110 protein-coding genes, 1 tRNA gene, 1 other RNA gene and 1 riboswitch (2 of these 113 cut by a window edge) are annotated in these 115,343 nt (G+C 50.8%); of the genes, 58 read left to right on the forward strand and 54 right to left on the reverse strand.

Annotation, left to right across the window (positions count from 1 at the left end; all coding sequences use genetic code 11):
- The 3 genes from parC to OH663_RS02350 form a co-directional block, all read right to left on the reverse strand.
- A protein-coding gene (gene parC / locus OH663_RS02340; protein ID WP_048220542.1) for a DNA topoisomerase IV subunit A crosses the window boundary here: on the reverse strand, positions 1-1,883 show its 5' portion. Its footprint begins 376 nt before the window's first position; only the first 1,883 of its 2,259 coding nucleotides appear in the window; its start codon is at positions 1,881-1,883; its stop codon lies off the left edge, out of view.
- Positions 1,884-2,038: 155 nt separating this feature from the next.
- The gene (locus OH663_RS02345) at positions 2,039-3,646 is read right to left on the reverse strand and encodes an ABC transporter substrate-binding protein (protein ID WP_200010006.1); all 1,608 of its coding nucleotides are present in this window, start codon (positions 3,644-3,646) and stop codon (positions 2,039-2,041) included.
- A 115-nt stretch (positions 3,647-3,761) separates the two neighbouring features.
- Positions 3,762-4,154, reverse strand: coding sequence for a YgiW/YdeI family stress tolerance OB fold protein (locus tag OH663_RS02350; protein ID WP_045447592.1), 393 nt, complete (start codon positions 4,152-4,154; stop codon positions 3,762-3,764).
- A gap of 151 nt (positions 4,155-4,305) precedes the next feature.
- Between OH663_RS02350 and qseB the strand changes: the two genes are divergently transcribed.
- The 4 genes from qseB to OH663_RS02370 all read left to right on the forward strand — a co-directional run bounded on the left by qseB (position 4,306) and on the right by OH663_RS02370 (position 7,462).
- The gene (gene qseB, locus OH663_RS02355; protein ID WP_045447595.1) at positions 4,306-4,965 is read left to right on the forward strand and encodes a quorum sensing response regulator transcription factor QseB; all 660 of its coding nucleotides are present in this window, start codon (positions 4,306-4,308) and stop codon (positions 4,963-4,965) included.
- The gene (qseC, locus tag OH663_RS02360) at positions 4,962-6,311 is read left to right on the forward strand and encodes a quorum sensing histidine kinase QseC (protein ID WP_200010007.1); all 1,350 of its coding nucleotides are present in this window, start codon (positions 4,962-4,964) and stop codon (positions 6,309-6,311) included. The genes qseB and qseC overlap by 4 nt, the downstream gene beginning before the upstream one ends.
- A gap of 109 nt (positions 6,312-6,420) precedes the next feature.
- Positions 6,421-7,002, forward strand: a complete 582-nt coding sequence (locus OH663_RS02365; protein ID WP_045447601.1) for an NAD(P)H-dependent oxidoreductase — start codon at positions 6,421-6,423, stop codon at positions 7,000-7,002.
- A gap of 145 nt (positions 7,003-7,147) precedes the next feature.
- On the forward strand, positions 7,148-7,462 hold the full coding sequence (locus tag OH663_RS02370) for a putative quinol monooxygenase (protein WP_048220539.1): 315 nt from the start codon (positions 7,148-7,150) through the stop codon (positions 7,460-7,462).
- Between the two features lie 104 nt (positions 7,463-7,566).
- Here OH663_RS02370 and parE read toward each other — a convergent pair whose 3' ends face one another.
- Genes parE through nudF form a run of 5 tightly spaced genes read right to left on the reverse strand, consistent with a single transcriptional unit; the run spans position 7,567 to position 11,972 of the window.
- Positions 7,567-9,459 (reverse strand): DNA topoisomerase IV subunit B, encoded by a 1,893-nt coding sequence (gene parE / locus OH663_RS02375; RefSeq protein ID WP_045447608.1) that lies wholly within the window; start codon positions 9,457-9,459, stop codon positions 7,567-7,569.
- A 28-nt stretch (positions 9,460-9,487) separates the two neighbouring features.
- Positions 9,488-10,069, reverse strand: coding sequence for an esterase YqiA (gene yqiA, locus OH663_RS02380; RefSeq protein WP_045447611.1), 582 nt, complete (start codon positions 10,067-10,069; stop codon positions 9,488-9,490).
- Positions 10,069-10,896: a 3',5'-cyclic-AMP phosphodiesterase gene (gene cpdA, locus OH663_RS02385; protein ID WP_045447614.1), complete on the reverse strand. Its 828-nt coding sequence runs from the start codon at positions 10,894-10,896 to the stop codon at positions 10,069-10,071. The genes yqiA and cpdA overlap by 1 nt, the downstream gene beginning before the upstream one ends.
- 24 nt (positions 10,897-10,920) lie before the next feature.
- Complete coding sequence (locus OH663_RS02390) at positions 10,921-11,343, reverse strand: DUF1249 family protein (RefSeq protein WP_005123087.1); 423 nt, start codon at positions 11,341-11,343, stop codon at positions 10,921-10,923.
- Positions 11,340-11,972, reverse strand: coding sequence for an ADP-ribose diphosphatase (gene nudF / locus OH663_RS02395; protein WP_045447621.1), 633 nt, complete (start codon positions 11,970-11,972; stop codon positions 11,340-11,342). The genes OH663_RS02390 and nudF overlap by 4 nt, the downstream gene beginning before the upstream one ends.
- Positions 11,973-12,177: 205 nt before the next feature.
- Here nudF and tolC point away from each other — a divergent pair, with 205 nt between their 5' ends.
- From tolC to OH663_RS02410, 3 genes are all read left to right on the forward strand, one after another.
- The gene (tolC, locus tag OH663_RS02400) at positions 12,178-13,662 is read left to right on the forward strand and encodes an outer membrane channel protein TolC (RefSeq protein ID WP_045447624.1); all 1,485 of its coding nucleotides are present in this window, start codon (positions 12,178-12,180) and stop codon (positions 13,660-13,662) included.
- 148 nt (positions 13,663-13,810) lie between these two features.
- Entirely contained in the window at positions 13,811-14,488 is a 678-nt protein-coding gene (locus OH663_RS02405) for a DUF1190 family protein (protein ID WP_045447627.1), read from the forward strand.
- Between the two features lie 5 nt (positions 14,489-14,493).
- Entirely contained in the window at positions 14,494-15,654 is a 1,161-nt protein-coding gene (locus OH663_RS02410) for a glutathionylspermidine synthase family protein (protein ID WP_200010008.1), read from the forward strand.
- Positions 15,655-15,717: 63 nt separating this feature from the next.
- Here OH663_RS02410 and ygiD read toward each other — a convergent pair whose 3' ends face one another.
- A complete protein-coding gene (gene ygiD, locus OH663_RS02415; RefSeq protein WP_045447633.1) occupies positions 15,718-16,506 on the reverse strand; it encodes a 4,5-DOPA-extradiol-dioxygenase in 789 nt (262 codons plus the stop codon).
- A 146-nt stretch (positions 16,507-16,652) separates the two neighbouring features.
- Here ygiD and zupT point away from each other — a divergent pair, with 146 nt between their 5' ends.
- On the forward strand, positions 16,653-17,426 hold the full coding sequence (gene zupT, locus OH663_RS02420; protein WP_200010009.1) for a zinc transporter ZupT: 774 nt from the start codon (positions 16,653-16,655) through the stop codon (positions 17,424-17,426).
- 56 nt (positions 17,427-17,482) lie between these two features.
- Here zupT and OH663_RS02425 read toward each other — a convergent pair whose 3' ends face one another.
- Entirely contained in the window at positions 17,483-17,659 is a 177-nt protein-coding gene (locus OH663_RS02425) for a hypothetical protein (protein ID WP_071829036.1), read from the reverse strand.
- A 392-nt stretch (positions 17,660-18,051) separates the two neighbouring features.
- On the opposite strand from OH663_RS02425, the gene OH663_RS02430 reads away from it, so the two are divergent.
- The 3 genes from OH663_RS02430 to dsbI are packed head-to-tail and all read left to right on the forward strand — an operon-like array spanning position 18,052 to position 21,232.
- On the forward strand, positions 18,052-19,848 hold the full coding sequence (locus OH663_RS02430; protein WP_200010010.1) for an aryl-sulfate sulfotransferase: 1,797 nt from the start codon (positions 18,052-18,054) through the stop codon (positions 19,846-19,848).
- A gap of 23 nt (positions 19,849-19,871) precedes the next feature.
- Positions 19,872-20,540: a thiol:disulfide interchange protein DsbA/DsbL gene (locus OH663_RS02435; protein ID WP_200010011.1), complete on the forward strand. Its 669-nt coding sequence runs from the start codon at positions 19,872-19,874 to the stop codon at positions 20,538-20,540.
- A gap of 14 nt (positions 20,541-20,554) precedes the next feature.
- The gene (dsbI, locus tag OH663_RS02440) at positions 20,555-21,232 is read left to right on the forward strand and encodes a protein-disulfide oxidoreductase DsbI (protein WP_200010012.1); all 678 of its coding nucleotides are present in this window, start codon (positions 20,555-20,557) and stop codon (positions 21,230-21,232) included.
- 83 nt (positions 21,233-21,315) lie between these two features.
- On the opposite strand, the gene ribB is transcribed toward dsbI, so the two are convergent.
- Positions 21,316-21,969, reverse strand: coding sequence for a 3,4-dihydroxy-2-butanone-4-phosphate synthase (gene ribB, locus OH663_RS02445; RefSeq protein WP_003828424.1), 654 nt, complete (start codon positions 21,967-21,969; stop codon positions 21,316-21,318).
- A 106-nt stretch (positions 21,970-22,075) separates the two neighbouring features.
- Positions 22,076-22,225: riboswitch (FMN riboswitch) on the reverse strand.
- Positions 22,226-22,357: 132 nt separating this feature from the next.
- Here ribB and ubiK point away from each other — a divergent pair.
- Positions 22,358-22,654, forward strand: a complete 297-nt coding sequence (gene ubiK, locus OH663_RS02450) for a ubiquinone biosynthesis accessory factor UbiK (RefSeq protein WP_045447655.1) — start codon at positions 22,358-22,360, stop codon at positions 22,652-22,654.
- A 33-nt stretch (positions 22,655-22,687) separates the two neighbouring features.
- Here ubiK and glgS read toward each other — a convergent pair whose 3' ends face one another.
- From glgS to OH663_RS02470, 4 genes are all read right to left on the reverse strand, one after another.
- Entirely contained in the window at positions 22,688-22,894 is a 207-nt protein-coding gene (glgS, locus tag OH663_RS02455) for a cell surface composition regulator GlgS (protein WP_136345237.1), read from the reverse strand.
- 532 nt (positions 22,895-23,426) lie between these two features.
- Positions 23,427-24,860: a bifunctional D-glycero-beta-D-manno-heptose-7-phosphate kinase/D-glycero-beta-D-manno-heptose 1-phosphate adenylyltransferase HldE gene (hldE, locus tag OH663_RS02460; protein ID WP_045447661.1), complete on the reverse strand. Its 1,434-nt coding sequence runs from the start codon at positions 24,858-24,860 to the stop codon at positions 23,427-23,429.
- 59 nt (positions 24,861-24,919) lie between these two features.
- Positions 24,920-27,760: a bifunctional [glutamate--ammonia ligase]-adenylyl-L-tyrosine phosphorylase/[glutamate--ammonia-ligase] adenylyltransferase gene (gene glnE, locus OH663_RS02465; RefSeq protein WP_200010013.1), complete on the reverse strand. Its 2,841-nt coding sequence runs from the start codon at positions 27,758-27,760 to the stop codon at positions 24,920-24,922.
- Between the two features lie 126 nt (positions 27,761-27,886).
- On the reverse strand, positions 27,887-29,188 hold the full coding sequence (locus tag OH663_RS02470; RefSeq protein WP_263525680.1) for a CYTH domain-containing protein: 1,302 nt from the start codon (positions 29,186-29,188) through the stop codon (positions 27,887-27,889).
- Positions 29,189-29,429: 241 nt separating this feature from the next.
- On the opposite strand from OH663_RS02470, the gene OH663_RS02475 reads away from it, so the two are divergent.
- A complete protein-coding gene (locus OH663_RS02475; protein ID WP_045447669.1) occupies positions 29,430-30,050 on the forward strand; it encodes a TIGR04211 family SH3 domain-containing protein in 621 nt (206 codons plus the stop codon).
- A gap of 62 nt (positions 30,051-30,112) precedes the next feature.
- Positions 30,113-31,348, forward strand: coding sequence for a multifunctional CCA addition/repair protein (locus OH663_RS02480; RefSeq protein WP_045447671.1), 1,236 nt, complete (start codon positions 30,113-30,115; stop codon positions 31,346-31,348).
- 83 nt (positions 31,349-31,431) lie between these two features.
- Here the strand turns inward: OH663_RS02480 and bacA are convergent, their stop codons facing one another.
- Both bacA and folB read right to left on the reverse strand, forming a co-directional pair.
- Positions 31,432-32,250, reverse strand: a complete 819-nt coding sequence (gene bacA / locus OH663_RS02485; RefSeq protein WP_045447674.1) for an undecaprenyl-diphosphate phosphatase — start codon at positions 32,248-32,250, stop codon at positions 31,432-31,434.
- An 89-nt stretch (positions 32,251-32,339) separates the two neighbouring features.
- The gene (gene folB, locus OH663_RS02490; protein ID WP_045447677.1) at positions 32,340-32,708 is read right to left on the reverse strand and encodes a bifunctional dihydroneopterin aldolase/7,8-dihydroneopterin epimerase; all 369 of its coding nucleotides are present in this window, start codon (positions 32,706-32,708) and stop codon (positions 32,340-32,342) included.
- 106 nt (positions 32,709-32,814) lie between these two features.
- Between folB and plsY the strand changes: the two genes are divergently transcribed.
- Positions 32,815-33,432, forward strand: coding sequence for a glycerol-3-phosphate 1-O-acyltransferase PlsY (gene plsY, locus OH663_RS02495; RefSeq protein WP_045449781.1), 618 nt, complete (start codon positions 32,815-32,817; stop codon positions 33,430-33,432).
- A 38-nt stretch (positions 33,433-33,470) separates the two neighbouring features.
- On the opposite strand, the gene ttdR is transcribed toward plsY, so the two are convergent.
- Complete coding sequence (gene ttdR / locus OH663_RS02500; RefSeq protein WP_200010017.1) at positions 33,471-34,403, reverse strand: L-tartrate utilization transcriptional activator TtdR; 933 nt, start codon at positions 34,401-34,403, stop codon at positions 33,471-33,473.
- A 211-nt stretch (positions 34,404-34,614) separates the two neighbouring features.
- On the opposite strand from ttdR, the gene ttdA reads away from it, so the two are divergent.
- From ttdA to ureG, 10 genes are all read left to right on the forward strand, one after another.
- Positions 34,615-35,526, forward strand: coding sequence for a L(+)-tartrate dehydratase subunit alpha (ttdA, locus tag OH663_RS02505; protein WP_370637214.1), 912 nt, complete (start codon positions 34,615-34,617; stop codon positions 35,524-35,526).
- On the forward strand, positions 35,523-36,128 hold the full coding sequence (ttdB, locus tag OH663_RS02510; protein WP_045447683.1) for a L(+)-tartrate dehydratase subunit beta: 606 nt from the start codon (positions 35,523-35,525) through the stop codon (positions 36,126-36,128). The genes ttdA and ttdB overlap by 4 nt, the downstream gene beginning before the upstream one ends.
- Before the next feature lie 49 nt (positions 36,129-36,177).
- Positions 36,178-37,641: an anion permease gene (locus tag OH663_RS02515; RefSeq protein ID WP_200010019.1), complete on the forward strand. Its 1,464-nt coding sequence runs from the start codon at positions 36,178-36,180 to the stop codon at positions 37,639-37,641.
- Positions 37,642-37,724: 83 nt separating this feature from the next.
- Positions 37,725-38,588 (forward strand): urease accessory protein UreD, encoded by an 864-nt coding sequence (locus OH663_RS02520; protein ID WP_223307014.1) that lies wholly within the window; start codon positions 37,725-37,727, stop codon positions 38,586-38,588.
- Positions 38,589-38,598: 10 nt separating this feature from the next.
- Positions 38,599-38,901 carry an urease subunit gamma gene (locus tag OH663_RS02525; RefSeq protein WP_045447688.1) on the forward strand — a complete coding sequence of 101 codons (303 nt, stop codon included), beginning with the start codon at positions 38,599-38,601 and terminating at the stop codon, positions 38,899-38,901.
- A gap of 9 nt (positions 38,902-38,910) precedes the next feature.
- A complete protein-coding gene (locus tag OH663_RS02530; protein WP_200010024.1) occupies positions 38,911-39,231 on the forward strand; it encodes an urease subunit beta in 321 nt (106 codons plus the stop codon).
- Positions 39,224-40,927, forward strand: coding sequence for an urease subunit alpha (ureC, locus tag OH663_RS02535; protein ID WP_200010025.1), 1,704 nt, complete (start codon positions 39,224-39,226; stop codon positions 40,925-40,927). The genes OH663_RS02530 and ureC overlap by 8 nt, the downstream gene beginning before the upstream one ends.
- A gap of 9 nt (positions 40,928-40,936) precedes the next feature.
- The gene (ureE, locus tag OH663_RS02540; protein WP_200010027.1) at positions 40,937-41,395 is read left to right on the forward strand and encodes an urease accessory protein UreE; all 459 of its coding nucleotides are present in this window, start codon (positions 40,937-40,939) and stop codon (positions 41,393-41,395) included.
- Entirely contained in the window at positions 41,395-42,066 is a 672-nt protein-coding gene (locus tag OH663_RS02545; protein WP_045447711.1) for an urease accessory protein UreF, read from the forward strand. Before ureE ends, OH663_RS02545 begins: the two co-directional genes overlap by 1 nt.
- A 9-nt stretch (positions 42,067-42,075) precedes the next feature.
- On the forward strand, positions 42,076-42,693 hold the full coding sequence (gene ureG / locus OH663_RS02550; protein WP_045447714.1) for an urease accessory protein UreG: 618 nt from the start codon (positions 42,076-42,078) through the stop codon (positions 42,691-42,693).
- Between the two features lie 79 nt (positions 42,694-42,772).
- Here the strand turns inward: ureG and tsaD are convergent, their stop codons facing one another.
- Positions 42,773-43,786, reverse strand: a complete 1,014-nt coding sequence (gene tsaD, locus OH663_RS02555; protein ID WP_045447717.1) for a tRNA (adenosine(37)-N6)-threonylcarbamoyltransferase complex transferase subunit TsaD — start codon at positions 43,784-43,786, stop codon at positions 42,773-42,775.
- 236 nt (positions 43,787-44,022) lie between these two features.
- Between tsaD and rpsU the strand changes: the two genes are divergently transcribed.
- From rpsU to rpoD, 3 genes are all read left to right on the forward strand, one after another.
- Positions 44,023-44,238 (forward strand): 30S ribosomal protein S21, encoded by a 216-nt coding sequence (rpsU, locus tag OH663_RS02560; protein WP_001144069.1) that lies wholly within the window; start codon positions 44,023-44,025, stop codon positions 44,236-44,238.
- Between the two features lie 113 nt (positions 44,239-44,351).
- Positions 44,352-46,097 (forward strand): DNA primase, encoded by a 1,746-nt coding sequence (gene dnaG / locus OH663_RS02565; protein ID WP_045447725.1) that lies wholly within the window; start codon positions 44,352-44,354, stop codon positions 46,095-46,097.
- 272 nt (positions 46,098-46,369) lie between these two features.
- Positions 46,370-48,214 carry an RNA polymerase sigma factor RpoD gene (gene rpoD, locus OH663_RS02570; RefSeq protein ID WP_045447727.1) on the forward strand — a complete coding sequence of 615 codons (1,845 nt, stop codon included), beginning with the start codon at positions 46,370-46,372 and terminating at the stop codon, positions 48,212-48,214.
- 45 nt (positions 48,215-48,259) lie between these two features.
- On the opposite strand, the gene mug is transcribed toward rpoD, so the two are convergent.
- The gene (gene mug, locus OH663_RS02575) at positions 48,260-48,766 is read right to left on the reverse strand and encodes a G/U mismatch-specific DNA glycosylase (RefSeq protein WP_045447729.1); all 507 of its coding nucleotides are present in this window, start codon (positions 48,764-48,766) and stop codon (positions 48,260-48,262) included.
- Between the two features lie 124 nt (positions 48,767-48,890).
- On the opposite strand from mug, the gene OH663_RS02580 reads away from it, so the two are divergent.
- Positions 48,891-48,966 (forward strand) — tRNA-Ile (locus tag OH663_RS02580).
- Between the two features lie 270 nt (positions 48,967-49,236).
- Here OH663_RS02580 and OH663_RS02585 read toward each other — a convergent pair.
- The 5 genes from OH663_RS02585 to OH663_RS02605 all read right to left on the reverse strand — a co-directional run bounded on the left by OH663_RS02585 (position 49,237) and on the right by OH663_RS02605 (position 54,191).
- On the reverse strand, positions 49,237-49,536 hold the full coding sequence (locus OH663_RS02585) for a DUF1889 family protein (RefSeq protein ID WP_045449790.1): 300 nt from the start codon (positions 49,534-49,536) through the stop codon (positions 49,237-49,239).
- A 140-nt stretch (positions 49,537-49,676) separates the two neighbouring features.
- Positions 49,677-51,485, reverse strand: a complete 1,809-nt coding sequence (locus OH663_RS02590) for a diol dehydratase reactivase subunit alpha (protein WP_048220524.1) — start codon at positions 51,483-51,485, stop codon at positions 49,677-49,679.
- Positions 51,486-51,495: 10 nt separating this feature from the next.
- Positions 51,496-51,924 (reverse strand): glycerol dehydratase small subunit DhaB3, encoded by a 429-nt coding sequence (locus OH663_RS02595; RefSeq protein WP_200010029.1) that lies wholly within the window; start codon positions 51,922-51,924, stop codon positions 51,496-51,498.
- Positions 51,925-51,926: 2 nt separating this feature from the next.
- The gene (locus tag OH663_RS02600) at positions 51,927-52,511 is read right to left on the reverse strand and encodes a propanediol/glycerol family dehydratase medium subunit (RefSeq protein WP_048220523.1); all 585 of its coding nucleotides are present in this window, start codon (positions 52,509-52,511) and stop codon (positions 51,927-51,929) included.
- A 12-nt stretch (positions 52,512-52,523) separates the two neighbouring features.
- The gene (locus OH663_RS02605) at positions 52,524-54,191 is read right to left on the reverse strand and encodes a propanediol/glycerol family dehydratase large subunit (protein WP_048220522.1); all 1,668 of its coding nucleotides are present in this window, start codon (positions 54,189-54,191) and stop codon (positions 52,524-52,526) included.
- 392 nt (positions 54,192-54,583) lie between these two features.
- Between OH663_RS02605 and OH663_RS02610 the strand changes: the two genes are divergently transcribed.
- Genes OH663_RS02610 through OH663_RS02625 form a run of 4 tightly spaced genes read left to right on the forward strand, consistent with a single transcriptional unit; the run spans position 54,584 to position 57,102 of the window.
- Positions 54,584-55,012, forward strand: coding sequence for a GlcG/HbpS family heme-binding protein (locus OH663_RS02610; RefSeq protein ID WP_200010031.1), 429 nt, complete (start codon positions 54,584-54,586; stop codon positions 55,010-55,012).
- Positions 55,013-55,034: 22 nt separating this feature from the next.
- A complete protein-coding gene (gene dhaT, locus OH663_RS02615; protein ID WP_048220520.1) occupies positions 55,035-56,198 on the forward strand; it encodes a 1,3-propanediol dehydrogenase in 1,164 nt (387 codons plus the stop codon).
- 19 nt (positions 56,199-56,217) lie between these two features.
- On the forward strand, positions 56,218-56,571 hold the full coding sequence (locus OH663_RS02620) for a glycerol dehydratase reactivase beta/small subunit family protein (RefSeq protein ID WP_200010033.1): 354 nt from the start codon (positions 56,218-56,220) through the stop codon (positions 56,569-56,571).
- On the forward strand, positions 56,572-57,102 hold the full coding sequence (locus OH663_RS02625) for a cob(I)yrinic acid a,c-diamide adenosyltransferase (protein WP_045447812.1): 531 nt from the start codon (positions 56,572-56,574) through the stop codon (positions 57,100-57,102).
- On the opposite strand, the gene dhaR is transcribed toward OH663_RS02625, so the two are convergent.
- The 3 genes from dhaR to OH663_RS02640 form a co-directional block, all read right to left on the reverse strand.
- Complete coding sequence (gene dhaR / locus OH663_RS02630) at positions 57,080-59,005, reverse strand: dihydroxyacetone kinase operon transcriptional regulator DhaR (RefSeq protein ID WP_045449791.1); 1,926 nt, start codon at positions 59,003-59,005, stop codon at positions 57,080-57,082. The genes OH663_RS02625 and dhaR overlap by 23 nt on opposite strands.
- A gap of 92 nt (positions 59,006-59,097) precedes the next feature.
- Positions 59,098-60,195 (reverse strand): glycerol dehydrogenase, encoded by a 1,098-nt coding sequence (locus OH663_RS02635; RefSeq protein WP_045447815.1) that lies wholly within the window; start codon positions 60,193-60,195, stop codon positions 59,098-59,100.
- 50 nt (positions 60,196-60,245) lie between these two features.
- Positions 60,246-60,479, reverse strand: coding sequence for a hypothetical protein (locus tag OH663_RS02640; RefSeq protein ID WP_045449793.1), 234 nt, complete (start codon positions 60,477-60,479; stop codon positions 60,246-60,248).
- A gap of 277 nt (positions 60,480-60,756) precedes the next feature.
- On the opposite strand from OH663_RS02640, the gene OH663_RS02645 reads away from it, so the two are divergent.
- Complete coding sequence (locus tag OH663_RS02645; RefSeq protein ID WP_263525681.1) at positions 60,757-62,415, forward strand: glycerone kinase; 1,659 nt, start codon at positions 60,757-60,759, stop codon at positions 62,413-62,415.
- 201 nt (positions 62,416-62,616) lie between these two features.
- Here OH663_RS02645 and cfa read toward each other — a convergent pair whose 3' ends face one another.
- Positions 62,617-63,771 carry a cyclopropane fatty acyl phospholipid synthase gene (cfa, locus tag OH663_RS02650; protein WP_045447821.1) on the reverse strand — a complete coding sequence of 385 codons (1,155 nt, stop codon included), beginning with the start codon at positions 63,769-63,771 and terminating at the stop codon, positions 62,617-62,619.
- A gap of 67 nt (positions 63,772-63,838) precedes the next feature.
- On the opposite strand from cfa, the gene OH663_RS02655 reads away from it, so the two are divergent.
- Positions 63,839-64,687: a helix-turn-helix domain-containing protein gene (locus OH663_RS02655; protein ID WP_045447824.1), complete on the forward strand. Its 849-nt coding sequence runs from the start codon at positions 63,839-63,841 to the stop codon at positions 64,685-64,687.
- On the opposite strand, the gene OH663_RS02660 is transcribed toward OH663_RS02655, so the two are convergent.
- Positions 64,681-65,466 carry a siderophore-interacting protein gene (locus OH663_RS02660; RefSeq protein WP_200010035.1) on the reverse strand — a complete coding sequence of 262 codons (786 nt, stop codon included), beginning with the start codon at positions 65,464-65,466 and terminating at the stop codon, positions 64,681-64,683. The genes OH663_RS02655 and OH663_RS02660 overlap by 7 nt on opposite strands.
- Positions 65,467-65,703: 237 nt before the next feature.
- Between OH663_RS02660 and OH663_RS02665 the strand changes: the two genes are divergently transcribed.
- The gene (locus tag OH663_RS02665; RefSeq protein WP_167493935.1) at positions 65,704-66,384 is read left to right on the forward strand and encodes a PadR family transcriptional regulator; all 681 of its coding nucleotides are present in this window, start codon (positions 65,704-65,706) and stop codon (positions 66,382-66,384) included.
- A 50-nt stretch (positions 66,385-66,434) separates the two neighbouring features.
- Here the strand turns inward: OH663_RS02665 and OH663_RS02670 are convergent, their stop codons facing one another.
- Positions 66,435-67,955 carry a methyl-accepting chemotaxis protein gene (locus tag OH663_RS02670; RefSeq protein WP_200010037.1) on the reverse strand — a complete coding sequence of 507 codons (1,521 nt, stop codon included), beginning with the start codon at positions 67,953-67,955 and terminating at the stop codon, positions 66,435-66,437.
- A gap of 430 nt (positions 67,956-68,385) precedes the next feature.
- On the opposite strand from OH663_RS02670, the gene ygjG reads away from it, so the two are divergent.
- Together ygjG and OH663_RS02680 are read left to right on the forward strand one after the other, a co-directional pair.
- The gene (ygjG, locus tag OH663_RS02675; RefSeq protein ID WP_167493934.1) at positions 68,386-69,765 is read left to right on the forward strand and encodes a putrescine aminotransferase; all 1,380 of its coding nucleotides are present in this window, start codon (positions 68,386-68,388) and stop codon (positions 69,763-69,765) included.
- A gap of 225 nt (positions 69,766-69,990) precedes the next feature.
- Positions 69,991-72,009 (forward strand): oxidoreductase, encoded by a 2,019-nt coding sequence (locus tag OH663_RS02680; protein WP_048220515.1) that lies wholly within the window; start codon positions 69,991-69,993, stop codon positions 72,007-72,009.
- Between the two features lie 49 nt (positions 72,010-72,058).
- On the opposite strand, the gene rlmG is transcribed toward OH663_RS02680, so the two are convergent.
- Positions 72,059-73,195 carry a 23S rRNA (guanine(1835)-N(2))-methyltransferase RlmG gene (gene rlmG, locus OH663_RS02685; RefSeq protein ID WP_045447841.1) on the reverse strand — a complete coding sequence of 379 codons (1,137 nt, stop codon included), beginning with the start codon at positions 73,193-73,195 and terminating at the stop codon, positions 72,059-72,061.
- Positions 73,196-73,277: 82 nt separating this feature from the next.
- On the opposite strand from rlmG, the gene OH663_RS02690 reads away from it, so the two are divergent.
- The 4 genes from OH663_RS02690 to sstT all read left to right on the forward strand — a co-directional run bounded on the left by OH663_RS02690 (position 73,278) and on the right by sstT (position 77,576).
- A complete protein-coding gene (locus OH663_RS02690; RefSeq protein ID WP_045447843.1) occupies positions 73,278-73,778 on the forward strand; it encodes a M48 metallopeptidase family protein in 501 nt (166 codons plus the stop codon).
- Positions 73,779-73,850: 72 nt separating this feature from the next.
- Entirely contained in the window at positions 73,851-74,849 is a 999-nt protein-coding gene (locus tag OH663_RS02695) for a Gfo/Idh/MocA family protein (RefSeq protein WP_200010039.1), read from the forward strand.
- 270 nt (positions 74,850-75,119) lie between these two features.
- Positions 75,120-76,088, forward strand: coding sequence for a TerC family protein (locus tag OH663_RS02700; protein ID WP_045447852.1), 969 nt, complete (start codon positions 75,120-75,122; stop codon positions 76,086-76,088).
- A gap of 243 nt (positions 76,089-76,331) precedes the next feature.
- Positions 76,332-77,576, forward strand: coding sequence for a serine/threonine transporter SstT (sstT, locus tag OH663_RS02705; RefSeq protein WP_200010041.1), 1,245 nt, complete (start codon positions 76,332-76,334; stop codon positions 77,574-77,576).
- Positions 77,577-77,592: 16 nt separating this feature from the next.
- On the opposite strand, the gene OH663_RS02710 is transcribed toward sstT, so the two are convergent.
- From OH663_RS02710 to uxaC, 3 genes are all read right to left on the reverse strand, one after another.
- Positions 77,593-78,147 (reverse strand): YgjV family protein, encoded by a 555-nt coding sequence (locus OH663_RS02710; RefSeq protein ID WP_048220511.1) that lies wholly within the window; start codon positions 78,145-78,147, stop codon positions 77,593-77,595.
- Positions 78,148-78,353: 206 nt separating this feature from the next.
- The gene (locus OH663_RS02715; protein ID WP_200010043.1) at positions 78,354-79,841 is read right to left on the reverse strand and encodes a UxaA family hydrolase; all 1,488 of its coding nucleotides are present in this window, start codon (positions 79,839-79,841) and stop codon (positions 78,354-78,356) included.
- A gap of 14 nt (positions 79,842-79,855) precedes the next feature.
- Complete coding sequence (gene uxaC, locus OH663_RS02720) at positions 79,856-81,268, reverse strand: glucuronate isomerase (protein ID WP_048220509.1); 1,413 nt, start codon at positions 81,266-81,268, stop codon at positions 79,856-79,858.
- A 473-nt stretch (positions 81,269-81,741) separates the two neighbouring features.
- Here uxaC and OH663_RS02725 point away from each other — a divergent pair, with 473 nt between their 5' ends.
- The 11 genes from OH663_RS02725 to OH663_RS02775 all read left to right on the forward strand — a co-directional run bounded on the left by OH663_RS02725 (position 81,742) and on the right by OH663_RS02775 (position 89,172).
- Positions 81,742-83,043: an MFS transporter gene (locus OH663_RS02725; protein WP_045449797.1), complete on the forward strand. Its 1,302-nt coding sequence runs from the start codon at positions 81,742-81,744 to the stop codon at positions 83,041-83,043.
- Positions 83,044-83,177: 134 nt separating this feature from the next.
- Positions 83,178-83,954: a transcriptional regulator ExuR gene (gene exuR / locus OH663_RS02730; RefSeq protein ID WP_045447868.1), complete on the forward strand. Its 777-nt coding sequence runs from the start codon at positions 83,178-83,180 to the stop codon at positions 83,952-83,954.
- Between the two features lie 350 nt (positions 83,955-84,304).
- A complete protein-coding gene (gene yqjA / locus OH663_RS02735) occupies positions 84,305-84,967 on the forward strand; it encodes a DedA family general envelope maintenance protein YqjA (RefSeq protein WP_045447871.1) in 663 nt (220 codons plus the stop codon).
- 3 nt (positions 84,968-84,970) lie between these two features.
- Positions 84,971-85,354 (forward strand): EnvZ/OmpR regulon moderator MzrA, encoded by a 384-nt coding sequence (mzrA, locus tag OH663_RS02740; RefSeq protein WP_045447874.1) that lies wholly within the window; start codon positions 84,971-84,973, stop codon positions 85,352-85,354.
- A gap of 147 nt (positions 85,355-85,501) precedes the next feature.
- Positions 85,502-85,870, forward strand: a complete 369-nt coding sequence (locus tag OH663_RS02745) for a DUF1090 domain-containing protein (protein WP_045447878.1) — start codon at positions 85,502-85,504, stop codon at positions 85,868-85,870.
- A gap of 33 nt (positions 85,871-85,903) precedes the next feature.
- Positions 85,904-86,209, forward strand: coding sequence for an ElaB/YgaM/YqjD family protein (locus OH663_RS02750; protein ID WP_045447881.1), 306 nt, complete (start codon positions 85,904-85,906; stop codon positions 86,207-86,209).
- A gap of 2 nt (positions 86,210-86,211) precedes the next feature.
- The gene (locus OH663_RS02755) at positions 86,212-86,607 is read left to right on the forward strand and encodes a phage holin family protein (RefSeq protein WP_045447884.1); all 396 of its coding nucleotides are present in this window, start codon (positions 86,212-86,214) and stop codon (positions 86,605-86,607) included.
- On the forward strand, positions 86,607-86,906 hold the full coding sequence (locus OH663_RS02760; RefSeq protein WP_045447887.1) for a YqjK-like family protein: 300 nt from the start codon (positions 86,607-86,609) through the stop codon (positions 86,904-86,906). Before OH663_RS02755 ends, OH663_RS02760 begins: the two co-directional genes overlap by 1 nt.
- Before the next feature lie 216 nt (positions 86,907-87,122).
- On the forward strand, positions 87,123-87,515 hold the full coding sequence (locus OH663_RS02765) for a DoxX family protein (RefSeq protein WP_045447890.1): 393 nt from the start codon (positions 87,123-87,125) through the stop codon (positions 87,513-87,515).
- Positions 87,516-87,693: 178 nt separating this feature from the next.
- Positions 87,694-88,680: a glutathionyl-hydroquinone reductase YqjG gene (gene yqjG, locus OH663_RS02770; RefSeq protein WP_045447893.1), complete on the forward strand. Its 987-nt coding sequence runs from the start codon at positions 87,694-87,696 to the stop codon at positions 88,678-88,680.
- A 126-nt stretch (positions 88,681-88,806) separates the two neighbouring features.
- Complete coding sequence (locus OH663_RS02775) at positions 88,807-89,172, forward strand: DUF805 domain-containing protein (RefSeq protein WP_045449799.1); 366 nt, start codon at positions 88,807-88,809, stop codon at positions 89,170-89,172.
- 83 nt (positions 89,173-89,255) lie between these two features.
- Here the strand turns inward: OH663_RS02775 and yhaJ are convergent, their stop codons facing one another.
- Complete coding sequence (gene yhaJ / locus OH663_RS02780) at positions 89,256-90,152, reverse strand: DNA-binding transcriptional regulator YhaJ (protein WP_045447896.1); 897 nt, start codon at positions 90,150-90,152, stop codon at positions 89,256-89,258.
- A gap of 104 nt (positions 90,153-90,256) precedes the next feature.
- Between yhaJ and OH663_RS02785 the strand changes: the two genes are divergently transcribed.
- Positions 90,257-90,958, forward strand: coding sequence for a pirin family protein (locus tag OH663_RS02785; protein ID WP_045447899.1), 702 nt, complete (start codon positions 90,257-90,259; stop codon positions 90,956-90,958).
- Positions 90,959-90,983: 25 nt separating this feature from the next.
- Complete coding sequence (locus OH663_RS02790) at positions 90,984-91,133, forward strand: hypothetical protein (RefSeq protein WP_136345234.1); 150 nt, start codon at positions 90,984-90,986, stop codon at positions 91,131-91,133.
- Between the two features lie 69 nt (positions 91,134-91,202).
- Here OH663_RS02790 and OH663_RS02795 read toward each other — a convergent pair whose 3' ends face one another.
- From OH663_RS02795 to OH663_RS02845, 11 genes are all read right to left on the reverse strand, one after another.
- Positions 91,203-92,513, reverse strand: a complete 1,311-nt coding sequence (locus OH663_RS02795; RefSeq protein WP_263525682.1) for an L-cysteine desulfidase family protein — start codon at positions 92,511-92,513, stop codon at positions 91,203-91,205.
- A 24-nt stretch (positions 92,514-92,537) separates the two neighbouring features.
- Positions 92,538-93,869, reverse strand: coding sequence for an SLC5/6 family protein (locus OH663_RS02800; RefSeq protein ID WP_048220504.1), 1,332 nt, complete (start codon positions 93,867-93,869; stop codon positions 92,538-92,540).
- Between the two features lie 382 nt (positions 93,870-94,251).
- The gene (tdcG, locus tag OH663_RS02805; RefSeq protein ID WP_048220503.1) at positions 94,252-95,616 is read right to left on the reverse strand and encodes an L-serine ammonia-lyase; all 1,365 of its coding nucleotides are present in this window, start codon (positions 95,614-95,616) and stop codon (positions 94,252-94,254) included.
- Positions 95,617-95,707: 91 nt separating this feature from the next.
- Complete coding sequence (locus tag OH663_RS02810) at positions 95,708-96,103, reverse strand: enamine/imine deaminase (protein WP_045447911.1); 396 nt, start codon at positions 96,101-96,103, stop codon at positions 95,708-95,710.
- Between the two features lie 13 nt (positions 96,104-96,116).
- Positions 96,117-98,411 carry a formate C-acetyltransferase gene (gene pflB, locus OH663_RS02815; RefSeq protein WP_048220502.1) on the reverse strand — a complete coding sequence of 765 codons (2,295 nt, stop codon included), beginning with the start codon at positions 98,409-98,411 and terminating at the stop codon, positions 96,117-96,119.
- A 28-nt stretch (positions 98,412-98,439) separates the two neighbouring features.
- A complete protein-coding gene (tdcD, locus tag OH663_RS02820; RefSeq protein WP_045447917.1) occupies positions 98,440-99,648 on the reverse strand; it encodes a propionate kinase in 1,209 nt (402 codons plus the stop codon).
- A gap of 31 nt (positions 99,649-99,679) precedes the next feature.
- A complete protein-coding gene (tdcC, locus tag OH663_RS02825) occupies positions 99,680-101,011 on the reverse strand; it encodes a threonine/serine transporter TdcC (RefSeq protein ID WP_045447919.1) in 1,332 nt (443 codons plus the stop codon).
- 21 nt (positions 101,012-101,032) lie between these two features.
- Positions 101,033-102,022, reverse strand: a complete 990-nt coding sequence (tdcB, locus tag OH663_RS02830) for a bifunctional threonine ammonia-lyase/L-serine ammonia-lyase TdcB (RefSeq protein ID WP_045447921.1) — start codon at positions 102,020-102,022, stop codon at positions 101,033-101,035.
- A 97-nt stretch (positions 102,023-102,119) separates the two neighbouring features.
- The gene (tdcA, locus tag OH663_RS02835; protein ID WP_045447923.1) at positions 102,120-103,058 is read right to left on the reverse strand and encodes a transcriptional regulator TdcA; all 939 of its coding nucleotides are present in this window, start codon (positions 103,056-103,058) and stop codon (positions 102,120-102,122) included.
- Positions 103,059-103,972: 914 nt separating this feature from the next.
- Positions 103,973-104,668: a hypothetical protein gene (locus OH663_RS02840; protein ID WP_200010047.1), complete on the reverse strand. Its 696-nt coding sequence runs from the start codon at positions 104,666-104,668 to the stop codon at positions 103,973-103,975.
- A 77-nt stretch (positions 104,669-104,745) separates the two neighbouring features.
- Positions 104,746-104,955 (reverse strand): hypothetical protein, encoded by a 210-nt coding sequence (locus tag OH663_RS02845; RefSeq protein WP_233633501.1) that lies wholly within the window; start codon positions 104,953-104,955, stop codon positions 104,746-104,748.
- A 154-nt stretch (positions 104,956-105,109) separates the two neighbouring features.
- Between OH663_RS02845 and OH663_RS02850 the strand changes: the two genes are divergently transcribed.
- From OH663_RS02850 to OH663_RS02860, 3 genes are all read left to right on the forward strand, one after another.
- On the forward strand, positions 105,110-105,700 hold the full coding sequence (locus tag OH663_RS02850; protein WP_200010049.1) for a hypothetical protein: 591 nt from the start codon (positions 105,110-105,112) through the stop codon (positions 105,698-105,700).
- A gap of 387 nt (positions 105,701-106,087) precedes the next feature.
- Complete coding sequence (locus OH663_RS02855; protein ID WP_200010051.1) at positions 106,088-107,839, forward strand: hypothetical protein; 1,752 nt, start codon at positions 106,088-106,090, stop codon at positions 107,837-107,839.
- A gap of 244 nt (positions 107,840-108,083) precedes the next feature.
- Positions 108,084-108,662: a recombinase family protein gene (locus tag OH663_RS02860; protein WP_053263615.1), complete on the forward strand. Its 579-nt coding sequence runs from the start codon at positions 108,084-108,086 to the stop codon at positions 108,660-108,662.
- Between the two features lie 306 nt (positions 108,663-108,968).
- Here the strand turns inward: OH663_RS02860 and OH663_RS02865 are convergent, their stop codons facing one another.
- The 7 genes from OH663_RS02865 to garP form a co-directional block, all read right to left on the reverse strand.
- Entirely contained in the window at positions 108,969-109,667 is a 699-nt protein-coding gene (locus OH663_RS02865; protein WP_200010110.1) for a YagK/YfjJ domain-containing protein, read from the reverse strand.
- Between the two features lie 464 nt (positions 109,668-110,131).
- Positions 110,132-111,526 (reverse strand): tyrosine-type recombinase/integrase, encoded by a 1,395-nt coding sequence (locus OH663_RS02870; protein WP_233592723.1) that lies wholly within the window; start codon positions 111,524-111,526, stop codon positions 110,132-110,134.
- Between the two features lie 289 nt (positions 111,527-111,815).
- Positions 111,816-112,192, reverse strand: an RNA gene (gene rnpB, locus OH663_RS02875) — RNase P RNA component class A.
- A gap of 32 nt (positions 112,193-112,224) precedes the next feature.
- Positions 112,225-113,370, reverse strand: a complete 1,146-nt coding sequence (gene garK / locus OH663_RS02880) for a glycerate 2-kinase (protein ID WP_045447926.1) — start codon at positions 113,368-113,370, stop codon at positions 112,225-112,227.
- Positions 113,371-113,435: 65 nt separating this feature from the next.
- Positions 113,436-114,326, reverse strand: a complete 891-nt coding sequence (gene garR, locus OH663_RS02885; RefSeq protein ID WP_045447929.1) for a 2-hydroxy-3-oxopropionate reductase — start codon at positions 114,324-114,326, stop codon at positions 113,436-113,438.
- 30 nt (positions 114,327-114,356) lie between these two features.
- Positions 114,357-115,127, reverse strand: coding sequence for a 2-dehydro-3-deoxyglucarate aldolase (gene garL, locus OH663_RS02890; RefSeq protein ID WP_200010053.1), 771 nt, complete (start codon positions 115,125-115,127; stop codon positions 114,357-114,359).
- Positions 115,128-115,142: 15 nt separating this feature from the next.
- Positions 115,143-115,343, reverse strand: the 3' end of a protein-coding gene (garP, locus tag OH663_RS02895; protein ID WP_045447935.1) for a galactarate/glucarate/glycerate transporter GarP. Its footprint extends 1,134 nt past the window's final position; only the last 201 of its 1,335 coding nucleotides appear in the window; the start codon falls outside the window, past its right edge; the stop codon is at positions 115,143-115,145.

Below are 115,343 nucleotides of genomic sequence, written 5' to 3' on the forward strand. Positions count from 1 at the left end.
GCATTCTCCGGTAACGTAATCAACGCTTTACCCGCACGGTTACGCGCTACCAGGTCATTGAAAGTACAGACGAAGCCGTAGCCAGCATCTGACGCCATTAATAGTTTCTGGTCATCGCCTTCCATCAGCATGTGCTCAACCGTCGCACCTGGCGGCAGCGTGAGTTTACCGGTCAGCGGTTCACCCTGACCACGTGCTGACGGCAGAGTAATCGGATCGATAGCATAGCTTCGCCCGGTCGAGTCAACAAAGACCACCGGTTGGTTGCTCTTACCTTTCACCGCAGCTTTATAGCTGTCACCCGCTTTATAGCTTAATCCCGGCGCATCGATATCGTGCCCTTTCGCGCTACGTACCCAGCCACTCTGAGACAACACAATGGTGACCGGCTCAGACGGCAGCATGTCATGCTCGCTCATTGCTTTGGCTTCTTCGCGCTCCTTCAGAGGGGAACGGCGATCGTCACCATAAGCGTCTGAATCCGCCTGCAACTCTTTCTTCAGCAGGTTACTCATTTTGCGTTCGGAGGCCAGAATGCCCTGCAGCTGATCGCGCTCTTTAGCCAGTTCATCCTGCTCGCCACGGATTTTCATCTCTTCGAGTTTGGCAAGATGGCGCAATTTCAGCTCAAGGATGGCTTCAGCCTGCGTTTCGGAAATACCAAACCGCGACATCAGCTCGGGTTTGGGTTCATCTTCATGACGAATAATTTCAATCACTTCGTCAATGTTGAGGAACGCCACCAGCAAACCTTCGAGGATATGCAGGCGCTTGAGTACTTTTTCCAGACGATAGTTCAGACGACGACGCACCGTGTCGCGACGGAACGCCAGCCACTCGGTCAGGATCTCCAGCAGGTTTTTCACCGCCGGGCGACCGTCGAGACCTATCATGTTCAGGTTGATACGGTAGCTTTTTTCCAGATCGGTGGTAGCAAACAGGTGGTTCATCACCTGCTCCATGTCCACGCGGTTAGAGCGCGGCACAATCACCAGACGGGTCGGATTTTCGTGATCCGATTCATCGCGCAGATCGTCCACCATCGGTAACTTTTTATTGCGCATCTGGGCAGCGATCTGTTCCAGCACTTTCGCCCCGGAAACCTGGTGCGGTAGCGCAGAGATCACCACCGCGCCGTCTTCTTTCGTCCATACCGCACGCATACGTACAGAGCCGCGCCCGTTTTCATAAATCTTACGAATTTCTGCGCGAGGAGTGATGATTTCCGCTTCGGTCGGATAATCCGGTCCCTGTACGATATCCAGCAGTTGATCCAGCGTTGTTTTCGGCTGCTCAATCAGCGTAATCGCCGCTTTCGCCACTTCGCGCAGGTTATGCGGAGGAATGTCCGTAGCCATCCCGACGGCAATCCCGGTGGTGCCGTTAAGCAGAATATTCGGCAAGCGCGCAGGCAGCATCTTCGGCTCCTGCATGGTGCCGTCAAAGTTAGGCACCCAGTCCGACGTCCCCTGACCAAGCTCACCCAGCAGGATTTCCGCGTATTTGGACAGTCGGGATTCGGTATAACGCATCGCCGCGAAGGATTTCGGATCGTCCGGCGCCCCCCAGTTCCCTTGCCCGTCAACCAGCGGATAACGGTAAGAAAACGGTTGTGCCATCAGTACCATGGCTTCATAGCAGGCACTGTCACCATGTGGATGGTATTTACCCAGCACGTCACCGACGGTACGCGCGGATTTTTTAAATTTGGCGCTGGCATTCAGCCCCAGTTCGGACATCGCGTAAACGATGCGACGCTGAACGGGTTTCAAACCATCGCCAATAAACGGTAACGCCCTGTCCATGATGACGTACATGGAATAGTTCAGATAGGCGTTTTCCGTGAATTCATGCAGCGCAAGGCGCTCTGCCATATCGCTCATTAATCGTGGTTCCTCAACTGTAAGCCCGAACAATACCCAGTATCTGTCAGGCAATATTGCCGCAGATACTACCCTATCTGGCGTGTTGAGTCACAAAGTTCAGTGGTTTTACCGCCGAAGATAGCGACGGCAATCGTCTCCTTAGTACTTCGCTCTTAATGCGCCCGGATAAAGAGCTCTTTGCTATACACATAGTCTTGGGGATTATGCACAGGAAACCCTCCCACATAGGGTTTAAGTAATTTGATCAACGGCTGATAATAGATAGGGATGATGGGGGCTTGCTGGTTAATAATACCTTCCGCTTGCGCATACAGCTGGTTTCGCTGTGCAGCATCGGGCGTACGAGCCGCCTGCGCCAACAACGCGTCATAGCGCGCATCGCGCCACTGACCGACATTTTCTGCATTGCCTGACTGCAACGTATTCAGGAACGTTGACGCTTCATTATACGTCGCGTCCCACGACTGGCGAGACAACATGAAGTCCCCCTCGCGACGTGCATCCAGATATGTTTTCCACTCCATGGTGCGCAACGTAACATCAGCCCCGAGCCATTTTTTCCACTCTGAGGACAAGGCAATGGCCGTTTTCTCATGCAGGTCGTACTTATTGTAAAACAGCTCAAACGTTAACGGATGCTGCTCGTCAAATCCGGCTTGTTTCAATAACGCTTTCGCTTCGGCAACCCGCTCATTCCACGGTGCCTGAAGATCGGTCAGCACAGGCGGCGTGAAACCGGTAACCTGCGGCGGTGTTAGCGTCGTTGCAGGTGTACGCAATCCAAGGACTTTCTCAGCAATAAGCTGTCGATTGGCCGTTAAGTACAGTGCCCGACGCACCCGGACATCGTTGAACGGCGCTTTGCGGATGTTGAAGTTGTAATACTCGCTGTTCAGGCGAGGGATCACCCGTAGCTCGCCCGGCAGATTCTTTTTTATCGCCGGAATTTGCTGAGTCGGAACCCAGGTGAGATCAACATCGCCGGCACGATAGCGATTGTACCCCGTCACGGCGTTATCTAACGACAGATAGTCGACCTGCTGTAAAACAGTATGTTGTGCATCACGGTAACGAGGATTTTTACGCACAACGATCTTCTCGTTCACCACCCATTTATCCAGCACAAATGCACCATTGGAAACCAGATGTTCAGGCTTACTCCACGCATCACCATATTGCACAATGGTGTGCTGCGGGACGGGAAATAACGTGGGCCACGCCAGCATGGTAGTGAACCACGGTACAGCCTGTTCGAGAGAGACTTCAAGGGTAACATCGTCCACAGCCTTCACCCCCAACGAACTAACGGGGGATTTACCGTCAACAATCGCCTGCGCATTTTTAATATGCGCCGCCGCCAGATATCCGGCAAACGGGCTGAGGGTATGCGGGTCAACCGCTCGCTGCCATCCCGCCACGAAATCCTGTGCAGTCAGCGCCACACCATCTGACCATTGCAGCCCTTTACGCAGGTGAAAAATATAGCGTTTACCGCCATCCAGAACGTCCCAGCGCTGAGCCTGAGCAGGCTGCACTTTCCCTTCACCATCCATCCAGACCAGCCCTTCAAAGAGATCGAGTACAATTTGCGCGGCGGTATTTTCTTCCACTTTTTGCGGATCCAGGGTGCCCGGATCGCTGTGGTTGTTGTAACGAAAAATTTGTTGTGGGGCGAGAGGTGTTCCGTCTGGGATCGTTGCGGCAAAAAGCGAGGGACTGCACATCAGGCTGACCAGCCATAATAATGGATGCGTTTTCATGATTTCTCTGTCGATAAAAATGATACCGCTACTTTACATGTTGTGGCCCTCTACAGGCTGATTTGTATCACATTTAGGACAAAGAAAAGGGCCGCGAATGCGGCCCTGATGCTGATTACTTGGCGACTTTAGTAATCTGTTTCACATCGATTTCGACGGAGTTCCAGTCTTTATCAACTTCCCCCTGGATTTCCACAACATCCTGCGGTGTTACGGTTACGCCATTCCAGCGTTTATGGTCAATATCTACATTCACCGTACCGGTGGCGTCTTTAAACAGGTACAAATCGTCGGAAATACGCTCGACGATATTACCGCGCAGGGTTACCCAGGTATCATCACGCAGGGATTTGGCACTTTCTACCGTCGTGCTGCTGCCGTTCGGACCAACGAACCCACCGCTTTGGCTTTGCGTCGCGGTCGGGCCAGAGAAGCCGCCCTGCTGCGCTGCCAAAACAGGTGCGGAACACAATGCCATCACGGCAACCATTGCAGCTAATTTTTTCATGTTCATGTCTCCCTTTCATGTTGTTTCACGACTATTTAATAAGTTAATCCTTAACAACTTCTTAAGCCAAAAAAAGATTCTTTTTTGCTGTACAGCATCCGCTGCCACAAGGTTTACTGACAGGCAACAGAGTTATCGCAGGGAAGAACATATGCGTATTTTACTGATAGAAGATGACACGTTGATTGGCGATGGTCTTAAGACAGGTCTGAGTAAAATGGGTTTCAGTATCGACTGGTTTACTGAAGGTCGTCAGGGTAAAGAAGCGCTCTACAGCGCCCCTTATGATGCTGTGATCCTCGATCTGACGCTACCGGGTATAGACGGGCGCGATATCCTGCGTGAATGGCGCGCAAAAGGGAAACAGGAGCCGGTACTTATTTTGACGGCCCGCGATGCGCTGGCAGAACGCGTCGAAGGCTTACGCCTGGGCGCGGATGATTATCTGTGCAAACCCTTTGCGCTAATCGAAGTTGCTGCCCGTCTGGAAGCTCTGGTGCGTCGCGCCAGCGGCCAGGCCAGTAGCGAACTGAGTCACGGACAGGTAACGCTTAATCCCGGCGCACTGACCGTCACGCTGACGGGGGAGCCGTTGTCGCTAAAACCAAAAGAGTTCGCGTTGCTGGAACTGCTCATGCGCAACAAAGGTCGGGTACTGCCGCGCAAACTTATTGAAGAGAAACTGTACAACTGGGACGAAAACGTCTCCAGTAATGCGGTTGAAGTACACGTCCATCATTTACGCCGTAAACTCGGCAGCGATTTTATCCGAACGGTGCATGGCATTGGCTACACCCTGGGTGACGCATGAAACTCACACAACGTCTCAGTCTGCGCGTCAGGCTCACACTTATTTTCCTTATCCTGGCCTCGATAACCTGGGCAATCTCCAGCTTTGTCGCCTGGAAACAGACAACGGATAACGTAGACGAACTGTTTGATACACAGCTGATGCTGTTCGCCAAACGGCTAAGTACGCTGGATATCAGCGACGTCACCGCCTCGCGTGATATGGCCCGCACGCCGAAGAAGCTGAAGCACGGTCATATTGATGACGACGCGTTGGCGTTTGCTATCTACTCCACCGACGGAAAAATGGTGCTGCACGATGGCGACAATGGCCAGGATATTCCCTACAGCTACCGCCGGGAAGGGTTTAGTGATGGCCAGCTCAATGGGGACAACGACCGATGGCGCTTTCTGTGGCTGAACTCTACGGATGGTAAATATCGCATCGTGGTCGGTCAGGAGTGGGAATACCGGGAGGATATGGCACTGGCGATTGTTACCGCACAATTAACCCCGTGGCTTATTGCGCTCCCGCTGATGTTGCTTATTCTGGTGGTCATGCTCAGCCGTGAACTCAGGCCGTTAAAAAAACTGGCGCAGGCCCTGCGCTGGCGTTCCCCTGAATCGCAAGAACCGCTCGATCCTAAAGGCGTGCCAAGCGAAGTGCGACCACTGGTCGAGTCCCTCAACCAGCTATTTACCCGCACACACTCTATGATGGTCCGCGAACGGCGTTTCACCTCCGACGCAGCCCATGAGCTACGCAGCCCATTAACCGCGTTGAAGGTGCAAACTGAAGTGGTGCAACTGTCAGATGATGACCCGCAAACGCGAGAAAAAGCGCTCCTGCAGCTTCACGCAGGCATTGAGCGCGCCACGCGTCTGGTTGATCAGCTGCTGACGCTTTCACGACTCGACTCCCTCGACAATCTGCAGGATGTAGCAGACATCCCACTGGAGGAGTTGTTGCAGTCCGCCGTTATGGACATTTACCACCCGGCTCAGCTGGCTCATATCGACGTGCGTTTGCAGATTAACGCACACAACGTTAAGCGTACCGGTCAGCCACTCTTACTCAGCCTGATGGTACGCAATCTGCTGGATAATGCGATTCGTTATAGTCCCCAGGGTAGCATTGTGGAAGTGACGCTCAATGCCCGATTTTTTAGCGTCAAAGATAACGGTCCAGGCGTGGCAGCGGAAGTCCTGACGCACATTGGTGAGCGTTTCTATCGCCCGCCAGGACAAAGCGTTACTGGTAGCGGTCTGGGTCTGTCGATCGTCCGTCGTATTGCGACTTTACACGGGATGTCAGCCTCGTTTGGCAACGCTCCGGAAGGCGGGTTTGAAGCAAAAATCAGCTGGTAGCAACAATATTATTGCTAATAATGCAAAAGACTTTGCACATTTTGCTAATTTCACCGCGCCGCTGGTGGAGGTAAAATCGCCTTCAAACGTATATTCTTGAGGACGAAAAATGAGCAACATTCTGATTATCAACGGTGCGAAAAAATTCGGCCATTCCAATGGTCAACTGAATGACACCCTGACCGAGGTCGCGGACGGCATCCTGCGCGACCTCGGGCATGATGTTAAAGTTGTACGCGCTGACAGCGATTATGACGTACAAACAGAAGTGCAGAACTTCGTCTGGGCAGATGCGGTTATCTGGCAAATGCCGGGCTGGTGGATGGGTGCTCCATGGACGGTGAAAAAATACATCGATGATGTTTTCACTGCAGGACACGGTACGCTGTATGCAAGCGATGGTCGCACACGTTCAGATGCTTCTAAAAAGTACGGTTCTGGTGGATTGATTCAGGGAAAAAAATACATGCTGTCCCTGACCTGGAACGCGCCAATGGAAGCTTTCACTGAAAAAGACCAGTTCTTCCATGGCGTTGGCGTTGATGGCGTGTATTTGCCGTTCCATAAAGCAAACCAGTTCCTGGGAATGGAATCGCTGCCGACGTTTATCACCAATGATGTGATTAAAATGCCGGATGTCCCGCGTTATATCGCAGAATATCGCAAGCATCTGACCGAGATTTTTGGTTAACTAGTTATTCAAAATTAGACCCAAATAATTCGAGTTGCAGCAAGGCGGTAAACGAGCGAGTCCCGATAAGCTTACTCAAGTATGTGATTTGGACGAGTAAACGCAGCTACAGCCTGAAGAATGCCGGTTATAGAAGGAGTTAACCATGCTTACAGTCATTGCAGAAATCCGCACACGTCCAGGTCAACATCACCGTCAGGCGGTACTGGACCAGTTTGCCAAAATCGTTCCGACCGTACTGAAGGAAGAGGGTTGCCACGGCTATGCACCGATGGTGGATCATGCCGCAGGTGTGAGTTTTCAGACTATGGCACCTGATTCCATCGTGATGATTGAACAGTGGGAAAGCATCGCGCATCTTGAAGCACATTTGCAAACCCCACATATGAAAGCCTACAGCGAAGCCGTAAAAGGCGATGTGCTGGACATGAATATTCGTATTCTGGAATCTGGTATTTAATTTTTCGTCATGGCCGCAAGGCCGGATGAGCACAGCGCCATCAGGCATTAGCATATTGCCGGATGGCGGCTTAAACCGCCTAATCCGGCCTACACAATGCCGCTCTACCCTTCGAGATCCGCCAGGTCGCCTTTTTCCTGCAACCAGTTGCGGCGGTCTTCAGAACGCTTCTTAGCCAGCAACATATCCATCATCGCGTTAGTACGCTGATCGTCTTCGTCATCAATGATAAGTTGCACCAGGCGACGGGTGTTCGGATCAAGCGTAGTTTCACGAAGCTGCATCGGGTTCATTTCACCCAGACCTTTAAAGCGCTGAACGTTCGGCTTGCCTTTCTTACGCTTCAACTGCTCCAGTACGCCTGCTTTCTCTTCTTCCGTCAGAGCGTAATAGACCTCTTTACCGAGATCGATACGGTATAACGGTGGCAACGCCACATAGACGTGTCCATGTTTGACCAGCGTGCGGAAATGCTTCACAAACAACGCGCAAAGTAGCGTCGCAATGTGCAGGCCATCGGAGTCCGCATCCGCCAGAATACAGATCTTGCCGTAGCGCAGCTGGCTCAGATCGTCGCTGTCCGGATCGATACCGATCGCCACCGAAATGTCATGTACTTCCTGGGATGCCAGCACTTCATCAGAAGAGACTTCCCAGGTGTTGAGGATCTTACCTTTCAGCGGCATGATCGCCTGGTATTCACGATCGCGCGCCTGCTTGGCCGATCCGCCTGCCGAGTCCCCTTCCACCAGAAACAGCTCTGTACGATTAAGATCCTGCGCGGTGCAGTCCGCCAGCTTACCCGGCAACGCCGGACCGCTGGTGAGCTTTTTACGCACCACTTTTTTCGCTGCGCGCAGGCGACGCTGGGCGCTGGAAATGGCCATTTCGGCCAGGAGTTCTGCTGACTGCACGTTCTGATTCAGCCACAGGCTGAAGGCATCTTTCACCACGCCAGAGACAAATGCCGCGCACTGACGCGAAGAAAGGCGTTCTTTAGTTTGGCCGGCGAACTGCGGGTCCTGCATTTTTACCGACAGCACGTAAGCACAACGGTCCCAGATATCTTCCGCCGACAGTTTCACGCCGCGCGGCAAAATATTGCGGTATTCACAGAATTCACGCATTGCATCCAGTAACCCCTGACGCAGGCCATTGACGTGCGTACCACCCTGCATGGTAGGGATCAGGTTGACGTAGCTTTCAGTCAGCAGCTCACCGCCTTCCGGTAGCCAGAGCAGCGCCCAGTCAACGGTCTCTGTTTCACCGCTAAAATTACCGATAAACGGTTTTTCTGGCAGCGTTGGTAAACCATTAACGGCTTCGCACAGGTAATCATTCAGACCGTCCTGGTAACACCAGCGCTGCTCGCTGTTGTTGACCTCATCCTTAAACGTGATTTCAACGCCAGGGCACAGAACCGCTTTAGCTTTCAGCACATGCGTTAAGCGAGAAACAGAAAAACGAGGGCTGTCAAAGAAGCTTTCATCCGGCCAAAAGTGCACGCTGGTACCGGTATTGCGTTTACCGCAGGTACCGACCACCTGTAAATCCTGTACTTTGTCGCCGTTTTCAAACGCGATGTTGTAGACCTGCCCATCGCGGCGCACATTCACTTCCACACGCTTTGAAAGCGCGTTGACTACGGAAATACCGACCCCATGCAAACCGCCGGAAAACTGGTAGTTCTTATTGGAGAACTTACCGCCCGCATGCAGGCGGCACAGGATCAGTTCGACCGCCGGAACGCCTTCTTCAGGGTGAATATCCACCGGCATGCCGCGTCCGTCATCAATGACTTCCAGTGATTGATCGGCATGTAAAATCACGTCCACGCGTTTTGCGTGGCCCGCCAGTGCTTCATCCACACTGTTATCAATAACTTCCTGCCCAAGATGGTTAGGACGGGTCGTATCGGTGTACATCCCTGGGCGACGGCGTACCGGCTCAAGCCCAGTGAGTACCTCAATGGCATCAGCGTTATAAGTTTGCGTCATGGTTTAAATTAGCAATTCGAATTGATCGTCAGAAACTGTGCAGTCCAAGGAAATCGACAATCTGGTTGAAATAATCTTCGAAGCCCGTGAATGCGTGATTCCCGCCCTCAATAACTGTCTGACGGCAGGAGGCGTAATACGCCACCGCCTGGCGGTAGTCCAACACTTCATCGCCCGTTTGTTGTAGCAACCAGAGCAAATCCGGCGCTTCCAGCGGGTCAATCTGCATGACTTTAAGATCGTAAATATGGCGAGACTCTAGCACATATTGCTGCCCGGTGTAGGGGTTCTCGTTTTGGCCGAGGTAGTCAACCAGCAGTTCATAAGGCCGCACAGCGGGGTTCACCACCACTGCAGGCAGCATAAAACATTGCGACAGCCAGGTGGCGTAATAGCCCCCCAAAGAAGAACCGACAATCCCCAGCGACTCTCCGCCATGCTCAAGGATAATAGATTCCAGCATTTCTGCCGCCTGGGCAGGATACGGCGGCAGTTGCGGTACGATCATCTCAACGTGCGGATGATGCTCCGCCAGCCAGCTTTTCAGCAGGCATGCTTTCGCAGAGCGAGGCGAGCTATTAAATCCGTGTAGATAGAGGAGCGTAGACATCAATAACCTTCTGAAGCTGTATCAGGGTGGAACCGATTACCCTGCAGACGACAGACCTGGGTTTGCAGTGTACCGTCAGCAAAAAGTTCCAGCGTACGCCAGCCTGGGCTTATCGTATCTAACGTGAAATTGGAACAATGAGGCTTAAACTGCACGCAGGTCGACGGCGTAGCCAGCAGGCGGCGTCCGTTCCAGTCAAGGTCCAGTTCCTGATGAATATGCCCACAGAGCAGGTACTTTGCGCGCGGATAGTTCACCAGCACGTTGTCCAGTTCGGCAGCGTTACGCAGGCTGTGCTGATCGAGCCAACTGCATCCCGCAGGAAGTGGATGATGATGTAAAAGCAGCAAGGTATTACGCTCAGGCACATCAGCGAGTTTGCGCTCCAGCCATTCGAGCTGAAATTCGCTTAACTCACCATGTGGGACGCCGAAAACCTGGCTATCCAGCAACAAAATTTGCCACTGTTCGCCAATGAAGACGCGCTTGGCAGGGGAAATTCCTGCCTCCTGAAGGGCGCTGTACATTGCCGGCTGAAAATCATGATTGCCTGGCAACCAAACGCAGGGCGCACGAAAACTTGCGATGCCCTCAGCAAAGTGCTGATAAGCCGCAGCGGATTGATCCTGCGCCAAATCTCCAGTCGCCACGATCAGATCGTATTCAGGCGACTCAGCATGTATTGCATCCAGTACGGACTGATAGCTATCCCAGGTATTCACACCCAGCAGCGTTTCATGCTTTTCGGCAAACAGGTGAGTATCTGTAATTTGTAAGATCCTGACTCTGGCCTCACCAGCCAAAGGAAGGGTTAACAGGCTTTCCAAATGGTGTCCTTAGGTTTCACGACGCTAATAAACCGGAATCGCCATCGCTCCATGTGCTAAACAGTACCGTAACCAGTCGGCCAGAAACTGATTAATTTGATGCTTTTCGTCGCGTTGATGCAACTTTTTATTTGGATAATCATACCGCGCTTTGAAGCGAAAGATCTGCTGGCTTGAACACACTTCAGCCACCCTCGCATCATGATACAGGCGTACGGTCAGCGATGGCAGGCTCCAGTAAGTAACGGCTGGCGCCGTCTGTTCGATCGCAACAAGCGTAGTGTATCGGGTCGATTCAACAATCGTTAACCGATATTGTGCGTTTGCCACCTGATAGCTCACTGTTTCGCCGGCTGCGTCATTGCGCGGCAACAGGCGGCGCAATTGCGAAAAGTTGGTCTCGCACAGACGCATCATTTCAGGGAAGTCAGGTGTGTAACGCTTCATTTTTTCCACTCAGTTTTTAACTCTTGATAGTGCAGCTGTAACCATTGCAAAGCGATGACAGAGGCCGCGTTGTCGATTATCCCCTCTTCTACCCACTGGTAAGCCTGTTCCCGGCTAACCACATGAACACGAATATCTTCGTTTTCATCCGCCAGACCGTGGATCCCGCTTGCGGTCGTGGCGTCCACTTCACCTACCAAAATAGACAGGCGCTCACTGGTGCCACCAGGGCTTGCCAGATAGCTCAGAACGGGCTTCGTCCGCTTCACATCCAGTCCAGCTTCTTCCATTGCTTCACGGCGGGCAACATCCTCAACGGTCTCACCTTCTTCGATCATCCCGGCCACCATTTCCAGTAGCCACGGGCTTTCGCTGGTGTCATATGCCGCGATACGAATCTGCTCAACCAGTACAACTTCGTCCCGCTTAGGGTCAAAGGGTAGCAAGACTGCCGCATGTCCGCGCTCAAAAATTTCGCGCTTTACCTCTTCACTCATTCCGCCGTTAAACAGTCGATGGCGGAACCGATAAAGATCCAGTGAAAAAAAACCGCGGTATAGCGTTTCTCGTGCAATAATTTCTACATCATTTTTAGTGAAAGTCATTGGCAAGTTGTCTGGTTTACGCATCGTGCTGTCCTGATACCAATAGTGATTAAAATGTGAATTTCAAGGTCGTTTGACTGCTGTTTGAGCGCCCTTGTGTTAAATTGATGCAAATTAACGCCGTATGGCACGTAACGCCAACTTTTTGAAGTGGCGGATTCTGCTAGAATCAGCAATTATTTTTACAATTTGATCAGCGCTAAATACTGCTTCACAACAAGGAATGCAAATGAAGAAATTGCTCCCCATCCTTATCGGCCTGAGCCTGTCGGGGTTCAGTGCTTTGAGCCAGGCAGAAAACCTGATGCAGGTTTATCAGCAAGCACGCCTGAGCAACCCGGAATTACGTAAATCCGCCGCCGATCGCGATGCTGCATTCGAAAAAATTAACGAAGCGCGTAGTCCTTTACTGCCGCAACTGGGTTTAGGTGCCGATTACACCTACAGCAATGGCTACCGTGACGCAAACGGCGTTAACTCCAACGCCACCAGCGCGTCGTTGCAGTTGACTCAGTCTCTTTTCGATATGTCGAAATGGCGCGCCCTGACGCTGCAAGAAAAATCAGCAGGCATCCAGGACGTAACTTATCAGACCGATCAGCAAACGCTGATCCTGAACACTGCCACAGCCTATTTTAACGTATTGAACGCAATCGACGTGCTTTCTTACACCCAGGCACAGAAAGATGCCGTCTACCGTCAGTTAGATCAGACCACTCAGCGTTTTAATGTTGGTCTGGTCGCCATCACTGATGTGCAGAACGCCCGTTCACAATACGATACCGTACTGGCAAATGAAGTTACCGCACGTAACAATCTGGATAACGCGGTAGAACAACTGCGCCAGGTAACCGGTAACTACTATCCGGAACTGGCTTCGCTGAACGTTGATGGCTTTAAAACCAACAAACCGCAGGCGGTTAATGCCCTGCTGAAAGAAGCGGAAAACCGCAACCTGACCTTATTGCAGGCGCGTTTAAGCCAGGACCTGGCACGTGAACAAATTCGTCTTGCGCAGGACGGTCATTTACCGACCCTGGATTTAACCGCCTCTACCGGTGTTTCCGACACCTCTTACAGCGGTTCTAAAACCCGTGGTGCTACTGGTTCCCAGTACGACGATAGCAATATGGGCCAGAACAAAATCGGTCTGAGCTTCTCACTGCCGCTGTACCAGGGCGGGATGGTTAACTCTCAGGTGAAACAAGCGCAGTACAACTTTGTTGGCGCGAGTGAGCAGTTGGAGAGCGCACACCGTAGCGTGGTGCAGACCGTCCGTTCATCCTTCAACAACATCAATGCTTCTATCAGTAGCATTAATGCGTACAAACAAGCGGTTGTCTCTGCGCAAAGCTCTTTAGATGCGATGGAAGCAGGCTATTCCGTGGGTACACGTACTATCGTGGATGTGTTGGACGCAACCACCACGCTGTACAACGCTAAGCAACAGTTAGCTAATGCGCGTTATACCTATCTGATCAACCAGTTAAACATCAAGTCTGCGCTCGGTACGTTAAACGAGCAGGATCTGGTAGCGTTGAACAATACGTTGGGCAAACCGATTTCTACCGCGCCCGAAGCGGTTGCACCGGAAAACTCACAGCAAGACGCAGCTGCTGATGGCTATACCGCGAATAACGCGGCGCCAGCGGCCCAGCCGACTGCAGCACGTACAACCAGCAGCAGTAACGGCAACAACCCGTTCCGTAACTGATGCTGATGACGGGGCTTCGGCCCCGTCTGAACGTAAGGCAACGTAAAGATCCGCCCCTTCTTCCGCATTCTCGCCTCTTCCCGCTTCAATTTCGACCAGTCATCCACTATTCTGAGCAGTATTTACTACTGGGTCCTGGAAGACATAAATGAAACGGACAAAATCTATACATCACGCGTCATTCCGCAAAAGCTGGAGCGCACGCCATTTAACTCCTGTCGCTCTGGCAGTGACCGCTGTCTTTATGCTGGCGGGTTGTGAGAAGAGTGACGAAACAGTTTCGCTTTATCAAAACGCAGATGACTGCTCTGCAGCGAATCCGGGTAAAAGCGCCGAATGTACTACCGCATTCAACAACGCGCTGAAAGAAGCAGAACGTACCGCGCCTAAATACGCCACTCGCGAAGACTGTATCGCTGAATTTGGCGAAGGCCAGTGCCAGCAAGCACCTGCACAGGCAGGTATGGCACCGACCGGTGAAGGCCAGGCTCAGGCGCAGAACCAAAGCAGTGGCAGCTTCTGGATGCCGCTGATGGCGGGTTATATGATGGGTCGTATGATGGGCGGCGGAATGGGCGCTCAGCAGCCTCTCTTCAGCTCGAAAAACCCAGCCAGCCCGGCATACGGCAAATATACGGATGCAGGTGGTAAGAACTACGGCGCTGCACAGCCAGGCCGCACGATGACCGTACCGAAAACGGCAATGGCGCCAAAACCGGCAACCACATCAACCGTAACTCGCGGTGGTTTTGGTGAGTCTGTGGCAAAACAGAGCACCATGCAGCGTAGCGCAAGCGGTACCACCACACGTTCAATGGGCGGCTAATCTACATGGAAAGAATCAGTATTGTCGAGCGCCCGGACTGGCGCGATAAGGCCACCGAATACGGTTTCAACTTCCACACCATGTACGGCGAGCCATACTGGTGTGAAGACGCCTACTACAAGCTCACGCTTGCTCAGGTTGAAAAGCTGGAAGATGTCACTGCTGAGCTGCACCAAATGTGTCTCAAAGTCGTTGAAAGAGTCATCGCCAGCGATGAACTGATGACGAAGTTTCGCATTCCCAAGCATGTCTGGGGCTTTGTCCGCCAGTCCTGGCAGACCCAGCAACCATCGCTCTATTCGCGCCTTGATCTGGCGTGGGATGGCACTGGTGAACCCAAGCTGCTGGAAAACAACGCTGATACGCCAACGTCTCTGTACGAAGCCGCATTTTTCCAGTGGATCTGGCTGGAAGACCAGCTTAATGCAGGGAACCTGCCGGAAGGTAGCGATCAGTTCAACAGCCTGCAGGAAAAGCTGATTGAGCGCTTTACCGAGTTGCGCGAACAGTATGGTTTTCAGTTGCTGCACCTGACCTGCTGTCGCGATACCGTCGAAGATCGCGGGACTATTCAGTATCTGCAGGATTGCGCGGCCGAGGCGGAAATCGCGACCGAATTCCTCTATGTCGAAGATATTGGCCTTGGCGAAAAAGGTCAGTTCACAGACTTAGAGGATCAGGTTATTGCCAACCTGTTTAAGCTCTATCCGTGGGAGTTTATGCTGCGCGAGATGTTCTCCACCAAGCTGGAAGACGCCGGTGTTCGCTGGCTGGAACCGGCCTGGAAAAGCATTATCTCTAATAAAGCGCTATTGCCTCTGCTGTGGGAAATGTTCCCCAACCATCCGAACCTGTTGCCTGCGTATTTCGCCGAAGACGACTATCCGCAGATGGAAAAATTCGTCGTGAAGCCGATCTTCTCCCGTGAAGGCGCCAACGTATCCATCATTGAGAACGGTAAAACGATCGAAGCGGTAGAAGGTCCGTACGGTGAAGAAGGAATGATCGTACAACAGTTCCATCAGCTACCGAAGTTTGGCGACAGCTACATGTTGATCGGCAGTTGGCTGATTAACGATCAACCTGCCGGGATCGGCATTCGCGAAGACCGGGCATTGATCACTCAGGATCTCTCTCGCTTCTATCCGCATATCTTTGTCGAGTAATGTGCGTGTGCCGGGTGGCGATTTCGCCTGACCCGGCCTTCACTCAATTACTGCGGGTAAAAATCAGCCTACCTGCACCGACAGCATACTCAGGCTACCCATCTCAATACCGTCCACCGGGATCGTGACAGGTTCTTTGGCATCCCATGCACCTAAAACGTACAGCAGCGGCAGATAGTGATCCGGCGTCGGGTTCGACAGCGAACCGCCTTCATGGTCGAGATAGTTGATCAGTGGATGCTGCTCAACAGGTCCCTGCCAGGTCAGGTTTGCCTTCACATAATCATTAAATGAGGTCGCCCATGGGTATGGCGTATTCTCGCCGTGCCAACGTGCTGTCCGCAGGTTATGCACCACGTTACCGCTGGCAATCAGCATGATGCCCTCATCACGCAGCGCCGCCAGTTTGCGTCCTGTTTCAAAATGCCAGGCAGCAGGCTTAGTGCTGTCGATGCTTAGCTGTACCATCGGAATATCTGCATTCGGGTACATCTTGATCAACACACCCCATGAGCCGTGGTCGAAACCCCAGGCTTCTTTGTCTAACGTAACCGGTACGGGTGAAAGCAAATCCACCAGATGTTGCGCCAGTTCGGGTGAACCGGGAGCCGGATAATGGGTGTCATACAATGCCTGTGGAAACCCACCAAAATCGTGAATCGTTTTTGGTGCTTCCATGGCGGTCACGCCAGTCCCACGAGTGAACCAGTGCGCCGATACCACAACGATGGCTTTTGGACGCGGCAACGTTTCCCCCAGTTGCTGCCAGGCACGGGTATAAACGTTATCTTCCAGAACATTCATCGGGCTGCCATGACCCAAAAACAATGCTGGCATACGAGTTGAAGACATGATGATATCCTTACTGAGGGAGTCATTTTGATATCACCACAATACGCTTTTTCGGTTGATGAAGAACTCAGATAACCATGATGGAGATCATCAGTTATTTTGACGATCTGGCCGGATAGCAGATTGATAAGGAGTTGGATTTGTCGATGTCAGTACCTTTACTTCTGACTTTGCTGGCGGGGGCTGCCACCTTTATTGGCGCGTTTCTTGGCGTTCTGGGACAAAAACCCTCTAATCGCATCCTCGCCTTTTCTCTGGGTTTTGCCGCAGGTATTATGCTGCTTATCTCCCTGATGGAAATGCTGCCCGCCGCGCTGGCCGCTGAAGGGATGTCGCCAGTACTCGGCTACGGGATGTTTATTGTTGGTTTGCTGGGCTATTTTGGTCTGGATCGCCTTCTGCCACACGCACATCCTCAGGATCTGGTGCAAAAAACAAAACTGCCTTTACCCAGCTCCATAAAACGTACCGCAATTTTATTAACTCTTGGCATTAGTCTGCACAACTTCCCGGAAGGGATTGCTACTTTTGTTACCGCCAGTAGCAATCTCGAACTGGGTTTTGGCATCGCCCTGGCTGTTGCATTACATAATATTCCTGAAGGTCTAGCCGTTGCCGGACCAGTCTATGCCGCAACCGGCTCCAAACGCACAGCGATATTCTGGGCAGGGATCTCAGGTATGGCGGAAATACTGGGTGGGGTACTGGCGTGGTTAATTCTGGGTAGTCTGATTTCACCGGTTGTGATGGCAGCAATTATGGCCGCTGTAGCCGGTATTATGGTCGCGTTATCAGTAGATGAATTGATGCCGCTGGCTAAAGAAATCGACCCCAATAATAATCCGAGCTATGGCGTGCTCTGTGGAATGTCAGTAATGGGGCTGAGCCTGGTGATCCTGCAATCAATGGGCATCGGGTAATACAGATGGCGGATGTTACGCTGTAGTTCAGCCATCCGCCTCAACTACAGCAGAAATTATTCCTGATCCCTGACCGTGCTGCCATCTTCGCCCGTGCGACGAAAGAGCTTGTTACGTGCCTCCAGTAATGCATCTCTGTCTTGTCGAAACGCTTTGCAATAACGCTTCATATGACAATAATAACCAACAGCAACGAGTGCAATTAATACAATCCAATACCAGGCAATAAACATTCTTTTACCCTTAAAATTTAACATCATTAAACATTTAACGTTAAAATTTCACATAACCTTATTTTGACCTACCCCTATAGTGGCATAATGTAGAAACAAATATATGATTTCGATCATATAAACCAGTAGACAAAGTCAATCACAGAACATGTATTAAAAAGAAAACAATGTCGAAACGATCACACTCCATAATAATATTTATTGTTCTGAAAATATCACTCACTTACTATCAAAAGTATTAAAGACACCGAATATTGATAATTTATATATTTCAAAAAACAAATAAATTATAAAACTATGCTCTCCCCTATATTTTAATCAAGTCATACATCACTACAAACATAATATATTCATCGTCATTATATTTACAGGTAATATAAGGAGATATATCCATGTTTAAGCAATACCGTAAAAAGCTACTGGTCGGTACTATTGCCCTGGCATGCGGATTAACCGCAGCAAATTCTTTTGCTGCAGGTTTTAAACCGGCACAACCAGCAGGAAATCTGGGCGCGGTAATTGTTGACCCTTATGGAAATGCACCGCTGACCGCATTGGTTGAATTAGACAGCCATGTCATTTCAGATGTCAAAGTAACCGTACACGGTAAAGGTGAAAAAGGAGTTCCCATTACCTATAACGTAGGCAAAGAATCGTTAATCACTTATGATGGCGTACCTATTTTTGGCCTTTATCAAAAGTTCGCCAATAATGTTACCGTTGAATATAAAGAAAATGGTAAACCGATGAAAGATGATTATGTAGTGCAAACTTCTGCCATCGTTAATCATTATATGGATAACCGTTCTATATCCGATCTGCAACAAACCAAGGTTATTAAAGTCGCACCAGGTTTTGAAGATCGCCTTTATCTTGTAAATACCCACACCTTTACTTCCCAGGGATCAGATATTCACTGGCATGGCGAAAAAGATAAAAATGCCGGCATTCTTGATGCAGGACCTGCCGGAGGCGCACTTCCCTTCGACATCGCTCCGTTTACCTTCGTCGTTGACACAGAAGGTGAGTACCGCTGGTGGTTGGATCAAGAGACGTTCTATGACGGGCATGATGTTAATATCAATAAACGTGGTTACCTGATGGGGATTCGTGAAACGCCTCGCGGAACGTTCACAGCTGTACAGGGGCAACACTGGTACGAATTCGATATGATGGGGCAGATTCTGGAAGATCATAAACTGCCACGCGGCTTCCTTGACGCTACGCATGAGTCTATCGAAACGGTTAAGGGCACGGTATTACTGCGCGTAGGAAAACGCAATTACCGTAAAGAAGATGGAGTACATGTACATACCATCCGTGACCAAATCCTCGAAGTCGACAGATCCGGCCGCGTTGTTGACGTATGGGACCTGACAAAAATTCTCGACCCGCTACGCGATGCGTTACTGGGAGCACTGGACGCAGGTGCGGTATGCGTGAATGTCGACCTCGCTCATGCCGGTCAACAAGCAAAACTGGAGCCAGATACCCCTTACGGCGATGCTCTGGGTGTGGGGGCTGGCCGTAACTGGGCGCACGTCAACTCTATCGCCTACGACGCCAAGGATGACTCGATTATTCTTTCCTCTCGCCACCAGGGCGTCGTCAAAATTGGTCGTGATAAGCAGGTTAAGTGGATCCTCGCACCATCTAAAGGCTGGAATACAAAGCTGGCGAGCAAGCTGTTAAAACCGGTAGATGCGAAAGGTAATGCACTGAAGTGTGACGAAAATGGCAAGTGCGAAAACACCGATTTCGATTTTACCTATACCCAACATACCGCCTGGCTATCCAGTAAAGGAACATTAACCATCTTTGATAATGGTGATGGCCGAGGGCTTGAGCAACCAGCATTACCAACCATGAAGTACTCCCGTTTCGTCGAATATAAAATTGACGAGAAAAAAGGAACCGTCCAACAAATCTGGGAATACGGTAAAGAGCGTGGTTATGATTTCTATAGTCCCATAACTTCCGTTATCGAATATCAAAAAGACCGTGACACAATGTTTGGATTCGGCGGTTCTATTAATTTATTTGATGTTGGCAAACCGACAATCGGCAAGATCAATGAAATTGACTACAAAACAAAAGAAGTCAAAGTTGAAATTGATGTCCTTTCAGATAAACCCAACCAGACCCACTACCGGGCATTACCGATTCGTCCACAACACATATTTAAATAAAATCGTTGTATTAAGGATAAACTATGTCAGCTAAATGGATTACTTCATTATTTAAAAGCATGGTGTTAACTGCAGCGCTTGTCGCGCCTTTTACGGCATCCGCTTTTACCGAAGGCACCGATTATATGGTTCTGGAAAAACCTATTCCTAATGCCGATAAAACATTAATCAAAGTATTTAGTTACGCCTGTCCGTTCTGCTACAAATACGATAAAGCCGTCACCGGCCCTGTATCAGATAAGGTTGCAGATCTCGTCACCTTTACGCCGTTCCATCTGGAAACTAAAGGTGAATATGGCAAACAAGCCAGCGAAGTGTTTGCCGTGATGATATCCAAAGATAAAGCAGCAGGTATTTCATTATTTGATGCGAAGTCACAGTTCAAAAAAGCGAAATTTGCTTACTACGCAGCTTATCATGACAAAAAAGAACGCTGGTCAGATGGCAAAGATCCAGCATCATTCATCAAAACAGGTCTGGATGCTGCAGGTATGAGCCAGGCAGACTTTGAAAGCACCTTAAAAGAACCTGCCGTTCAGGAAACACTAGAGAAATGGAAAGCGGCCTATGATGTTGCCAAAATTCAGGGCGTTCCGGCTTACGTCGTCAATGGTAAATACCTGATCTACACCAAGAGCATCAAATCCATTGATTCTATGGCTGAACTTGTCAGGGAACTGGCAGCGAAATAAACAGGGATAAGGCTATGGCTTTCATAAAGGGATTGTGGCGGAATTTACGTACTACGCCGGTTGATACTCTGGTGAGATGGCAGGAACACCGCTTTCTGTGGTTGTTTATGGCACTCGCAATGGGTGGGTTAATTATACTGGCGCACTCTTTCTTCCAGATCTATCTCTACATGGCACCCTGCGAGCAGTGTGTTTACATTCGCTTTGCCATGTTCGTGATGGTTTTTGGTGGGTTGATTGCGGCAGTAAACCCGAGAAATATCATTCTGAAGCTCATTGGCTGTATCGCGGCGTTTTACGGCAGCATCATGGGTGTTAAGTTCTCGATCAAGCTTAATAGCATTCATCATGCAGTACATAACCCAGACCCGGATTCACTGTTTGGTGTGCAGGGATGTTCCACCGATCCGACATTCCCTTTCAATTTGCCACTGGCAAACTGGGCACCAGAATGGTTTAAACCCACTGGAGATTGCGGGTATGACGCGCCTGTCGTTCCTGATGGCGTAACGCTTAGTAGCACACAGCAATGGTTTATCGATCTCTACCAGCAATCCGAAGGCTGGTATTTGATCCCGCCATGGCAATTTATGAATATGGCGCAATCCTGTTTGCTGGCCTTTGGTTTATGTTTAGCGTTTTTACTGGTGATGAGTTGTGCGTGGATACTCAAGCTGATCAGCGCAAAATAGCCTGGCCGCAGTAACAAAAAACCGAAGTCAGAAAACTGACTTCGGTTTTTTTATGCATCGCCACGACAGGCATGGCCAAAAACTCAGCTGGCTTTACGCTCGTGCGCCTGACGGTAAGCCACTAAATCTTCGATAGTGACAACTGCCATATTGTGCTTGCCTGCAAATTCGATGCACTCTGGCGCACGCGCCATGGTGCCATCATCATTGGTCAATTCACACAACACACCAGCCGGTTTAAAACCTGCCAGCGTCATCAGATCAATGGTGGCTTCAGTATGACCACCACGCGTTAACACACCGCCTGCCTGAGCGCGCAGCGGGAAAACGTGTCCCGGACGGTTCAGATCAGAAGGTTTCGCACCATCCTTAATCGCAGCGCGAACCGTGGTGACACGGTCAGCAGCGGAAACACCGGTAGTTACGCCTTCTGCAGCTTCGATAGTCACAGTAAAACCAGTACCGTAAGCACTGGTGTTATTTTCCACCATCATAGGCAGATCGAGCTGTTTACGGCGGTCTTCAGTGATGCACAGGCAGACAATACCACTGCCGTGACGGATGGTCAGCGCCATCTGTTCAACGGTCATGGTTTCTGCCGGGAAAATCATATCGCCTTCGTTTTCACGGTCTTCATCGTCAAGCACCATTACACCGCGTCCTTCACGCAGCGCAGACAGCGCATGTTCAACACGTTCGAAAGGCGTACCAAAAGAGGAAAGTAGCGTCTGATTCATGGTAAAAAAACCTCACTAAAATTATGGTTACCAGAATCAGGGCAGTCTTAGGAGTACCGTTTAAGCGGCAAAAAAATAACGTGAGCGGGTCCATGCCCGGCTGGATCGTTACTCTCTCCCATCCGGACTCTAACCGTCGGCCCCGGAATTACACCGGATCTGCTGACCTTTGAGTTTGCACTCAAAGCGCTCGCGGGCTTTCAACATCAGTTGATTTACCGCCGGTGGGGAATTTCGCCCCGCCCTGAGAATAAGCGGGTTAACTATAACGCTATTGATTACTGTCATCAACGCCTTTACTCGACTTAGCTTCACACAATTCTGGTTTATGCCTGTGCCATATCGCACTACAATAGGCAGCAACACGTACCAGTTCAGGGAAACCACCATGATTGACCCGAAAAAAATTGAGCAGATTGCTCGTCAGGTTCACGAGTCGATGCCGAAAGGGATCCGCGAGTTTGGGGAAGACGTCGAGAAGAAAATCCGCCAAACACTGCAGTCACAGCTGACGCGTCTGGATCTGGTTAGCCGCGAAGAATTTGACGTACAAACCCAGGTTTTACTGCGCACCCGTGAAAAGCTGGCGCTGCTTGAGCAACGTCTTACTGAGCTGGAAGCACGTGAAAAACCGGCCGAAGTTAAGCCTGCTCCGGCGATCCCGCCAGTCGATCCACAAGAGTAAAAATGGCAACGGGCCGCAAGGCCCGTTGATCTGTTAGTGTTCCAGCTCTAATTTCTTCGCCTCTCTGGCCTGCTGGCAATAAAGTGCGTAGCGTTTGCAAAACCAGCTGCGATGTTCCTCATCCATGTTTCCAGTCACTGCCTGGATATCAACAGCGTGGCCCTCAGCCTGCATCCTGGCAAAACTCCGGGCCAGGAAATCAAAATTGTTCAGTGAATACATATTGCTGTTCATGAGCATACCCTCCAGTTATTGAATATCTGTTAAGGCTATATGCTTTTTCTGATCTCAGTATTTACCTATATGCGAAGCTGTTCTGTGCATTAAGTGCGCACATTAAAGGCCTTGCTTCACACTTTTCTACAAAATCTGTGAGGGGATAATCGTTGAACCAATGAAGTCCAACGACGGTATTAAGATCACGAACAGTTCTCCAGGAAAATCTCTGTTTTGCGTAACCGATCCAGCAATAGAAAAGTGAGACGAGGAAGCCCTTGCGCCGCATAGACGCACACCAACAATCGCCTTGTCAGCAAGGGGCTGCAACGAGAAAGCCCCTCTCGAAGAAGGGGCTTTAATAGGGAAAGGGTTATGATGAAACGAGTCATCATACTGGGTGCTGTTACTGATAAGTTTCCAGGCTCATTAACAGTCAATCAGAGGGGGAAAAATCCCCTCTCACCCTTATTCCTGCACTCTAGGTTGAAAAAACAGCAGCGTCAACAGGAGGAAGCGCACCGCAACGAAAAGTTCGGTGCATTTCCGGCATTCATCACTTATCGCTGTCTTTCTGGATCTTTTTGATAATATTTGTTGTTGAGCAACCGTCTTCGAAGTTCAGCACCAGAACTTCACCACCGTTAGCCCACACCTCTTCACTGCCCGCAATCTCGTCTGGCTTATAATCACCGCCTTTCACCAGCAGATCCGGCAGAATGCCAGCAATCAGGCGTTGCGGAGTATCTTCTTCAAAAGAGACCACCCAGTCGACGGATTCCAGCGCACCCAGCACGATCATTCGCTGTTCGAGCGGGTTGACCGGACGGGTTTCGCCTTTCAGACGTTTGGTGGAAGCATCGCTGTTCACCGCAACGATCAGACGATCGCCAAGCTTACGCGCATTCGCCAGATAAGAGACATGGCCTGCGTGCAGGATGTCAAACACACCGTTGGTCATCACCACTTTCTCACCACGCTTACGGGCGCTGGCTACGGCTTGTTTCAATTCTGTTTCACTCATCACGCCAAAACCGGTCTCCGCCCGACCACGCACGGCGTTTTCCAGCTCAATCGGTGAAACGGTTGATGTCCCAAGCTTACCAACGACAACACCCGCTGCGGCATTAGCAAAATAGCATGCTTCCTCCAGCGTGTTACCTGCTGCAAGCGTTGCCGCCAGCACGCCGATAACCGTATCCCCCGCACCGGTAACGTCATACACTTCCTGTGCCTGGGTTGGCATATGCAGCGGTGCTTTACCCGGCTGCAACAAGGTCATGCCCTGCTCAGAGCGCGTTATCAGCAGTGCGGAAAGGTCGAAATCAGCAATCACCTTCATACCACGTTCAACGAGGTCGTCTTCGCTTTTGCACTTACCGGCAACAGCTTCAAACTCAGACAGGTTCGGCGTCAGCAGAGTCGCACCACGATAGCGCTCAAAATCAGTGCCTTTCGGATCAATAAGCACCGGAACGCCAGCATTACGCGCCAGTGCAATCATCTGCTGTACGCTAGCCAGAGCGCCTTTGGCGTAATCAGAAAGTACCAGAGCACCAATTGAACCCAGAGCCTGGTTAATACGTTCATGCAGCGGCTGCGGATCCACACCTTCAAAGCCTTCCTCAAAGTCCAGGCGAATCAGCTGTTGGTTGCGGGAAAGTACGCGTAGTTTAGTGATTGTCGGATGCGTCGGCACGGAAACAAAGTCACATTTCACGTTCACATCAGCCAGCGTTTTACTCAGCGCACGAGCCGCATCATCAATACCGGTCAGCCCAACCAGACGAGAATTCGCTCCCAGAGAGGCAATGTTCATCGCCACGTTTGCCGCACCGCCTGGACGTTCTTCAATGGTATCCACTTTGACCACCGGCACCGGCGCTTCTGGCGAAATACGGCTGGTAGGCCCGTACCAGTAGCGATCCAGCATCACATCACCGACAACCATGACTCCTGCACGTTCAAACTCTGGCAGCGTTACTTTCATTCCTGTCTCCTGAGAGATTCTCTGAGGGTCTTAAAATTTGCGCGCGATAATAGCACACTTCACTCAGCAACCAGCCACTTCTGCCAGCTACTCCGCACCAGTGAGCGCTCTGCACTAAAGCACTCCGGCGCGACATGTCCCGGAAGCTCCTGCAGAGCAAGGTGGTGAAGCTCATCACGCAACGTCGTGTAGGCGCGGGTAAGCGCCAGTGCTTCCTGCTCATCCATAATGTCGTTCTGCGCCAGTAATTCCAGAATGCGCACATTATCCGACCAGCGCGTCAACTTCGGTTTTTCATGGGCATAGCGCAACACCAGATATTGCGTAATAAACTCAATATCGGTGATCCCACCTTCATCGGCTTTGATATCAAAACGATCGCGATGTTTATTGCCCAAATGTGCACGCATTTTCTCACGCATTTCGCGCACGTCAGTCTGTAAAGTTTTCCCGTCGCGAGCGAGTGTCATGATATCGCGGCGCACCGCGTCAAACTGAGAGGTCAATTGCGGGTCGCCATAAACCACACGAGCGCGTACCAGTGCCTGATGCTCCCACGTCCAGGCTTCGTTGCGCTGATAATCGGCGAAGGCTTCGGTGGATGTTACCAGCATTCCTGCAGCACCGGATGGGCGCAGCCGAGCATCCACTTCATACAAAATGCCGGAAGAAGTACGGGTGCTGAAAAGATGCATAATGCGCTGCGACAAACGCAGATAAAACTGCCGACCGTCAATCTCACGTTCACCGTCAGTCATCACATCCATCGGGCAATCATGCAGGAAGATCAAATCCAGATCGGAGCTGTAACCCAGCTCCCAGCCACCCAGCTTGCCATAACCGACAACGGCAAAACCACGACCATCGCGATCGCCAAGATGGGTTGGTTGCCCATAACGGGCGACCATTTGCATCCAGGCCTGCTGCACCACGGCATCAATAATGGCTTCCGCCAGCCAGGTCAGATGGTCACTCACTTTCATCACCGGTAGCGTACCAGCGATATCAGCCGCTGCGATACGCAGCAGTTGCGTTTGCTTAAACTGACGCAGCGCTTCCAGTTGCTGTTCTTCATCATCTTCCGGCACACGCAGTAAATACTGGCGTAACTCGTCACGATAAGCGTCGGTTGCGGTTGGTTGGTACAAGGTATTAGGGTCAAGCAGCTCGTCAAGCAGCAACGGATACCGCGCCAGCTGGCTGGCCACCATCGGCGAGGCGGCACATAACGAAATCAAATGCTTCAGCGCGCCAGGGAATTCACTCAGCAGCTCCAGATAGGTGGTGCGGGTGACAATGCCCACCAGTAGCGGGGTAATACGCGACAACGGTACGGAAGCATCATCGCGGGAACAGACATCGCTCAGCAGGTGCGGCATCAAATGATCCAACACCTGTCGCCCCCGTGGGCCAATCGTACGTTTATCCAGCTCTTTGCGAAAATCCGCAATAAGAGCCAGCACGCGGCGACGATCGTCATCCGCCAGATGCGTCAGCACTGGTGTGGTGTCATCTTCCTGCAACGCGTCCTGCCAAAGTTCACGCCACTGTTCCGACAGCGACTCTTCCTGTGTATCAGTTTCATCATCGCCAATTAATTCGTTAAATACCCGACGCACGTTGCCCATATGTATTGCCAACGTATCGGTTAACTGCTGCCAGTCATCCGCCCCCATACCCCATGCCAGGCGGGCCCTATTTAGCTCATCACCCGGCAGCGTCTGGGTCTGTTCGTCATTGATGCTCTGCAGCAGATTTTCCAGACGACGTAAAAAGAGATAGGCGGTTCGCAGGTGTTCCGCATCATTATCAGACAGCAGATGCAGTGCATTGATCGCACTAAGCGTAGGGAGTAACGAGCGGGATTGCAGCGAGGGTTCGCGCCCGCCGCGAATGAGCTGGAATACCTGAACGATAAATTCGATTTCACGAATGCCGCCCGCCCCCAGCTTTATGTTGTCCTTCAGGCCGCGCCGGCGGACTTCACGGGCAATCATCCCTTTCATGTTACGCAGAGATTGAATCACGCTGAAATCGATGTAGCGACGGAAAACAAAAGGCCGCAGCATAGCGCGAAGCTCGCTGACGTAGGTGCCGTCAGCATCCCCCATAATACGCGCTTTAACCATCGCGTAACGTTCCCAGTCACGCCCCTGCTCCTGGTAGTAATCTTCCAACGCAGAGAAACTCAGTACCAGCGGACCACTGTCGCCAAACGGACGTAAACGCATGTCCACCCGATAGACAAAACCATCCATCGTTGGCTGATCCAACACTTTGATGAGGCGCTGTCCCATGCGGGTGAAAAACTGCGCGTTATCCAGTTCACGCCGCCCGCCCTGCGTAGATCCATGTTCCGGCCAGGCAAAAATCAGGTCGATATCAGAGGAAAAATTCAGCTCGCCCCCGCCCAGTTTCCCCATGCCTAAAATCAGCAGCGGTTGCGCAACGCCGTCCGAATTACAGGGTGTTCCCCATTCTCGACAGCAGGCGTCATACAGCCAGTCACGCGCTGCGATAATCAACGTCTCCGCCAGATGACTTAACTGTTGCAAAATACTCTCTTCAGCCACCAGCGACAGCGTCTGTGCCCAGGCAATACGCACCATGATGCGACGACGGAACAGTCGAAGCTCGCGCATTAACGCCGTTTCATCGTGTACGTCTGACAGCGCGCGCTGTAACCAGGCGGCATAGTGCTGCCATTCATCAGCCTGGACTGGCGCGCTTTCCAGCTCCTTTAGCCACTCAGGATGAGCAATAATGCTATCGCGGACAAAATCGCTGAATGTAAGTACTGACTTCGCCTGAATACTCAGCGATGCCTCAGGAAGTGCTGTTGGCAGACGCTCAACAACGGTCGGCCAGTACTGCTGTAATGGTGAAGAGAGCTGCTTCATTTAAGGCTTATCCTTTCAATGATGCCGGATGGCTATGTTTCGCCTTATCCGGACTACATGATACATGCACCTATCGCGTAGGCCGAATAAGTAGAGCGCCATCAGGCATCCCTGCTTCGGCTCTGATTAACGTTTTCCGCTATGCAGCCAGAACGGTTCCTGAGAGATCGCTTCATTGCGGAAGTGTTCAATTTCAATATGTTGACGGGTTTTGATGGCATGAAGTAAACCCTGCCAGTTGGCAATCCATTCCGACGCGACATGTTCGTCGTAGTATCCCGCCAGCATCAGAACGCTATCAATGTTGCGGCTCAGACGCGGGATCTGATCGGTATATTGATCGCCCAACGGCTGACCAAAAACAGTTTTCAATTCAGCCGCATGACGTGAAAGATGGGTATCGGAAAAACGCTTGAAGGAATCGGCAATTTTGCCCTGCGCCTTAGCATCCAGAAACGGTTGCCACGCTTTGGTCACTAACCATTCGGTAAGCGCCAGTTTTGCCATCGCCGTTTGCGTACTATACACCGCTGAAACAGCAGAAACTTCCGAGGCAATGGTCGCTTCCGACTGGGTCAGTAAATCACGTAAGTGAGCGCTCGCTTTACGCGGAACATTACCGCCAAACAGCATCAGGATGTGACGAACCAACCCCATAGCCGCCAGCACCTCGGCTTTCGCCCCTTTGATACCGCGAACCCACAACTCTTCATGGTACTGCCATTGTGACAGCGCCAGCTCCAGCGCAACTTCCAACCCTTGTTCAATGCTCGCCTTCGCAGGCACTTTCAGAATGCTCGTGGGTTTGAGTTCGCGTGGCGCATTTCCCTGAGCCAAATGATAACCGCGTGCCGCCTTACTCAGGCTGCCCTGGCGTAAACCCGTTTGCGAAACCAGTTGGTTCGCCAGCTTCAGCACTGCACGGGTATCGCCGCTTAAGAGCTCAAGTTCCAGCTCACAGATAGGCTCAGCGAACTCTCCCGCCTTCACGTCCCCAAGGTCAAGGGCGATTTCAATCTGGCTACCGTCAACATCAAGGCGCCATTTCTCACGGTAAAAATCGGTGCTAAACATCGGTTGTACCTGGGAAGCGAGATCGGCTGGCAGCTCGCCATTGGGCCAGATTTCCACAGGAAACTGTGCGAGATCCAGCACTGGTTCACTCAGCGCAATGTTATATTCCGGTCGCTGATGCAGGCCGCCCGTCACTCTTCCGGCAATTTTCATGGTCATTTCATAACAACCATTCTCACCGCGAATACGCAGCCCCATATCGTGAGCACGCAGCCACGCATCCGGCGTTTCGTAATAAATATTCAGTAACTGGCTGGGCGCATGGTGCTCTCCCCCCAGCGTATTCAGATGTTCACGTAGCGCATCTACGGCATGACTATTGACGATAAACTTTAATTCGATTTCCTGGGCCATGATCTTGTACTTATGGGTTATGTCACAGTTGAGAAGACAGACTGCGAACTAAGTGCTTTCTTAATTGTCAGTAGATAGTATTTTGCGCCAAATTGCCATGCAACGGACAATTTGACGGGCGTAAAAGTTTCGAGTGGTGGCAAAAAGGACACAGATGATTCCGATTGATGTCTAATGCTTTGCGTAGAGACACTGTTGCCACTACTATCGTTCCACTTTCTATGACAACAACGACAGCCTGATGCCAAAATTACGCCTGATTGGATTAACTTTACTCGCACTTAGCGCCACTGCCGTCTCCCATGCCGAAGAAAAGCGCTATGTTTCTGACGAACTGAACACCTGGGTCCGCAGTGGTCCAGGAGATAACTATCGCCTCGTGGGTACGGTTAACGCCGGCGAGGAAGTTACGCTATTACAGACCGACGCCAGCACCAACTACGCGCAGGTCAAAGACAGTACCGGGCGTACCGCCTGGATCCCACTGAAAGAGCTGAACAGTACGCCAAGCCTGCGCACCCGCGTCCCGGACTTAGAAAATCAGGTTAAAGTTCTGACCGATAAGCTCACTAATATCGATACCACCTGGAATCAGCGCACCGCCGATATGCAGCAAAAAGTGGCGCAAAGCGACAGCGTGATCGATGGATTGAAAGCAGAAAACCAGAAGCTGAAGAACGAGCTTATTGTGGCACAAAAGAAAGTCAGCGCAGCCAACCTTCAGCTTGATGACAAGCAGCGTACCATCATCATGCAGTGGTTTATGTATGGCGGCGGCGTGCTAGGACTCGGTCTGCTGCTCGGTCTGGTGCTGCCACATATGATCCCAACACGTAAACGCAAAGATCGCTGGATGAACTGAATCGCCTTCTCTGCCACACTGACATATTATTAAGGGATTAACTTTTTCAAAAGGAAAGTGGCGTGAAGATTTATCTGGTCGGTGGTGCTGTTCGGGATGCGTTATTAGGGCTACCGATTAAAGATAAAGACTGGGTTGTTGTCGGTACCACGCCACAAGAGATGCTTGACGCAGGCTACCAGCAGGTAGGCCGCGATTTTCCTGTTTTTCTCCATCCGAAAACTCGTGAAGAGTATGCGCTGGCGCGTACCGAAAGAAAATCAGGCTCAGGCTATACCGGGTTTACCTGTTATGCCGCTTCAGACGTGACGCTGGAAGCTGATCTCCAACGACGAGACCTGACGATAAACGCCCTGGCTCGCGACGATGACGGGGAAATTATCGACCCGTATAACGGACGTAGCGATCTCGAAAACCGCCTGTTGCGCCATGTTTCTCCAGCCTTTAGCGAAGATCCGCTGCGTGTGCTGCGTGTGGCGCGCTTTGCTGCCCGCTATGCACATCTTAGTTTTCGTATCGCCGACGAAACGATGGCGCTGATGCGGGAGATGACCCACGCAGGGGAACTGGAGCACCTTACGCCAGAGCGTGTGTGGAAAGAAACTGAGAGTGCCTTAACCACCCGCAATCCGCAGGTCTTTTTCCAGGTGCTTCGCGATTGCGGTGCCTTACGCGTACTGTTTCCTGAAATAGACGCTCTGTTTGGCGTACCGGCACCGGCAAAATGGCATCCAGAAATCGACACCGGAATACACACCCTAATGACACTGTCGATGGCCGCCATGCTGAGCCAGGAAGTTGACGTGCGTTTCGCCACACTTTGTCATGATCTTGGTAAATCACTCACACCGCCCTCACTCTGGCCTCGCCATCACGGCCATGGCCCGGCAGGTGTTAAGCTGGTAGAGCAATTGTGCCAGCGTTTGCGCGTACCAAATGACATTCGTGATTTAGCCAAACTGGTGGCCGAGTTTCACGATCTCATTCATACCTTCCCGATACTGCAGCCGAAAACCATCGTTAAGCTATTCGATTCCATCGATGCCTGGCGTAAACCACATCGTGTGGAACAAATCGCTCTGACCAGTGAGGCCGATGTGCGTGGTCGAACCGGTTTCGAAGCGGTAGATTACCCGCAAGGCCGCTGGCTGCGCGAAGCCTGGCTGACAGCGCAGGCAGTTCCTACAAAAGATGTCGTCGAAGCAGGATTTAAAGGACCGGCAATTCGCGAGGAGTTGACCCGACGTCGCATTGCCGCAGTAGCGGCCTGGAAAGAGCAACGTTGCCCGAAAACGTAATAACTGACGCAGCGTTCAGCGCTTACCCAGCAGGCGTGGCCGGATAAGACGAGTAAGCGTCACCATCCGGCACCATGGCAAACTCAGAAGAACACAACGTAAACAGCGGCAGCCACAATAAAGCGGTAAATCGCAAACGGAATGAACGAAATACGTTTAATCAATTGCAGGAAGGTTTTGATCGCCACCAGCGCCACGACAAAAGCCGTCACGAAGCCCACAGCAAACATAGGAATATCAGCTGTCGTCAGGAACGACCAGCTTTTGTAGAGATCCAGCGCCGTTGCGCCCATCATCATCGGTACTGCCAGCAGGAACGAAAATTCAGATGCGGCATAACGACTCACCCCCATCAGCATCCCACCAGAGATGGTCGCACCAGAACGCGAAAAGCCAGGCCACAGAGCCAGACACTGGAAACAACCGATCATAAATGCCTGACGATAAGTCATATCATCCAACCCCGGTGCTCGCGGTTCCTTGGGTTTCAGGCATTCTGCAGCAATCAACAACAAACCGCCGACCACCAGTGCGTACATAACGTTAATTGGGTTAAACAGCGACTTAATCATGTCGTGGAACACTAATCCCAACACGACTGCCGGAATCATCCCCAGCAAAATATGTCCCAACGTCAGACGTCCTTTGCCAGTGCCTTCATGCGGGGTTTTGCCGAAATGGATGCCAATCAGGCCAAACAAACGCCGCCAGAACATCACCACAACTGCCAGAATAGATCCCAGTTGGATCACCACCTCAAATGTTTTTGCGGTATCACCTTCAAACCCCAGCAGATGGCCAACAATAATCATATGGCCTGTACTGGAGACAGGTAAAAACTCCGTCAGCCCCTCAACCACACCCAAAATGGCCGCCACCAGCAGCGAGTGCATATCGCTCATCAATAAACCCCTAAATAAAAAAAACGGACAATAAAAAAAGAGCCTGCTTTAAGACCCTTTTATACACGTTTGGTTTATATATTATTAAGTTAATTATTTTCTTTCAGAGTATTGCCACGCTCAATGATCACCCCAACGTTTGCCGCGCGTGCCACCGCCCCAGGTTTACTGAGTTTGATACGCACCCATGGAGAATTAAAACGACTCAATAGCAACTCCGCCACTTCTTCTGCCACACGTTCGACCAGCGCAAATCGCCCGCCTTCCACGTGGCTGACAACGGTTTGAGCTATATCAGCATAGCTTAGACAATCAGCAACATCGTCGCTTTTGGCCGATTTGCGGTTATCCCACGCCATTTCGATATCGAACACCAGTTTTTGTTCGATGGTTTGTTCCCAGTCGTAAACACCGATAGTGGTGATTACCGAAAGTTGCTCTATAAATACAATATCCATCACGACCTGCCTGCTTTTTGGCTAACCCGGATACCACTTCCGGCGAAATATGCGTATTATCCACAGAAGTAGCGTTTTACACGACATTTTCAAAACGGAACAGCTTATGAGTGCAATCGCGCCTGGAATGATCATCTTCGCGTACCTCTGCGGCTCAATTTCCAGTGCCATTCTGGTCTGCCGCCTCGCGGGTTTACCCGACCCACGCGACAGCGGCTCCGGTAACCCCGGCGCAACAAACGTGTTGCGTATAGGTGGCAAGGGAGCAGCCGTAGCCGTGCTGATTTTCGACGTCCTGAAGGGTATGTTACCCGTGTGGGGCGCATATGCGCTAGGCGTCAGTCCCTTCTGGTTGGGATTGATCGCTATCGCCGCCTGTCTGGGCCACATTTGGCCGGTATTCTTTGGCTTTAAAGGCGGTAAAGGCGTAGCCACTGCGTTTGGTGCGATAGCGCCAATAGGCTGGGACCTTACTGGCGTAATGGCGGGAACGTGGCTGCTAACCGTATTATTGAGCGGCTATTCTTCGTTAGGGGCTATCGTCAGCGCCCTGATTGCCCCGTTTTATGTCTGGTGGTTCAAACCCCAGTTCACTTTCCCGGTCTCTATGTTGTCGTGCTTAATTCTGCTGCGCCATCATGACAATATCCAACGTCTGTGGCGTCGTCAGGAACCGAAAATCTGGACCAAGTTGAAGAAAAAACGCGAAAAAGATCCCGAGTAATTGCTGCCGGATGGCGAGGCTAGCGCGTCTTATCCGGCCTAAGGAACCTGATATCCTTCACCAGGTTTACCCAATCGGTGCTGACACCATGTCGCCAGAAACTCCACACACACTCTTAGCTTGGTGCTACGGTATAACGGCTCCCGATATACCGCCCAAATATTGGCGCTTTGCGCATAATCCGGTAGCACACGTACCAGCTCGCCGCTTTTCAGGAATGGCAGAACATCCCACTCGGAGCGCAACATAATTCCCTTTCCTTGCAGCGCCCACTGCAACACAATCTCGCCGCTGTTAGAAGACAGATGCCCTGCGACCTTAACCGATTTTTTCTCCTGCCCATTATTAAGTTCCCATATCCCATGCGTCATATCGCGTTCTTTCGTCACCAGGCAATCATGGTGGCTTAATTCCTGTAGCGTCATCGGCTGACCGTATTTATGTAAATACATCGGTGCTGCACACAATATTCTTTTATTTTTCGTTAACAAATGCGCAATATAATAGTCTGGGATTTCATCATTAATACGAATATCCAGATCGATATTATCCTGAGCTAAATCAATTTGCCGATCGTAAAGCTCAAAATGTACCTGTAATTCGGGATAACTGTGCATTAATTCGGTAATAGCCGGGGCGATATAACTACGCCCAAACCCAAAACTACAGCCGATACGGATCATCCCTTCCGGGCGTGTTTTGATTCGTGTGACGTCATCCACCAGGTGCTGATAACGGGCGAGGATCTCCAGCGCATGTTCATAACATCGCTGCCCACTTTCCGTTAGTGTCACACCCCGAGCAGAGCGGCTCAGCAGTGTAGTCCCCAACGTTTGCTCAAGGATCTGAATGCGTTTCGTCACAAACGCAGGTGTTTGCCCCAGCGTCGCGGCGGCAGCGCTAAAGCTTCCAGTATGAACAATGTCCACCAGTACCTGCAGGTCTTTGGCTAAGGGATAAGTGTTCAGCATGTTCTGAATATCCGTGGATAGTGTTAGTCGCAGTGTAATTCCCCGCAACAAATTAAACCCTGCCCTTGCGCAATTTTCAGCGCCTTATTTTGACATCATTCACGAACTGTTAATTAGATATTCACAGCAGCAAAAAATATAAAACCACATTTTTAGTGGTAGTTTGTGGCGGAGAATTTATTTCCAGATAAATAAAAGAACTGGAGTTGACATGATGAGCAATCAAAATAACCAAAATGCGATAAAGACGTTGACTAACATTGTCGCTGATTTTACCGCCATGATTTCTACCCGGATGCCCGATGACGTTGTGGATAAATTAAAACAGCTACGGGAAGGCGAAACCTCGCCCATGGGCAAAATTATCTATCACACCATGTTCGATAACATGCAAAAAGCTATCGACCTGAATCGCCCGGCGTGTCAGGACACCGGTGAGATCATGTTCTTTGTGAAGGTCGGTTCACGTTTTCCTCTCCTGGGTGAACTGCAAAGCATTCTTAAGCAGGCCGTTGAAGATGCCACGGTAAAAGCACCGCTGCGCCATAACGCAGTAGAGATTTTTGACGAAGTAAATACCGGGAAAAATACCGGTACCGGCGTGCCGTGGGTGACCTGGGACATCATCCCTGACGGTGATGATGCTGAAATCGAAGTCTATATGGCAGGTGGAGGCTGTACGTTACCAGGACGTTCCAAAGTGTTAATGCCCTCCGAAGGTTATGAAGGCGTGGTGAAATTTGTCTTCGAAAACATTTCAACACTGGCGGTAAACGCCTGCCCGCCAGTGCTGGTAGGCGTTGGTATCGCCACTTCCGTGGAAACCGCTGCCGTGCTCTCACGTAAGGCCGTTCTGCGTCCTATTGGAACACGCCACCCAAATCCAAAAGCCGCTGAGCTGGAACTGCGTCTGGAAGAGGGACTTAACCGTCTGGGGATTGGTCCACAGGGGCTAACCGGCAATAGTTCCGTCATGGGTGTACATATTGAATCCGCTGCACGTCATCCATCGACGATTGGTGTCGCCGTTTCTACCGGCTGCTGGGCGCATCGTCGCGGCACGCTGCTGGTTCATGCCGATCTCTCCTTCGAAAATCTGTCTCACACCCGGAGCGCGTTATGAAAAAGATCCTGACAACCCCGATCAAAGCCGAAGACCTGGAAGATATTCGCGTTGGCGATGTGATTTACCTTACCGGTACGCTGGTCACCTGCCGTGACGTATGTCATCGCCGCCTGATCGAGCTTAAACGTCCTATTCCTTTCGACCTCAACGGTAAAGCGATCTTCCACGCCGGGCCTATCGTGCGTAAGAACGGGGAAAAATGGGAGATGGTCTCCGTCGGTCCAACCACCAGCATGCGTATGGAGGCCTTTGAGAAAGAGTTCATTGAGCAAACAGGCGTGAAACTGGTCGTCGGTAAAGGTGGCATGGGGCCGTTGACTGAAGAAGGATGTAAGCAGTTTAAAGCGCTGCATGTGATCTTCCCCGCAGGGTGTGCGGTAGTTGCCGCAACGCAGGTTGAAGAGATCGAAGAAGTGCACTGGACAGAGCTTGGGATGCCGGAATCGCTATGGGTTTGTCGGGTAAAAGAGTTCGGTCCGCTGATTGTCTCCATCGATACCCACGGTAACAACCTGATCGCTGAAAACAAAAAGCTGTTCGCTGAACGTCGCGACCCTATCGTGGACGAGATCTGCGAGCACGTGCACTACATCAAATAACCCTCCCGGAGAGGCGTGATGCCTCTCCTCTTTTCGCAGGGATACAACAATGGCACCTTTAGCTGGTTGGTGGCGATACCTGGCTCCGCTGGTGGTCATCGCCATTATTGCTGTTCTGCCCGTTCCCACTGGTCTTGAGAGTCATACCTGGCTCTATTTTGCCGTCTTTACCGGTGTGATTGTGGGACTCATTCTGGAACCTGTACCAGGCGCTGTGGTGGCAATGATCGGGATCTCGATCATCGCTGTACTTTCGCCATGGCTGTTATTTAGCCCTGAACAACTTGCCCAGGACAGTTTTAAATTTACCGCCAAATCATTGTCGTGGGCAGTTTCTGGTTTTTCAAACTCGGTTATCTGGCTGATTTTCGCAGCATTTATGTTCGGTACCGGTTATGAGAAAACCGGTCTGGGTCGGCGTATTGCGCTATGGCTGGTGAAAAGGATGGGACACCGTACACTGTTTCTCGGCTATGCGGTGATGTTTTCTGAGCTGATCCTCGCCCCCGTCACCCCTTCCAACTCTGCGCGTGGTGCAGGAATTATCTATCCGATTATTCGTAACCTGCCGCCGCTGTATAATTCACAGCCGAATGATTCCAGTTCTCGCTCTATTGGCTCCTATATTATGTGGATGGGAATCGTCGCTGACTGCGTCACCAGCGCCATTTTCTTAACGGCAATGGCGCCAAACCTGCTGCTGATTGGCCTGATGAAAGGCGCTTCTCATACCGCACTAAGCTGGGGCGACTGGTTCTTAGGTATGCTGCCGCTGAGCATTTTACTGGTGTTGTTAGTGCCATGGCTGGCGTATGTGCTGTACCCACCGGTGCTAAAATCAGGCAATCAGGTTCCTCTCTGGGCAGAGTCGGAACTTAACGCGATGGGCCCCCTCTGCTCGCGAGAAAAGAAAATGCTGGTACTGATGGTCGGGGCACTGTTGCTGTGGATCTTTGGCGGCGATTATATCGATGCCGCAATGGTCGGTTACAGCGTCGTCGCACTGATGCTGGTGCTACGTATCATATCCTGGGATGACATTGTCAGTAATAAAGCAGCATGGAACGTCTTTTTCTGGCTGGCCTCACTGATTACCCTGGCGACCGGGCTAAATAACACCGGCTTTATTACCTGGTTTGGTAAATTACTGGCGAACGGACTAAGCGGTTACTCGCCCATCATGGTAATGGTGGCACTGATCGTGGTGTTTTACCTGCTGCGCTACTTCTTTGCCAGTGCCACAGCTTATACTTCCGCACTGGCTCCAATGATGATTGCTGCCGCACTGGCAATGCCGGCAATCCCGCTGCCGGTATTCTGCCTGATGGTAGGGGCTGCAATTGGTCTGGGCAGTATTCTTACCCCATACGCAACAGGTCCAAGCCCGATCTATTACGGCAGCGGCTATTTACCAACGGTTGATTACTGGCGGCTGGGCGCAATTTTCGGCCTGATCTTCCTGGTGCTGTTGGTGATAACCGGTCTGATCTGGATGCCTCTCGTTTTGCTGTAAACCTCGTTGGGGCGACATGATGCCGCCCCTTTTTTCCATAAGCTTCTTGTATGACCGTTTACCTGTGCGCTGAGGCATACTTTTTGGTATGCACACATCCTCACGTTGATAAGGGAAACGCTCTGGACACCGCGGCGCACGAGACACTCACACGGGGCTGGCAGGCTGAACTGGACCTGCGGTTCACCCGTTCCGCGCACAAAACAGTGCTCGCTTCAGCTCGCCATGTTGGTCCACTAACGGTACAACGCCCGTTCTACCCGGAAGAAGACGTGTGCCACCTCTATTTACTTCATCCGCCCGGCGGGATTGTCGGAGGCGATGAGTTACATATCTCCGTCGCTCTGGATAACAAAAGCCACGCGTTAATCACCATGCCCGGTGCAGGGAAGTTTTATCGCAGTTCAGGTCCACTGGCAGTACTGCGCCAGGATTTTACACTCGCTCCGCAAAGCACGCTGGAATGGCTCCCGCAGGATACGATCCTCTTTCCCGGCGCACACGCGAACCTTCAGTCCGCGTTTCATCTTGCCAGTAACAGCCGTCTGCTGGCCTGGGATCTCTACTGTCTGGGGCGACCGGTGATGCAGGAAGCCTTCAACCACGGCTCGCTACACAGCCGTCTGGAGGTGTGGCGAGAGGGTTTGCCGTTGCTGATAGAACGGCTACATATTCAAAACGGTGAACTGAATGCCCTTGCCTGTCAGCCCTGGGTTGGCACGCTGCTGTGCTATCCGGCCACAGAAAACATGTTGGATGGCATTCGCGAACGGCTTGCGCCTCTCGGCGATTATACCGGGGCAACGGTGGTCGACTCATTGTTGACGGTACGCGTTCTCGCCAATGACAACCTGGTCGTTCAGCGCGTAATGCGCAACCTCTGGCAGTTTCTGCGCCCGCTGCTGACTCAAAAACCCCCTGTACTACCCCGAATCTGGCAAACATAAGAGAACCACTATGGAACTGACTCCCAGAGAAAAAGACAAGTTGTTGCTCTTTACTGCTGCGCTGGTGGCCGAGCGCCGCCTGGCCCGCGGACTGAAGCTCAATTACCCGGAATCGGTAGCGTTGATTAGCGCCTTCATCATGGAAGGTGCGCGTGACGGCAAAACCGTTGCATCACTGATGGAAGACGGTCGCCACGTTCTGACCCGCGATCAGGTGATGGAGGGGGTGCCGGAAATGATCCCGGACATTCAGGTTGAAGCCACCTTCCCGGACGGTTCGAAGCTGGTCACCGTTCACAACCCGATCATATAAGGAGCGGTCATGATCCCTGGTGAATATAAAGTTCTGGCGGGAAATATCGCCATCAACGCAGGAAGAGAAACCTGCACGCTCGTGGTGGAGAACCATGGCGATCGCCCCGTTCAGGTCGGATCGCATTATCACTTTTATGAGGTCAATCCGGCGCTGCGTTTTGATCGTCCAAAAGCATTAGGTTTTCGTCTGAATATTCCTGCAGGTACAGCAGTACGTTTCGAGCCTGGTCAAAAGCGGGAAGTCGAACTGGTTCGCGTGGCGGGTGCACAGCGGATCTTTGGTTTTCGCGGCGACGTGATGGGCGCGCTGGAGGCAGGCAATGAGTGATCTATCCCGGCAGGCCTACGCCGACATGTTTGGCCCCACCACTGGTGACAAAGTCCGTCTGGCAGATACCGAACTGTGGATCGAAGTAGAAAACGATCTCACCACTTACGGTGAGGAGGTCAAATTCGGCGGTGGAAAGGTGATCCGCGATGGTATGGGCCAGGGGCAAATGAACGCTCAGGCGTGCGTGGACCTGGTGATCACTAACGCGTTGATCATCGATCACTGGGGGATCGTCAAAGCAGATATCGGCATAAAAGAGGGCAGGATCGTCGCTATAGGCAAAGCGGGCAACCCGGATATACAGCCCGATGTCACGATCCCGATCGGTGTAGGGACGGAAGCGATAGCCGGTGAAGGAAAGATCGTCACCGCAGGCGGCGTGGATACCCATATTCACTGGATCTGCCCACAACAGGCAGAAGAGGCGCTGGTCTCCGGCGTGACAACAATGATCGGTGGCGGCACAGGTCCTGCTGCCGGGACCCATGCGACAACCTGCACGCCAGGTCCGTGGTATATCGCCCGAATGTTACAGGCGGCAGACACGCTACCGGTCAATATTGGTCTTCTGGGCAAAGGCAACGGCTCGAGTCCTGATGCTCTACGCGAACAGGTAATGGCAGGTGCGCTCGGTCTGAAGATCCATGAGGACTGGGGTGCAACACCTGCGGCGATCGACTGTGCGTTGAGCGTGGCCGAAGAGATGGACATTCAGGTCGCGCTACACAGCGATACGTTGAATGAGTCCGGCTTCGTCGAAGATACACTGGCAGCGATCGGCGATCGCACTATTCATACCTTCCACACTGAAGGTGCTGGCGGCGGGCATGCACCGGATATCATCACTGCTTGCGCATATGCCAATATTTTACCCTCTTCCACCAACCCGACGCTGCCTTATACCGTCAATACCATCGATGAACATCTGGACATGTTGATGGTCTGCCATCACCTCGACCCGGATATTGCCGAAGACGTGGCGTTTGCCGAGTCACGCATTCGCCGGGAAACGATCGCTGCCGAAGACGTCCTGCATGACATTGGCGCGTTTTCTCTGACGTCATCAGATTCCCAGGCGATGGGACGTGTCGGGGAAGTGATCCTGCGAACCTGGCAGGTAGCCCACCGGATGAAGATCCAGCGCGGCGCGCTGGCGGAAGAGACCGGCGACAACGATAACCAGCGTGTTAAACGTTATATCGCCAAATACACCATCAACCCGGCGCTGACACACGGCATCGCCCATGAGGTTGGCTCGATAGAGGTCGGAAAACTGGCGGATCTGGTGCTCTGGTCACCCGCTTTTTTTGGCGTGAAGCCCGCCACGATCATTAAGGGGGGCATGATTGCCTGCGCGCCGATGGGCGATATCAACGCCTCGATTCCCACTCCACAGCCGGTGCATTACCGCATGATGTTCGGGGCACTCGGCGCAGCACGCCATCACAGCCGCCTGACGTTTATTTCGCAAGCTGCTGCTACACATAACATCCCACAGCAGCTCAATTTGCAAAGCGCTATCGCGGTGGCAAAAGACTGCCGGACGGTAAAAAAAGCCGACATGATCCACAACTGTCTGCAACCCAATATTACCGTCGATGCCCAGACCTATGAGGTACGCATCGACGGTGAATTAATTACCAGCGAACCGGCAGACGTGCTGCCGATGGCGCAACGTTACTTTTTATTTTAAGGAGTCGAGATGCTGTTTCTGACGCAACGTATTGAAACCTCTGCCGCTATAACCGCCACGCTGACGCTGCCCATCGATGTTCGCGTCAAAAGCCGCGCGAAAGTGCGGCTGAACGACGGGCGTGAGGCGGGTTTACTGCTGCCACGTGGTCTGTTGTTACGCGGGGGGGATCGTCTGAGCACGGCAGAAGGTACAGAAGTGGTAGAAATTATCGCAGCAAACGAAGCAGTCTCCGTCGTGCACTGCACCGATCCGTTCCTGCTCGCTAAAGCCTGTTATCACCTGGGAAACCGTCACGTACCGCTGCAAATTCTGCCCGATGAACTGCGCTATCACCACGATCATGTGCTGGATGACATGCTGCGCCAGTTCGATCTACAGGTCACGTTTGCCCACCTGCCCTTTGAGCCGGAAGCGGGCGCGTATGCCAGCGAGTCCCACGGGCACCATCACAGTCATGCACACTGATGCGTGAAACCCAACAGCTGCGCCTGATGCAGCTCGCCAGCAGTAGCTTACCGGTGGGATCGTTTACCTGGTCCCAGGGTCTGGAGTGGGCGGTGGAAATCGGCTGGGTAACAGATACCGAAACCTTCGCGCAGTGGCAAATCCAACAGATGGAACAGAACTTTTTTTCCGTCGATTTACCACTGCTGGCCCGCCTTTACCATGCCTGTGAGCTGGATGATATCAGTACTGCCCGCCGCTGGACGGCATATCTGCAGGCCTGTCGGGAAACCCGAGAACTGCGTGAGGAAGAACGCAGCAGAGGTGCAGCCTTCGCACGCCTGGTGGTCGACTGGGAACCGGATTGCGCCCAGGAATGGCGCGCGATCTTCGCCGACAGCCAGCTTTGCGGTTTGGCCTGGCTGGGCGTGCGCTGGAAAATCCCTCTGATCAGTCTCGCTCTGAGTTTCGGCTACAGCTGGATCGAGAGCGCCGTCATGGCCGGGGTCAAACTGGTTCCCTTTGGGCAACAGGCGGCGCAGCGATTGATTCTTTTGCTTTGCGATCGATATGCGCAGGGCCTGGATCAGGCACTGACATGTCCTGATGACGGACTGGGATCCGCAACACCGCTGGCCGCTATCGCCTCTGCCCGACATGAAAACCAATATTGCCGATTATTCCGCTCCTGAGGAGAAAAAATGAGTGAATACAAACATCCCCTGCGCGTTGGCGTGGGTGGTCCGGTCGGTTCCGGTAAAACGGCGTTGCTGGAGGCATTATGCAAAGCCATGCGCAACACATACCAACTGGCTGTGGTGACCAACGATATTTACACCAAAGAAGATCAGCGCATTCTCACCGAAGCGGGGGCGCTGGAGCCGGAAAGAATTGTGGGAGTGGAAACCGGCGGCTGTCCACATACGGCGATCCGTGAAGATGCTTCGATGAATCTGGCTGCGGTGGAAGCGCTGAGCAAAAAGTTTGGCAATCTGGAGCTGATCTTTGTGGAAAGCGGCGGCGACAACCTGAGCGCAACCTTCAGCCCGGAATTAGCGGATCTGACGATCTACGTGATCGACGTCGCCGAAGGCGAAAAGATCCCACGTAAAGGCGGGCCAGGGATCACTAAATCTGATTTTCTGGTGATCAACAAAACCGATCTCGCCCCTTACGTCGGAGCCTCACTAGCAGTTATGGAGCGCGACACTATGCGCATGCGCGGCGAGCGTCCGTGGACGTTTACTAATTTAAAAACGGGCGCGGGTCTGGAAAAAATAATCACATTTCTGGAAGAAAAAGGGATGCTGCGGGAGTAGTTTTCTTGCCCGGTAACGTTGTGCTTACCGGGCCTACGGAATCTGTAGGCCGGATACTGCTATCCGGCACTATATCAACTTATGCTGCCGGTAATTCCGCCAGCGGCCAGCGTGGGCGCACCGTTACGCCAAGGTCTGCCGTAGCACCGGCTTTAAAACGCACCATGCCGGCATAGGCGATCATCGCCCCGTTATCAGTACAAAATTCCGGGCGCGCATAGAACACTTCACCACGGCGTTTTTGCATCATCTCCGCCAGTTTCGCACGCAGAGTACGGTTCGCACTCACTCCACCCGCCATCACCAGACGTTTAAAACCGGTTTGATCCAACGCGCGTTTGCACTTGATCATCAGCGTATCGACTACTGCATCTTCAAAGGCACGAGCGATATCCGCGCGAGTCTGATCGTCATTTTCGTTATTACGGATGGTGTTCGCGGCAAAGGTCTTCAGACCGGAGAAGCTGAAATCCAGTCCCGGACGATCGGTCATCGGGCGCGGGAAGACAAAGCGCTTTTCCACACCTTGCGATGCCAGCTTAGAGAGCATCGGGCCGCCAGGATAATCCAGCCCCAACAGCTTGGCCGTTTTATCGAACGCTTCGCCTGCGGCATCATCAATCGATTCGCCCAGCAGTTCATACTGGCCAATACCAGTGACGCTAATCAGTTGTGTGTGTCCACCGGAAACCAGCAGTGCTACAAAAGGGAATTCCGGCGGATTATCTTCCAACATCGGTGCCAGCAGATGGCCTTCCATATGGTGAACAGGAATTGCAGGCACGTTCCATGCGAACGCCAGCGAGCGCCCAACCGTTGCCCCAACCAGCAGCGCGCCAACCAGACCTGGGCCTGCAGTATAGGCCACCGCATCAATATCTTTTGCCGTCAGGTTCGCTTCTTTTAACGCAGCCTGAATCAGCGGCACAGTTTTACGCACGTGATCGCGCGAGGCCAGTTCAGGCACAACACCACCGTAGTCAGCGTGCAATTTCACCTGACTATACAATTGGTTGGCTAAAAGACCTTTTTCATCGTCGTAAATGGCGATGCCGGTTTCATCACAGGATGTTTCAATTCCCAGTACACGCATGTCTTGTTTTACCTCGCTCTAATACCGCGCAGTGTAGGTCGAATGCGGGTTGATGTAAAACTTTGTTCGCCCCAGGAAGAAGCGTCGTGTATACTCCTCACCCTTATAAAAGTCCCTTTCAATATCGTGTCGGTGCTTTACAAAGCAGCAGCAATTGCAGTAAAATTCCGCACCATTTTGAAATAAGCTGGCGTTGATGCCAGCGGCAAACCGAATTTATTAAAGGTGAGAGTTACATGCCGGTAATTAAAGTACGTGAAAACGAGCCGTTCGACGTAGCACTGCGTCGCTTCAAGCGTTCCTGCGAGAAAGCAGGTGTTCTGGCGGAAGTTCGTCGTCGTGAGTTCTATGAAAAACCGACTACCGAACGTAAGCGCGCTAAAGCTTCTGCTGTGAAACGTCACGCGAAGAAACTGGCTCGCGAAAACGCACGCCGCACTCGTCTGTACTAAGTCTTCTGAGAGCTAAGTCTCTCAATTCAGACCGAGTTGTAGTTGTAAGGCCGTGCTTCCGAAAGGAATGCGCGGCTTATTTTCGTTTATAGTCATCAGAAATAACGGGGCTTATGGCTGGACGAATTCCACGTGTTTTTATTAATGATCTGCTAGCAAGAACCGACATTGTCGATCTGATCGATGCGCGGGTGAAGCTGAAAAAGCAGGGCAAAAATTATCATGCGTGCTGTCCGTTCCATAACGAAAAAACCCCCTCTTTCACCGTAAACGGTGAAAAACAGTTTTATCACTGCTTTGGATGTGGCGCGCATGGCAACGCCGTCGATTTTCTCATGAACTACGACAAGCTCGAGTTTGTGGAAACCGTCGAAGAACTTGCCGCAATGCACAACCTCGAAGTGCCTTATGAAGCAGGCAGTGGCCCCAGTCAGATAGAGCGCCATCAACGGCAAAGTCTTTATCAATTGATGGATGGCCTGAACACGTTTTATCAACAGTCTCTGATGCAACCCGCCGCTACACCTGCGCGCCAGTATCTGGAAAAGCGAGGACTCAGTAGCGACGTGATCACCCGTTTTGCTATTGGTTTTGCGCCCCCCGGCTGGGACAACGTCCTGAAACGGTTTGGCGGTAATCCTGAAAATCGCAAATCGCTGATCGACGCGGGTATGTTGGTCACCAACGATCAGGGACGCAGTTACGATCGTTTCCGTGAACGGGTTATGTTCCCCATCCGCGACAAACGTGGTCGGGTGATTGGTTTTGGTGGACGCGTGCTGGGCGATGCCCTGCCGAAGTACCTGAACTCCCCGGAAACCGATATTTTCCATAAAGGTCGCCAGTTGTATGGCCTTTATGAAGCCCAACAGGATAACGCCGATCCACAGCGCCTGTTAGTGGTTGAAGGCTATATGGATGTGGTCGCGCTGGCACAATTCGGCATTAACTACGCCGTGGCATCCCTTGGGACGTCAACCACCGCCGATCACATTCAACTGCTGTTCCGTGCGACGAACAACGTCATTTGCTGTTACGACGGAGACCGTGCCGGACGCGATGCTGCCTGGCGCGCGCTGGAAACCGCACTGCCTTATATGACAGACGGACGTCAGCTGCGCTTTATGTTTTTACCTGATGGCGAAGATCCCGATACGCTGGTGCGTAAAGAAGGGAAAGAGGCATTTGAAACCCGGATGGAGCAGGCCTTACCGCTCTCCGCGTTTTTATTTAACAGCCTGCTGCCCCAGGTGGATTTGAGTACTCCGGATGGACGTGCACAGCTAAGCACTTTAGCACTGCCGCTGATCACTCAGGTTCCAGGCGAAACGCTGCGTATTTATCTGCGGCAGGAGTTAGGGAACAAGCTCGGCATTCTGGATGACAGCCAGCTTGAACGTTTAATGCCAAAACTGGCAGAAAATGGGGCTTCCCGCCCTGTTCCACAGCTAAAACGCACTACCATGCGTATACTGATAGGGTTACTGGTGCAAAACCCGGACTTAGCACCGCTGGTTCCGCCGTTAGGCGCCCTGGACCAAAATAAGCTACCCGGACTTGGCTTATTTAGAGAACTGGTCAACACTTGTCTGTCTCAGCCAGGTCTGACCACCGGACAACTTTTAGAGCACTATCGCGGCACAAATGATGCTGCAACCCTTGAAAAACTGTCGATGTGGGACGATATAGCAGATAAAGATATCGCAGAAAAAACCTTCACCGACTCACTCAACCATATGTTTGATTCGATGCTTGAACTGCGCCAGGAAGAGTTGATAGCTCGTGAGCGCACACACGGTTTAAGCAGCGAAGAACGCCGGGAACTCTGGACACTGAACCAGGAGCTGGCGAAAAAATAAGCGAAAGACAAAATCATTCGCGTTGTATCAAGGCAGCAAGTGAACGAACTCCAGGGAGTGTACATCAGTACATGACCAGGATGAGAGAACGCAGCTAACGCAGAGACAACGTGAAGGATGAAGTATTTAACGGCTTAACTGCCGAATATCGTTCGGGAAGACCCCGACAGCCGCACGGAGAGGCAGCGGCAAATATAAGTATGCCCTCGTTTTGCCGTTGGCGGTTTTACCGCCCAACACCAATCAAACGAATTAAGTGTGGATACCGTCTTATGGAGCAAAACCCGCAGTCACAGCTGAAGCTTCTTGTCCAACGTGGTAAGGAGCAAGGCTATCTGACCTATGCCGAGGTCAATGACCATCTGCCGGAAGATATCGTCGATTCAGATCAAATCGAAGACATCATCCAAATGATCAATGACATGGGTATTCAGGTGATGGAAGAAGCACCGGATGCCGATGATCTGCTGCTTGCCGAAACCTCCAACAGCACCGATGAAGACGCGGAAGAAGCGGCTGCCCAGGTTCTGTCCAGCGTTGAGTCCGAAATCGGCCGTACAACTGACCCGGTACGCATGTATATGCGTGAAATGGGTACCGTTGAACTGTTAACCCGTGAAGGCGAAATCGACATCGCTAAACGTATTGAAGACGGGATTAACCAGGTTCAATGCTCCGTTGCCGAATACCCGGAAGCCATCACCTACCTGCTTGAACAATACGATCGCGTTGAAGCTGAAGAAGCGCGTCTTTCCGATCTGATCACCGGCTTTGTTGATCCGAACGCGGAAGAAGACCTGGCACCAACAGCGACGCACGTTGGCTCTGAACTCTCTCAGGAAGAGATGGATGACGACGAAGACGAAGATGAAGAAGAAGACGACGACAGCAGCGATGACGACAACAGCATCGATCCTGAATTAGCGCGTGAGAAATTCGGTGAGCTGCGTACTCAGTACGAAATCACCCGTGACACTATCAAAGCGAAAGGCCGCAGCCATGCAGCCGCGCAGGAAGAAATTCAGAAGCTGTCTGAAGTGTTCAAACAGTTCCGCCTGGTGCCGAAGCAGTTCGACTACCTGGTAAACAGCATGCGCGTCATGATGGACCGTGTGCGTACTCAGGAACGTCTGATCATGAAGCTCTGCGTTGAGCAGTGCAAAATGCCGAAGAAAAACTTCATTACTCTGTTCACCGGCAACGAAACCAGCGAAACCTGGTTCAACGCAGCAATCGCAATGAACAAGCCGTGGTCTGAAAAACTGCACGACGTTGCAGATGATGTTCACCGCGGCCTGCAGAAACTGCAGCAGATCGAAGAAGAAACCGGACTGACCATTGAGCAGGTCAAAGATATCAACCGTCGTATGTCAATCGGTGAAGCGAAAGCCCGCCGTGCGAAAAAAGAGATGGTTGAAGCAAACTTGCGTCTGGTTATCTCTATCGCCAAAAAATACACCAACCGTGGTCTGCAGTTCCTGGATCTGATTCAGGAAGGCAACATCGGTCTGATGAAAGCGGTAGATAAGTTTGAATACCGTCGTGGTTACAAGTTCTCCACCTATGCAACCTGGTGGATCCGTCAGGCGATCACCCGTTCGATCGCGGATCAGGCACGTACCATCCGTATCCCGGTACATATGATTGAGACTATCAACAAGCTCAACCGTATCTCCCGCCAGATGCTGCAAGAGATGGGTCGCGAGCCGACGCCGGAAGAACTGGCTGAACGTATGCTGATGCCGGAAGATAAGATCCGCAAAGTGCTGAAGATCGCCAAAGAGCCTATCTCCATGGAAACGCCAATCGGCGACGACGAAGATTCGCATCTGGGTGATTTCATCGAGGATACCACCCTCGAGCTGCCGCTGGATTCTGCGACCACTGAGAGCCTGCGTGCCGCTACGCACGACGTACTGGCTGGCCTGACCGCACGTGAAGCGAAAGTCCTGCGTATGCGCTTCGGTATTGATATGAACACCGACCACACGCTGGAAGAAGTAGGTAAACAGTTCGACGTTACCCGCGAACGTATCCGTCAGATCGAAGCGAAGGCGCTGCGTAAACTGCGCCACCCGAGCCGTTCTGAAGTGCTGCGTAGCTTCCTCGACGATTAATCTCGCCGTATAAGCACAAACGCCACCGCAAGGTGGCGTTTTTCTTTACAGCCCGCGAACAACCAGGGCGTCATCTAATTCCCGATACGCTTGCACCAGCTTTTCCAGCGAAATCCGGCTCAACCCGCTGGGGTTTGGCAACACCCAGATCTGCGTACCACCAATCGTGAACGTCTGTTTTCCCCACTGCGCCCCACGCTGGCTGAAACCTTGTTCAAACGCCTGTTTACCCAGAATAGCTAACGCCGAAGGCTGATAGTCTTCAATTTTCTCAATGAGTTTACGGCCACCGCTACGCATTTCCTGTAGCTTCACTTCATTGGCCTGTACCGTCGGTCTGTCGACAAATTTGGTAACACCACAGCGGAAATCCAGCAAATGTTCCGCCTCTTCCGGCTTTAGCTGGCGATCGGTAAATCCCGCCTGATGGATGACTTTCCAGAAGCGGTTTGCAGGATGTGCAAATGGAAACCCTGTCCCCGCCGAAGATAGCCCCGGATTGATGCCGCAAAAAATTACTCGCAGCCCCGGCGCCAGTATGTCCTTAACCATAATCACTCCCAGCAATACATCAATGGACAAGTATAACGGACTGAAAATACATTGTTTATAAAAACAGCATCCGTACGCTTATGGCTGGATTGCAGCACAGAGTTACTTTATAATCCACCGCCACGGCCCCTTAGCTCAGTGGTTAGAGCAGGCGACTCATAATCGCTTGGTCGCTGGTTCAAGTCCAGCAGGGGCCACCAAATTTCAAGGACTTGCGAGCAATCGCAGGTCCTTTTTGTTTTGTGTGCTCTCTGATTATTTAGGCAGGTCCCCAGAGGAGGCTAATCAATAACGAAACTGAAATTTGTATACCTGAACAGGTAATGACGATCGGAAAAAACTGGGGGATGTCGATGGAGTCCTGAGCAGTACAGTGATAATCCGTACTCACCAGCATGTTGATAACGCTTTTGGACGCCACCACTCTGAAAGTGGAAACGTCCGGTTAGCGTCTAATTCAAACGATCAGCTCACACTAACGCCTGGAGCTGTTCCTGCATGTAGGCTGTAAAAAACTCAGGATTCTTAATGAGGATACGATTACCGGAGGCAATTTTTTCTGCCCATCCGGCCACTTTTTTCGTGAACTCTGGATTCCATCCCTCTTGTTCACCGCGAGCCATAATATCGGCTGCGCTAGCTGGCACACCTAACTCATTCAAATATTTTAAAATTCCCTTGGCCGTACTTTCATCCATTGAATGTGGTACTGACGCCGATGTGTTCATACCACCAATAAAATCCAATGCTTTCTCAATTGCTGTTGGCATGCTCTTATCCTTAAAATTAACCGCGTAATAAACACATTTATAATATGAACCCAAGTCAGCCGGGATATCAAAGAGAACGTTACCTTTATTTGATTCATGCCTCAGCCAAACGCTTGCGGTGGCGATTTTCTGCACTATTGTTACGCTTCGTCGGCTAAAACCAGCCCGGTTGCCACCGCATTGCGCGGCCCTTCTGTGCCTCGAATATTGCCCTGACCGGCAACGACGCCGTAATGCGACAGCGCTTCGGTGATCATTTGTGGGATTTCAAAATCCAGCGATGAGCCCCCCACCAGCACCACAAAGGTAATATCGCGGATAGAGCCGCCGGGTGAGACCTGGCGCAACGCGCGCAGGCAATTAGTCACAAAGACCTTATCCTTTGCCTGACGACGCACCAGGCGGATTTTCTCCAGCGACGTCTGGTTATCAATAGGGATAAGTTCACCATCTTTCAGATATACCACTTTGGCGAAAACAGAGGGACTTAGCGGCTCGCGAAAAAACTCCACTGCACCATTCTCGTGACGAATACTGAACAGACTCTCCACTTTCGCCAGCGGGTATTTCTTAATCTCCTCAGCCAGAAAAGGATCGTTCAGCCCCAGCTCCGTTTTAATCAGTAAACTGACCATGTTTCCTGCTCCTGCCAGATGCACCGCCTTAACGACACCATCACCATTAATAATGGCGGCATCGGTAGATCCTGCGCCTAAATCAAGGATCGCCAGTGGTGCTGCACATCCGGGGGTGGTCAACGCCCCAGCCACTGCCATATTGGCCTCCACACCGCCGACTTCAACGGACGTACCCAGTCGAGTACTCAGTTCGCTGGCGATCGCCTGCATCTGTAACCGATCGGATTTCACCATCGCCGCAATGCCAACGGCATTCTCCATCGAATGTTCCCCGGCGATACCGCCCTGGACTTTACGGGGGATAAAGGTATCTGCCGCCAACAGATCCTGGATATGTACTGTGTTCATATCGTGGCCGCTCAACGAGGCCATCACCTTACGCACGCGCTCAAGCATACCGCCCGCGTGCGTACCAGCCTCACCACGAATATCGCGTACAGGAGCACATCCGTTCATCGCCTGCATAATCGCCTGTGCCCCTTGCGACACATCGGCTTCGCCACTGCGCTTTTCTCCGCTGATAAAGATCTTTCCTGCCGGGATCACTCGCGACTGTACATCCCCCTGCGGCGTTTTCAACACCACGGCGGAACGATTGCCAATCAGCGCCCTGGCGATCGGCACGATCGTCTGGGTCTCCTCAGGCGTCAGGGCAAAGAAGGTGGCGATGCCGTAGGGATTCGACAGCACCCGAACAACCTGCCCTGCCGCAGCGACTTCCACCGCAGCCAGCACACCTTCCGGTACCTTTTCCAGCAGCGTCACTTCATCGACTACCGGCAATGTTCGGTGCAGGCGATTGTTAACCAGCACGCCATCATCCTTTTTCAGGATCGCCGCCACGACGTTAACACCACGATCCAGTGCCTCATTCAACAACCAGACCGCCTCGAGAAAATCTATCTTTTCACCAACCAACGGGATCCAGCCCTGCGCAAACTGATCTTTGTTTAACAAAGCCAACTTTTCCAGAGCGATAGTGGTACCCATCCCTACCCCAACGCCACCCGGAGTTTGTGGGTTATGGCCAATCATTGTCGATTCCGTAATGATGGTTTCAGTGATCGTTTCCATCGCGACATCGCCAATCACTGGTGCGGCCTCGTTGATGCAAACTTTCACCACATCGCTAAGTGACCATGGCGTTTTATCCAGCGCCTGCTGCAAAGAGGCTATCACCCCGGCGATGTTGTCCCGCGTGCCTTTCATACCCGTCGTGGCGACAATCCCGCTGGCGACAAACCTGCCACGCTGTGCCAGCGCCACTTCTGTCGTGGCGTTGCCGATATCAATCCCCGCAACTAACGACATACTGCCTCCGTTATTGGCTGCCTTTCCGCAGCTTGTTTCTCTGCTGATACACCTCTGCTGACTCACGGATAAAACCGGCATTCACCGTAGCGTGCCAGGTGTGTTCAAGCTCATCAGCAATAGCCAGTAATTCCGTCATTGAAGAGCGAAACGGGCGTAGCGCGTTGTAAATTTCCAGAATACGGGCATCCGGAATGGCAATCAGTTCCGCCGCACGACGGAAATTGCGCGCAACGGCGTGACGCTGCATTTGCTCAGCTATCTGTGCTTGATACTCCAGCGTTTGCTGAGAAATACGCACATCCTGCGGTCCCACACGCCCCGCCAACACATTCTCAAGGGTGATGTCAGTTAACGGTTTACCGGTAGGCGTAAGGATTTTCTCCGGACAACGAGTCGCTAACGGATAATCCTGCGCGGTCATGATGTTTTCGTTCATGGTCATTCCCTTACTAATGCAACGTGCAGCGTGACAGGAGAGGCGTCCTGCACCACATGTTTGGTTTCTTTAATATGAAACAGCGCGGCTTTAGCCATAAATTTCGGCCTCACCATCTGATCATTCACCACCGGAACAGGCGAGGGTGACTCTTTACGCGCATAACGCGCAGCGTTCTTGCCGATCTGCCGGTAGGTTTCCAGCGTCAGTAGCGGTGCCTGAGAAAAAAGCTCAAGGTTGCTCAGCGGCAGTAAATCGCGCTGATGAATAACCGTTGTTCCTTTTGACTGGATACCAATACCAATGCCGGAACCGCTAAGGTTCGCCGCATCCCAGGCCATAAACGAAACATCCGAGGTACGCAGGATCCTGACCACCCGCGCATGCAGTCCCTCTTCTTCAATCCCGGCAACCAGCTCTTTCAGGATCGCCTTGTGCGGCATATCAATCAGGGTTTTATGCTGGTATTTATCAAAGGCCGGACCAACGCCAATCACCACCTCATCTGCGCGTTCGTCTGCCTTTGCCGCCTCTCCTTCACTGACCTGCAATGTGAAAACTGGCTTACGTTCAGTTGTGCATTCCACAGGAGTACCGCCTTATTCAATGGAGTTGGGCTGAACCACGCCCGCAATGTTTTTAATTTCCGCCCAGCGTTCAGCGGAAATGCGATAGCCGGTGCCAGGCCCCTGATAATCATTGATATCGTTGACGGCGCTAACCACATCGAACTGACGGTCAAGAATGGCAGATGTTTGCAGGTAATCGCCGGTGACACGCTGTCTCAACATATTGAGAATATTGCTGGCGATATCTTCAAAGCCACTGGCGCTTAATGCCCCAACAATATCCAGCCCGGTAATATTGCGCTTCATCATCTCTTCCACCGCTGCCAGATCTTCCACGACATTGCGCGCAGGCATATCTTTGCTGCCGTGGGCATAGGTCGCGGCTTCAACTTCCTCATCACTAATCAGCGGCAGGCCCAGCTCGCGGAATACCGCCTGAATGGCGCGGGCGGCTTTATTACGGATGGTGATGGTTTCCTCTTCAGTGACCGGACGCAGACCACCGTCAACCATCAGATCGCGCTGCAGAATGTTGTAATCATCGAAGTCTTCGGCGTCAAAGTTCGACCCGGCAAACATATTGTCGTAGTTCGGTACTGCGCTGTAGCCGGAGAAGATAAAGTCGGTGCCGGGCAACATCTGCATCAAGGTGCGCGCGGTGCGACGAATATCGGAGTGCGAGAAGGTCTGGTCATTCGCTGATGCCACTTCAAGGTCGAGCATCGAGGCAATCAGGTTTTCCGCCAGCACCGCGCGGATCCCCGACGGCACCGCGCCGGTCATCCCGATACAACTAACCGCACCGTTTTGCAGCCCCTGAACGCCTGCTCCCTTGGTGATAAAAATGCAGCGCGACTCGAGATAGAGCATTGATTTACTTTCTGAATAGCCCATCAGCGCTTCAGATCCGGTACCGGAGGTATAGCGCATTTTCAGTCCGCGAGAAGCATAAGCCGAGGCGAGAAAGGCTTTTGACCATGGGGTATCATCGCCATCGGTAAACACCGACTCAGTCCCGTATACCGATACCGTTTCGGCGTAACTGGTGAATCCACGCATCCCCAGTTCCAGCTCCGTGGCTTCTTCAACAGAACATTGCGTAAGCACGCCAGGGCGACCACACTGTGAGCCAACCAGTAGCGCCAGTGCGTTAAACGGCGCATAGCGAGCGATACCCACTGTCGTTTCCTGTTCGGAAAAGCCACGGATCCCCGCCTCGGCAGCGTCGGCGGCAATCTGGACCGGATTATCTTTCAGGTTGGTGACGTGGCACTGGTTTGAGGGAGTTCGTCTGGCACGCATTTTTTGCAGCGCCATCATCATCTCCACCACGTTCATTTGCGCCATCACTTCCACCGCCTTCGCCGGAGTGATTGCGGTAGTAATCGCAATGATCTCTTCCCGACTGACGTGGATATCCACCAGCATTCTGGCTATGTCCAGCGCATCGAGCTGCATCGCTTGCTCTGTCCGGGAGACATTAATGGCATAGTCGGCAATAAAACGGTCAATCATGTCGAACTGTGCGCGGCTCTTGCCGTCCAGCTCAACAATACGACCATTTTCCACCTTCACCGACGACGCCGGATCGTAGGGGCTTTCCATGGCGATTAGCCCTTCTTCCGGCCATTCGCCAATAAGCCCATCCTGGTTTACAGGCCGCCGGGCAAGGGCTTCGAATCGTTTTGATCTTCTCATAATTTATAGACTCAAAAGATAAAGAATAGAGACGCTGGGCCAGATCACCGGAGGATTAAATCCCCGGCAATCGCCTTTCATCAGCAATAGCCGAACTTTAAATGAGCAGACCAATAAAAAAATTAAATTAATTTCGTTCCAATTTGGTACGTAATTAAACTTCTTCGTTCCACATTGAAACGGCTATCTTAAATATTCACAGCGAATTGTGACAGGGTTAAATGATCATTATCAACAAATGCCAAAAGCAGTAAATAAACTTAATTTTTTAGAAAACCTCACCCTATTGACTTAATAACACGCAGCGCGAGAATAAAGAAAATCCACTAAAAAAATAGCTGACGCACAATATTTTTCGCGACCTCAGCCCTACAATCTTGTCAGGAGATAATGTGAATAAGACCCAACCCATCGCCACCATCACACTGGCGGCAGCAAAGAAAATGGCAGCCACAGTCGAGGCGAAAGCGCATGAAATCAACGTTCCGGTGGTCTTTTCTGTTGTTGATCACGGCGGAAATACGCTGCTGATGCAACGTATGGACGAGGCGTTTATCACCAGTTGTGACATTTCTCTCAATAAAGCGTATACCGCCTGCTGCCTGCGACAAGGTACTCACGAAATTACTGATGCGGTACAGCCTGGTGCTTCTCTATATGGTTTACAGCTAACCAACCAACAGCGAATAGTTATTTTTGGCGGCGGCTTGCCTGTCATATCAAACGGAAAAACAATCGGTGCTGTCGGCGTCAGTGGCGGCACTGTTGAACAGGATATGTTATTAGCCCAAAGCGCACTGAATTGCTTCTCTGAATTATAAATTAAACTTAAGAAGGTATATTATGAGCTATCGTATGTTTGATTACCTGGTGCCAAATGTGAACTTTTTTGGCCCTAATGCTATTTCCGTCGTCGGCGAACGCTGCAAACTACTGGGTGGGAAAAAAGCACTGCTGGTTACTGATAAAGGCCTGCGGGCAATTAAAGACGGTGCGGTAGATAAAACCCTCAGCCATCTGCGTGAAGCAGGTATTGAGGTAGTGGTTTTTGATGGCGTCGAGCCGAATCCTAAAGACACCAACGTACGTGATGGCCTGGCAGTTTTTCGTAAAGAGCAGTGCGATATTATCGTCACCGTCGGTGGCGGTAGCCCGCACGACTGCGGTAAAGGCATTGGCATCGCCGCCACTCATGAAGGCGATCTCTACAGCTATGCCGGAATTGAAACACTGACCAACCCGCTGCCCCCAATCGTTGCGGTCAATACCACCGCCGGTACCGCCAGCGAAGTGACCCGCCACTGCGTGCTGACTAACACCAAAACAAAAGTGAAATTCGTTATTGTCAGCTGGCGCAACCTGCCGTCTGTCTCTATTAATGATCCACTGCTGATGCTCGGAAAGCCTGCACCACTCACCGCCGCCACCGGGATGGATGCATTGACTCACGCCGTTGAGGCGTATATTTCAAAAGATGCCAACCCGGTCACCGATGCCGCTGCTATCCAGGCGATTCGCCTGATCGCCCGTAATTTACGTCAGGCCGTCGCGCTGGGCAGCAACCTGAAAGCCCGCGAAAATATGGCCTATGCCTCTCTGCTGGCGGGTATGGCCTTTAACAACGCCAACCTCGGCTACGTGCATGCCATGGCGCACCAGCTAGGTGGCCTGTATGACATGCCGCACGGCGTGGCAAATGCTGTTCTGCTGCCACACGTGGCGCGTTATAACCTGATTGCCAACCCGGAAAAATTCGCTGATATCGCCGGTTTTATGGGCGAGAACACGGATGGCCTGTCCACCATGGACGCCGCTGAACTGGCGATTCATGCGATTGCCCGCCTCTCTGCCGATATCGGGATTCCGCAGCATCTGCGCGAGCTTGGCGTAAAAGAAGAAGATTTCCCGTATATGGCGGAAATGGCGCTGAAAGACGGCAACGCGTTCTCGAACCCGCGTAAAGGGAATGAGAAAGAGGTTGCCGAAATCTTCCACCAGGCATTCTGACTGAAAAAGGGGGGACGCAATGTCACTTTCATCTCCAGGTGTGCATCTTTTTTATCACTCGCGCTGGCAGGATACTCGCGTGCTTGATGAGCTGTGCTGGGGACTGGAAGAGCAAGGCGTCCCCTACAAGGCCATCAGTTACGACGAGAATGAGAGCGCGTTGGCGCTCAGCAAACGGGCAGCAAAAAGCTCGGCGCTGCGCGTTGGTCTCGGCCTCAGCATGACAGGTGATATTGCCTTAACCCATGCCCAGTTACCCGAGGATCGTGCGCTGGTCTGTGGGCATATCGCTGCCGGAATCGAACAGGTTCGCACACTTGGCGCCAACGCCGGTCAACTGGTCAAAGTTCTTCCCTTCAGTGAGATAACATAAATGTATCGCATCTATACCCGAACCGGCGATAAGGGCACTACCGCGTTGTTTGGCGGCAGTCGTATCGACAAAGATGATATCCGCGTTAATGCCTACGGCACCGTAGATGAGCTGATTTCCCAGCTTGGCGTCTGCTACGCTACGACCCGGCAAACAGAGCTACAGCAGGATCTACACGCCATCCAGAAAACACTGTTTGTGCTGGGCGCCGAGCTAGCCAGTGATGAAAAAGGTCTTTCCCGTTTAAAACAGACCATTGGCGAAGGGGATATTCAGACACTGGAGCAACTGATTGACCGCAATATGGCGCAAAGTGGCCCGCTTAAAGAGTTTGTGACTCCAGGGAAAAATCTGGCATCTGCGCAATTGCACGTTGCACGAACGCTGACACGACGGCTGGAGCGTATTCTCACAGCAATGGACAGAACAATTGCCGTACGCGGAGAGCTTAAGCGTTACATCAATCGCTTATCGGATGCGCTGTTCTCAATGGCCAGAATTGAAGAAACTACTCCAGATGTTTGCGTTTAAACTGGCTGGCATCAATGTCGTACTGTTTCATCTTGCGCCACAGCGTGGTACGCCCAATGTTCAGCAGTTGCGACATCTCCTGCACACGCCCACTGGTAACACGAGCAGCGTGGATGATCGCCTCTTTTTCGATGGCGGTAAACGTCAGGCTGGCAGGAAGCAGCGACGATGCGGCCTCCAGACCTGGACGTTCGGCAAACAGATAATCCGGCAGATTGCTCAGGCGAATATGGCCGTTATCGCTGCTGATGGCGATATTCTCGATAATGCTGTTTAGCTCGAAGTCATTGCCCGGCCACGAATAAGCTACCAGTTGTGCCAGCGCGTCGTCGTCCAGTTTCAGGCTGGATGAAAAGCGTTTCTTCAGGCTGTTAAGGCGCGTATGAATCAGTGCCGGAATACTGTTACGCCGCGCCCGCAGCGGTGGAATAACAATCTCAAAGGAGTGTAGTGCGTAATACAGCTGGCGGCTAAAGCGGTTTTGCTCCACCAGATTAGCAAGATCTACCGTGGTAGTGGCGATCACTTTCACATCAACCGGGATCAACCGACGGGCATCGAGGCGAGTCAACACCCCCTGCTTGATCACCTGTAACAGAGCAGATTGTAGCTCCGGCGCCAGATACTCAATTTTTTCCAGAAACAGCGTGCCACCGTTCGCCAGTTCGAGGCGACTCAGTCGACCATTTTCATCATCGGTTGGTGCACTGCCCGTAAAGTCCTGCCCCAGTACGCTGTTGGCATACAACTGGCAGTTCACGGCAATATAAGGGCCGCTGGCACGTTCGCTTTCATTGTGAATGGCCTGACTGAGAAGCTCTTTACCCACCCCCTCTTCACCGCACAACAGGATCGGGAAACTTCCCCTGGCCGCCTGGCGACCAAAATGAATCAAACGCCGGGTTTCCGGATCATCCGTCGACATCTGTTCAAAAGTATGGCTAACCTTGCCCAGTTGACTGGTCATCAACTGACGCATTTGCTCAACCGGATGCAATAGCAAAATAAAGCTGTTGCCCTGTTCTTCTACAATCGGCTTCAGAGTAATGACCGCATCAACAAACTGATGCTGACTCTCAAAGGTGACTTCGACGTGATTCAGGCCGCGGGCATGTTTAATCGCACGACGCAGCAGGGTGGGTAAATTGACCAGGTCATTAATGTTTTTCCCCTGGCTGGCTTGGGCATCCAGATGCAACAGCATGGCGGCGCGTGCATTGAGAAACTGCAGTACGCCCTGCTCGTTCCAGGCCATCACGCCATCATCCATACTCTCCAGCAATCCGTACATCTGATTGAGATGTCGGTTAGATTCGGCTAACAGGCTGTCGGTCAGCAAAGAATTACCGACTTCCCTAGCAATCGCCAGCGTCAGCGATAAATCAGAAATGGATTCATGCTCTACCAGGCAGCAAAGCGAAATCGAGCCAAACAGTCGCCCGTGGTTATCAAACACCGGCGTTGAGCAAAATGACCACGGATGCAACGCCTGTTTAAAGTGCTGATCCCCGCTGGTTTTTGTCGGTTGTCCTGGCATTGTCGCCAGCGACAATGCACAGCTGCCAATGATGCTCTCAGCACAGTAGCTACCATCCAGAAACCCAAGTTCCGCCAGTTGTTCTACCGTCTGTGGATCGCCGCAACGGCTGAGAATACAGGCAGACTCATCCAGAATAAGCAGCGCGCAGGGACGTCCGTCCATAAACTCCCAGGCATCTTCCAGCGCAGCCTGGCCTATCGTCAGCAGCGCGGTCTTGCGTCGACAAATCGACTCAAAAGTCAGTCCCTGCGCCTGATGCGGCGCCTGCCAGGTTTCCCGCTGCATAAACTTGCTGCAACGATGCCATGACTGGGCGATGACCGAAGAGACTTCCTTCCCGATGTCCTGAGTGTGCGCCGTCATATCCATTTCCGCTGTTTTACCATAGACAACCCCTCCGGCAGAGACTGTCAGAGGGGAGAAAAGATGCCGGAAAGAGGCTTACCGACGCCTGATTAACGTGCCAGCCACTGCTGCCCCAGCAGGTCCGCCGTCAGAATAGCGGCATGAACACTTTCTGGTGTCACCGGGAACGGCATATTGTGAATGGTTTCACCTTCCGCACAGGTCGCTTTGGCAACGGCATGAATCTTGTCGTCGATGCCTTCTTTTACGCCCATTTGCGCCAGCGTGACCGGCAGGCCAACTTTCTGGCAGAAATCCAGCACGGTTTCTATCTCTTCCATTGGGCTATTTTGCAGGACCAGTTGTGCCAGCGTACCAAACGCAACTTTTTCACCATGGTACAAATGGTGGCACTCTTCCAGAATCGTGAAGCCGTTATGGATCGCATGTGCGCCCGCGAGACCGCTGCTTTCAAAGCCGATGCCGCTGAGATAAGTATTCGCTTCCACGATACGCTCCAGTGCATCCGTCACCACGCCAGCCTGCGCTGCACAGCGTGCCTTTTCGCCTTCTGCCAGCAACGTATCATAGCACAGGCGTGCCAGGCTCAGTGCCGCCGCCGTGGACTGCCCGCCCGCCATGCTGGTCGCTCTGGCATCGTAACAGGCTTTCGCTTCAAACCAGGTTGAAAGCGCATCGCCCATTCCGGCAACCAGCAGACGCACCGGCGCCCTGGCGATAATCGCCGTATCCATCACCACCATATCCGGGTTTTTCGGGTAGATCAGATACTCTTCAAACTCACCGGCTTCAGTATAGATAACGGACAGCGCACTGGTTGGTGCATCAGTAGAGGCAATAGTCGGAATCACCACCACCGGCAGCTTCTGGTAATAGCCAATCGCTTTGGCTGTATCCAGCGTTTTCCCGCCGCCAATCCCCACAACGCCACGGCAGCCATGTTGTTTCAAAATGGCAATCAGACGATTAATTTCCACATGGCTGCATTCACCATTAAAGCGTTCCGCATGACAGCTAATGTCGTGGCTGTGCAGGCCGTTGAGCACTTTCTCCCCCGCCAGCTTCATCACGAAGTCATCTGCAATCACGAAAAAGCTGTCCGCCAGATTTTTAGCGTATTGACCAAATAAGATAGAAGCGTCAGGACCCTGGAGATATTTGGCTGGAGATTGAATAACTTTTAGCATTCCTTTCATCCTCAAATAAGTACATGTTTTTACATGATGAGCCCTGGCGTTCACCTGTTTAGCCTGATGTAGATAGCAAAACGAAGGGGTACCGGAGCGATGCAATAACTGTATGGCGAGGCGTGAACAAAAAAATCTTTCGTCTTTTTGTTCTGATATGAAACAGATAAAAATGACTGACGTTCCATATTGGAACGATTAACCCTGAAATTAATAAGGTTTGCGATCCCGATCCGCTCATTTAGCGCCAATGCCGCGCGGGTAACTAAAATCAGGTTTTGCATTTCCTCTCCACCACCGTCGTAACCATCCGAAAATAGCATCCTGCGACGTATTACCCTCTCTAATACAAAGAGAAAAAAGTTGTTCGGGTTCGCATTGTGTAATTTTTTCGTACAGTTACGTTCCATTTTGGAACAAAAAAGAACATTCATGTTCCGTAATGAAACTCATTTTGCATGTGTTTTTTTCCGCACTGACTCAGCCAAAATCTCTCCATCGCCTCCGCACCATGTCAATGCATCCGGGGGTTTGTTTTACTCTTAATCTCCAGGAGCCGTTATGTCTCAATTCTTTTTTAATCAGCGCAACCATCTCGTAAACGACGTTATCGACGGTACGATCATCTCCAGCCCGTGGAACAACCTGGCACGTCTGGAGAGCGATCCAGCCATTCGTATCGTGGTACGTCGCGACCTCAATAAAAATAACGTGGCAGTGATCTCCGGCGGTGGCTCAGGGCACGAACCCGCTCATGTCGGGTTTATCGGCAAGGGCATGTTAACCGCAGCTGTCTGTGGCGACGTATTTGCTTCGCCAAGCGTGGATGCGGTACTGACAGCCATTCAGGCGGTAACCGGTGACGCAGGTTGCCTGTTGATCGTTAAGAATTACACTGGCGACCGTCTTAACTTTGGTCTTGCGGCAGAGAAAGCCCGTCGGCTTGGCTATAACGTCGAGATGCTGATCGTCGGTGATGACATTTCGCTGCCGGATAACAAACATCCTCGCGGTATCGCCGGGACTATTCTGGTACATAAAATTGCCGGCTATTTTGCCGAGCGCGGCTATAACCTCGCCACCGTCCTGCGTGAAGCGCAATATGCGGCAAACAACACCTTCAGCCTTGGTGTTGCGCTCTCCAGTTGTCATCTGCCGCAGGAAACCGAGACTGCACCACGTCATCATTCGGGGCATGCAGAACTGGGAATGGGTATTCACGGTGAGCCGGGCGCATCCGTGATCTCCACCCAAAACAGTGCGCAGATTGTCAATCTGATGGTAGATAAGCTGATTGCCGTGCTGCCTGAAACCGGTCGCCTGGCAGTGATGATTAATAACCTCGGCGGCGTGTCGATTGCGGAAATGGCTATTCTGACCCACGAACTGGCAACCAGCCCACTGCACTCGCGCATCGACTGGCTGATTGGCCCTGCCTCGCTGGTCACAGCTCTGGATATGAAAGGCTTTTCGCTGACGGCCATCGTGCTGGAAGAGAGCATCGAAAAAGCGCTGTTAACCGAGGTGGAAACCACCAGTTGGCCAACCCCCGTACCACCACGTGAAATCACTACCGTGCCATCATCTCAGCGCAGTGCACGCGTGGAATTCCAGCCTTCAGAGAACGCGCTGGTAGCCGGAATCATTGAACAGGTCATTGGGACGCTTTCCGGCCTGGAAGCACATCTCAACGCGCTGGATGCCAAAGTGGGTGATGGTGATACCGGTTCAACCTTTGCGGCAGGCGCACGTGAAATTGCCGACCAGCTACAGCGTAAGCAACTACCGCTTGCTGATCTGGCCACGCTGTTCGCGTTGATTGGGGAGCGTCTGACTGTGGTTATGGGAGGTTCCAGCGGCGTGCTGATGTCCATCTTCTTTACCGCAGCCGGGCAGAAACTGGAACAAGGTGCTGAGGTTGCCGAAGCGCTGAATACGGGTCTGGCTCAGATGAAGTTTTACGGTGGCGCGGATGAAGGCGATCGCACGATGATTGATGCGTTGCAGCCCGCACTAACCTCTCTGTTGGCACAACCGCAAAACCTGCAAGCTGCTTTTGAGGCTGCACAAGCTGGCGCAGAACGCACTTGTCTGTCGAGCAAAGCCAACGCGGGTCGCGCGTCTTACCTCAATAGCGAAAGCCTGCTCGGTAATATGGACCCCGGCGCACATGCTGTCGCGATGGTGTTTAAAGCGCTGGCAGAGAATGCTCTCAAATAGTCCTTCAAAAAACTCAGGTGGTGAGGTGTGGCGGGTCCGGCTGAAAATTGCCGACGCGTTTCCGTAAGGCCAGGAGAGCCAGCATGAATGCTGGCTCAGGGCGCGCTTTACGGTGAGCGGAACTCGATTCAGGAATCAAATGTTCTCGATAAATGCGACAGGCGTTGGCACGAGTTCGCATGAATCTCTCTACTAACCCTATTAGCGATAAACGCGAATACCGCCCTCGACGCCACGGCTAAACAGTACCTGCCAAAGCTCAATGTCTCGGGCGCGGAAAGCTCCGGCGCATGCGCATAAATAGTAATTGAACATTCTTCTAAAAGTGGCGGAGTAATGTGAAGACAACTCTGGCCATGCCTGATTAAAACGCTGGTGCCAGGCCATCAGCGTTTTATCATAATCACTACCGAAGTTATGCCAGTCCTCCATCACAAACCGCGACTCACTGGCCTCGGCAATATGCGATATCGCCGGTAAACATCCGTTCGGGAAAATATATTTATTGATCCACGGATCTACACTCATCCCTTTTTTATTGCTGCCAATGGTGTGAAGCAGAAAGAGGCCATCAGGTTTTAAACAGCGGTCAGCGATACTGAAATAGGTATCGTAGTTTTTCGGCCCCACATGTTCGAACATCCCCACGGAGACAATACGATCGTAGTGCTTATCAAGGTCACGATAGTCCTGAAGCAGAATGGTGACATCCAGCCCGTCACAGCGCTGCTGCGCCATTTTCTGTTGCTCTTTCGAGATGGTGACACCCTCTACCGCCACGCCATAATGGCGCGCTGCATATTCTGCCAGGCCACCCCATCCGCAACCGATATCCAGTAAACGCATCCCCGGCTTCAGTTGCAACTTCTCGCAGATCATTTTTAATTTGGCATTTTGCGCATCCTCTAATGAGGTCGCATCTTTCCAGTAGCCGCAGGAATATTGCATGTATGGATCAAGCATCAGGGCGAAGAGATCATTGCCAATATCATAATGCTCTTTGCCGACAATCCAGGCCCGGCTGCGCGACTGCAAATTAAAAAGGCGTGCACTGGCAATGCGTAAAATATCTTTCAGATTGCCCGGCATTTTTTGATCGAGTTTTGCTTTGAGGATCTTGCAGAACAGAATATCGAGCCGTTCGCAGTCCCACCAGCCTTCCATATAGCTTTCGCCAAGCCCTAAAGAACCTTGTTGCAGTACCCGTTTAAAGAAACCGGCATGATGAAGTTGAATATCCCAGGCACGCGAACCATTGATCTGGATATCAGCCTGCTGGAGCAGCTCTTTCCCCATCCGCGTCCAATTATCATTTGTTTCATTTACGATTACAGCATCTGAACAAAGCGTGTCCATGGTCTTTACCAAAAGTGGGCTAATAATTCTTAGGCAAGATTATTATGGAAAACAGAGTGTATGTATTATGATTTGCGGACAAGATCTATCGAGTAGAGGCCACATAACCGGGAGCATTACGTATTTCTTTATGGAAACCATCAAGCAGAAACAGTGGAATTCCTTCCCGGATGACTCAATGGCAGAACTGCCGCAGGATGTTTACTTTCGCTCATATGTCCTTGAAGCGAATAACCATGTACCGCAGCACTCACACTCTTTTACCCAGTTTCATTTTGCCCGCAAGGGAAGCATGCGTATTGATGTCGCCGGCAAATGCTGGATAATCCCCGCGCATTATGGAATCTGGATCCCTCATAATATTGAACATGCGGTATGGGCGCTGGATGATGTTCATTTAGAGAATCTGGATATTAAACCGGACTTTCTGGAGAAACGTATTGATGAGTGTAAAGTGGTCGCCATCAGTGATTTCGCCCGAGAGTTTATTCATTACGCGACCAACTTAATTTCGGGCCATTACGATCGTCAGTCAAAAGAAGGGAAGCTGGTCAGCGTATTGGTCGATATTATTTTGCAGTTACCGGAAGTTGCCTTTGTATTACCCTGGCCACAGGATCGCGAATTAACAAAAATCTGCCGGACAATACAGGAATCCCCCGCGCTGGAGCATTCGTTAGAGTACTGGGCGCAGCATCTCGGCATGTCGCCTCGCACATTTTCGCGCCATTTCAAAAAAGAAACGGGATTACCTTTCAGCGTCTGGAAGCAAAAAATGCGGATTCTGGAATCCGTATTAATGCTTAAGAAAAATAAAAGCGTGACCGCCGCCGCACTCGACGTGGGTTATTCGAGCACCGCGGCATTTAGCTACGCGTTTCGCCAGGCCTTTGGCGTTCCTCCGTCTAATTATTGATCAGCGGCTTTGCGTTGGTGCCAGTAAGCAGCTGCACGTACCAGTTGCTGATCGAACTCCTCGGTTTCAAAGCGGGCACTCAGGTTTTTCACCACTTTTCCTTCGCCTGTTATCCAGATGAAATAATCTTCTGCAGGTACATTTAGTTGCGCCAGCACGTCGTTCACCGCCTGCTCGTTGTGACCGACAAACCACTGGATAGCAAACCCGTCGAGGTGGGAAAGATAATCCTGGCAGGCTGCATCCTGCACGCTCACCAGTGCAGTCACCTCTGGACGCACCGCTAAACCACTCAGCGCTTCCAGGCGGCGGCGCAGAGCAGGCATTCCCGACTCATCACACACGTAAACCTGATACGCATAGTCTTCTGGTACCACCAGAGAACCGCGTGGTCCACCGATTGTCAGCTTGTCACCTTCACGGGCGTTCATCGCCCAGGTACTCGCCACGCCGCCGTCATGAATGAAGAAATCCAGCGCCAGCTCATGACGCGCTTCATCATACAGCGGCGTGTAATCCCGGGATGCAGGACGGACTCCCTCTGCCCAGACAATGCCCTCATCCGTCACCACTGGCGGCACAAAATGCGTACCCGGTTCAGGAAAAAAGACTTTGGAGTGATCATCAAAACCGCGTGAGCTAAAGCCATCCAGTGCGTCACCGCCAAGAACGATACGCTGAAAACCCGCGCTTATGCGTTCAACGCGCAGGACTGAGAGTTCGCGAAAGCGCAGTTCATTACGAACGCGCTGTGGGTAGCGTGGGGTATTTTTTGTCATTTTTCCGCCTTCGTGAAAATAATACGATATATCTAATTTAATTTTTAAATGATAATGATTGCTAGTTACAAATATTGCAAGCACTTTTTTTGATATAGTCTCGCTCTGCTTATCAGAACGACAACACCGAATTAAAAGCTATAAAAATCAACATATTATGACAAATAAAAATAACACTCTTGCAAAGCATCAATTTTTAGATATAAATTAGATATATCTAAATAACATCAGGAGAAGATGATGCAAAACCAACATGAAGGTTGCTGCAAAAATGCAGAACACCAACACGAAGGATGCTGCAAAGGTGAAGGGCATCACCACGAAGGCCATGACACCGAGCATCACCATCAGGGTTGCTGCAAAAGTGAAGAACATCGCCACGAAGGTTGTAACAAAGAGCACCACCACGAGCACGGCTGTGGACATCGCCATGGTCGGGGCGGCGGCGGTCGTCGTCAGCGCTTTTTCGGCCACGGCGAATTGCGCCTGGTGATTCTGGATATTTTGACCCGCGATGCCAGCCACGGCTATGAACTGATCAAAGCCATCGAAACACTGACCCAGGGTAATTACACACCAAGCCCCGGCGTGATTTATCCGACGCTGGATTTTTTGCAGGACCAGGAACTGATTGTCATCAACGATGAAGAAAGCGGACGTAAACAGATAACGATCACCACGCAAGGTCAGCAGTGGCTTGATGAAAACCGTGAGCATCTGGAACATATCCACGAACGCATTAAAGCGCGTTGTGTGGGTTTTGAATTACGTAAAAATCCGCAAATGAAACGGGCGCTGGATAACTTCAAGGCCGTACTGGATCTGCGGGTTAATCATGGTGATACCAGCGATGCGCAGATCAAAAAAATCATCGGTATTATCGATCGTGCCTCACTGGACATCACCCAGTTAGATTAAAACAAACCGGTCAAAAGGCGGAACCCGTTGTTCCGCCTTCACACCTGAGGTTAATGCAGGACCGTTACGGCATCTTCCAGACGCCCGGCACGATGTTTCACCATCGCTGAAATGTGGGCACTCTCTTCGACAAGTTCTGCATTTTTCTGCGTAATGCTGCTCAATTCATTCACCGCGCGAGTCAGGCTGGAAAGCCCATCCGCCTGTTCCAGCGTGGAGTGGCTGATTTGGGCAATCAGTTGGGTAACGTTTTGTACCTGCGCCACAATGTCGTCCATTGTGCGCCCGGCTGCGTGAACCTGATCGGAACCGGACTGCACTTTGTCAGCGCTGGCATCGATCAATTTGCGGATGTCATTCGCTGCACTGGCGCTACGGCTGGCAAGATGGCGTACCTCTCCCGCCACCACGGCGAACCCTTTCCCCTGCTCACCCGCTCGCGCGGCTTCAACCGCTGCGTTCAACGCCAGAATGTTAGTCTGGAAGGCAATATCGTTAATCAGAGTAGTGATAGTGCCGATCCGCTGGGTGCTATTAGCAATATCGTCCATCGTTTTAATGACGGTGTCCATCGCCTCACCACCCTGCGTTGCCGCACTGCTGGCTGCAATGGAGAGCTTATCGGCAGCGGATGCAGTCGCGGAGTTTTGCTTCACCGACGCCGCCATCTGGTTCATCGTCGTCACCGTTTCCTGCACATTTTCTACCGTCTGTTGCGTGTGCCGGTTCAAATCATCACTGCCTTTTGCCAGCGTTTCGCTGTCGTTACGCACACAGGAAACCTGGCTTGAAACATCATGGATAAGCCAGCGACACATTAATCCCAGTTGCCCCACTGACCGTAACATCAGCCCCAATTCATCGCTGCGGTTAAGGTGCGACACGCTATTGCGCTCTCCGGTCGCGACTTTCAGCGCCTGACGGGCAACATTCTCGATTGGGCGTACAATTTGCCATTCGAAGATCGTCGTTCCAGCCAGCATCACCAGCGCACTCATCAGCAGTAGCGGCCATTCAGCCCCCATCTGCTGCAACGCAACGGCCAGCACGGCAAACATCAATGCCATCACACTACGTACCCGCCAGCGCACCGGAAGCGACGGGAGTTTACCCAGCCAGCCTTTACGCACCACCAGCCCTTTATGAATACGCCTGTTACAACGCCCTTCATTCAGCGCCTTATATAAAGGCTCTACCGCAGCGATCTCTTCATCCGTCGCCCGGGTCCGGATGGACATATACCCGGTAACATGTCCTTCCCGCACCATCGGCACCGCGTTGGCTCTCACCCAATAGTGATCGCCATTTTTACGCCGGTTTTTCACAATCCCACTCCACGGCTCGCCCTGCTGCAGCGTGTACCACATATCCGCAAACGCCGCTTTTGGCATATCCGGATGACGAACCAGGTTATGCGGCTTACCGAGCAATTCATTCAGCTGATAGCCGCTGACCTGAACAAAGGTATCGTTCGCATGGGTAATATAGCTTTGTAAATCGGTGGTCGACATGAGGGTGATATCATCATCCAGCGGTGTATTTTGCTGACTAACGTAGGGATGAGAAGACATGGTTGCGTCCTGTGCAGGTTATCTGGTTGTTAACTCTTTCGGCTTATGTTATTTCGGCGCTAATCTTTTTAACTTTAGTTGTTAAATTTGATTTAGATCGCAATTTGCGATTAAACCTCAAAATCTGTATGTTTTCTAATTCATTGATTTAAAATACTTTCGTAACGAAACTATTCAACAACACTTCACTCCACGCACTGCAATAGTGCAATTTTTGCCCACTTTTAGCGCAGTAGGCCACTTTTCCCGTCTGTTTTCTGGCTGTAAACCTGGGCAAAATACCAGCAAATGTTAATGTTTGAGATTAAATGTTGCACAAGCGAGTTATTTCCTGGCGTTTATCCCGATTTTCGTTAAGCGCGCCGGGATGGCGCAATCCCTGCAATACTTAATTCAGTATCATGTGATACGCGAGCTCCGGGAGCATATTTTGAACAGGTTACCTTCCAGCGCATCGGCTCTGGCCTGCAGCGCACACGCACTGAATCTCATTGAGAAGCGAACGCTTGATCATGAGGAGATGAAAGCACTTAACCGAGAGGTGATTGATTACTTCAAAGAGCATGTTAATCCGGGGTTTTTAGAGTATCGAAAATCTGTAACTGCCGGCGGGGATTACGGAGCCGTAGAGTGGCAAGCGGGAAGCCTGAATACGCTTGTCGACACCCAGGGACAGGAGTTTGTCGATTGCCTGGGGGGTTTTGGAATTTTCAACGTGGGGCACCGTAATCCAGTAGTGGTCTCCGCCGTACAGAATCAACTCGCGAAACAACCTCTGCACAGCCAGGAATTGCTTGATCCATTACGAGCCATGCTGGCAAAAACGCTTGCCGCGCTGGCACCCGGAAAGCTGAAATACAGTTTCTTCAGCAACAGTGGGACCGAGTCAGTCGAAGCGGCACTGAAGCTGGCGAAAGCGTACCAGTCACCGCGCGGCAAATTTACGTTTGTTGCCACCAGTGGCGCTTTCCACGGAAAATCGCTGGGCTCGCTGTCCGCCACGGCTAAATCCACCTTCCGTAAACCATTTATGCCGCTGCTGCCGGGCTTCCGTCATGTTCCTTTTGGCGATACTGACGCGATGCGCACCGTACTCAGCGAGTGTAAAAAAACAGGTGACGATGTGGCTGCCGTTATTCTGGAGCCGATTCAGGGTGAAGGCGGAGTGATCCTACCGCCGCAGGGGTATTTGACCGCCGTACGTAAACTCTGCGATGAGTTTGGCGCGCTGATGATCCTCGACGAAGTACAAACAGGCATGGGGCGTACCGGTAAGATGTTCGCCTGCGAACACGAAAACGTGCAGCCCGACATCATGTGTCTGGCAAAAGCGCTGGGCGGCGGTGTAATGCCCATTGGGGCGACAATCGCGACTGAAGAGGTGTTCTCCGTTTTGTTTGATAACCCCTTCCTGCACACCACCACCTTTGGCGGCAACCCGCTTTCCTGTGCGGCGGCGCTGGCAACTATCAATGTTCTGCTGGAGCAAAATTTACCAGCCCAGGCAGAACAGAAAGGCGATATGTTGCTGGATGGCTTCCGACAGCTGGCGCGGGAATACCCGGACCTTGTGCATGACGTACGTGGGAAAGGCATGCTAATGGCGATTGAATTTGTCGATAATGAGATAGGTTACAACTTTGCCAGTGAGATGTTCCGCCAGCGGGTACTGGTGGCCGGAACACTGAATAACGCAAAGACGATCCGTATCGAACCGCCGTTAACATTAACAATCGAGCAATGCGAACTGGTAATACGATCAACGCGCAAAGCCCTGGCTGCATTACGGGTGAGCGTGGAGCAAGTGTGACAGATGCCGGATGGCGGCTACGCCTTCACCAGCCTACAGCAGCACCATACCGTAGGTCGGAGTAGATGCGTTAGTACTGCCATCCGGCAATTTCTTCGCAGGTATACGCATCTTTTTTGAATCCCATCACAATCACGCCATTCCCCTTTTCCCTTTTACGCAGCGCCAGCTAAATTAGTAACTCATCCGACCACATAACAATAATTTTACATACTGGACACCTTTATGAGCTATCCGTCGCTGTTCGCCCCGCTCGATCTGGGATTCACCACGCTTAAAAACCGTGTGCTGATGGGTTCGATGCATACCGGGCTGGAAGAGTATCCCGATGGTGCAGAACGGCTGGCCGCGTTCTACGCCGAACGCGCCCGCCACGGTGTAGCCCTGATTGTGACCGGGGGTATTGCTCCTGCATTATCTGGCGTCGGTATGGAGGGTGGCGCGACGCTGAACGATACCAGCCAGTTGCCGCACCATCGCATCATTACTGATGCCGTTCACGACGAAGGTGGCAAAATTGCGCTACAAATCCTGCATACCGGGCGCTACAGCTATCAGCCACATCTGGTCGCGCCTTCAGCCATTCAGGCCCCGATCAACCGCTTTACACCGCATGAACTGACCCATGATGAAGTTCTACAACTGATTGAGGATTTTGCTCACTGCGCACAACTGGCGCGGGAAGCAGGTTATGACGGCGTAGAAGTGATGGGTTCGGAAGGGTATCTGATCAACGAATTCCTGACATTGCGCACCAACCAGCGTAATGACGAATGGGGAGGCGATTATACCAATCGCATGCGTTTTGCTGTGGAGGTTGTTCGGGCGGTACGCCAACGTGCCGGTAATGACTTTATTATTATCTTTCGGCTGTCGATGCTCGACCTGGTGGAAAATGGTGGAACCTTTGACGAAACGGTCCAGCTGGCGCAGGCAATAGAAGAGGCAGGTGCCACCATAATTAATACTGGTATTGGCTGGCATGAAGCACGTATACCTACCATCGCCACGCCGGTTCCACGCGGTGCTTTTAGCTGGGTGACACGTAAGCTGAAAGGCCATGTGACGATCCCGTTGGTCACCACGAACCGTATCAACGATCCAACCGTGGCCGACGACATTCTGGCTCGCGGCGATGCCGATATGGTATCGATGGCGCGTCCGTTCCTTGCCGATGCCGAACTTCTTTCAAAAGCACAAACCGGACGAGCGGATGAGATCAATACCTGTATCGGCTGCAACCAGGCCTGCCTGGATCAGATCTTCGTTGGCAAAGTCACTTCCTGCCTGGTGAACCCACGCGCTTGCCATGAAACCAAAATGCCGATCCTTCCGGCCACTCAACTGAAAAACCTGGCGGTTGTCGGTGCTGGCCCTGCGGGGCTCGCCTTTGCCATTAACGCTGCTGCACGTGGGCATCACGTGACGCTGTTCGATGCGCATGGTGAGATCGGCGGACAGTTTAATATCGCCAAACAGATCCCCGGCAAAGAAGAGTTTTATGAAACGCTGCGCTACTACCGCCGAATGATCGACGTGACCGGCGTGACGCTGAAACTGAATCATTTTGTCACCGCACACGATCTGCACGCATTTGATGAAGTGATCCTCGCCAGTGGGATCGAGCCACGCATGCCGCCGATCGACGGTATTGATCACCCAAAAGTGTTGACCTATCTTGACGTCCTGCGCGATAAAGCGCCGGTGGGCAAACGCGTCGCGATTATTGGCTGCGGTGGGATCGGTTTTGATACCGCCATGTATCTGAGCCAACCGGGCTCTCCTACCAGTCAAAATATTGCTGAATTCTGTGTGGAATGGGGGATCGACACCAGTCTGCAACAGGCAGGCGGTTTACGCCTGGAAGGGCCGCATTTATCCCGCAGCCCACGTCAGATAGTCATGTTGCAACGCAAGGCCAGTAAACCAGGACAAGGCTTAGGTAAAACAACGGGCTGGATCCATCGCGCCACCCTGCTTTCACGCGGCGTAAAAATGATCCCATCAGTGAGCTATCAAAAGATCGACGATGACGGACTGCACGTACTGATCAACGGTGAACCGCTGATCTTCGACGTGGATCATGTGGTGATCTGCGCCGGTCAGGAACCCAAACGCGAACTGGTCGATCCGCTGAATGCGGCAGGTAAAACGGTGCATCTGATTGGCGGGTGCGATGTGGCGATGGAACTGGATGCCCGACGCGCTATTGCGCAAGGCACCAGGTTAGCGCTGGAGATTTAAGCTTTTGTCGGCCGGATACGGCATTTACGCCGCCATCCGGCACTCGAATTTAGCGGCGGCGGCCCGTTTTAACCGCTTTCAACACCACAAATTTGTTGTTAGTGGCGATGGTGACGCAGTTGCCAAAAATCTTCTTCAGCTTGTGGAAGTAATCCAGGTGGCGGTTGGCCACGATATACAGCTCACCGTTGATCTTCAGGCAGCGGCGGGCATGGTGAAACATCTCCCAGGCGATGTTATCGGTCAGCGCATGTTTCTGGTGGAACGGCGGGTTACACAGTACGGCGTTAAAACGGAAAGGTTCCACGCCAGAGAGCGCGTTGTTGATCATAAACTCACAGCGATCCAGCGCTTCAGGCATGTTGGTTTCAACGTTCAGACGGCTTGATGCCACTGCCATTGGCGATTCATCAACAAACACTACGCTCGCTTGCGGGTTTTTCTCCAGCAATGTCAGGCCAATCACGCCGTTACCACAGCCGAGATCGACAATTTCGCCTTCCAGATTTTCCGGCAGATGCTCAATAAAGAAACGCGCGCCAATATCCAGTCCGGTGCGTGAAAACACGTTAGCGTGGTTGTGGATAGTCCAGTCGGTGCCTTCCAGCTTCCAGCTTAACGTTTGTGAGGCTTCAGCCAGCTCAGGATTGCTAAAGGTACAGTTGATCAGACGGGCTTTTTTCCATGCCAGCGTCGTGGTGGTTGGGCCTAGCACCTTTTCAAACAGCTCCAGCGTCGAGGTGTGGATATCACGCGCTTTCGCACCAGCGATGATCCGCGTTTGCGGCGTAACAACCTCACGCAGTGCACGAAGTTGCTGTTCCAGCAGAGCCATGGTTTTTGGCAGCTTAATCAGCACCACACCCGGTGCTTGCGGGTATTCAGCGGTACTATCAAGAAACTTGACGCTGGATTCCGCGATATCGTTGTGACGCAGGTTTTCACGCGTCGCCAGCTCGCTTAAATAGGAGTCGCCAATGCTGTAAGGTGTATGTTCCGCCAGCGCACAGCCCAGCGCGCCGAAAGTATCATTCAGGATAATCACCGGGCCGCTAATCTCGGTATCATCCAGCTGTTGCAGCAGATATTCATCTGCAGCTTCCCACGCCAGCAGCGGGTTAACGTCATCCGTTTCCGGGAAACGTTTAAGTGACAGCGAACGGAAACCGTTGTCTATGTGGCTCATCGGCCCTCCTGAATGGTAAAATTTCGGCGTATCCCTGAAAAGGGTGCGTGAGTATACACTTTTATGATTTGCGTGGACATGAATGAACCAACTAACTTATCTCCAGGGCTACCCGGAACACCTGCTGGCCCAGGTTCGCACGTTAATTAGCGAGCAGCGGCTGGGCGCAGTGCTGGAAAAACGCTATCCGGGCACACATGATTTCGCGACCGACAAAGCGCTCTGGCAATATACTCAGGATCTGAAAAGTCAGTTTCTGCGTAATGCCCCACCGCTCAATAAAGTGATGTATGACAGTAAGATCCACGTGCTAAAGAATGCGCTTGGGTTGCATACTGCAGTGTCGCGCGTACAGGGCGGCAAGCTAAAAGCCAAAGCAGAGATCCGCGTCGCAACCGTGTTTCGCACCGCCCCGGAGCCATTTCTGCGCATGATCGTCGTCCATGAACTGGCACACCTGAAAGAAAAAGAGCACGACAAAGCGTTTTACCAACTGTGCTGCCATATGGAACCTCAGTATCATCAACTGGAGTTCGATACCCGTTTGTGGTTAACGCAACAATCACTCAAGCAAACTGCGTAGTAGCGCACTGGCATTGACCGCAAGGCGTGCTAAATTGGCGAAAGGATCCCTTTTCTCAGCCTGAAGGCCTTTATGATACGTTTCGCAGTGATTGGCACAAACTGGATCACCCGCCAGTTTGTGGATGCCGCCCATGAAACCGGCAAATATAAGTTAACCGCTGTTTATTCCCGTAGCCTTGAACAGGCACAAACCTTCGCCAACGATTATCTCGTCGAGCATCTGTTTACCTCACTGGAAGCGATGGCGCAAAGCGACGCGATCGACGCTGTATATATTGCCAGCCCAAATTCTCTACACTTTCCGCAGACAGAGCTGTTTCTGACGCACAAAAAGCATGTGATTTGCGAAAAACCGCTGGCATCAAATCTGACTGAAGTCGATGCCGCAATCGCCTGCGCGCGCGAAAATCAGGTCGTGCTGTTTGAAGCGTTCAAGACCGCCAGCCTGCCCAATTTCCTGCAGTTGCAGCAATCCCTGCCAAAGGTGGGAAAAATCAGGAAGGCGTTTATCAATTACTGCCAGTACTCGTCGCGCTACCAGCGTTACCTGGACGGTGAAAATCCGAACACGTTTAATCCGGCGTTCTCTAATGGCTCGATTATGGATATCGGTTTTTACTGTCTGGCCTCAGCGATTGCGCTTTGGGGTGAGCCACAAAGTGTGCAGGCCAGCGCCAGTCTGCTGGATAGCGGCGTCGATGCCCACGGCGTTGTGGTACTGAACTACGGTGATTTTAGCGTCATCTTGCAGCATTCCAAAGTGAGCGACTCTGCGCTGGACAGTGAAATTCAGGGCGAATCGGGATCTCTGGTTATTGAGAAAATCTCTGAGTGCCAGAAGGTGTGCTTTGTTCCACGTGGCGGTAAAACGCAGGATCTTACTGTGCCTCAACACATCAATACTATGCTTTATGAGGCAGAGGTTTTTGCTCATCTGGTAGAAACTGGCGAAGTGGATCACCCGGCACTGGCCGTCAGCCGTATTACCGCTAAACTGCAAACGGAAATTCGTCGTCAGACTGGCGTCATCTTCCCTGCAGACCATGCGGATACATCGCTGACTGCGTAAAATTATGTAAAACAGATGTTACAGGCCATTGACTGAATACGTGGCCTGTAATACTTTGTTACCCGCAAAGGGGAGTAACTTCGTTGTCGGTTGATCGTCATTACGATGTGTGAAAAACCACATCCGGTCACCGGGCGATAACAAAGGAATACGCTACCGTATTCCTTTGTTGTTGTAAGTGAGACCTTGCCGAATGGCAAGGTCTATGCATAAAAAGCAGCGGCTAACGTCATTCGGCGTTGGCCGTTTTTTTATGCATGGGGAAATATAATGAATACTGTCGGCACACCGTTGTTATGGGGTGGCTTCGCTGTTGTGGTGGTGATTATGCTGGCCATCGACCTGCTGCTGCAGGGCCGTCGTGGCGCGCATACGATGTCAATGAAGCAGGCGGCGGTCTGGTCAATCGTCTGGGTAACACTGTCGTTACTGTTTAACGCCGCATTCTGGTGGTATCTGGCTGAAACCCAGGGCCGTGCCGTCGCCGATCCACAGGCTCTGGCGTTCCTTACCGGCTATTTGATCGAGAAATCGCTGGCGGTTGATAACGTCTTTGTCTGGCTGATGCTGTTCAGTTACTTCTCCGTACCGCCGGCGCTACAACGTCGGGTACTGGTCTATGGTGTACTGGGCGCGATTGTCCTGCGTACGATTATGATCTTCGCCGGCAGCTGGCTTATCGCCCAATTCGAATGGCTACTGTATGTGTTCGGTGCGTTCCTGCTGTTTACCGGTGTGAAAATGGCGCTGGCAAAAGAGGATGCTTCCGGCATTGGCGACAGGCCGTTAGTTCGCTGGCTGCGCGGTCATTTACGCATGACCGATACCATCGAGAACGAGCATTTCTTCGTACGTAAAAACGGCCTGCTGTTCGTAACGCCGCTGATGCTGGTACTGATTCTGGTTGAGCTGAGCGATGTGATTTTTGCCGTCGACAGTATTCCAGCCATCTTTGCCGTCACCACGGACCCGTTCATCGTGCTGACCTCTAACCTGTTTGCGATCCTTGGTCTGCGCGCAATGTACTTCCTACTGGCTGGCGTGGCGGAGCGTTTCTCCATGCTGAAATACGGTCTGTCTGTCATTCTGGTATTTATCGGTATCAAGATGCTGATCGTTGATTTCTACCATATCCCTATCGCTATCTCGTTAGGCGTGGTGTTCGGTATTCTGTTTGTGACGCTGATTGTAAATGCGTGGGTCAACCACCAGCACGATAAAAAACAGCAAATGCAGTAACGTTCATCCAGCTTTCTGACAAGGCCCGACGCGCACTATACGCATCGGGCTTTTTGTTTAACATGTCACCAAAATGTTAATTCAAAGTTATAAAACATGATCTCGCCGCGAAATCAAGGATAATTCTCTTCCGCAACCTCTTTCTTTCCTTATACTCAGCTATGCAAACATTTGCCTCATTCTGAAAGATGCGTCGACTGAACGCACAAAGACCGGGCAACAACACAATGAAAGGATTATGAAATGACTACGCAACGTTCATCGGGGCTGATCTCGCGTTTGGCGCAAGGGAGCCTGGTTAAACAAATTTTGGTGGGTTTAATACTGGGGATTTTGCTGGCGCTGATCTCAAAACCATCGGCAGAAGCCGCTGGCTTATTAGGAACTCTGTTCGTCGGCGCATTAAAAGCCGTCGCCCCAATCCTGGTTCTGATGCTGGTAATGGCCTCTATCGCTAACCACCAGCATGGACAAAAAACCAATATCCGTCCCATTCTGTTTCTCTACCTGCTCGGTACATTTTCTGCGGCATTAGCCGCCGTCGTGTTCAGCTTCGCTTTCCCGTCCACACTGCATCTTTCCAGTAGTGCGAACGATATTGTGCCGCCATCAGGTATTGTCGAAGTCATGCGTGGTCTGTTGATGAGCATGGTTTCTAACCCGATTGATGCTCTGCTCAACGCGAACTATATCGGTATTCTGGTATGGGCTGTCGGGCTGGGTTTTGCACTGCGCCACGGTAACGACACGACCAAAAATCTCGTCAACGATATGTCCAATGCCGTTACTTTTATGGTGAAACTGGTGATTCGTTTCGCGCCGATCGGGATTTTTGGTCTGGTTTCTTCCACTCTGGCAACCACCGGTTTTGCAACTCTTTGGGGCTACGCACAACTGCTGGCCGTGCTGGTCGGGTGTATGTTGTTGGTGGCGCTGGTAATTAACCCGCTGCTGGTGTTCTGGAAAATTCGCCGTAACCCATACCCGCTGGTACTGGCTTGTCTGCGCGAAAGCGGTGTTTATGCATTCTTCACCCGCAGTTCAGCCGCCAATATTCCGGTGAATATGGCGCTGTGCGAGAAGCTGAATCTGGACCGGGATACCTACTCTGTTTCTATCCCACTCGGGGCAACCATCAATATGGCGGGGGCAGCAATTACCATCACCGTCCTGACGCTGGCGGCGGTCAATACGCTGGGGATCCCTGTTGATTTACCGACAGCATTGTTACTTAGCGTGGTGGCTTCACTCTGTGCCTGTGGCGCATCAGGCGTGGCGGGTGGTTCTCTGCTGCTGATCCCACTGGCGTGCAATATGTTTGGTATCCCAAATGATATCGCCATGCAGGTGGTTGCCGTCGGCTTTATCATCGGTGTATTGCAGGACTCCTGTGAAACCGCACTGAACTCATCAACAGATGTATTGTTTACCGCCGCAGCTTGCCAGGCTGAAGACGAGCGTCTGGCAAACAACGCCCTGCGTGGCTAACCTCTCCTCCCCTCCGTCATCGTGCGGAGGGGTTTTCTTGCTGTACGCTTTTTTCAATTTTGAAGGGATCGATTCCGCGTTTTTGCATGCGTCTGAAACGAATAATGTTCAGGCCGTTCATCACCAGAAAACTTCCTTCAATCATCGTGCCGCCAATTGATCCCAGCCAGAAATTGTGAATAACCCAGCAGGCTGTTGCGCACCACATGACACAGCGGACGGTTAAACCTTTACAGCGAAACAGCGCCCAGGTGCTGGCCAGCGTACCGACAATAGGGAGAAGCTCCATTGCGTGCTGTAATTTCGCCAGCCCCAGAACCAGCGTAAGGATAATGAAAAGGGTCATCACCCACAGTTTACGGGTGCGCATCGAGACAAGCGTTCGAATGGTGTTAAGCTCTGCGCTCATCCCCGCCGGATACGCTCCCATCAGGAAGAAATGCACGCCGATAGTGGCACTATAGACAGCAAGCTGCAGCCTGAATCGGCGCTCATCGCGGTTGAAGAAAGTGGTAATGCCGATCAGAAAGGCGATGACACCTACGCCCTGGGCCAGCCAATACGCGGTCATGGAAGATCCTTGTCAGGAAACACAAAAACAAACGGCGCTCCATATTATGAAACGCCGTTTTTTTAATCCAGTCGAGATTAATTACCCAAAAGATTTCGTTCTACCTCAAGGTGGCAAGTTCAGGTATCCCCCGGAGCTTACTGAAGTAAGTGACCGGGGTGAGTGAACAGAGCCAACACCATCGTGGTGCGAAAGATGAAGGATAATTACAGCGTTACGCCACTCTTAAAGATAGCCAGCTCACGGAAGTCATTACGCTCGTTACAGGTCTGTTTGCCGTTAGCAAACTCAACGATCGTGTCGACAAACTCGTTCAGCAACTGAGGCATGGCCTTACCGTGGATAAGTTGTCCGGCGTCAAAATCAATCCAGTGCTTTTTCTTCGCCGCCAGCTCACTGTTAGTGGCGATTTTTACCGTTGGAACAAAACCACCGTAAGGCGTACCGCGACCAGTGCTGAACAACACCATATGACAGCCTGCGCCCGCCAGTGCGCTGGTCGCAACGGCATCATTGCCCGGAGCACTTAACAGATTCAGGCCGTGTGTTTTAAGACGTTCGCCGTAACGCAGTACATCCACGACTTTACTGGAACCCGCTTTCTGGGTGCAGCCCAGCGATTTATCTTCCAGCGTGGTAATCCCACCCGCCTTGTTACCCGGCGATGGGTTCTCATAGATCGGCTGGTTGTGGGCAATGAAGTACTGTTTGAAGTCATTGACCATCATCACCAGCTTCTCGAAGGTCGCCTCGTCGCGGCAATGATCCATCAGCAGTTGCTCAGCACCGAACATTTCCGGCACTTCGGTCAGTACAGTCGTACCGCCGTTAGCAATGACGTAGTCGGAAAAACGCCCCAGCATCGGGTTAGCGGTAATGCCAGACAAGCCGTCCGACCCGCCGCACTCCAGACCAAACTTCAGCTCGCCCAGTTTACCCGGCTCGCGCTTATCATTACGCATCACGTTGTACAACTGACGAAGATGTTCGATCCCGGCTTCCACTTCATCTTCCTGATGTTGGCAGACCATGAAATGGACGCGCTCTGGATCGAACTCGCCCAGCGTTTCACGGAAGGCATCAACCTGGTTGTTTTCACAACCAAGGCCAACCACCAGCACCGCGCCCGCGTTCGGATGACGCACCATATTTTGCAGCATAGTACGGGTGTTAATATGATCATCGCCCAGTTGCGAACAGCCGTAGGTATGACTAAAGAGATGAACCCCGTCAATGCCTTCAGCATCGTTAGTCTCTTTCAGGAAACGAGTTTGCATCTGACGCGCCATGGCGTTGACACAGCCAACAGTCGGCAGGATCCACAGTTCGTTACGCACCCCGACATCGCCATTGGCCCGGCGGTAGATCTGCACATCGCGATCCGCCGGTTGTTCTTCTGGCTCCTGAAAGTCGGGTTGATAGCTGTATTCATCCAGATCGCTCAGATTGGTACGCGTATTGTGAGCATGAATATGTTCACCCGCTGCGATATCCGCCAGAGCATGGCCGATCGGCAAGCCGTATTTAATGACATTCTCACCCTGCGCAATATCGCTCAGTGCAAATTTATGTCCACGTACAACATCCTGTCGTAGCGTTACGGTATGGTTATCGACACTTACCTGCGTACCTTGCGCCAGGTCTGCCAGCGCGACCGCAACGTTATCCAACGTATGGATCTTGATGTATTGCATATCAACCCCGGACCTTAGTTCAGTTCAATGGCGAAGTAGTCGCGCGCATTGTTGAAGCAGATATTTCTGACCATTTCACCCAGCAACTGGATATCTGCCGGAGCTTCACCAGCGGCAACCCAACGACCAATCATCTGGCACAGGATGCGGCGGAAATACTCATGGCGTGTGTATGACAGGAAGCTACGGCTGTCAGTCAGCATGCCGACAAAGCGGCTCAGCAGGCCGAGCTGGGCCAGTTGCGTCATCTGACGCTCCATCCCGTCTTTCTGATCGTTAAACCACCATCCGGAACCAAACTGCATTTTGCCCGGCATACCTTCACCCTGGAAGTTACCAATCATAGTGCCGAGCACTTCGTTATCGCGCGGGTTCAGGCAGTACAGGATCGTTTTGGGCAGCAGGTTTTCTTCGTTCTGCTTGCTCAGCAGTTTGGAGAGTTCTTCTGCAACAGGACGATCATTGATGGAGTCAAAGCCTACATCCGGCCCCAGCAGTTTGAACTGACGCAGGTTGTTATTACGCAGCGCACCAATGTGATACTGCTGTACCCAACCGCGGCGTGCATACTCAGCGCCAAGGAACACCAGTACAGCCGTTTTAAACTGAGCTACTTCATGCTCGCTCAGGGTTTCACCCGCCAGGCGACGGGCCAGAATGCTATCCAGTTCGGATTCGTTAGATTCCGCAAACAGCACCACATCGAGGGCGTGGTCGGACACTTTACAGCCGTGAGCAGCAAAGTGATCCAGACGTTTAGTCAACGCGGTCTGCAGATCGGTAAAGCGGCGAATGTCAGTGTCAGACACTTCACCCAGCTTCGCCATATAGTCGTTAAAGGTCGCCTGTTCAATATTGAAGGCTTTATCCGGACGCCAGCTCGGCAGCACTTTGATAGCAAAGGTGCTGTCTTTTGCGACTGAGGCGTGATGCTCCAGTGAGTCAATCGGATCGTCGGTGGTACCCACCATTTTCACGTTCATCTGCTGCATGATACCGCGCGCGGAAAATTTATCCTGCGCCAGCAATTCATTGCATTGATTCCAGATTTCATCCGCCGTAGCAGGTGAGAGCAGCTTACCTGTAATACCAAATGGACGGCGCAGTTCAAGATGCGTCCAGTGGTAGAGCGGGTTACCAATAGTGTGCGGCACCGTTGCGGCCCAGGCATCAAACTTTTCACGATCGGACGCATCGCCGGTACACAGGCGTTCAGCGACGCCGTTGGTACGCATAGCACGCCATTTATAGTGGTCGCCCTTCAGCCAGATGTCATACAGGTTGTTGAAACGGTAGTTTTCCGCGATTTGTTGCGGCGGCAAATGGCAGTGGTAATCGAAGATTGGCTGGTCTTTAGCGTAATCATGATAGAGACGGCGGGCAAATTCGGTATCCAGCAGAAAATCTTCAGTCATAAACGGGGTCATTATCGTCTTCCTCTCAGCGAGTGCGTCAGATTGCTTATGTTTTGATGTTGTCAAAGTTATCACACCAATTTCCATATACTGAAGATATTTTCGTGAGTTAGATCAACTAATGATGACAAAAAAATTACTCTCAAAGAGGTAAATCGTGCGCCAGACCGCTCCAGCACTGGCTTTGCTGAATCGAAATAATGACCACACGAAGATTCACACTTTTGTGATGGCACTCACCTTTTAAAGCTGTATGACAAGTTATCTTTTTGCCGTCGCAATACATAAGCCGACGGAATGCAAATTACCGATGGTCCACCATCGGATTGACCGGTACGGAAACCGAATTAGCAAGATTATTTACATGGCAAAGTTCGGGGAGTACCGGTTTTTATCGGTTACGCCCTTCGTAAAAGAACATCCTCCGCCCTACACAGGAAGATGACCGCGCTTCTTGCGGAAATAACAAAACGATGAGGTTTTACATGCGTAAAATTAAAGGGTTACGTTGGTACATGATAGCACTGGTGACGCTTGGCACCGTGCTGGGTTATCTGACGCGTAACACTGTGGCGGCAGCTGCGCCAACTCTGATGGAAGAGTTACACATCTCCACTCAACAGTACTCCTATATCATCGCAGCGTATTCTGCTGCTTACACCGTTATGCAACCCGTCGCTGGCTATGTTCTGGATGTACTCGGGACAAAAGTGGGCTACGCGATGTTCGCCGTTCTGTGGGCCGTCTTCTGTGGTGCAACTGCACTGGCCGGAAGCTGGGGTGGTCTGGCACTCGCGCGAGGCGCTGTCGGTGCCGCTGAAGCCGCGATGATCCCTGCGGGTCTGAAAGCCAGCTCTGAATGGTTCCCTGCAAAAGAGCGTTCTATTGCAGTTGGTTACTTTAACGTCGGATCTTCTATTGGTGCGATGATCGCTCCGCCGCTGGTAGTCTGGGCGATTGTCATGCACAGCTGGCAGATGGCGTTCATCATCTCTGGTGTTCTGAGCTTCATCTGGGCCATGTCCTGGCTTGTCTTCTATAAACATCCTCGCGATCAGAAAAAACTGTCTGATGAAGAGCGCGATTACATCCTCAACGGTCAGGAATCACAGCATAAAAACAGCACCGCGAAGAAAATGTCGCTCGGCCAGATCCTACGTAACCGTCAGTTCTGGGGTATTGCGCTGCCGCGTTTTCTGGCAGAACCAGCCTGGGGTACCTTTAACGCCTGGATCCCACTGTTCATGTTTAAAGTCTACGGCTTTAACCTGAAAGAGATTGCGATGTTCGCCTGGATGCCAATGCTGTTTGCCGATCTGGGTTGTATCGTCGGGGGATATTTGCCGCCGCTGTTCCAGCGCTGGTTCGGTGTGAACCTGATCGTTTCACGTAAAATGGTCGTCACCATGGGGGCATTCCTCATGATTGGCCCAGGGATGATTGGTCTGTTCACCAGCCCGTACGTTGCTATCGCCCTGCTGTGCGTCGGCGGTTTTGCTCACCAGGCACTGTCCGGTGCGCTGATTACCCTCTCTTCTGACGTGTTTGGCCGTAATGAAGTGGCAACCGCGAATGGTCTGACCGGTATGTCTGCCTGGCTTGCGAGTACCCTGTTTGCGCTGGTCGTTGGCGCCCTGGCTGACACCATTGGCTTTAGCCCACTGTTTGCCGTGCTGGCAGTATTTGACCTGCTCGGTGCGCTGGTTATCTGGACGGTGTTGCAAAACAAACCGGCCAGCGAGATAGACTCGGGGCCACAAACTAACAACCCCGCGACGCAAAGTTAACCTGACGCTTTTTAGCAAGGTTATAAATTGCAAAGCCGCCAGCTAACTGGCGGCTTTTTTATCGTCGCGAGTAGAGCCATAGTCGCAAAAGTGGTATAACAAATATAGTCTGCCGTATCATGCCTGGAGCGCATATGGAAATCACCGAACCACGACGTTTGTATCAACAACTTGCTGCTGATCTTAAAGAACGCATTGAGCAGGGCGTCTATCTGGTGGGCGATAAACTTCCCGCCGAACGCTTTATCGCCGATGAAAAAAATGTCAGCCGCACCGTGGTCCGTGAAGCCATCATCATGCTCGAGGTTGAAGGCTACGTTGAAGTGCGTAAAGGGTCGGGGATCCACGTCATCTCTAACCAGCCAAAACACTATGTCGCGCCGGATGAAAGCCTGGAGTTTGCCAGCTATGGTCCCTTTGAGCTTCTCCAGGCTCGCCAGCTCATTGAGAGCAACATTGCTGAGTTTGCCGCGACCCAGGTGACCAAGCAGGACATCATGAAACTGGTGGAAATCCAGGAGAAGTCGCGTAACGAGAAAAGCTTCCGTGACTCTGAGTGGGATCTCCAGTTCCATGTGCAGGTCGCGCTGGCAACGCAGAACACCGCTCTGGCCGCCATTGTTGAAAAGATGTGGACTCAGCGCGTACACAACCCCTACTGGAAGAAATTGCACGATCACATCGATCTCCGCACGGTAGATAACTGGTGTGATGACCATGACCAGATCCTGCGGGCATTAATCCGTAAAGATCCTCATGCGGCCAAACTGGCGATGTGGCAACACCTTGAGAACACGAAGCAGATGCTGTTCAACGAAACCAGCGATGATTTTGAATTCAACGCTGACCGTTATCTTTTCACGGAAAATCCGGTCGTTCATCTGGATACCGCCGCGAACGCAGCAAAATAAACGCTCTTATATTCACAGGCGCATCAGGGCGGTGCCTGTGAATAACGCTCGGTAAGCATTAGGTATAAAGTGTCAGCCTGTGTAAATCCTCTCGCCACCCTCCTTTGCGATAAGCAAAATCAGAGTTCAACGACCGTAATTTCTATAACGGACTACGTTGACCTTTGTTACAATTAAAAGCGTTTTGAATTTTTGTGTGTTAGTGCTTGCTTACTTCACAACTTAACAGGGAACAGTTCAGGCCGTGAATTTGTGTCAGACCGCGCCCCATGTAAAAACATTAATAAAATTGCGGCATTACAAACTCCAGACAACCGGCGTGACGACAACCGATTCTCCAGGAATACTGAATGGAACTACTGACTCAATTACTGAATGCCTTGTGGGCTCAGGATTTTGAAACTCTGGCCAATCCCTCTATGATTGGTATGCTGTATTTTGTCCTGTTTACAATTTTGTTTCTGGAAAACGGACTGCTTCCTGCGGCCTTTTTACCTGGTGACAGTTTACTGGTACTGGTCGGCGTGCTTATTGCCAAAGGAGCAATGGGCTTTCCGCAAACTGTACTGTTACTTACTACCGCGGCCAGCCTCGGCTGTTGGGTTAGCTATATACAGGGACGGTGGTTGGGTAACACCCGTATCGTACAGAACTGGCTTTCTCATCTTCCCGCCCATTACCATCAACGTGCGCATCACCTTTTCCACAAACATGGCCTGTCTGCGCTGTTGGTGGGCCGTTTTATTGCCTTTGTCAGAACGTTACTGCCTACCATTGCAGGATTGTCGGGCCTGAATAATGCACGTTTTCAGTTCTTCAACTGGATGAGCGGGCTGTTGTGGGTGCTCATCCTGACATCGTTGGGTTATCTGCTGGGCAAAACACCGGTTTTCCTCAAGTACGAAGATCAGCTCATGTCATGCCTGATGCTGCTTCCGGTTGTTTTACTGGTGTTTGGTCTGGCAGGTTCACTGGTTGTGCTATGGAAGAAGAAATACGGGAACCGAGGGTAAATTATGCTGAAACCACGCATAACGCTTCGACGGCTGGCCTGGACAACCACCTTTATCTTGTTTGTAGGCGGGCTGATCCTGACCTGGTCAGCCATTCGTCATCAGGAATCGACACTCGCCATTCGCGCCGTTAACCAGGGCGCCAGCATCCCTGACGGGTTCTCCATCTGGCATCATCTTGATGCTAACGGAATTCGTTTTAAAAGTATCACTCCACAGAAAGACGCGCTGCTGATCACCTTTGATTCCAGCGCGCAAAGTGCAGCAGCTAAGGTCGTGCTGGACAGAACATTACCGCATGGCTTCGTCATCGCTCAGCAGGATGATGGCAATCAGGCAGTGCAGTGGTTGTCGCGCTTACGTGATAATCCGCATCGTTTTGGTTAACTTCCAGGAATCTGAATTATATCACTCACTTTGGTGATTTCGCCGTTTAGTGCCTATGATTAATAAACTGGGTTTATGGCCCATGCTTTATTACCTGGAGCAACGACCCCCAAGTAACAGGGTCGAATCACAATGGAAGGTTCAAGAATGAAATACCGCATCGCTTTGGCTATTACCCTTTTCACACTCAGTGCCGGCAGCTACGCCAACACCCTTTGTCAGGAAAAAGAGCAAGATATTCAGCGGGAGATTAGCTATGCCGAAAAGCACAATAATCAGAACCGCATCAATGGCCTGAACAAGGCACTTAGCGAAGTCCGGGCAAACTGTACTGACAGTAAACTGCGCGCCGACCATCAGAAAAAAATCTCAGAACAGAAAGATGAGATAGCTGAGCGTCAGCGTGATTTAGCCGAGGCGAAGCAAAAAGGCGATGCGGATAAAATCGCAAAGCGCGAACATAAGCTCGCGGAAGCTCAGAAAGAGCTGAAAGAACTTGAATCTCGCGATTACTAAGTACGGTAACTACCCACTCACCTGGAGAGAACTATGTCAAAAGATAATGCTACGGAACACCTGCGCGCTGAGCTGAAATCCCTTGCGGATACGCTTGAAGAGGTACTGAGCTCCTCTGGCGATAAGTCGAAAGAAGAGTTGAGTAAAATTCGCAGCAAGGCTGAACGAGCACTGAAAGAGAGCCGTAATCGTCTGGGAGAAACCAGCGACGTGATTGCCAAGCAAACCCGTGAAGCCGCTGCCCGTGCCGATAACTATGTGCGCGAAAACCCATGGACAGGCGTCGGTATTGGCGCTGCGGTCGGTGTGGTACTTGGCGTACTGCTGTCGCGCCGTTAACAATGGCGGATTCTCATCACGCACAAGGTCCAGGCAAGAGCGTACTGGGTATCGGACAACGGATCATCACGATCCTCGTTGAAATAGTCGAAACCCGCCTGCGGCTGGCCGTCGTTGAACTGGAAGAGGAAAAAGCCAACCTCTTTCAGCTTCTGCTGATGCTGGGGCTGACCATGCTGTTCGCTGCTTTTGGTCTGATGAGCCTGATGGTACTTATCATCTGGGCCATTGACCCTCAGTACCGCCTCAACGCGATGATTGCCACCACCGTGGTGCTGTTGCTTTTGGCCCTCATTGGCGGCTTATGGACATTACGTAAGGCCCGCAAGTCAACACTGTTACGCCATACCCGCAATGAACTCGCTAACGACAGGCGGGCCCTGGAGGATGATGCATAATGAGCAGTAAAGTCGAGCGTCAAAAACGTAAGGCACTGCTGCTTAGTCAGATCCAGCAGCAACGGCTGGATCTGACAGCCACCCGACGCGACTGGCTCGAGGCAACTGGTGCGTACGATCGCGGCTGGAATACACTACTGAACCTGCGCTCCTGGGTGTTGGTCGGCAGCAGCATCATGGCGATTCGCACGATCCGTAATCCTAACCTGCTCGTACGCTGGGCCAAACGTGGTTTTAGCGTCTGGAGCGCATGGCGGCTGGTGAAGGCAACAATCAGACAGCAGCAGCTGCGCGGTTAATCTCCTCACTCCCATGCCTGATGGCGCATCGCTTTCAGGCAGCACATTTCTCGCTTCTCATCACTCAAATTTTTTGAAAATTACTGACAGTTTTCCTTGCTAACAATTGTCATTATCCACGTTTATTATTCTCTCCATCGACAGCAATGACGCGCTATACAGCGTTGATGCACAAAAAACAAAATATACCGCCTGAGTGGTTTCCTGGAGAGTACGATGAAAAAATTAGAAGATGTTGGTGTACTGGTAGCGCGCATTCTGATGCCAATCCTGTTTATTTCTGCAGGTTGGGGAAAAATCACCGGATATGCGGGTACCCAACAGTACATGGAAGCCATGGGCGTCCCTGGTTTTATGTTGCCACTGGTAATCCTGCTTGAGTTCGGCGGCGGTCTGGCCATTCTGTTTGGCTTCCTGACTCGTACTACCGCGCTGTTCACTGCAGGCTTCACATTGCTGACCGCGTTCATCTTCCATAGCAACTTTGCGGAAGGCATGAACTCGCTGATGTTCATGAAAAACCTGACCATTGCAGGCGGTTTCCTGCTGCTGGCTATCACCGGTCCGGGCGCATTCAGCATCGACCGCTTACTGAATAAAAAGTGGTAAGCAAGCTATAAATTGCCGGTGTGTTGGCTACACTCAGAAACCCCAATCACATAGTTATTAATGTTCCTGGGGATTTCTTCCCTTGCCGCCTTCCTGCAACTCGAATTATTTAGGGTATATACTCAAAGAAAAAAGACGAGGGGATTAGCTCCTCGTTTTGCTATCCGGGAGAGAGATAATGGGACAACTGATTGATGGCGTCTGGCATGACACCTGGTATGACACCAAATCTACCGGAGGAAAATTTCAACGTTCTGCATCGGCCTTCCGTAACTGGCTCACCGCTGATGGCTCGCCGGGTCCAACTGGCGAAGGTGGGTTTGCCGCCGAAAAAGACAGATATCACCTGTACGTTTCTCTTGCCTGCCCGTGGGCGCACCGCACGCTAATTCTACGCAAGCTCAAAGGGCTGGAGCCGTTTATTTCCGTTTCTGTTGTAAATCCGCTGATGCTGGAAAACGGCTGGACGTTTGATGACGATTTCCCGGCAGCGACAGGCGATACGCTTTACCAGCACGAGTTTCTCTATCAGCTGTATTTACACGCCGATCCGCATTACAGCGGCAGGGTTACCGTTCCGGTACTGTGGGATAAAAAAAATCACACCATTGTCAGTAATGAATCGGCAGAAATTATCCGTATGTTTAACACCGCCTTTGATGCGCTGGGCGCAAAAGCCGGTGATTACTACCCACCAGCCCTGCAAAGTAAAATTGACGAGCTGAATAGCTGGATCTATGACAGCGTTAATAACGGTGTCTATAAAGCCGGTTTTGCCACCAGCCAGCAGGCGTATGACGACGCAGTGGAAAAAGTGTTTGAATCCCTGGCACGGCTGGAGCAAATTCTCGGTCAGCATCGCTACCTGATCGGTGACCAGTTAACAGAAGCTGATATTCGCCTGTGGACCACGCTGGTGCGCTTTGATCCGGTCTATGTCACCCACTTTAAGTGCGACAAACACCGTATTAGTGACTATCTGAATCTTTACGGTTTCCTGCGCGATATCTACCAGATGCCGGGCATTGCGGACACCGTTAACTTTGACCATATCCGTAATCACTATTTCCGTAGCCACAAAACCATCAACCCGACCGGTATTATTTCCATTGGGCCATGGCAGGACCTCAACGAGCCACACGGACGTGATAGCCGTTTCGCATAATTTACACAGGCACCCTTCAGGGTGCCTTATTAATTAACATCGTAAATATTTACCCACGAACCAATCACAGCTATTCTTATTTTGATTGCTTTAAAAACAAGTAATTGAATGCAGAACGAGGCAAAAATGGATTGGTATTTAAACGTATTAAAGAACTACTTTGGCTTTAGCGGCCGTGCACGCCGCAAAGAGTACTGGATGTTTGTTCTGGTCAACATCATCTTTACGTTCGTACTGGGCATTCTGGACAGAATGTTTGGTTGGCAACGCGCCGGGGGAGAAGGCATATTAACGACAATTTATGGGGTTCTGGTATTTATACCGTGGTGGGCAGTGCAGTTCCGCCGTCTGCATGATACCGATCGCTCAGCATGGTGGCTGTTAGTGCTGCTGATCCCTATCATTGGCTGGTTGATAATCGTCATTTTCAACTGTCAAAACGGTACGCCGGGTAGTAACCGCTTCGGGTCGGACCCAAAAAACCAGTCCTGACGCGGTATATGTGGATGCCTGATAGCGTAACGCTTATCAGGCCTACAAATGGCTATATTTGCAGGCCTGTAACGGTGCTTGCGCTACTTTCCGGCAAACAGCTTCGGAATTTCCCGTAAACACCAGGATTTCGCCTCACCCATACTGTCCCGTCGCCACGCCATGATGATATCAATTTCATTCGTGGATTCCGGGCTAACAACCCGCAGTCTGCCTGCCGCGATATCCTCTTCCACCAGCGGATACGGCATGGTCGCCACCCCCAGCCCGGCCAACAACGCCTGGCGCTTATCTTCTATCGAACTCACCGTCAGGCGGGGTTGTTTATCCAGAAGCTGAACGGTTAACACCGGGCGCTCTCGGGCGGTATCTGCGACCGCAATACCACGGTATTTCACACGAGTGACCTCTGACAACGGCTCTGGCTCCTGATGGATAGGATGATCCGGTGCAGCTACATAGACGTTCATCAGCGAGTACAGTTTGCGGGAATTAATTTCTGACGATGAGCGAAAATGCATATCCGGGGCAATCACAATATCTGCTCGCCCTTGTTCCAGACGCTCCCATGCCCCTGCCAATACTTCGGTAATAACGGAAAGCTGAGTATTCGCCTTCACAGCGAGCCGGTCGATGAGTGGGAAAAATGCGGCCGTTGGCACCAGCGCTTCGGTGACAATCGTCAGATGCGTTTCCCAGCCGCGAGCCAGCGCTTCAGCATCGGTGGTGAGCTTATCTGCCGCTTCCAGCAGCACGCGCCCACGCTCAAGCAACATCCGCCCCACATTGGTGAATTTTGTACGATGACCTGAACGGTCAAACAATACGACGTCCAGCTCTTCTTCCAGTTTTTGCATCGTGTAGCTGAGTGCGGAAGGTACACGCCCCAGTTCGTCTGCCGCAGCGGCAAAGCTGCCACGTCTGTCAATTGCATCCATAACGCGTAGCGCTTCAAGCGTTAAAGCCCTTTCTTTGGCCATTTCGTTCTCATTCAGGAAATTTGAACATACCGGGCAGAATATCTGGCTAACAATGCAGCGTCTAGCCATTTAACATAAAAGGAAGTAAAGAGAGGTCAAGAACTATGATTACTACCCGAACAGCCAAACAGTGCGGACAAGCAGACTACGGCTGGCTGCAGGCCCGTTATACCTTCTCCTTTGGACACTATTTTGATCCTAAACTGCTGGGTTATGCCTCACTGCGTGTTCTGAACCAGGAAGTTCTGGCACCGGGAGCCTCTTTCCAGCCACGTACCTATCCGAAGGTTGATATCGTAAACCTGATCCTCGAAGGGGAAGCTGAATATCGCGACAGCGAAGGCAACCATATTCAGGCTAAAGCCGGTGAAGTCTTACTGCTCGCCACGCAGCCAGGAATAAGCTACAGCGAGCACAATCTCAGCAAAGATAAGCCATTAACCAGAATGCAGCTGTGGCTGGATGCCTGCCCACAGCGGGAAAATGCTTGTGTACAGAAAACTACGCTGAGCGCAGGTAAACATCAGTTAATTGCATCCCCGGACGGTGAGCAAGGCAGCCTGCATCTTCGCCAGCAGGTATGGGTACACCATGTTGAACTGCAAAAAGGTGAATCGCTAAGTTTTCAGTTACATGGACCACGGGCCTATTTGCAGTCAATCCACGGTACTTTCCATGCGTTAACGTCTGGAGCGGAGAAAGAAGCACTGACCTGTGGCGATGGCGCATTTATTCGTGACGAAGCTAACATAACGTTGGTTGCCGATACGCCATTACGCGCTTTGCTGATAGATTTGCCCGTATAGTCAGGGAAAACAAGGGAGTGCGGCTATGAGCAAAAAATCGTCAAAAAAACGGCAAACGAAAGTAGAGCCCAAACCACAGGAAACGGTCACTTTCGGCTACGAAGAAATGCTGACTGAACTGGAAGCGATTGTTGCCGATGCCGAGATCCGGCTGGAAGAGGAAGATGCCGCCTGATAAGGCGGCATCTGATACAGGATCACCTTGCCGGATACCGACGCTAACGCACCTTATCCGGCCGGGTAGTTAATGCGCTTTACTGGCCATAATCTCTATGATCTGCTTGTCGGTTTCCTGCATCGAACGACATGCCAGCGCACACAGATTCGAAATAGATTGCTCCACGTTATGCGCCACAATCCCTTCGTTACCGGTCACGGCTGTATCATCCAGGGCCATGAGTACCGCCTTCCACGCCGCAGACGCACTGGTAGAGACCTTCATCGCGCAGCTGTTTGAAGCGCCATCGCAAATCATCCCGCTTACATCGCCAATCATGCTACTGATAGCCATCGCGATAGTGTTGTAACGACCGTCTACCAGCCATGCCATACCTGCCGCCGCGCCCATCGCCGCAGTGGTCGCCGCGCACAAAGCCGACAAGCGTGGAAGCTGATGATGAATGTAAATCGCGCTCAGGTGTGACAGCATCAACGCCCGCGCCAGTTTTTCATCATCGGCACCAAAGTGTTCAGCAACCACCATTACCGGTACCGTGGCGGTAATGCCCTGATTACCAGATCCTGAATTGCTCATCGCAGGCAGTGTCGCCCCCCCCATACGCGCATCCGATGCCGCACTGGTACGGATCAGAATGGCGGTTGAAAGGTCGTTTGCCAGCAAACCACGAGCACACTGCTTCTCAAGTGTGGCACCGATATGCAATCCCCAGGTTCCGCGTAATCCTTCCTGGGACAGTGCACCGTTCAATTTTGCCGCATCCAGAATAAAGCGAATCGACTCAAACGGTACCGCATTCACAAACGCTAAAATCTCTTCCAGCGAAGTATGGGATAACACTGCCAGCGGTGATACCTGCTCGTCGTCCTGCGCCAACTCTTCTTTGGTAAACACCACGCCGTTGTTAGTCTCAATGTGCACAATGTTAGTGTGACCGCCTACAATGGTGACGCACGCCCACCCTTCACTGCTATAAACCTTAGCGCGCGAAAAGAGAATATCCTCGCAAGGTTGCTGCAGCATCACCGCAACCTTCCCGGCTTCCAGCATGGCTTTTGCCTCCGTAATGGCTTCAGCGGATGCATCTTTCAGCACTTCTAAACCTGCGCGAGCATTTCCCCCCAGCGCCCCCAGTGCAGCCGCGACGGGCAGACCTACCATTCCGGTACCCGGCACGGTGACGCCCATACCGTTTTTCATCAGGTTCGGTGATACCCAGGCATCAATGCGTTCAACCGCGCCGCTCAGTTCAGAGGATGCCACCGCTGCGGCCAGAGCCAGAGAGATAGGTTCGGTGCAACCCAGTGCAGGTTTAACCTCTTCCTGCACCGCGCGGATAAAACTATCCCATATTGGATTCAATGTAGTCTCAAACATAACAACGACCTTTGCTCAGATAACTCAAGAAAATGCCAGGAACGGAGAAACGCACAACAGCAGACCTGTGATAATAATCAGATACAGAGATGCGCCTTTATATTTGTGTAGTGCAGGAACCTTGTAGACCAGCCAGGCCGGGATCAAACACCCCACCATGCCGAAGATTGGGCTACAAATAGAAGTGAAGCTCAGTACCGGCGCATTGAGCACAATCGCACTCCAGGCCAGTAAGATGGCGAATACCATGATGCCGCGCTGAACGAGTGTTTCATTGATCTTTTCGGCCGGCATTTTGCGGCGCAGTACGTTCATCACGATCCCCTGGGTCGCTTCACGGAAGCCTAAGTAAACGCCAAAGAAAGCGGTCATAACGGCGAAGATATTCAGAATTACGCTGACGATTTTCACCCAACCAGCGCCATCCCCGCTGATAAACTGCGCGGCAATCGCCAGAGCGGAAATATTCTGCTCATACGCTTTAACTGCTTCGTCGTGACCCATTGCTAAAGTGAAAGAAACTGCGTAGAAAAAGACGGTGACAAACAAAATACCGAACGCGATATTCATAGCGCGAAGGGCTTTATGACGTGCGACCTCAATGGATTTTTCACGAGAACGGTACGAAATAACCATCGGGCTTAAGGTTTGAATAAACAGAATTGAGGTCAAGGTGAATGGCAGTGTGATAATCGCGTTTTTAATCAACAGCGCCATCGGCGGCAGCGCGCCAATGTTGTGAAGATGCCACATCCCGACCATCGAAACGCCCAACGCCGCCACCACCAGCAGTTTGGTTAACACCATACCGGTGGAGATTTTAAACAACATTTTTTCGCCGCGTGACGAGATGGCAACAAGAATGCAAATCAGCACCAGACCATAGAACGGGCTGTCAGACAGTAGACCTTCTGTAACGCCAAACGTGTGCAGATATGAGGCGCTATCGTTAGTAATAGCGGTGGAATAAACGAACATCCAGATAACCAGCATCACAAAATACAGAGCACCTAACAGGATGCCCCAGTTTTTGCCTAAATAGCCGCTAATGACGCTCGGGTAATCTTTACACTCAGGAGACTCAGCCAGCGTATTGATAAACAAACGCTGGAACAAATACATGGCGGGGTAGCCGATAACAGAGGATAACAGGAAAACCCATAACCCCATCAGGCCCACCTGAACGGGAAGAAAAACAATCCCCGCACCAATCGCCATTCCAATACTCATAATGACCCAGCCAGTATCCGTACTGTCGAACTTAATGGCTTCCCGCCATTCGCTTTCGGTCATGCCAGCCCGACGCGCCGGAGCGGATGCATCGAGTATTACGCTATTATTCGTTGCCGTTTCCATAATTTCTCGCTCAATGTGTAGGTAGAGGTTTTTTTATTTTTGTCGTACTGCCTCAAGGCGATACGCAGTACATGAGATGCAGGCGAGTTGTTTGAATGAAGAAATCATACGCGCAGGGTCAGAGAAAAACTTCACAAACAAGCCCCTGTAATTTCTAAAAGTTAAGAAATATTTTCTCTTTTATAGGAAAATTAAGAATTGAGTTTCTATTTTTGAAGCAGATCACAACAAAAAAGGTGCACCTAAGTGCACCTTTTTTATCATGCCATTTTGATTAATTCACCGTCGGATGGCGGCGCTTGCGCCTTATCTGATCGACAAAAGTCACAAGCGCGCGTAAACCGCAGGCCTGATGAGCGTAGCATCAGGCACAGCTATCACCTCAGGTACAAACCACTTTGATCGCCAGACCGCCACGAGAAGTTTCACGGTATTTATCGTTCATGTCTTTACCGGTTTCGTACATCGTCTCGATAACTTTATCGAGTGATACACGTGGCTCAGACGTGCGACGCAGCGCCATACGCGCGGCGTTTACGGCTTTTACAGCGTTGATCGCGTTACGTTCAATACATGGAATTTGTACCTGCCCCGCCACCGGATCACAGGTGAGCCCGAGGTTATGTTCCATCGCGATTTCAGCGGCAATACAGACCTGTGATGGGCTGCCGCCAAGCAATTCAGTCAGCCCGGCTGCTGCCATTGAACACGCCACACCAATCTCTCCCTGGCAGCCCACTTCAGCACCAGAAATAGACGCATTCATCTTATAAAGCGCGCCTATCGCCCCTGCGGCCAGTAAATAACGAGCAATTGAATTCGCATTCACCGGGCGACGGAACTTGTCGTAATAGGCCAGCACCGCGGGGATAATCCCACATGCGCCGTTCGTCGGTGCGGTAACGACCCGACACCCGGCCGCATTTTCTTCGCTCACCGCCAGAGCGAACATGTTGATCCAGTCGATGACGTTCATCGGATCGCTGGACAGGTTATCGCTGGAAACCAGCAAACGGCGTAACGCCACAGCGCGACGTGGAACGTTAAGAGGACCAGGCAGGACGCCTTCAGTGTTCATGCCACGCTCTATACCGGCATGCATGACGTCCCAGATTTGAGCGAAGCCCGCATCAATCTCTTCTTTACTGCGCATCGCCAGTTCGTTTTGCATCATCAGGCCGGAAACAGAAAGCCCGTTTCTCTCGCACAGCTTCAGCAATTCGCTGGCGGAATGGAAGTTGTACGGCACATGCGCCTCGGTATCGTGCGCCAGGCCAAAATGTTCCTCTTCAACAATAAAACCACCGCCAACGGAGTAATAGGTTTTACTTAACAACTTCTCTTCGCCATTCCATGCAGTGATCCGCATTCCATTTTCATGACGTGGTAGCGTTTCTGTATGGAAAAGAATGTTGCTCTCTGGAGGGAAATCGACCACATGTGTCCCCCCGGCAACCGGCAAACGTCCGGAGCGGGTCACTTCCTGAATAAAACCAGCAATTGCGTCAATATTCACGCTCTGCGGGCTGTTACCTGCCAGCCCCATCATGATGGCGACATCGGTCGCATGGCCTTTTCCGGTCAGGGAAAGCGAACCATAAAGATCGACGACAATGCGCGTGGTCTGAGGTAATTCTCCGGTACTGACCAGTTGGTCGATAAAACGTTTACCTGCATTCATTGGTCCCACGGTATGGGAGCTGGAAGGTCCAATGCCAATCTTAAAAATATCGAATGCGCTAATCATATCCACACCCTCGGATTGCCGTTCAGTGAAGACCAGGTTTCACACTCATTACAGGATTGGGGCGATCCTGACGATCGCCCCGCGGGGGGGATTACAACGTGTCGCCACGTACGGCGATGGCTTCAATCTCCAGCTTCACATCCTTCGGCAAGCGAGCAACCTGCACGCAACTGCGCGTTGGGTAGATTGCTTTATGCTCATCAAAGAACTGCTGATACACCTGGTTAATCGTGGCGAAGTCATTCAGATCAGCAACAAATACGGTGGTCTTCACGATATCGCCCACTTTCAAACCCGCAGACTCCACGATCGCTTTAACGTTTTCCAGGCTCTGACGCGCCTGATCAGCCACGTTTTCTGCCACTTCGCCCGTTTGTGGACACACCGGGATCTGACCTGAGGTCAGCACCATGCTGCCCAGATCCACACCCTGCACGTAAGGCCCAATGGCCCCTGGCGCACATTCAGTTGCAATAATTTTTCTCATAGCCCCTCCGGCGTTAAAGCGCCTGGGTGAAAGTACGTGAAATAACATCCTGCTGCTGCTCACGGGTGAGCGCATTAAAGCGCACCGCATAGCCAGACACGCGGATCGTTAGGTTCGGATAGTTTTCCGGGTGCTCAATCGCATCCATCAGCATTTCGCGGTTCATGACGTTAACGTTCAGGTGCTGCCCGCCTTCGACATGCGCTTCATGATGGAAGTAACCGTCCAACAGACCGACCAGGTTGGTTTTACGTACGCTATCCTCTTTGCCCAGCGCCGCCGGCACAATGGAGAAGGTGTACGAGATACCATCTTTGGCATAGGTAAATGGCAGTTTGGCAACTGAGGTTAACGACGCAACGGCACCTTTGCGATCGCGACCGTGCATCGGGTTTGCCCCTGGTGCAAACGGAGTACCTGCGCGACGTCCGTCCGGCGTGTTGCCGGTTTTCTGTCCGTACACCACGTTGGAGGTGATGGTCAGAATAGACTGCGTCGGTACCGCGTTACGATAGGTCGGTAACACTTTAATTTTCTTCATAAAGCGTTCAACCAAATCGCAGGCAATACTGTCTACGCGCTCATCATTGTTACCGTACTGCGGATAGTCGCCTTCAATTTCGAAATCGACTGCCAGACCGCTCTCATCACGGATCGGTTTCACTCGCGCATATTTGATAGCCGACAGGGAGTCCGCCGCGACGGAAAGACCCGCCATGCCACATGCCATCGTGCGATAGACATCACGATCGTGCAGCGCCATCAGTGAGGCTTCGTAGCTGTACTTGTCGTGCATATAGTGAATGATGTTCAGCGCACTGATGTACTGCACTGCCAGCCAGTCCATAAAGTGGTCCAGGCTCTCCATCACCGTGTCGTAATCCAGCACATCATCCATCAGCGGAGCCGTTTTCGGACCCACCTGGATTTTCAGCTTCTCATCCACACCGCCGTTGATTGCGTACAGCAGCGTTTTGGCGAGGTTGGCACGTGCACCAAAGAACTGCATTTGCTTGCCGATAACCATCGGGCTGACACAGCAGGCGATGGCATAGTCATCGCTGTCAAAGTCAGCACGCATCAGATCGTCGTTTTCATACTGTAAAGATGAAGTGACGATAGAGACCTGTGCAGCATATTTTTTGAACGCAATCGGCAGAGCTTCAGACCACAGTACCGTCAGGTTCGGCTCAGGTGCTGGCCCCATGGTGTGCAGTGTATGCAGGTAGCGGAAGGAGTTTTTCGTGACCAGCGTACGACCATCCAGCCCCATACCGCCAATGACTTCCGTTGCCCAGATAGGATCGCCCGAGAACAGGGTGTCGAATTCCGGTGTACGCAGGAAACGCACCATGCGGATCTTCATAATGAAGTGGTCGATCAGTTCCTGAGCCTGCTGCTCGGTTAAGAGCCCGGCTTTGAAGTCGCGCTCAATATAAATATCGAGGAACGATGCGGTACGACCCAAAGACATTGCGCCGCCGTTCTGAGATTTCACCGCTGCCAGATAAGCAAAGTAGACCCACTGCACAGCTTCCTGCGCATTACGCGCCGGACGGGAAATATCGCAACCGTATTTCGCCGCCATTTCCTGCATTTGCAGCAGTGCACGACGATGTTCAGACAGCTCTTCACGCAGGCGAATCGTAGCTTCCAGATTCTGCCCCCACTCCAGATTCGACTGGAGATCGGCAAATTGCAATTCACGTTCACGCACCAGATAACGGATCCCGTACAGTGCGACGCGGCGATAGTCACCGATGATGCGGCCACGACCATAACCATCCGGCAGACCGGTTAATACACCGGACTTACGGCAGCGCAGCATATCCGGGGAGTAAGCGTCAAATACGCCCTGGTTATGGGTTTTTCGCAGCTCAGTAAACTGGTATTCAAAATCCGCGTCCATCTCACGACCATAGGCATCAAAAGAGCTTTTGATCATGTTAATGCCGCCAAACGGATGCAGGGCACGCTTGAGCGGCTTATCCGTTTGCAGACCAACGATCTTTTCCAGTTCTTGTTCGATATAACCCGCATCGTGTGCGGTAATCGTTGTTGCAATGTTGGTATCGAAATCAACCGGCGCATGCGTCGAGTTTTCAATACGGATGCCCGCCATCACTTTTTCCCACAATGCTGTGGTCGCTGGCGTCGCTTCGGCGAGGAAAGATTCATCCCCTTCATAAGGCGTATAGTTATGCTGAATAAAATCACGGACATTAATTTCTTCTTTCCAGTCCGTACCTTTAAAGCCAAGCCATGCTTCGGCATACAGCATATCGCTGGTATCGATATTTACCTTCATGAAAAATAATCTCTCTACTGAAAATTAATTATGCAAATTCCACTGGTGCGTTAACTTTGCCTAAATTAATGGCATCGAGTGCAATCATTTTCTCTTCATTCGTTGGAATAACAGCGCAAATAGCTCGGGCATCTTTACCTGAAATAATTCGCTCACCGTGGGAATTAGGTAGGCTATTCATATCGCTGTCGATATTCACTCCGAATACGGCCAGATGTTCAATTACCATACGGCGAATTAAGACCGAGTTTTCACCAATTCCACCGGTGAAAATAATCCCATCAAGACGATGAAGCGATGCGGCATGTCCGGCGATATGACGTGCAATGCGATGTACAAACGTCTTAATTGCCAACTGCGCACGCTCGTGTCCTTCGTGCCAGGCTTTCTCCAGCGTACGTAAGTCAGAAGACAAACCGGAAATACCCAGTAAGCCAGACTCTTTATTGACCACGCGCTCAAGGTCGCTCAGTGTCTGGTTGGTTTCACTCGCAATCCATGCCATCGCACCAAAATCCACATCACCGCTGCGCGTCCCCATCATCAGACCTTCCAGCGGCGTCATACCCATTGAGGTATCAACGCTTTGCCCATTCCGGACCGCACAGATGGAAGCGCCATTACCCAAGTGAGCGATCACTAAACCAGAATCATCATTCTGGAGGCCGAGAAGCTCATGTGCGCGCTGAGAAACATAGCGGTGCGAGGTGCCATGAAAACCATAACGACGAACCCCCAACTCCTCAAAGTATTTCCACGGTAAACCGTACAGATAGGCTTCAGGTGCCATCGTCTGGTGGAAGCTGGTATCAAATACAGCAACCTGCTGCACTCCCGGGAAAAGATGTTGCGCGGATTCAATTCCGCTCAGGTTCGCATAATTATGTAACGGTGCTAAAGGTGATACCTGGCGAATATTATCGATAACTTCATCAGTAATTATTGCTGACTGCGTAAAGATACTTCCGCCGTGGGCAATGCGGTGGCCAATTAAGGCCACGCTGTCCATTAAATTACGTTTCTCCAGTTCAACTGCAATTGCTTTTAATGCATCTTCGTAGCTGTGGTGAGCCAGCTTAGCTGGCTCTCCTCCATTAATTGCTATGAACGCATTTTCAGAATTAATACCGTCCGCAATTCCCGCCATTAAAACATCACAGTTAGCTGCATCCAGCACTGAGAATTTTATTGAAGATGAACCGCAGTTAATAACCAGTACTACCGGAAACTCATTCATTTCACTACTCCGCTCATCCTGAGCTTAAGGATTAAAACAGTTTGTAGACAATGTTCAGGATGGTCAGCAAACCAATCACGGTAACAAACACGTTATCCAGACGGCCACGGTATTTTGCCAGTGACGGCGCTTTACGGATGGCGTACATCGGCAGCAGGCAGAGCAGTGAGGCGATAATTGGCGCGCCCATCGCTTCAATCAGATCCAGGATATTCGGGTTGGCATAAGCCACGACCCAGGTGGAACCCATGATGAAGATCATGCTGATGGTGTTGAGCTTGCCCATTGAAACTTTGGTTTTATCGCCTTTGTAACCAAACTTCAGTACCAGACCGTTCAGGCCTTCCAGCGTGCCCAGATAGTGGCCGAAGAAAGATTTGAAGATGGCAACCAGTGCGATAATAGAAGCACCGTATTCCAGAATGGTTGCGAAAGTCGATTTCGTACCGGACAGTGAAGCAAAGTGGTTCGCCAGGTAAGAAAGTACCGGAATGTTCTGCGCTTTCGCTTCAGCCATATTAGCCGGAGAGAGGGTAAACAGGCAGCTGAAGGCGAAGAACATCACCACCGCAACCATCAACATACTGGCGCGAGAGATGATTTTTGAACATTTCTGCTCGGTAAATTCACGACCAAAATCTTTCTCATACTCTTCACGTTTAGAAACTACGAAGGAAGAGACAATCGGCGAGAAGTTGAAGGAGAACACCATGATGGAAATACCCAGCCATACAGTGACCAGAATACCGTCATGCCCGGTCAGCGCTATATTACTGAGATCTACCTGATCGATAACCGCTGAGTTCCAGTAAGGGATCAGGGACAGAGAGATAAGCACCAGGCTGGCAATAAATGGCCATACCAGGAAGCTCATCACTTTAACCATCAAATCTTTACCAAAATAGATGACGAATGCCATCAACAGCAGCAGGAACAGTGCCACGAAGCCACGGTTAAGCGCTGGCATCTGCAACTGGTTTTCCCAGAAGGTCATAAAGGTGTTGGTAATGGTGACGCCATAAATCCACAATAGTGGGCAAATCGCAAAGAAGTAGAGGAACGTGATAACCACGCCACCTGTTTTACCAAAGTGCTCTTCAACCGTTTCTGTGATGTTACCGGAAGGATTAGAGCCGGAAAGACACAGGCGTGCCAGTGCACGGTGGCAATAGAACGCGATGGGGTACGCTAACACCAACATTAACAGAATGGGGATCAGCCCGCCAAAACCTGCGCGGATAGGGAAGAACAGCACCCCGGCGCCGATGGCTGTACCAAATAAACCCAGTGTCCAGGTGGTGTCCGATTTGCGCCAGGACGATTGTTTTGTCTGGCTGGATACAATGCTATCAGTAGTACTCATATCCTATCCTCAACGAAAATATTAAGCGTCAACTAAACCAGTAATTTGGGATACACGAGAAAGATCGATATTACCACCAGAAATAATGCTAACTGTTTTTCTATTCTGGATATAGCTATCTAATTTCCCGCTTAATAATGCTGCACATGCCAGAGCACCGGCACCTTCAGTCACAACTTTATTTCGCTGAATTAATGCCACCATACTGTTGCGAATTTCATCTTCGCTGACGAGGACAATGTCATCTACCAATTCACGAACGATTTCATAAGTCAAATTACCCGGGCGGGAAACGTCACAACCATCCGCCAGGGTGCCGGTCGTTCGATGCGTGGTTATTTCTCCAGCGTGGAAAGATGCCGCCATGCCGTGAACGTTTTCAGACTGTACGCCAATAATTTTAATTGTCGGGTTGATGGATTTAATTGCTACAGCAATACCAGCAATCAGACCACCGCCGCCAATTGGTACAATCACGTTATCGACATCGTACAGATCTTCCAGAATTTCCAGGCCAATGGTGCCCTGACCGGCAATCACTTTCGGATCATCATAAGGAGGAATAAAGATACGGCCTTCAGTCTCTACAATCTCGCTTACCTTCGCGATAGTGTCGTTGAAGTTGTCGCCGTGCAGCACAACTTCTGCTGAGTAATCGCAGGTTGCAGCCACTTTAGACTTCGGCGCACCTTTTGGCATCACTACTTTGCCATCGATACCGAGCATTGCGCAGGAGAGAGACACCCCTTGCGCATGGTTACCTGCGGAGCAAGCCACCACACCTTTCAGTCTTTCCGCCTCTGTTAATGAACTGAGCTTATTAAAAGCACCACGGATTTTAAATGAGCCAGTACGCTGCATATTTTCAAACTTGAGGAAAATTTCCCCTTTGCAACGTTCACTAAAATAGTTAGAGCGAGGCATTCCCGTTTTATAAATTTTCCCCGCCAGTCTTTTTTTCGCTTCGAGGATATCTTCAATTGCAACTGGGAGATCGTATGTAATGTGCATTAGAACCTCTTACCTGGGTATTAAAGTAAATAGATAGCCGTTACCAACGTCTGATATAGACAGATGGCGTTAATTCCGTATTAAACAAATTCAATCATTAATCAATTTCAATTAACTGCTTTCGTCTATGAGAATTGTAAGATGAATATTCTTTGGCTAATTCAACCAAAATTGATGCTGCTTTTTTTATTCGATAATTTTTAGACCAAACGGCGGCATAACGCGCAACCGGTAAGGATTCTTCTACCGGAATAGTAATAAACTGGTTTGAACCAAATGGAGTGGTCATATCGCAGGGAATTACTGTTAAGAAATCAGCATTGAGAACAAGATTATAAATCGTGACGACGGAGTCTGTTTTAACGATGTTTTCACTGCTGATGCCATTTTTTTGTAACGTGGTAAGAAGTTCGCTGTAGTACCCCATATTCGTTTGTGGCAACACCCACTGTTCGTTTTTCAACGCTTTCAGCGTGGTGATGCCGGTGCATGTTCGGGAGTTACTGGCTACCAGAACGAACTCTGACTCAAAGAGCGGCTCCACATGTAGATCGTGTAGTTTCATCTCATCACTCAGTGTACCAATAGCGAAATCCAGTCGCCCGTCACGAACCGCCGGTAAGAATGAGGATAGCTGAGCCTCATACATGGAAACCTGCGCTTTCGGGAACACCTCTTTAAACTTCTTAATCATGCCGGACATGATGGTAAAGGCAATCAGTGAAGGAAAGCCAAACGACACATCAACAACTGCATTGCCCGTCATGCTGTTCATCTCATCCACCATGTTTTTCATTTCACGGGTAATGGATTCAGACCACGAGAGCATCACCTGACCAGCCTGAGTCAACGTAACGCCTGTATTTTTACGAACCACTAACTCAATACCAAAATAAGCCTCAACATCATTAATGATTTTACTGACAGCAGGTTGAGTTAATCCTAATTCTTTTGCAGCTGAGCCGATAGAACCACTTCTAATGACTTCCTGAAAGACCACTAAGTGCTGTGTTTTAGGGAGAGTAATAGTATTCATATCGACCTGCGTTAATTACTTTGTTGACGGCAGGGAGTGTACCAAATTAAGTGAACAAGGATATGTGCGACCACTCACAAATCCCCTTCACTTACATTTTGTAAGATTATTATAAATCTATTAATCACTTATTAATCAATGCAATACAAAAACGCGATCTCACTTTAACCTGATTTTAATCAAAAAAAGATGGGGGGATAACAAAAATTTATGGCAATAACACACCAGGTTTCTTAGATATTTCAAAAGATCGTGAAAGGCTATATTTCAAGCAATTACAGAGTATTTATCGGGCTGAATTACGCTTAAATTTAATGAGTAACTTATCAAATATAATTATATTTATATCATAATTGTGGTTAAATAATGTTATGGGTCACATTTTTTTGCCCCATATGTTTGTAAAGAAACATTGCATTTATTGATATTTAAACTTATTCATACAATCAATTACCATGCGCAACAATATATTAACACGGTTTTTGCGCAGTTTATCAGCAACTAATTTTGTGATAGCGATCGATTGCGTTCGTTTTCTCTATCAAAAATTACCAAAGGTAGCGTTTTGTGTTAGCCATCACAAAATCAGAAATCTCCCTCGATACATCTCTCTCTAATAGAGGAATCCCGATACGGAAATAAGCAGAAATAAAAAATAGATTCGCAAAGAATTAATGTAGTGCGTTTGCAACGCCTGCCCGTAAATCGACCTGCAGGATAATGGCGTAAACGGCTTGTCCATGCTGCAAAAGCAAAAACCCCGCCGAGGCGGGGTTTTCTTAAAAGTTGAAGCTGACCGATAAGGCGGCTTCGTTCATCCATACGTCAGGTATCTACAGTGCTGGAGTATCTTGTGTCGCAGACTGTATCCCACTTTGTGTTGCAGATAAAGCCAATCAGCGACGGTTCATTCTCTACTCTTTCTTGCTGGCTTGCCTGTTTTCCCATTCTTCTCTAACCATTTGAAGCTGCTCATCTCTCAGTTTTTTTTCGTCAATTCTATCTTCTGAGTCATATGTGTCTGTTTGAATTCGCCTCATACCTTTCGCGATATGCTTCCAATCCTCACGAATTCCTTTAATTTGTTGTGAAATTTCTGTCATTGGGCTTTTGGCACCCAATTGACTAATACCAGCAAAGGAAGCCATGTCGTATGTATAACTCATGGTCTCTTTCACCGTAGAGTTTGGTTTTTTGGTCCAGCTAATGCTGACTTGGAATACCTTACCTTCTATCTGTTTGTATTCACATAGATTACTGGTCATTTGTTGACCATTTCTTAAGACACTTATTTGCTTTAAAGGGATAGTTTTATCTTTTCGATGGGAGGCATTTTCAAGAGGAGGATCAAATGTGACCTCAATGTTGAAAGCTGGCGCGTTTCCGGTGTTAACGACACTGATATCAAAATGAAGCATTGACCATGCGTTAGGTTCCAGCGTTGCCACTACTTGAGGCTGCTCGGAAGCGTCGACCATTCGCTTTGTCTCTTCTGCCAAGATACGGGTTACACGCCATAAGAAAAAAGTTGCTATGGCAGTTAACAGTGCAGCAAAAGCAGAAATGAAAGTAATGATTTTATCATTGTGCTCTAAGAAGTATGGAATCATTTTGTTCGTACCCTATGGCTTAACCAATGTTGATTTTCCCATATTGTATGCTGCTGTGAGTATTAATTTGTTGAAATCTATTCACTTTCACTTACATCAAAACTTTTCGAAAAAGGACAGTGCTTCGATCTGGTGACATAAATAAAGCTGTAGATGCTGTTGGAGTAGACGCACAGTGTGTGACCGTTCTCAGTGGTGGACTGTTCCGGGTTGCTCATGGTCACACGCCCAGCGCTAGCGTTAAAGGCCACTATCAATCCACAAAGTATCGCTGCATATCTTTTCATTTTTCATCCCCCTTGTTGTCATCAGTGCTAACTCAGTGTAAATGCCACCATGAAAACAACCCAATCGATCGATAAAAATGATCGATAAGATCGAAATAATTTATAAAACTGGTTAGAGTGTATGCATGAGATTTTCACTTCACGGCATGAAAGGATGACAGCTTTGACTACTAACCAAATGAAAAACAATAATCTGTACTTCTATCTCTACATGGCGCTCCCACTCCTGCTCCCGGCTATTTACTTTTTCACCATGAATGATATGGCTGCTCTCATCGTTTTCTATGTGGCCGCCATCATCTGTGTGATTTTTGACCAAAAGGAGATGGTTAAGGCTGGCAACGAAGCCGAACCTCAGTTTGTAGGGTCGGCTCTGGGGATTCTCGTTTTTCCACCCCTTTACGTTTACGGGAGGGCTAAAACTGCTGACGTGAAGATGAGCAAACGATGGGCGTGGTTCTTCGCATACATTGCAATTGCGTTGAGTTGTTCCGCCATCACAGTTGTTTTAGATGACAGCGAAGCACTTAAGACGAGCGCTTGTGAGATCACGACTTCAATATTCAAAGATAAGGGGAGTGAGGTGAAATGCCTTGTTGTGGAGGATGTGAAGAAGGTTTCAGACAAAAACTATCGTGCGAAAGCTGTATTGAGTAATGGCATTGATATGCCCATCACCATTGAAGAGCGTGACGATGATTACATTTATGTGACATTAACCCCGCTGAGTGGCTTGCTTGAGTAATTGACCGATACAGGGGGGAGCAATCCCCCAAATCTTATCCAACCCGCCTCCGCGAAGGTTCAGAAGTACCCCATCCCCAAATAGTGCACAAAAGAACAATATCCCCGGGGCAATGTTTGATCTGCCAGGCAGATTTACATCGTTCGTAAATTATGCGGTCAATCTTTATGAAATATCAGGAGTTCAGGGCGTTGACCTACTCTACACCTCAAGCCTTGCTCATAAGAAAAATCAGAGATATAACTTTTTATTGCAGGTTTTTTCCGCATGTAGTTGGTTGGTAAAAAGCCGCGTTAAGCAGCATTATAAAGTCAGGGATAGTCTGGTACTCACATCGAGTACAGAACGTGTGATTAGTTCGTTATGTTCATGAGGGATTAACGATAGATGGATAGAGATTGGATTCTTCAACAGAAAGAGACTCGACGTACATTTTCCAAATCAACCTGGATACCCTTACGACAATCAAAAGATGATGGGGAAGGAGATGTCAAGAACGTCGGTTACTTCAATGAGTATTTTGGATGTGGATCAGTTGCATTCCCACCAGAAAATCGGAAAGTCGCCGAAAGCTTGAGCTGGGGCGAAATCGGGATTAGCACAAGGATATCTCCTTTCGCATACGAGGATGGATATTATTCTGCTATTGATGAGTACCAATATAACGATAAAGACCCAATTGGTATTCACTTGGTTCTGGAATTGCCTCAGCCAGTGATCGGAGGAAGACAGTGGATACTCAATCCCGACCTTGTTGCAGCACTTCGCCTCATTAAAGAGGGCGAACAATGGGTCAGACCAGAAGAAAATTTTGTAGTTGTCGCTCGTGAAGTGCTCGACGAACACGGTGAACAACGTCTGATCGAAATAAAGAGAGAATTTTTACTAGATTACTTAGCAGCTAGAAATCTGTCATTACGGCTCTCTTATTATCGTCAACGAGTAGAAAATGTTGCTTCACTTGAAACAAGTAAGTATGCAAATCTTGAGAGCCACAAAGAAAGCCGTGATGGTGGGCAATACGAGTTACTTATCCGAGAAATAAATGATGTTTTTGGCGGCAGCTGGGCCATGTTCCGTGCATGGAGAACGGATGTCGACGAAGATGAAGATGCACCTGTAATGGGGCCAGAAACTAACGAGAATACCGACTATGAAAAATCCCAAGGTCGAAAAGGTGGGTATAAAGGGGTTAGAGTCGAGAGTGAATTCTGGCGGGACGAGTGGATAGAACACCAAGGACTAAGTACGCGTATAAGAGGAGATTTAGATAGAAATTTACCTCAATTCATTGTTGAAACCGATGGAACTCGTTTGCCGTCTGCCGAATTAAATAGCGAAGAGGTTGGAAGATGGTTGTGGTTTCGATACGGTATTATAAGTGAATTGCTTGCTCTCCGAGGATTCTCACTCAGGTGGTATACAGCAGAAACTGGGGGCATCATTTCCACTTCAGGATACTCGATCCACTTCGGTCTAAATTCTTCCGATTTAATCACCGTTTACGCTTATGACATCGCTCGTCTTCCTGCATGGGAGCAACATATATGGGCTGCCCATAACATTGTACCTGATGGGAAAGTTTCAGGTGAGCTATTAGATTCTCAGGTAAAATGTCAGCCTGCATCAACCCACGCGGTGGAAGAGCTATTTTTCGATGTTATAGAAATGCTTGAGAGCGGATTTAGAGACGTCTTCAATGTTCCACTTTTCACTCATAATATTGATCGTTCTGAAGCAATGAAGAATGTTTCCCGCTTCACGAGCAAAGATCAAACGTCCCTTTTGAGGTTAGCAAAGGAGCTTGTACGGATTTTTACTGATCGCTTAGACGTGCGCGAACTTCGTAAACTTTCGACACACGCGAACAAGGATAAGCTGGGTTCAAATAAACTTCTTGAAGATATTTTGGCTCAGAAAATAGGCCCAGAGAAAGCGCGAAAGGTATTTGGTTTCATAGCAGGGGCATACGACATGCGAGTGGGCGATGCCCACCCTACTAGTTCAAAAATCGGGGACGCATTAAAGCTCGCTGGTATTGATGATAGCAATTCATACCTGAAGCAAGGCGAACAACTTATATCTAATTTTGGTCAATCAATTTGGTGGATTGGAAAGCTACTGTTTGAAGAAGACTGAACACGGTGATATCGCTTCAGCGGCAGTGCCTAATGGGCATGAATCATTGCGTATCTACCGCTGATCTTTTCAAAATATTATTGCGAGTATCGTTGTTATAGTCACTTGAATAGTATCAACAATCGAACGTTTTATGACACCAGTAAACCCTACCCTAAATTAGTATCATTAAATTAGCACATTGACATTATGATACCATTAGTTGATTATGATACCGTTTTTGACACCAATCAGGAGAGCGATTATGAGCCGTACATTTGCATATTGCCGTGTGTCTACCAGCGAACAGTCAACAGAAAACCAGATTATGGCGATTCGTCAGGCTGGTTATGAAGTGCCTGAGAATCGTGTTGTCTCGGAGACGGTATCCGGTGGCGTACAGGCAATGAAGCGTAAAGGCTTTGCCGATATGGTTACTCATAAGCTGGAAGCTGGGGATCGACTAGTGGTGCTGAAGCTAGATCGCTTAGGTCGTGACAACATCGATGTGCAGCAAACTATAGCGATGTTGGTAGAAAAAGAGATAGATGTAGTGTCGCTGGATCTGCCTGTGCGTAACCTTTCCAGCGCGGAAGGGAAGCTGATGCTACAAATGTTTTCAGCGTTTGCGGAGTTCGAAAAATCCCGCATTATTGAACGCACAAAAGAAGGATTAGTAAGAGCCAGGAAGGAAGGGAAGAAGTTAGGCCGTCCGGTTGCGGCAGATACCCTTCAGCGTGTACAGGAAGCCAGAGCTAAGGGGCTGAGTCAGTCCAAAGCGGCGTTAGCATTGAATTTAAGTCTCCCGACTATCAAACGAAACTGGAACATCAAAGAGGCGTAAGATTTAACCTGTCTTCACTCAGATTCAGATGCTGCCCTGCCAACGTTTGAGGCTTAATTATGGCTATTTTCGGGTCAATTAATTCGAAATATTCTGGCGACAGTAAATCCAGCGGAACCGCACACCAGCTTAAATCCACCTGGAAAAGATAGTGATGGAGTGCTATATTTAAAAGTTAAGCCGTAGTATATGAGAGAAGGCATTGTTAAACGCAATGAGCGCTATCGTGAGCGTTTTTTGTAGTATGGGTAATGCGTAGGTACTACTTCCTAATTTGAAGGCCGTAGAGAGCGTTACACTAAGGATTTAGCAATTATGGTTTTTATTGCTCAATTTTGATGTTGAGTGGACCCGATCCCCATTTCCGGTCTGATACTTTCCACGCTCTTTCGCCAGATACGATACCCACAGAAAAGGCCCCTCGAGCGTTTTCGGCTTATTTCTTTCGATAATGTAATAATTCGGATATCTTTCCGTTGCCTTTGGCAGCTCCACCAGCGCTGCTTTACCGCCCGTCAGACCCGTCCAGATTTCAACAATGCTTCCGGCAATGCCACTTGTGGGTGTCCCAAGGCGTCTGACCTGTCGATGCGGGAGGGCAATCCAGCAATGGTAATGCACCTGTTTTGCTTTCTCTTGCTCCCGTACCCAGCCATAAGCAAAGTTGAGGATCGGTTCTGCCAATCCCTCAGGCCTGTTTAATTTAGCCCTCAGGCGTTCACGTAGTTTTTTAAACAGGTCGCTTACCCACCTGTTGCCTGTGTCTATTGGGGTATTCTCAGGTAAGCGTAAATCGAAGCGAGAGAAGTAAACCCGGCTGTAGATGGACAGTATTGCATCAAGCTGTTCTGCTATAGGGGTAAGGATATCAAGGCGAACACCAGATTGGTCGGTGGTGTTGATCGGGTAGGAGTAACCATGACGAATGAAAACATCACCATCGATTACCCTGTAACGCCCGTGTGCATGACCTTTGGTTGTGTAAGGCGTAGCCTGTGTGAGCATTGACTGAGCACATCCTTCTTCTGACACAAAACCCCCACAAGTTAGTTATATAAACAACCCTCGCGTACACACACACACACACACACACACACACACACACACACACACACACACACACACACACACACACACACACACACACACACACACACACACACACACAAGTTATTACCATCTGACCACCGTAAAACGAAGCGGGTACAGGTAGTGCAAACCCCATCAAGCAAAGCCTGACGGCAAAAAAGATGGATGAATTTTTTTCGAAGAAAGTTTACATGGGATACAGAAACCCAAAATAACAATAACTCAAAACAAATAGCAGTGCAAAGAATATTTTAATCTGCGGTATTTTTCAGGTTTGCTTCTGCAATTTTTCCGTTTTTGCGATACTCCGACATTGTGCTTCCCTGTCGATAAACGCTTAGCTACGGCTCAGCAAACCCATTGAATTAGAATGACTATCACTAAAACCAGTCAACACTATCAACGACTGGAAGCAAATCCGAAACTTTCATCTTGCCCGTGTAAACCTTGGTTTGTCCTTGGTTTGAATGTTCGTGACCTATCGTTTGCTGAACAAGTGTGAGGGTGTGCTTTGCCTGAATTTCAGTTACGAAAGTGTGACGTAAACTATGCACAATACGTCTATTTTTATAATCATCAAGATAATCAATACCCAATTGTTCACGTATCGCATGAAAAAGCCGCGTTACCTGACTTGTATTAGTGATTTCGGGGAACAAATTAGTATCTGCCTTTTTGCTATCCAAATAATCCAAAAAACCCATATTGATCAAACGTTGTGAGATAGGAACCTGCCGAATCCCTGCCTCAGTTTTACTATCCCCAATCATTATGTAATGTCTCTGACTGTCCTCGTCCAACCGCACATCAGAAACATTCAGTTTTGCGATTTCAGAGCGCCGAGCGCCAGTATACGCCAGTAGCAAAAAAACCCATTTTTTCCAACCATCCAAAGTCGCGAAGTGACATACCAATTTTCGCATTTCTGCTCCGGTGTAATAACCATAGCTGAGGCTTTTAGCTTGGTACGGAACATTAAGTGTCGGTGATGATTCAAGAATATCCTCTTCTTTAGTCAGGTAGGTTGAAAACAGTCCCTGACACAACTTCAGATAATCTTTGACCGTTTTGGGTGAAACCAGGTCTGCTTCTGGAACTTCATCCAAGTCCAAACATTGCTCAATAGTCATTCGGTTATAAGGCCTCTTATTCTGACGAGGTAAACCTTCAACTACCTCAAGCAGGTTTTTAATATCGCGTCGAGTAATGTCAGAAACTTGAGTATCAGCTCCCAAAACTGCCTCTATCACTTCATAGTATTTTTCATTCCCCTGCCGAATTTTAGGGGTCCAGCCCGACCTAAAATTTACAAAACCTTTCCATGCCTCAGATAGGGTCAGTTTAGAGCGCAATGGTTTTTCAGGCTTATCCTCTGAGATGGAAACGTTATAATTGTCAGGTCGCATAGAGTTAACGATCTGGCGATAATCAGAATGTCGTTGATCCATAAAGGCTATATGTGCATCGCAGTAATGTCTCAAGAGAAGGTCGTACTCTGAGGCCAAATAATCGACTTCATCCGCCATGCCCGTAAGATCAAACTGGCTACCAAGTTGCTCTATGACTGAATCTGTCGACAGCGGTTCAACATCTTGTTTAAAGGTTCCATCAAGTAGTAATCCAAAATCACGCGCATTACGTTTTTCACGAGCCAATGAACCGGATTCACGCAGGGTGTTACGTACAGTTGCGGGAATTTTTTTTGCTGCGGCGTAAAAATCTGCCTGAATTTTAAGCAAATAACGATCAATATCGTCTTGTTCTAACTTCTTCATTTTCTGCACTATATCCAATAGTTGGGCTGGCTCCATCTTGGACGATTTTACAAAAGAAATGAACATCGAGAGACGGGAAGATATAAATCTTGCTCTACTGGCTGAATCGCAGCCCAGCGACACACGAAAGAAACCGCCTGAAGGCAGTCTAAAATGAAGGCTGTAACGGTTGCCACGCTTTAGGATATTCGGGATGGAACAGCCGTTGGTGTGCCTCGTCTGTATCACAGTCTGTGTCACATTTTCACCTATTAAGGCCTGAGACACACCAACGTATTGTTTTTGAATGAGTTGAAGCTGACCGATAAGCCGGGTTCTGTCGTGGACAGTCATTCATCTAGGCCAGCAATCGCTCACTGGCTCAAGCAGCCTACCCGGGTTCAGTACGGGCCGTACCTTATGAACCCCTATTTGGCCTTGCTCCGGGTGGAGTTTACCGTGCCACGGACTGTTACCAGCCGCGCGGTGCGCTCTTACCGCACCCTTTCACCCTTACCTGATCCCACTTGCGTGGGCCATCGGCGGTTTGCTCTCTGTTGCACTGGTCGTGGGTTTCCCCCCCAGGCGTTACCTGGCACCCTGCCCTATGGAGCCCGGACTTTCCTCCCCTCCGCCCGTCTCCCCCGAAGAGGACGACGACGAAGCGGCGACTGTCTGGTCAGCTTCGGCGCGCAGTATAGAGGGTTTGCGGGCCAATGTCACCCCGCACTACGCATTCCTATCGCCAGCGTAGCAGCGATGTTTCGTGACGCCCGATAAATATTGTCAAATGCTCCGCGAAACGCCTCTTCCAGCGTACCTATGCTGGTCAATACACTAAATACCGCATCGATACCATATTGATGTACGACGCCTACATCCCGCGTCAGGCTGCCCGCAATACCAATTACTGGTTTGTGGTACTTCTTCGCCACACTGGCCACACCAACCGGTACCTTTCCATGAACACTCTGGCTGTCGATACGGCCTTCTCCTGTGACCACCAGAGTACAGTCGTGAATATGTTCTTCCAGATTGAGGGCCTGGGTAACAATCTCAATACCGCTGCGCAGCTCTGCACCTAAAAATGCCGTTAATGCCGCCCCCATCCCCCCCGCAGCCCCTGAACCAGGAACGTTCTTCACATCCACTCGCAGCGATTTTTTAATGATATCGGCATAGTGAGAAAGATTACGGTCTAGCTCAATAATACGTTCCTCGGTTGCCCCTTTTTGAGGGCCAAAAATACGGGAAGCGCCCTTGTCACCGGTCAGAGGGTTAGTCACATCACAGGCAACACGGATAGAACAGTTTTTTAATCGCGGATCCAATCCTGAAATATCAATGCTGTTCAGGCTATTCAGGCAACCGCCGCCGTAGCCAATTTCAGTCCCATTGGCATCGCACAGTTTTGCCCCCAGAGCCTGCGCCATGCCCGCTCCACCGTCATTGGTTGCACTGCCGCCAATGCCAATAATGATGCTTTTCGCGCCGCTTTCCAGCGCTTGCAGAATCAATTCTCCAGTGCCACGCGATGTAGTCACTAATGGATTGCGTTTTTCAGGAGGAACCAGAGCCAGCCCACTGGCTGCCGCCATTTCGATAAAAGCAGTTTTACCATCCCCGGACATGCCCCAGCAGGCATTCACTTTTTCGCCCAGCGGGCCAGTCACCAGGGCTGAATGTTTAGTCCCATGGGTGGCGGCAATCATGGCTTCAACCGTCCCTTCACCACCATCGGCAACGGGAACTGAAACATATTGCGCATCGGGAAAGATTTCCCGAAATCCTTTTTCTATCGCCTGAGCGACCTCAATGGCGGAGAGGCTTTCTTTATAAGAGTCTGGGGCAATTACGATTTTCATAGTTATGTAGCCTGACAGTGCCGCGCAAGGCAAGAATTACAGGGCGCGAGAAGGCGCCCTTCTTGTTAGCGAGTGACTTCCACTTTCGCCAGTTTTTCGTAATAGCATGCAAGAGCACTATGATCAGCAGTGCCCAGCCCATCTGCACGTAGCGCCTGCATCATCTCCATGACTGCAGCAGTTAGCGGCAGTTGGGCGCCCACACCATGGGAGGTGTCCAGCGCATTCGCCAGATCTTTTATATGCAGATCAATACGGAAGCCTGGTTTAAAGTTTCTGTCCATTACCATCGGTGCTTTAGCATCCAGCACGGTACTCCCGGCAAGACCGCCACGGATGGCCTGGTATACCAGATCCGGGTTAACGCCTGCTTTGGTCGCCAGCGTCAGTGCTTCAGACATAGCGGCGATGTTCAGCGCGACAATGACCTGGTTTGCCAGCTTGGTTACGTTACCCGCACCGATGTCACCGGTATGCACCACAGAACCTGCCATCGCTTTCAGCAGATCGTAATATTTATCAAAAATCGCTTTATCACCGCCGACCATCACTGACAGCGTGCCATCAATCGCCTTCGGTTCACCACCGCTGACCGGCGCATCCAGCATATCTACGCCTTTCGCTTTCAGCGCTTCGCTGATTTCACGACTTGCTAACGGTGCGATAGAGCTCATGTCGATCAGCACAGTCCCCGGCTTAGCACCTTCAATAATGCCGCCTTCACCCAACGCTACCTCTTTCACGTGCGGCGAGTTTGGCAGCATGGTGATGATCACATCGCACTGCTCGGCAATGGCTTTCGCCGTAGTAGCCGTTTCTGCGCCTGCGGCAATGACTTCCGCAATCGCTTCAGGGTTACGGTCAGCAACCACCAACGAGTAACCTGCCTTGAGGAGGTTTTTACTCATTGGTTTACCCATAATACCAAGGCCAATAAAACCAACTTTCATTGTCATGTATTTATCTCTCTATACTGTCGATGGTGGTTATTTCTTAAAGGAATCAGCCAGTTTCTGCGTGGCAGAACGGAACACGCCAAGATCGCTGCCCACGGCAACAAACGTCGCGCCCCAGTCCAGATAACGACGGGCATCCGCTTCTACCGGTGCCAGAATACCGCTTGGCTTACCATGCGCTTTAGCGCGGGAAAAAATGTGCTGGATAGCCTTCTGCACATCGGGGTGGGACGCATTGCCCAGATGCCCTAACGCAGCGGCCAGATCGCTTGGGCCAACAAAAATACCGTCAACACCTTCAGTTGCAGCGATAGCATCAACGTTATCAACACCCTGCTGACTTTCGATCTGTACGATAATGGTGATGTTCTTATTCGACTGCGCAAAGTAGTCCGGTACGGTGCCGAACATATTGGCACGGTGAGAAACGGATACACCGCGAATACCTTCTGGCGGATAGCGGGTAGACGCCACCGCGCTGACGGCTTCTTCTTCCGTCTCTACAAACGGGATCAGGAAGTTATAGAACCCGATATCCAGCAGACGTTTAATGATCACCGGCTCGTTGGTCGGTACGCGCACTACCGGCGCGCTGGAACTGCCTTTCAGCGCCATCAGTTGCGGAATAAACGTCGAAATATCGTTTGGCGCATGTTCACCGTCCAGTACCAGCCAGTCAAAACCAGCCAGACCTAATACTTCGGTGCTGATGGGACTGGCCAGCGCGGACCAGCAGCCAATCTGAATTTGTTGCGCCGCCAGGGCCGCTTTAAACTTGTTCGGGAAGATTGTGTTATTCATCGCCTATACCTTTGTTTATTTCTGCAATTCCATACGTTTAATGTCACCGACAATAAACAGGTAGCAAACCATCGCCATCAGCGCCGAACACCCTACAAACATCAGCGCAGCATTGAATGAGTGCAACTCGCTCACCAGATAACCAATTACCAGAGGGGTTACGATAGAAGCGACATTACCAAATACGTTAAAGACTCCACCGCACAAGCCAACAAT

This window comes from Citrobacter sp. Marseille-Q5395 (assembly GCF_947057495.1).
Lineage (GTDB): Bacteria > Pseudomonadota > Gammaproteobacteria > Enterobacterales > Enterobacteriaceae > Citrobacter > Citrobacter murliniae.

Bases quoted from the DNA above. Each gene is read 5' to 3' on its own strand.
- OH663_RS02810 (WP_045447911.1), bottom strand. From the start codon at position 96,103: ATGAGAAAAATTATTGCAACTGAATGTGCGCCAGGGGCCATTGGGCCT.
- zupT (WP_200010009.1), top strand. From the start codon at position 16,653: ATGTCAGTACCTTTACTTCTGACTTTGCTGGCGGGGGCTGCCACCTTT.
- rlmG (WP_045447841.1), bottom strand. From the start codon at position 73,195: ATGAGCCACATAGACAACGGTTTCCGTTCGCTGTCACTTAAACGTTTC.
- OH663_RS02655 (WP_045447824.1), top strand. From the start codon at position 63,839: ATGATTTGCGGACAAGATCTATCGAGTAGAGGCCACATAACCGGGAGC.
- OH663_RS02840 (WP_200010047.1), bottom strand. From the start codon at position 104,668: ATGATTCCATACTTCTTAGAGCACAATGATAAAATCATTACTTTCATT.
- OH663_RS02425 (WP_071829036.1), bottom strand. From the start codon at position 17,659: ATGTTTATTGCCTGGTATTGGATTGTATTAATTGCACTCGTTGCTGTT.
- OH663_RS02845 (WP_233633501.1), bottom strand. From the start codon at position 104,955: ATGAAAAGATATGCAGCGATACTTTGTGGATTGATAGTGGCCTTTAAC.
- OH663_RS02430 (WP_200010010.1), top strand. From the start codon at position 18,052: ATGTTTAAGCAATACCGTAAAAAGCTACTGGTCGGTACTATTGCCCTG.
- uxaC (WP_048220509.1), bottom strand. From the start codon at position 81,268: ATGACCCCGTTTATGACTGAAGATTTTCTGCTGGATACCGAATTTGCC.
- sstT (WP_200010041.1), top strand. From the start codon at position 76,332: ATGACTACGCAACGTTCATCGGGGCTGATCTCGCGTTTGGCGCAAGGG.
- yqjG (WP_045447893.1), top strand. From the start codon at position 87,694: ATGGGACAACTGATTGATGGCGTCTGGCATGACACCTGGTATGACACC.
- OH663_RS02680 (WP_048220515.1), top strand. From the start codon at position 69,991: ATGAGCTATCCGTCGCTGTTCGCCCCGCTCGATCTGGGATTCACCACG.
- OH663_RS02695 (WP_200010039.1), top strand. From the start codon at position 73,851: ATGATACGTTTCGCAGTGATTGGCACAAACTGGATCACCCGCCAGTTT.
- glnE (WP_200010013.1), bottom strand. From the start codon at position 27,760: ATGAAGCAGCTCTCTTCACCATTACAGCAGTACTGGCCGACCGTTGTT.
- OH663_RS02585 (WP_045449790.1), bottom strand. From the start codon at position 49,536: ATGCCAACAGCAATTGAGAAAGCATTGGATTTTATTGGTGGTATGAAC.
- yqjA (WP_045447871.1), top strand. From the start codon at position 84,305: ATGGAACTACTGACTCAATTACTGAATGCCTTGTGGGCTCAGGATTTT.
- bacA (WP_045447674.1), bottom strand. From the start codon at position 32,250: ATGAGCGATATGCACTCGCTGCTGGTGGCGGCCATTTTGGGTGTGGTT.
- rpoD (WP_045447727.1), top strand. From the start codon at position 46,370: ATGGAGCAAAACCCGCAGTCACAGCTGAAGCTTCTTGTCCAACGTGGT.
- OH663_RS02545 (WP_045447711.1), top strand. From the start codon at position 41,395: ATGCGTGAAACCCAACAGCTGCGCCTGATGCAGCTCGCCAGCAGTAGC.
- qseB (WP_045447595.1), top strand. From the start codon at position 4,306: ATGCGTATTTTACTGATAGAAGATGACACGTTGATTGGCGATGGTCTT.
- tolC (WP_045447624.1), top strand. From the start codon at position 12,178: ATGAAGAAATTGCTCCCCATCCTTATCGGCCTGAGCCTGTCGGGGTTC.
- OH663_RS02800 (WP_048220504.1), bottom strand. From the start codon at position 93,869: ATGGAAACGGCAACGAATAATAGCGTAATACTCGATGCATCCGCTCCG.
- OH663_RS02345 (WP_200010006.1), bottom strand. From the start codon at position 3,646: ATGAAAACGCATCCATTATTATGGCTGGTCAGCCTGATGTGCAGTCCC.
- OH663_RS02640 (WP_045449793.1), bottom strand. From the start codon at position 60,479: ATGCAAAACCTGATTTTAGTTACCCGCGCGGCATTGGCGCTAAATGAG.
- ureE (WP_200010027.1), top strand. From the start codon at position 40,937: ATGCTGTTTCTGACGCAACGTATTGAAACCTCTGCCGCTATAACCGCC.
- tdcC (WP_045447919.1), bottom strand. From the start codon at position 101,011: ATGAGTACTACTGATAGCATTGTATCCAGCCAGACAAAACAATCGTCC.
- OH663_RS02665 (WP_167493935.1), top strand. From the start codon at position 65,704: ATGATGCAAAACCAACATGAAGGTTGCTGCAAAAATGCAGAACACCAA.
- OH663_RS02775 (WP_045449799.1), top strand. From the start codon at position 88,807: ATGGATTGGTATTTAAACGTATTAAAGAACTACTTTGGCTTTAGCGGC.
- ttdB (WP_045447683.1), top strand. From the start codon at position 35,523: ATGAAAAAGATCCTGACAACCCCGATCAAAGCCGAAGACCTGGAAGAT.
- yqiA (WP_045447611.1), bottom strand. From the start codon at position 10,069: ATGTCTACGCTCCTCTATCTACACGGATTTAATAGCTCGCCTCGCTCT.
- OH663_RS02670 (WP_200010037.1), bottom strand. From the start codon at position 67,955: ATGTCTTCTCATCCCTACGTTAGTCAGCAAAATACACCGCTGGATGAT.
- ygiD (WP_045447633.1), bottom strand. From the start codon at position 16,506: ATGTCTTCAACTCGTATGCCAGCATTGTTTTTGGGTCATGGCAGCCCG.
- OH663_RS02725 (WP_045449797.1), top strand. From the start codon at position 81,742: ATGCGTAAAATTAAAGGGTTACGTTGGTACATGATAGCACTGGTGACG.
- OH663_RS02745 (WP_045447878.1), top strand. From the start codon at position 85,502: ATGAAATACCGCATCGCTTTGGCTATTACCCTTTTCACACTCAGTGCC.
- mzrA (WP_045447874.1), top strand. From the start codon at position 84,971: ATGCTGAAACCACGCATAACGCTTCGACGGCTGGCCTGGACAACCACC.
- nudF (WP_045447621.1), bottom strand. From the start codon at position 11,972: ATGCGTAAACCAGACAACTTGCCAATGACTTTCACTAAAAATGATGTA.
- pflB (WP_048220502.1), bottom strand. From the start codon at position 98,411: ATGAAGGTAAATATCGATACCAGCGATATGCTGTATGCCGAAGCATGG.
- OH663_RS02435 (WP_200010011.1), top strand. From the start codon at position 19,872: ATGTCAGCTAAATGGATTACTTCATTATTTAAAAGCATGGTGTTAACT.
- OH663_RS02710 (WP_048220511.1), bottom strand. From the start codon at position 78,147: ATGACCGCGTATTGGCTGGCCCAGGGCGTAGGTGTCATCGCCTTTCTG.
- OH663_RS02605 (WP_048220522.1), bottom strand. From the start codon at position 54,191: ATGAGAAGATCAAAACGATTCGAAGCCCTTGCCCGGCGGCCTGTAAAC.
- ribB (WP_003828424.1), bottom strand. From the start codon at position 21,969: ATGAATCAGACGCTACTTTCCTCTTTTGGTACGCCTTTCGAACGTGTT.
- dhaT (WP_048220520.1), top strand. From the start codon at position 55,035: ATGAGCTATCGTATGTTTGATTACCTGGTGCCAAATGTGAACTTTTTT.
- OH663_RS02525 (WP_045447688.1), top strand. From the start codon at position 38,599: ATGGAACTGACTCCCAGAGAAAAAGACAAGTTGTTGCTCTTTACTGCT.
- tdcD (WP_045447917.1), bottom strand. From the start codon at position 99,648: ATGAATGAGTTTCCGGTAGTACTGGTTATTAACTGCGGTTCATCTTCA.
- OH663_RS02755 (WP_045447884.1), top strand. From the start codon at position 86,212: ATGGCGGATTCTCATCACGCACAAGGTCCAGGCAAGAGCGTACTGGGT.
- garL (WP_200010053.1), bottom strand. From the start codon at position 115,127: ATGAATAACACAATCTTCCCGAACAAGTTTAAAGCGGCCCTGGCGGCG.
- OH663_RS02365 (WP_045447601.1), top strand. From the start codon at position 6,421: ATGAGCAACATTCTGATTATCAACGGTGCGAAAAAATTCGGCCATTCC.
- OH663_RS02860 (WP_053263615.1), top strand. From the start codon at position 108,084: ATGAGCCGTACATTTGCATATTGCCGTGTGTCTACCAGCGAACAGTCA.
- OH663_RS02390 (WP_005123087.1), bottom strand. From the start codon at position 11,343: ATGAAGCGTTACACACCTGACTTCCCTGAAATGATGCGTCTGTGCGAG.
- ttdR (WP_200010017.1), bottom strand. From the start codon at position 34,403: ATGCTGAACACTTATCCCTTAGCCAAAGACCTGCAGGTACTGGTGGAC.
- OH663_RS02795 (WP_263525682.1), bottom strand. From the start codon at position 92,513: ATGTTTGAGACTACATTGAATCCAATATGGGATAGTTTTATCCGCGCG.
- OH663_RS02715 (WP_200010043.1), bottom strand. From the start codon at position 79,841: ATGCAATACATCAAGATCCATACGTTGGATAACGTTGCGGTCGCGCTG.
- OH663_RS02590 (WP_048220524.1), bottom strand. From the start codon at position 51,485: ATGTCGTTAGTTGCGGGGATTGATATCGGCAACGCCACGACAGAAGTG.
- OH663_RS02350 (WP_045447592.1), bottom strand. From the start codon at position 4,154: ATGAAAAAATTAGCTGCAATGGTTGCCGTGATGGCATTGTGTTCCGCA.
- garK (WP_045447926.1), bottom strand. From the start codon at position 113,370: ATGAAAATCGTAATTGCCCCAGACTCTTATAAAGAAAGCCTCTCCGCC.
- OH663_RS02760 (WP_045447887.1), top strand. From the start codon at position 86,607: ATGAGCAGTAAAGTCGAGCGTCAAAAACGTAAGGCACTGCTGCTTAGT.
- OH663_RS02790 (WP_136345234.1), top strand. From the start codon at position 90,984: ATGAGCAAAAAATCGTCAAAAAAACGGCAAACGAAAGTAGAGCCCAAA.
- OH663_RS02620 (WP_200010033.1), top strand. From the start codon at position 56,218: ATGTCACTTTCATCTCCAGGTGTGCATCTTTTTTATCACTCGCGCTGG.
- OH663_RS02785 (WP_045447899.1), top strand. From the start codon at position 90,257: ATGATTACTACCCGAACAGCCAAACAGTGCGGACAAGCAGACTACGGC.
- exuR (WP_045447868.1), top strand. From the start codon at position 83,178: ATGGAAATCACCGAACCACGACGTTTGTATCAACAACTTGCTGCTGAT.
- OH663_RS02625 (WP_045447812.1), top strand. From the start codon at position 56,572: ATGTATCGCATCTATACCCGAACCGGCGATAAGGGCACTACCGCGTTG.
- dnaG (WP_045447725.1), top strand. From the start codon at position 44,352: ATGGCTGGACGAATTCCACGTGTTTTTATTAATGATCTGCTAGCAAGA.
- parE (WP_045447608.1), bottom strand. From the start codon at position 9,459: ATGACGCAAACTTATAACGCTGATGCCATTGAGGTACTCACTGGGCTT.
- OH663_RS02865 (WP_200010110.1), bottom strand. From the start codon at position 109,667: ATGCTCACACAGGCTACGCCTTACACAACCAAAGGTCATGCACACGGG.
- OH663_RS02850 (WP_200010049.1), top strand. From the start codon at position 105,110: ATGACAGCTTTGACTACTAACCAAATGAAAAACAATAATCTGTACTTC.
- folB (WP_045447677.1), bottom strand. From the start codon at position 32,708: ATGGATATTGTATTTATAGAGCAACTTTCGGTAATCACCACTATCGGT.
- ureC (WP_200010025.1), top strand. From the start codon at position 39,224: ATGAGTGATCTATCCCGGCAGGCCTACGCCGACATGTTTGGCCCCACC.
- cfa (WP_045447821.1), bottom strand. From the start codon at position 63,771: ATGGACACGCTTTGTTCAGATGCTGTAATCGTAAATGAAACAAATGAT.
- yhaJ (WP_045447896.1), bottom strand. From the start codon at position 90,152: ATGGCCAAAGAAAGGGCTTTAACGCTTGAAGCGCTACGCGTTATGGAT.
- tdcB (WP_045447921.1), bottom strand. From the start codon at position 102,022: ATGCACATTACATACGATCTCCCAGTTGCAATTGAAGATATCCTCGAA.
- ttdA (WP_370637214.1), top strand. From the start codon at position 34,615: ATGATGAGCAATCAAAATAACCAAAATGCGATAAAGACGTTGACTAAC.
- mug (WP_045447729.1), bottom strand. From the start codon at position 48,766: ATGGTTAAGGACATACTGGCGCCGGGGCTGCGAGTAATTTTTTGCGGC.
- garR (WP_045447929.1), bottom strand. From the start codon at position 114,326: ATGACAATGAAAGTTGGTTTTATTGGCCTTGGTATTATGGGTAAACCA.
- OH663_RS02690 (WP_045447843.1), top strand. From the start codon at position 73,278: ATGAACCAACTAACTTATCTCCAGGGCTACCCGGAACACCTGCTGGCC.
- OH663_RS02855 (WP_200010051.1), top strand. From the start codon at position 106,088: ATGGATAGAGATTGGATTCTTCAACAGAAAGAGACTCGACGTACATTT.
- ubiK (WP_045447655.1), top strand. From the start codon at position 22,358: ATGATTGACCCGAAAAAAATTGAGCAGATTGCTCGTCAGGTTCACGAG.
- OH663_RS02645 (WP_263525681.1), top strand. From the start codon at position 60,757: ATGTCTCAATTCTTTTTTAATCAGCGCAACCATCTCGTAAACGACGTT.
- dsbI (WP_200010012.1), top strand. From the start codon at position 20,555: ATGGCTTTCATAAAGGGATTGTGGCGGAATTTACGTACTACGCCGGTT.
- OH663_RS02410 (WP_200010008.1), top strand. From the start codon at position 14,494: ATGGAAAGAATCAGTATTGTCGAGCGCCCGGACTGGCGCGATAAGGCC.
- rpsU (WP_001144069.1), top strand. From the start codon at position 44,023: ATGCCGGTAATTAAAGTACGTGAAAACGAGCCGTTCGACGTAGCACTG.
- OH663_RS02405 (WP_045447627.1), top strand. From the start codon at position 13,811: ATGAAACGGACAAAATCTATACATCACGCGTCATTCCGCAAAAGCTGG.
- OH663_RS02475 (WP_045447669.1), top strand. From the start codon at position 29,430: ATGCCAAAATTACGCCTGATTGGATTAACTTTACTCGCACTTAGCGCC.
- tsaD (WP_045447717.1), bottom strand. From the start codon at position 43,786: ATGCGTGTACTGGGAATTGAAACATCCTGTGATGAAACCGGCATCGCC.
- glgS (WP_136345237.1), bottom strand. From the start codon at position 22,894: ATGCTCATGAACAGCAATATGTATTCACTGAACAATTTTGATTTCCTG.
- OH663_RS02635 (WP_045447815.1), bottom strand. From the start codon at position 60,195: ATGCTAAAAGTTATTCAATCTCCAGCCAAATATCTCCAGGGTCCTGAC.
- OH663_RS02870 (WP_233592723.1), bottom strand. From the start codon at position 111,526: ATGAAGAAGTTAGAACAAGACGATATTGATCGTTATTTGCTTAAAATT.
- OH663_RS02765 (WP_045447890.1), top strand. From the start codon at position 87,123: ATGAAAAAATTAGAAGATGTTGGTGTACTGGTAGCGCGCATTCTGATG.
- ureG (WP_045447714.1), top strand. From the start codon at position 42,076: ATGAGTGAATACAAACATCCCCTGCGCGTTGGCGTGGGTGGTCCGGTC.
- OH663_RS02750 (WP_045447881.1), top strand. From the start codon at position 85,904: ATGTCAAAAGATAATGCTACGGAACACCTGCGCGCTGAGCTGAAATCC.
- OH663_RS02515 (WP_200010019.1), top strand. From the start codon at position 36,178: ATGGCACCTTTAGCTGGTTGGTGGCGATACCTGGCTCCGCTGGTGGTC.
- plsY (WP_045449781.1), top strand. From the start codon at position 32,815: ATGAGTGCAATCGCGCCTGGAATGATCATCTTCGCGTACCTCTGCGGC.
- OH663_RS02700 (WP_045447852.1), top strand. From the start codon at position 75,120: ATGAATACTGTCGGCACACCGTTGTTATGGGGTGGCTTCGCTGTTGTG.
- qseC (WP_200010007.1), top strand. From the start codon at position 4,962: ATGAAACTCACACAACGTCTCAGTCTGCGCGTCAGGCTCACACTTATT.
- dhaR (WP_045449791.1), bottom strand. From the start codon at position 59,005: ATGACGGCGCACACTCAGGACATCGGGAAGGAAGTCTCTTCGGTCATC.
- OH663_RS02660 (WP_200010035.1), bottom strand. From the start codon at position 65,466: ATGACAAAAAATACCCCACGCTACCCACAGCGCGTTCGTAATGAACTG.
- hldE (WP_045447661.1), bottom strand. From the start codon at position 24,860: ATGAAAGTAACGCTGCCAGAGTTTGAACGTGCAGGAGTCATGGTTGTC.
- OH663_RS02530 (WP_200010024.1), top strand. From the start codon at position 38,911: ATGATCCCTGGTGAATATAAAGTTCTGGCGGGAAATATCGCCATCAAC.
- OH663_RS02595 (WP_200010029.1), bottom strand. From the start codon at position 51,924: ATGAACGAAAACATCATGACCGCGCAGGATTATCCGTTAGCGACTCGT.
- tdcA (WP_045447923.1), bottom strand. From the start codon at position 103,058: ATGAATACTATTACTCTCCCTAAAACACAGCACTTAGTGGTCTTTCAG.
- OH663_RS02370 (WP_048220539.1), top strand. From the start codon at position 7,148: ATGCTTACAGTCATTGCAGAAATCCGCACACGTCCAGGTCAACATCAC.
- tdcG (WP_048220503.1), bottom strand. From the start codon at position 95,616: ATGATTAGCGCATTCGATATTTTTAAGATTGGCATTGGACCTTCCAGC.
- OH663_RS02470 (WP_263525680.1), bottom strand. From the start codon at position 29,188: ATGGCCCAGGAAATCGAATTAAAGTTTATCGTCAATAGTCATGCCGTA.